The organism is Sanguibacter sp. Z6_81, from assembly GCF_057180625.1.
In genome coordinates, this window is record NZ_JBXUFV010000004.1 from 283,325 (window position 1) to 364,697 (window position 81,373).

At 69.3% G+C, this 81,373-nt stretch carries 91 protein-coding genes and 1 tRNA gene (1 of these 92 only partly in view); 72 read left to right on the forward strand and 20 right to left on the reverse strand.

Translation table 11 applies throughout. The features are described 5' to 3' along the window. The 4 genes in view from AC2AXK_RS12245 to AC2AXK_RS12260 are tightly spaced (at most 52 nt apart) and all read right to left on the reverse strand, a layout consistent with a single transcriptional unit that may run on beyond the window. Positions 1 to 420, reverse strand: partial view of an HD domain-containing protein gene (locus AC2AXK_RS12245; RefSeq protein ID WP_484345654.1) — the 5' portion only. 39 nt of this gene lie to the left of the window's left edge; only the first 420 of its 459 coding nucleotides appear in the window; its start codon is at positions 418 to 420; its stop codon lies off the left edge, out of view. A 52-nt stretch (positions 421 to 472) separates the two neighbouring features. Beyond that, positions 473 to 1,069, reverse strand: a complete 597-nt coding sequence (locus tag AC2AXK_RS12250; RefSeq protein ID WP_484345655.1) for a TY-Chap2 family putative peptide chaperone — start codon at positions 1,067 to 1,069, stop codon at positions 473 to 475. Then, positions 1,062 to 1,751 (reverse strand): ADP-ribosylglycohydrolase family protein, encoded by a 690-nt coding sequence (locus tag AC2AXK_RS12255; protein WP_484345656.1) that lies wholly within the window; start codon positions 1,749 to 1,751, stop codon positions 1,062 to 1,064. Before AC2AXK_RS12255 ends, AC2AXK_RS12250 begins: the two co-directional genes overlap by 8 nt. Before the next feature lie 39 nt (positions 1,752 to 1,790). Continuing rightward, positions 1,791 to 2,477 carry a trimeric intracellular cation channel family protein gene (locus tag AC2AXK_RS12260; RefSeq protein ID WP_484345657.1) on the reverse strand — a complete coding sequence of 229 codons (687 nt, stop codon included), beginning with the start codon at positions 2,475 to 2,477 and terminating at the stop codon, positions 1,791 to 1,793. Positions 2,478 to 2,628: 151 nt separating this feature from the next. Between AC2AXK_RS12260 and AC2AXK_RS12265 the strand changes: the two genes are divergently transcribed. The 3 genes from AC2AXK_RS12265 (at position 2,629) to AC2AXK_RS12275 (ending at position 3,868) form a co-directional block, all read left to right on the forward strand. Continuing rightward, positions 2,629 to 2,856 carry a hypothetical protein gene (locus tag AC2AXK_RS12265; protein ID WP_484345658.1) on the forward strand — a complete coding sequence of 76 codons (228 nt, stop codon included), beginning with the start codon at positions 2,629 to 2,631 and terminating at the stop codon, positions 2,854 to 2,856. After that, positions 2,853 to 3,476 (forward strand): maleylpyruvate isomerase family mycothiol-dependent enzyme, encoded by a 624-nt coding sequence (locus tag AC2AXK_RS12270; RefSeq protein ID WP_484345659.1) that lies wholly within the window; start codon positions 2,853 to 2,855, stop codon positions 3,474 to 3,476. Before AC2AXK_RS12265 ends, AC2AXK_RS12270 begins: the two co-directional genes overlap by 4 nt. 122 nt (positions 3,477 to 3,598) lie before the next feature. Further along, positions 3,599 to 3,868 carry a GlsB/YeaQ/YmgE family stress response membrane protein gene (locus AC2AXK_RS12275; RefSeq protein WP_484345660.1) on the forward strand — a complete coding sequence of 90 codons (270 nt, stop codon included), beginning with the start codon at positions 3,599 to 3,601 and terminating at the stop codon, positions 3,866 to 3,868. A gap of 105 nt (positions 3,869 to 3,973) precedes the next feature. Here the strand turns inward: AC2AXK_RS12275 and AC2AXK_RS12280 are convergent, their stop codons facing one another. Continuing rightward, on the reverse strand, positions 3,974 to 5,395 hold the full coding sequence (locus tag AC2AXK_RS12280) for a glucose-6-phosphate dehydrogenase (RefSeq protein WP_484345661.1): 1,422 nt from the start codon (positions 5,393 to 5,395) through the stop codon (positions 3,974 to 3,976). 76 nt (positions 5,396 to 5,471) lie between these two features. Between AC2AXK_RS12280 and AC2AXK_RS12285 the strand changes: the two genes are divergently transcribed. From AC2AXK_RS12285 to AC2AXK_RS12295, 3 genes are all read left to right on the forward strand, one after another. Next, a complete protein-coding gene (locus tag AC2AXK_RS12285; RefSeq protein WP_484345662.1) occupies positions 5,472 to 7,676 on the forward strand; it encodes a UvrD-helicase domain-containing protein in 2,205 nt (734 codons plus the stop codon). A 66-nt stretch (positions 7,677 to 7,742) separates the two neighbouring features. Next, positions 7,743 to 8,327, forward strand: coding sequence for a DUF6318 family protein (locus AC2AXK_RS12290; protein WP_484345663.1), 585 nt, complete (start codon positions 7,743 to 7,745; stop codon positions 8,325 to 8,327). A gap of 83 nt (positions 8,328 to 8,410) precedes the next feature. Next, a complete protein-coding gene (locus AC2AXK_RS12295; RefSeq protein WP_484345664.1) occupies positions 8,411 to 9,238 on the forward strand; it encodes a PKD domain-containing protein in 828 nt (275 codons plus the stop codon). 55 nt (positions 9,239 to 9,293) lie between these two features. On the opposite strand, the gene AC2AXK_RS12300 is transcribed toward AC2AXK_RS12295, so the two are convergent. After that, entirely contained in the window at positions 9,294 to 10,214 is a 921-nt protein-coding gene (locus AC2AXK_RS12300; RefSeq protein ID WP_484345665.1) for an AEC family transporter, read from the reverse strand. A 42-nt stretch (positions 10,215 to 10,256) separates the two neighbouring features. On the opposite strand from AC2AXK_RS12300, the gene AC2AXK_RS12305 reads away from it, so the two are divergent. Continuing rightward, positions 10,257 to 11,195 carry an MYG1 family protein gene (locus AC2AXK_RS12305; protein ID WP_484345666.1) on the forward strand — a complete coding sequence of 313 codons (939 nt, stop codon included), beginning with the start codon at positions 10,257 to 10,259 and terminating at the stop codon, positions 11,193 to 11,195. 6 nt (positions 11,196 to 11,201) lie between these two features. On the opposite strand, the gene AC2AXK_RS12310 is transcribed toward AC2AXK_RS12305, so the two are convergent. From AC2AXK_RS12310 to AC2AXK_RS12325, 4 genes are all read right to left on the reverse strand, one after another. Beyond that, positions 11,202 to 11,864 carry an NADPH-dependent F420 reductase gene (locus AC2AXK_RS12310; protein WP_484345667.1) on the reverse strand — a complete coding sequence of 221 codons (663 nt, stop codon included), beginning with the start codon at positions 11,862 to 11,864 and terminating at the stop codon, positions 11,202 to 11,204. 79 nt (positions 11,865 to 11,943) lie between these two features. Continuing rightward, positions 11,944 to 13,014: a TerC family protein gene (locus AC2AXK_RS12315; RefSeq protein WP_484345668.1), complete on the reverse strand. Its 1,071-nt coding sequence runs from the start codon at positions 13,012 to 13,014 to the stop codon at positions 11,944 to 11,946. Positions 13,015 to 13,085: 71 nt separating this feature from the next. Next, positions 13,086 to 13,859: a uracil-DNA glycosylase gene (locus AC2AXK_RS12320; RefSeq protein WP_484345669.1), complete on the reverse strand. Its 774-nt coding sequence runs from the start codon at positions 13,857 to 13,859 to the stop codon at positions 13,086 to 13,088. An 11-nt stretch (positions 13,860 to 13,870) separates the two neighbouring features. Beyond that, the gene (locus AC2AXK_RS12325; protein ID WP_484345754.1) at positions 13,871 to 14,842 is read right to left on the reverse strand and encodes an adenosine deaminase; all 972 of its coding nucleotides are present in this window, start codon (positions 14,840 to 14,842) and stop codon (positions 13,871 to 13,873) included. Positions 14,843 to 15,074: 232 nt separating this feature from the next. On the opposite strand from AC2AXK_RS12325, the gene AC2AXK_RS12330 reads away from it, so the two are divergent. Continuing rightward, positions 15,075 to 15,572, forward strand: coding sequence for a flavodoxin domain-containing protein (locus tag AC2AXK_RS12330; RefSeq protein ID WP_484345670.1), 498 nt, complete (start codon positions 15,075 to 15,077; stop codon positions 15,570 to 15,572). A gap of 7 nt (positions 15,573 to 15,579) precedes the next feature. Here AC2AXK_RS12330 and AC2AXK_RS12335 read toward each other — a convergent pair whose 3' ends face one another. Genes AC2AXK_RS12335 through AC2AXK_RS12350 form a run of 4 tightly spaced genes read right to left on the reverse strand, consistent with a single transcriptional unit; the run spans position 15,580 to position 19,351 of the window. After that, positions 15,580 to 16,254: a response regulator gene (locus tag AC2AXK_RS12335; RefSeq protein WP_484345671.1), complete on the reverse strand. Its 675-nt coding sequence runs from the start codon at positions 16,252 to 16,254 to the stop codon at positions 15,580 to 15,582. Next, positions 16,217 to 17,575, reverse strand: coding sequence for a sensor histidine kinase (locus tag AC2AXK_RS12340; protein WP_484345672.1), 1,359 nt, complete (start codon positions 17,573 to 17,575; stop codon positions 16,217 to 16,219). The genes AC2AXK_RS12335 and AC2AXK_RS12340 overlap by 38 nt, the downstream gene beginning before the upstream one ends. Further along, positions 17,562 to 18,440: an ABC transporter permease gene (locus tag AC2AXK_RS12345; protein WP_484345673.1), complete on the reverse strand. Its 879-nt coding sequence runs from the start codon at positions 18,438 to 18,440 to the stop codon at positions 17,562 to 17,564. Before AC2AXK_RS12345 ends, AC2AXK_RS12340 begins: the two co-directional genes overlap by 14 nt. After that, positions 18,437 to 19,351 carry an ABC transporter ATP-binding protein gene (locus tag AC2AXK_RS12350; protein WP_484345674.1) on the reverse strand — a complete coding sequence of 305 codons (915 nt, stop codon included), beginning with the start codon at positions 19,349 to 19,351 and terminating at the stop codon, positions 18,437 to 18,439. The genes AC2AXK_RS12345 and AC2AXK_RS12350 overlap by 4 nt, the downstream gene beginning before the upstream one ends. A gap of 281 nt (positions 19,352 to 19,632) precedes the next feature. Here AC2AXK_RS12350 and AC2AXK_RS12355 point away from each other — a divergent pair. From AC2AXK_RS12355 to truA, 46 genes are all read left to right on the forward strand, one after another. Further along, positions 19,633 to 19,705: transfer RNA gene (locus tag AC2AXK_RS12355), tRNA-Trp, on the forward strand. 105 nt (positions 19,706 to 19,810) lie between these two features. Beyond that, positions 19,811 to 20,092 carry a preprotein translocase subunit SecE gene (secE, locus tag AC2AXK_RS12360; RefSeq protein WP_484345675.1) on the forward strand — a complete coding sequence of 94 codons (282 nt, stop codon included), beginning with the start codon at positions 19,811 to 19,813 and terminating at the stop codon, positions 20,090 to 20,092. Between the two features lie 140 nt (positions 20,093 to 20,232). Next, complete coding sequence (gene nusG, locus AC2AXK_RS12365; protein WP_484345676.1) at positions 20,233 to 21,030, forward strand: transcription termination/antitermination protein NusG; 798 nt, start codon at positions 20,233 to 20,235, stop codon at positions 21,028 to 21,030. A gap of 66 nt (positions 21,031 to 21,096) precedes the next feature. Then, positions 21,097 to 21,528: a 50S ribosomal protein L11 gene (gene rplK, locus AC2AXK_RS12370; protein ID WP_484345677.1), complete on the forward strand. Its 432-nt coding sequence runs from the start codon at positions 21,097 to 21,099 to the stop codon at positions 21,526 to 21,528. A 106-nt stretch (positions 21,529 to 21,634) separates the two neighbouring features. Beyond that, positions 21,635 to 22,354 (forward strand): 50S ribosomal protein L1, encoded by a 720-nt coding sequence (gene rplA / locus AC2AXK_RS12375; RefSeq protein ID WP_484345678.1) that lies wholly within the window; start codon positions 21,635 to 21,637, stop codon positions 22,352 to 22,354. Positions 22,355 to 22,732: 378 nt separating this feature from the next. Then, positions 22,733 to 23,263, forward strand: coding sequence for a 50S ribosomal protein L10 (gene rplJ, locus AC2AXK_RS12380; protein ID WP_484345679.1), 531 nt, complete (start codon positions 22,733 to 22,735; stop codon positions 23,261 to 23,263). An 84-nt stretch (positions 23,264 to 23,347) separates the two neighbouring features. Beyond that, the gene (rplL, locus tag AC2AXK_RS12385; protein ID WP_484345680.1) at positions 23,348 to 23,731 is read left to right on the forward strand and encodes a 50S ribosomal protein L7/L12; all 384 of its coding nucleotides are present in this window, start codon (positions 23,348 to 23,350) and stop codon (positions 23,729 to 23,731) included. Positions 23,732 to 24,171: 440 nt separating this feature from the next. Next, complete coding sequence (gene rpoB / locus AC2AXK_RS12390; protein ID WP_484345681.1) at positions 24,172 to 27,684, forward strand: DNA-directed RNA polymerase subunit beta; 3,513 nt, start codon at positions 24,172 to 24,174, stop codon at positions 27,682 to 27,684. A 126-nt stretch (positions 27,685 to 27,810) separates the two neighbouring features. Next, positions 27,811 to 31,689, forward strand: coding sequence for a DNA-directed RNA polymerase subunit beta' (locus tag AC2AXK_RS12395; RefSeq protein WP_484345682.1), 3,879 nt, complete (start codon positions 27,811 to 27,813; stop codon positions 31,687 to 31,689). Between the two features lie 487 nt (positions 31,690 to 32,176). Next, positions 32,177 to 32,551: a 30S ribosomal protein S12 gene (rpsL, locus tag AC2AXK_RS12400; protein ID WP_066464686.1), complete on the forward strand. Its 375-nt coding sequence runs from the start codon at positions 32,177 to 32,179 to the stop codon at positions 32,549 to 32,551. Further along, a complete protein-coding gene (rpsG, locus tag AC2AXK_RS12405; RefSeq protein WP_484345683.1) occupies positions 32,551 to 33,021 on the forward strand; it encodes a 30S ribosomal protein S7 in 471 nt (156 codons plus the stop codon). The genes rpsL and rpsG overlap by 1 nt, the downstream gene beginning before the upstream one ends. Positions 33,022 to 33,131: 110 nt before the next feature. Further along, positions 33,132 to 35,234, forward strand: coding sequence for an elongation factor G (fusA, locus tag AC2AXK_RS12410; RefSeq protein ID WP_484345684.1), 2,103 nt, complete (start codon positions 33,132 to 33,134; stop codon positions 35,232 to 35,234). Positions 35,235 to 35,361: 127 nt separating this feature from the next. Beyond that, complete coding sequence (tuf, locus tag AC2AXK_RS12415) at positions 35,362 to 36,552, forward strand: elongation factor Tu (RefSeq protein WP_484345685.1); 1,191 nt, start codon at positions 35,362 to 35,364, stop codon at positions 36,550 to 36,552. Between the two features lie 485 nt (positions 36,553 to 37,037). Then, positions 37,038 to 37,346: a 30S ribosomal protein S10 gene (gene rpsJ / locus AC2AXK_RS12420; protein WP_019146773.1), complete on the forward strand. Its 309-nt coding sequence runs from the start codon at positions 37,038 to 37,040 to the stop codon at positions 37,344 to 37,346. 19 nt (positions 37,347 to 37,365) lie between these two features. Next, the gene (gene rplC, locus AC2AXK_RS12425; RefSeq protein WP_484345686.1) at positions 37,366 to 38,025 is read left to right on the forward strand and encodes a 50S ribosomal protein L3; all 660 of its coding nucleotides are present in this window, start codon (positions 37,366 to 37,368) and stop codon (positions 38,023 to 38,025) included. 5 nt (positions 38,026 to 38,030) lie between these two features. Next, positions 38,031 to 38,735: a 50S ribosomal protein L4 gene (gene rplD, locus AC2AXK_RS12430; protein WP_484345687.1), complete on the forward strand. Its 705-nt coding sequence runs from the start codon at positions 38,031 to 38,033 to the stop codon at positions 38,733 to 38,735. Further along, positions 38,732 to 39,037, forward strand: coding sequence for a 50S ribosomal protein L23 (gene rplW, locus AC2AXK_RS12435; RefSeq protein ID WP_484345688.1), 306 nt, complete (start codon positions 38,732 to 38,734; stop codon positions 39,035 to 39,037). Before rplD ends, rplW begins: the two co-directional genes overlap by 4 nt. 32 nt (positions 39,038 to 39,069) lie before the next feature. Further along, positions 39,070 to 39,912: a 50S ribosomal protein L2 gene (rplB, locus tag AC2AXK_RS12440; RefSeq protein WP_484345689.1), complete on the forward strand. Its 843-nt coding sequence runs from the start codon at positions 39,070 to 39,072 to the stop codon at positions 39,910 to 39,912. 14 nt (positions 39,913 to 39,926) lie between these two features. Further along, positions 39,927 to 40,208 (forward strand): 30S ribosomal protein S19, encoded by a 282-nt coding sequence (rpsS, locus tag AC2AXK_RS12445; RefSeq protein ID WP_484345690.1) that lies wholly within the window; start codon positions 39,927 to 39,929, stop codon positions 40,206 to 40,208. Positions 40,209 to 40,266: 58 nt separating this feature from the next. Then, positions 40,267 to 40,638, forward strand: coding sequence for a 50S ribosomal protein L22 (gene rplV, locus AC2AXK_RS12450; protein ID WP_484345691.1), 372 nt, complete (start codon positions 40,267 to 40,269; stop codon positions 40,636 to 40,638). Then, positions 40,638 to 41,471 (forward strand): 30S ribosomal protein S3, encoded by an 834-nt coding sequence (gene rpsC / locus AC2AXK_RS12455; RefSeq protein ID WP_484345692.1) that lies wholly within the window; start codon positions 40,638 to 40,640, stop codon positions 41,469 to 41,471. The genes rplV and rpsC overlap by 1 nt, the downstream gene beginning before the upstream one ends. 3 nt (positions 41,472 to 41,474) lie before the next feature. Then, the gene (rplP, locus tag AC2AXK_RS12460) at positions 41,475 to 41,894 is read left to right on the forward strand and encodes a 50S ribosomal protein L16 (RefSeq protein WP_484345693.1); all 420 of its coding nucleotides are present in this window, start codon (positions 41,475 to 41,477) and stop codon (positions 41,892 to 41,894) included. After that, positions 41,894 to 42,133, forward strand: a complete 240-nt coding sequence (gene rpmC / locus AC2AXK_RS12465; RefSeq protein WP_484345694.1) for a 50S ribosomal protein L29 — start codon at positions 41,894 to 41,896, stop codon at positions 42,131 to 42,133. The genes rplP and rpmC overlap by 1 nt, the downstream gene beginning before the upstream one ends. Before the next feature lie 7 nt (positions 42,134 to 42,140). Beyond that, positions 42,141 to 42,443, forward strand: a complete 303-nt coding sequence (rpsQ, locus tag AC2AXK_RS12470; protein WP_484345695.1) for a 30S ribosomal protein S17 — start codon at positions 42,141 to 42,143, stop codon at positions 42,441 to 42,443. 141 nt (positions 42,444 to 42,584) lie between these two features. Then, positions 42,585 to 42,953 carry a 50S ribosomal protein L14 gene (rplN, locus tag AC2AXK_RS12475; RefSeq protein ID WP_198732596.1) on the forward strand — a complete coding sequence of 123 codons (369 nt, stop codon included), beginning with the start codon at positions 42,585 to 42,587 and terminating at the stop codon, positions 42,951 to 42,953. 2 nt (positions 42,954 to 42,955) lie between these two features. Next, on the forward strand, positions 42,956 to 43,306 hold the full coding sequence (gene rplX, locus AC2AXK_RS12480) for a 50S ribosomal protein L24 (protein WP_484345696.1): 351 nt from the start codon (positions 42,956 to 42,958) through the stop codon (positions 43,304 to 43,306). Next, positions 43,306 to 43,875 carry a 50S ribosomal protein L5 gene (gene rplE, locus AC2AXK_RS12485; RefSeq protein ID WP_484345697.1) on the forward strand — a complete coding sequence of 190 codons (570 nt, stop codon included), beginning with the start codon at positions 43,306 to 43,308 and terminating at the stop codon, positions 43,873 to 43,875. The genes rplX and rplE overlap by 1 nt, the downstream gene beginning before the upstream one ends. A gap of 1 nt (position 43,876) precedes the next feature. Further along, positions 43,877 to 44,062 (forward strand): type Z 30S ribosomal protein S14, encoded by a 186-nt coding sequence (locus AC2AXK_RS12490; RefSeq protein ID WP_012867931.1) that lies wholly within the window; start codon positions 43,877 to 43,879, stop codon positions 44,060 to 44,062. Positions 44,063 to 44,137: 75 nt separating this feature from the next. After that, complete coding sequence (gene rpsH, locus AC2AXK_RS12495; protein WP_484345698.1) at positions 44,138 to 44,536, forward strand: 30S ribosomal protein S8; 399 nt, start codon at positions 44,138 to 44,140, stop codon at positions 44,534 to 44,536. A gap of 24 nt (positions 44,537 to 44,560) precedes the next feature. Next, the gene (gene rplF / locus AC2AXK_RS12500; protein ID WP_484345699.1) at positions 44,561 to 45,100 is read left to right on the forward strand and encodes a 50S ribosomal protein L6; all 540 of its coding nucleotides are present in this window, start codon (positions 44,561 to 44,563) and stop codon (positions 45,098 to 45,100) included. Between the two features lie 2 nt (positions 45,101 to 45,102). Beyond that, on the forward strand, positions 45,103 to 45,474 hold the full coding sequence (gene rplR, locus AC2AXK_RS12505; RefSeq protein ID WP_484345700.1) for a 50S ribosomal protein L18: 372 nt from the start codon (positions 45,103 to 45,105) through the stop codon (positions 45,472 to 45,474). 40 nt (positions 45,475 to 45,514) lie between these two features. Further along, a complete protein-coding gene (gene rpsE, locus AC2AXK_RS12510) occupies positions 45,515 to 46,180 on the forward strand; it encodes a 30S ribosomal protein S5 (RefSeq protein ID WP_484345701.1) in 666 nt (221 codons plus the stop codon). Continuing rightward, positions 46,180 to 46,362 (forward strand): 50S ribosomal protein L30, encoded by a 183-nt coding sequence (gene rpmD / locus AC2AXK_RS12515; RefSeq protein ID WP_348592434.1) that lies wholly within the window; start codon positions 46,180 to 46,182, stop codon positions 46,360 to 46,362. The genes rpsE and rpmD overlap by 1 nt, the downstream gene beginning before the upstream one ends. 2 nt (positions 46,363 to 46,364) lie before the next feature. Beyond that, a complete protein-coding gene (rplO, locus tag AC2AXK_RS12520) occupies positions 46,365 to 46,964 on the forward strand; it encodes a 50S ribosomal protein L15 (RefSeq protein ID WP_484345702.1) in 600 nt (199 codons plus the stop codon). 205 nt (positions 46,965 to 47,169) lie between these two features. Further along, positions 47,170 to 48,459 carry a preprotein translocase subunit SecY gene (secY, locus tag AC2AXK_RS12525; protein ID WP_484345703.1) on the forward strand — a complete coding sequence of 430 codons (1,290 nt, stop codon included), beginning with the start codon at positions 47,170 to 47,172 and terminating at the stop codon, positions 48,457 to 48,459. Further along, positions 48,456 to 49,046, forward strand: a complete 591-nt coding sequence (locus AC2AXK_RS12530; protein ID WP_484345704.1) for an adenylate kinase — start codon at positions 48,456 to 48,458, stop codon at positions 49,044 to 49,046. Before secY ends, AC2AXK_RS12530 begins: the two co-directional genes overlap by 4 nt. 15 nt (positions 49,047 to 49,061) lie before the next feature. Further along, positions 49,062 to 49,892 (forward strand): type I methionyl aminopeptidase, encoded by an 831-nt coding sequence (map, locus tag AC2AXK_RS12535; RefSeq protein WP_484345705.1) that lies wholly within the window; start codon positions 49,062 to 49,064, stop codon positions 49,890 to 49,892. A gap of 212 nt (positions 49,893 to 50,104) precedes the next feature. Continuing rightward, positions 50,105 to 50,326, forward strand: a complete 222-nt coding sequence (infA, locus tag AC2AXK_RS12540; protein ID WP_024286981.1) for a translation initiation factor IF-1 — start codon at positions 50,105 to 50,107, stop codon at positions 50,324 to 50,326. A 79-nt stretch (positions 50,327 to 50,405) separates the two neighbouring features. Beyond that, positions 50,406 to 50,519, forward strand: coding sequence for a 50S ribosomal protein L36 (rpmJ, locus tag AC2AXK_RS12545; RefSeq protein ID WP_018682809.1), 114 nt, complete (start codon positions 50,406 to 50,408; stop codon positions 50,517 to 50,519). A gap of 203 nt (positions 50,520 to 50,722) precedes the next feature. Beyond that, positions 50,723 to 51,097 carry a 30S ribosomal protein S13 gene (gene rpsM / locus AC2AXK_RS12550; RefSeq protein WP_484345706.1) on the forward strand — a complete coding sequence of 125 codons (375 nt, stop codon included), beginning with the start codon at positions 50,723 to 50,725 and terminating at the stop codon, positions 51,095 to 51,097. A 96-nt stretch (positions 51,098 to 51,193) separates the two neighbouring features. After that, a complete protein-coding gene (rpsK, locus tag AC2AXK_RS12555) occupies positions 51,194 to 51,601 on the forward strand; it encodes a 30S ribosomal protein S11 (protein ID WP_484345707.1) in 408 nt (135 codons plus the stop codon). Between the two features lie 135 nt (positions 51,602 to 51,736). Beyond that, positions 51,737 to 52,741 (forward strand): DNA-directed RNA polymerase subunit alpha, encoded by a 1,005-nt coding sequence (locus AC2AXK_RS12560; protein ID WP_484345708.1) that lies wholly within the window; start codon positions 51,737 to 51,739, stop codon positions 52,739 to 52,741. Positions 52,742 to 52,798: 57 nt separating this feature from the next. Next, entirely contained in the window at positions 52,799 to 53,347 is a 549-nt protein-coding gene (gene rplQ / locus AC2AXK_RS12565) for a 50S ribosomal protein L17 (protein ID WP_484345709.1), read from the forward strand. A 127-nt stretch (positions 53,348 to 53,474) separates the two neighbouring features. Continuing rightward, positions 53,475 to 55,721, forward strand: a complete 2,247-nt coding sequence (locus AC2AXK_RS12570) for a DUF6541 family protein (RefSeq protein ID WP_484345710.1) — start codon at positions 53,475 to 53,477, stop codon at positions 55,719 to 55,721. A gap of 104 nt (positions 55,722 to 55,825) precedes the next feature. Next, positions 55,826 to 56,596 (forward strand): alpha/beta fold hydrolase, encoded by a 771-nt coding sequence (locus AC2AXK_RS12575; RefSeq protein WP_484345711.1) that lies wholly within the window; start codon positions 55,826 to 55,828, stop codon positions 56,594 to 56,596. A gap of 73 nt (positions 56,597 to 56,669) precedes the next feature. Continuing rightward, entirely contained in the window at positions 56,670 to 57,569 is a 900-nt protein-coding gene (gene truA / locus AC2AXK_RS12580) for a tRNA pseudouridine(38-40) synthase TruA (RefSeq protein WP_484345755.1), read from the forward strand. Between the two features lie 24 nt (positions 57,570 to 57,593). On the opposite strand, the gene AC2AXK_RS12585 is transcribed toward truA, so the two are convergent. Then, positions 57,594 to 58,007: a DUF5709 domain-containing protein gene (locus AC2AXK_RS12585; protein ID WP_484345712.1), complete on the reverse strand. Its 414-nt coding sequence runs from the start codon at positions 58,005 to 58,007 to the stop codon at positions 57,594 to 57,596. A gap of 96 nt (positions 58,008 to 58,103) precedes the next feature. Here AC2AXK_RS12585 and AC2AXK_RS12590 point away from each other — a divergent pair, with 96 nt between their 5' ends. The 7 genes from AC2AXK_RS12590 (at position 58,104) to AC2AXK_RS12620 (ending at position 64,936) form a co-directional block, all read left to right on the forward strand. Further along, positions 58,104 to 59,792, forward strand: coding sequence for an ABC-F family ATP-binding cassette domain-containing protein (locus AC2AXK_RS12590; RefSeq protein WP_484345713.1), 1,689 nt, complete (start codon positions 58,104 to 58,106; stop codon positions 59,790 to 59,792). Between the two features lie 18 nt (positions 59,793 to 59,810). Beyond that, positions 59,811 to 60,743 (forward strand): oxygen-dependent tRNA uridine(34) hydroxylase TrhO, encoded by a 933-nt coding sequence (gene trhO, locus AC2AXK_RS12595; protein WP_484345714.1) that lies wholly within the window; start codon positions 59,811 to 59,813, stop codon positions 60,741 to 60,743. Positions 60,744 to 61,001: 258 nt separating this feature from the next. Then, on the forward strand, positions 61,002 to 61,445 hold the full coding sequence (gene rplM, locus AC2AXK_RS12600) for a 50S ribosomal protein L13 (protein ID WP_484345715.1): 444 nt from the start codon (positions 61,002 to 61,004) through the stop codon (positions 61,443 to 61,445). A 42-nt stretch (positions 61,446 to 61,487) separates the two neighbouring features. After that, positions 61,488 to 61,976, forward strand: coding sequence for a 30S ribosomal protein S9 (rpsI, locus tag AC2AXK_RS12605; protein ID WP_484345716.1), 489 nt, complete (start codon positions 61,488 to 61,490; stop codon positions 61,974 to 61,976). 124 nt (positions 61,977 to 62,100) lie between these two features. Further along, positions 62,101 to 63,450, forward strand: a complete 1,350-nt coding sequence (gene glmM / locus AC2AXK_RS12610; protein WP_484345717.1) for a phosphoglucosamine mutase — start codon at positions 62,101 to 62,103, stop codon at positions 63,448 to 63,450. Further along, a complete protein-coding gene (locus AC2AXK_RS12615; protein ID WP_484345718.1) occupies positions 63,447 to 64,031 on the forward strand; it encodes a peptide deformylase in 585 nt (194 codons plus the stop codon). The genes glmM and AC2AXK_RS12615 overlap by 4 nt, the downstream gene beginning before the upstream one ends. 206 nt (positions 64,032 to 64,237) lie before the next feature. Beyond that, positions 64,238 to 64,936, forward strand: coding sequence for a DedA family protein (locus AC2AXK_RS12620; protein WP_484345719.1), 699 nt, complete (start codon positions 64,238 to 64,240; stop codon positions 64,934 to 64,936). Here AC2AXK_RS12620 and coaA read toward each other — a convergent pair whose 3' ends face one another. Further along, the gene (gene coaA / locus AC2AXK_RS12625) at positions 64,937 to 65,887 is read right to left on the reverse strand and encodes a type I pantothenate kinase (protein WP_484345720.1); all 951 of its coding nucleotides are present in this window, start codon (positions 65,885 to 65,887) and stop codon (positions 64,937 to 64,939) included. It lies immediately after the preceding gene. Between the two features lie 52 nt (positions 65,888 to 65,939). Between coaA and glmS the strand changes: the two genes are divergently transcribed. Further along, positions 65,940 to 67,805 carry a glutamine--fructose-6-phosphate transaminase (isomerizing) gene (gene glmS / locus AC2AXK_RS12630; protein WP_484345721.1) on the forward strand — a complete coding sequence of 622 codons (1,866 nt, stop codon included), beginning with the start codon at positions 65,940 to 65,942 and terminating at the stop codon, positions 67,803 to 67,805. A 7-nt stretch (positions 67,806 to 67,812) separates the two neighbouring features. Beyond that, a complete protein-coding gene (locus tag AC2AXK_RS12635; RefSeq protein ID WP_484345722.1) occupies positions 67,813 to 68,178 on the forward strand; it encodes a holo-ACP synthase in 366 nt (121 codons plus the stop codon). A gap of 94 nt (positions 68,179 to 68,272) precedes the next feature. Here AC2AXK_RS12635 and AC2AXK_RS12640 read toward each other — a convergent pair whose 3' ends face one another. Then, positions 68,273 to 69,259, reverse strand: coding sequence for an LLM class F420-dependent oxidoreductase (locus tag AC2AXK_RS12640; RefSeq protein ID WP_484345723.1), 987 nt, complete (start codon positions 69,257 to 69,259; stop codon positions 68,273 to 68,275). Between the two features lie 65 nt (positions 69,260 to 69,324). On the opposite strand from AC2AXK_RS12640, the gene AC2AXK_RS12645 reads away from it, so the two are divergent. From AC2AXK_RS12645 to tsaD, 7 genes are read left to right on the forward strand one after another with little or no spacing between them, the layout of a single operon-like run. After that, the gene (locus AC2AXK_RS12645) at positions 69,325 to 70,878 is read left to right on the forward strand and encodes an NAD(P)H-hydrate epimerase (protein ID WP_484345724.1); all 1,554 of its coding nucleotides are present in this window, start codon (positions 69,325 to 69,327) and stop codon (positions 70,876 to 70,878) included. Then, positions 70,875 to 71,531 (forward strand): nucleoside/nucleotide kinase family protein, encoded by a 657-nt coding sequence (locus AC2AXK_RS12650; protein ID WP_484345725.1) that lies wholly within the window; start codon positions 70,875 to 70,877, stop codon positions 71,529 to 71,531. Before AC2AXK_RS12645 ends, AC2AXK_RS12650 begins: the two co-directional genes overlap by 4 nt. Before the next feature lie 52 nt (positions 71,532 to 71,583). After that, entirely contained in the window at positions 71,584 to 72,858 is a 1,275-nt protein-coding gene (alr, locus tag AC2AXK_RS12655; protein WP_484345726.1) for an alanine racemase, read from the forward strand. After that, entirely contained in the window at positions 72,855 to 73,394 is a 540-nt protein-coding gene (gene tsaE, locus AC2AXK_RS12660) for a tRNA (adenosine(37)-N6)-threonylcarbamoyltransferase complex ATPase subunit type 1 TsaE (protein ID WP_484345727.1), read from the forward strand. Before alr ends, tsaE begins: the two co-directional genes overlap by 4 nt. Then, the gene (gene tsaB, locus AC2AXK_RS12665; protein ID WP_484345728.1) at positions 73,382 to 74,098 is read left to right on the forward strand and encodes a tRNA (adenosine(37)-N6)-threonylcarbamoyltransferase complex dimerization subunit type 1 TsaB; all 717 of its coding nucleotides are present in this window, start codon (positions 73,382 to 73,384) and stop codon (positions 74,096 to 74,098) included. The genes tsaE and tsaB overlap by 13 nt, the downstream gene beginning before the upstream one ends. A gap of 35 nt (positions 74,099 to 74,133) precedes the next feature. After that, positions 74,134 to 74,574 carry a ribosomal protein S18-alanine N-acetyltransferase gene (gene rimI, locus AC2AXK_RS12670; RefSeq protein WP_484345729.1) on the forward strand — a complete coding sequence of 147 codons (441 nt, stop codon included), beginning with the start codon at positions 74,134 to 74,136 and terminating at the stop codon, positions 74,572 to 74,574. A 10-nt stretch (positions 74,575 to 74,584) separates the two neighbouring features. Continuing rightward, on the forward strand, positions 74,585 to 75,628 hold the full coding sequence (gene tsaD / locus AC2AXK_RS12675; protein WP_484345730.1) for a tRNA (adenosine(37)-N6)-threonylcarbamoyltransferase complex transferase subunit TsaD: 1,044 nt from the start codon (positions 74,585 to 74,587) through the stop codon (positions 75,626 to 75,628). Positions 75,629 to 75,643: 15 nt separating this feature from the next. On the opposite strand, the gene AC2AXK_RS12680 is transcribed toward tsaD, so the two are convergent. The 3 genes from AC2AXK_RS12680 to AC2AXK_RS12690 are packed head-to-tail and all read right to left on the reverse strand — an operon-like array spanning position 75,644 to position 79,156. Next, positions 75,644 to 76,777 carry a glutamate--cysteine ligase gene (locus AC2AXK_RS12680; protein WP_484345756.1) on the reverse strand — a complete coding sequence of 378 codons (1,134 nt, stop codon included), beginning with the start codon at positions 76,775 to 76,777 and terminating at the stop codon, positions 75,644 to 75,646. A gap of 2 nt (positions 76,778 to 76,779) precedes the next feature. Further along, positions 76,780 to 78,060, reverse strand: a complete 1,281-nt coding sequence (locus tag AC2AXK_RS12685) for a THUMP-like domain-containing protein (RefSeq protein WP_484345731.1) — start codon at positions 78,058 to 78,060, stop codon at positions 76,780 to 76,782. Between the two features lie 37 nt (positions 78,061 to 78,097). Beyond that, positions 78,098 to 79,156, reverse strand: a complete 1,059-nt coding sequence (locus tag AC2AXK_RS12690; protein ID WP_484345732.1) for an NYN domain-containing protein — start codon at positions 79,154 to 79,156, stop codon at positions 78,098 to 78,100. A gap of 1,160 nt (positions 79,157 to 80,316) precedes the next feature. On the opposite strand from AC2AXK_RS12690, the gene AC2AXK_RS12695 reads away from it, so the two are divergent. Beyond that, positions 80,317 to 80,811 (forward strand): hypothetical protein, encoded by a 495-nt coding sequence (locus tag AC2AXK_RS12695; RefSeq protein WP_484345733.1) that lies wholly within the window; start codon positions 80,317 to 80,319, stop codon positions 80,809 to 80,811. A gap of 72 nt (positions 80,812 to 80,883) precedes the next feature. After that, on the forward strand, positions 80,884 to 81,373 hold a 490-nt coding region (locus AC2AXK_RS12700; RefSeq protein WP_484345734.1), incomplete at its 3' end, for a hypothetical protein.

Here is an 81,373-nt window from a genome sequence, read left to right on the forward strand (position 1 = left end):
GTACTTCACTGCGAGGCGCGCGCGGGTCACGTCGTCGAGCTGCGCCGTCCGGGTCGGGTCGGTGTTGTCCGCGAGATCGGCGCGCTTGACCTGGACTGCGAGCGGATCGGCTGCGACCCGGCGGAGGTAGTCCTCGGTCGGCTCGCCGTCCCGCTTCGTCACCGCGTCGACCGCCGCGACGACGTGGGGTGGGATGCCTGCGGTCACGAGATCGCCCGCAGTGACCGGCGTGTCCTCGAGGACGTCGTGCAACCACGCGGCGGCCACCGCGTCGTCGCAGCCGCTCGCGTCACGCACGCGCTGGGCGACCCGGGCCGGGTGGGTGATGTAGGCGGCTCCCACCTTGTCGGTCTGCCCGGCGTGGGCGCGGGTGGCGATGTTCCGTGCCGCGGCGACGATGTCGATGCTCGGGTTCGTCATGTCTACATCCTTGGTCGAGGGGCCATGCTCTGGGCGATGCTCTGTGGGTAGGTCAGCGGTCTTTCATCCGAGCACTGCCCCGGGGGCACGCGCCACGGTCATCGTGAGGTTGCTGTCGACCGCTCGTCGCCGTGACCAGGGCGGTCTCGAGCTGGGTGAGCAGCAGGCGCCGCAGGCTCGGGAACGCGGCGAGGTCACCCATCCATCCCCAGCCCTCGTCCTCGGGTCGTCGCCCGCGCACCATCCAGGAGTGCCGGTCGTCGGACATCGTCGTCAGCACCCGCGCGATGACGCGGTAGACGATCGTGCGGGACGTCGTCGCCGGTACGGGGCTCGGCGGTCCGAGCCCGGCGCACTCCTCGAGCTCCTTGACCACCGCGTGCGGTGAGGGTGCGGAGAACACGTCCTCCCACGCGAGCTCGAACTGCGGTACCTCGATGACGTGGATGCCGGCGGCGCGGTTGAGCATCACCTGGGTCGGGATGTCGTCCGGGTCGTAGACAGCGAGCGAGGTGCCGACGACGTCGTGCATCGTCTCTGCGACCAGCAGGTGTGGGTGGCGTCGGGCGAGCTCGCTCGCGATCCACCACGCCTGCGCCTCGACGAACCTGTCCGCGAGCAGGGGCGTCGGTGCGGGAGCGTCACGCACGCCGGGCCCCGAGCCGCGTGACCGCGTCGCGCAGGAAGCGTTGCGGGTGTGAGCCCGGCAGAGCGGCCACGACATCGGCGAGGGCCTGCTCGACGGGGATGCCGAGGTGGCGCGCGGCGTAGAGGGCGCCGACGGCCGGGGTGCGGCTCTGCGCCTGGACGCAGTGCAGCAGCACGGTGCGCCCCTCGGCGCGCAGGGCTGCGACGGCGTCGGCGGCGTCGAGCAGGACGAGGTCGAGGTTGATGTTCTCCGCGGTGCCGGCGCGGTCCATGAGGCGGACGAGGACGCGGTTGCCGGGCTCGATGCGGTCCGGGATCTGCCCGGTGCCGATGCGGCAGAGGGACACGACGGCGTCCACCTCGTCCGGCAGCGCGTCGAGGGCGCCGACCGCGCCGAGCCATACCTGGGGGTCTTGCGGGTGGCGGACGAGCGCGGACGTGTCGTACCCGCGGTACGCCATGCGCCGGCCGGACGGCCAGCCGGCCGCGTCGGGGATGCCACGGCTCGTCGCGAGCAGGGCCAGGTGGGCGAGGTCGTCGCCGCGGATGCCGGGCCAGCCGTGGACGACGCGGCGCCACGTCCCGGGCACCGCGGACGCGCCGTGGAGTGCGCCGAGGAGGGAGCCGGCGATCGCGGCGACCGTGTCGGTGTCGTAGCCGCCGCGGACGCAGTCCTGGTGCATCGGCGTGTCACGAACGTCATGACCCCCGATAGCGAGCGCTCACTCGTGCTCAGGTGTGGCCACGCCACCCCGGGGCGTCCCTTCGTCGTCTGACCGGCGCCGCTGGCGTGGCTCGAGCGGCTGCGGGGCGTGGAGGTCGAAGTACAGTCCAGCCATACGGATGGTGAAGCACACGGCGGCCGCGCCGAGGGCTGTGCGCACGTTGTAGATGTCGGTCCGGACGACGACGACGGTGAGAGCTGCGGCGACGACCGCGGGGACGGCGTACAGCCCGGTGCGGAGCACGGAGGGGACCTCGCGGATGAGCACGTCGCGGATCGTCCCGCCGCCGACGGCCGTGATGACACCGAGGATGGTGGCCTGGACGGGGCCGAGCCCGAGGTCGAGCGCCTTGGCGGCACCGGTGACCGCGAAGACGCTGAGCCCGGCGGCGTCGAAGACCTCGATCGACCAGGTGAACCGTTCGAGGAAGTGCGCGAAGGCGAAGACGAGCAGCGCGCCTGCGGCGGCGACCGCGAGGTAGCGCAGGTCCCGGAAGGTGTCCGGGGGCACGCCGAGCAGCAGGTCGCGGATGATGCCGCCGCCCAGCGCGGTGATCATGCCGAGGGTGATGACCCCGACGATGTCGAGCCGTACGGCCCGCACGGCGGTGAGCGCTCCGTTGAGGCCGAATGCGAACGTGCCGATGAGGTCGAGCGCGAGCAGCACGGGAGGCGGGTCGCTCATCCGGCGCTCGCACGGTCGTACCCACGACTGGTCGTCACCGTCCCCACACTAACCGCGCCGCTGCCGCCTGGTCGGAGGAAAGTGTGGGTGGGTGGGGGAACAGTTGTCCCTCGCGCGACGGCCCGGCGTTGCGCACGAGCGAGGGAGTGACATGGCGCAGCTTCAGATCACGGTGTGCGATACCTGCGGGGACCTGGGGCGTCCCGTCCGACGGTATGGGATCACGGGGGGCGGGCGAGCGGTGGAGGTGGACCTGTGCGAGGAGCACGCTGAGCCGCTGCACACGCTCATCGGGCTCGTCCCGCGCGTCGGGGAGGACCGAGCGGCCGCCCAGGCGGCACGGATCCTCGAGGCGGACGAGGACTTCCGGGCGTTATGACTGACCCTCAGGCGTGGGTGGCCGGCACTTTCACCGCGCTCGCGGATCTCCTTGCCGCGGCGACCCCGGCCACGTGGGACGCTCCCTCCCTCTGCGAGCGTTGGCGGGTCAGCAACGTCGTCGCGCACATGACCATGCCCGTCCGGCTGGGCCCCGTGGAGTTCGGGGCGGAGATGGCAGCCGCCCGGGGCGACTTCACGGTCCTCTCCGACACGGTGGCCGCCCGAGACGCGTCCTTGCCCGTGCGCGAGCTGGTCGAGCAGCTCCGGTCGCCCGCGCTCCACGCGTGGGAGCCACCCGGCCGCGGCGCAGCGGGTGCACTCAGCCACGCCGTCATCCACTCCCTCGACGTGACGGTGGCGCTGGGCCGTGCGCCGGTCGCCCCACCGGAGGCGTTGGCGGCCGTCCTCGACCAGCTGACCGCCGTGCGAGGAGCCTGGTTCGGAGTCGATCTCACGGACGTCCGGCTGCAAGCCACCGACACGGGGTGGAGCTGGGAAGGCGCCGGCACGGCGGTCCGCGCGGACAGCGGGTCCCTCGTGGCGCTCCTGAGCGGGCGAACTTTGCCCGACGGTAGAGCGTTGCCCCGCGCGCACAACAGCGACTTTTCCCCGGAATGACGCGCCTCCCAGCGGGTTCGCTGGAGTTCGAGATGCGAACATGAAAGGAACCTGGGAGGGTCAACCCGTTGACATACGCAGAAGCCGTGACCTAAGCGGCTCGTTATGAAGGAGGTGCCCTCATGGGTGAACTCATTGGTCTGATCATCTTCGGCGCCGTCATCGGTGCACTTGCTCGCCTCGTCATGAAGGGCCACCAGAACATCGGGATGCTGTGGACGATCATCCTCGGTGCGCTTGGCGCCCTCGCGGGTTACTACCTGGCTGGGATCCTCGGTGTCGAGGACACGAGCGGGATCGACTGGATCCGCTGGATCATCTCCATCGTCATGGCCGTCATCTTCATCTCGATCTACATCGGCGTCCGCGGCGGCAACCGCACGCGTCGCTGATGAGCCGGTAGCTACCGGACAGAAGGGCCGGTCCCACCCTCGGGTGGGACCGGCCCTTCTTCGCTGTCACGAGAGGGCGCTGGCATCTGCCAGCGCCCTGGCCCGTCAGTCGCCGAGAACCCACCCGATGTCGCCGGTGAGCTCACGGGCAGCGTCCGGGCCCCAGGACCCGGGAGCGTAGAGCGAGGCAGCCGGGCGGTCTTCGCCGAGCAACGGGGCGAACGTCTCCCATGCGGCCCGCAACCCCGTCGCCGTCGTGAACAACGACCGGTCGCCGGCGACGACGTCGTGCAGGAGCGAGGCGTACGCAGACAGGGGCTCGCCGGGCTCGACGTCGTCGAGCGAGAGGGACACCGTGCCGGTCGCGAGCGCGAGGTCCGGGCCGGGCCGCTTCACGGTCGTCGCGAGCTCGATCGCACCGTCGCCCTTGAGCGAGATGCTGATGCGTCCCGGGGCGACGGCCTCCCCGAAGAGGTCCTCCGGGGTGTTGAGCACGAGCGTGACCCGCTGCGCGGAGACGGCCATCTGCTTGCCCGTCCGCAGGAGGAACGGCACGCCCTGCCACCGGTCGTTGTCGATCCACAGGCGCGCGGCGACGTAGGTGTCCGTGAGGGAGTCGCTGGCGATGTCGTCGGTGTCCTGGTAGCCCTCGTACTGGCCGAGGACGACGTCCTTCACCGGGTCGAGCGGCCGGAAGCACCCGATGACGGCCTCGCGTGCGGGACCGATGTGGTCGGCGTCGAGTCCGTGGGGCGGCTCCATCGCCACCTCGGCGGCGACCTGGAACAGGTGCGTGACGAGCATGTCCAGGGCCGCGCCCGTCGCGTCGTAGAACTCGCCCCGGCCCGCGACGTCGAGCTCCTCGGGCACGTCGATCTGCACCTGTTGCACGTGGTTCCGGTTCCACACGCCACCGAACAGCTCGTTCGCGAACCGCAGCACGTGGAGGTTCTGCGTCCCCTCCTTCCCCAGGAAGTGGTCGATCCGGTAGACCTGCTCCTCGTCGAAGACCTCGTGGACGGCGTCGTCCAGCTCGGCGAACGACTCCGGAGACGTGCCGTACGGCTTCTCGTAGACGACCCGCGCACCGTCCGCGAGTCCGTGCGCTCCGAGCGCACGGGTCAACGGCTCGAAGGTGGTCGGCGGGACCGCGAGGTAGTGCACCACGAGGACGTCAGAAGGGTCGTCCGCCAGTGCCTGCCGCACCTCTTCGAGCGTCTCGGGGAGCCCGCCGGCGTCGTCCTCGGTGACCTCCTGAGCGAAACGGACGTGCCGGGTGAGGTCGGCCGCCGTGCGGACCGCGTCGGATCCCTCGCCGTGTCCGAACTCCTCGAGCGAGGCGTCGATGAGCTCCGCGAACTCGTCCTCGCTGATGGCGTGGCGGCCCGCGCCGACCAAGGCCCAGCGCTCCGGCAGCAGGTCACGTTCGACGAGCTCCGCGAGTCCGGGGAGGACGAGCCGCTTCGCGAGGTCGCCGCGTGCGCCGTGCAGGACGAGGACGAGCGGCCGGTCGGTGGTGGTCGGCAAGGGAACCCCCTGGGTCGTCGGGTGAGGAGTTCTCCACGCTACGTCCGGTCCACTCAAGGCGCGCGGCACGGTGCCGATGAGAACGGCAGCAGTGCACGCGCCCATCGCGTGCGACGAGACGGGGGACCGGATGGCAGCGGGACGCTCAGCGGGTGTCGAGTCGCGACGCCAGGCAGCGCTCGCGGTCGCCCACGAGCAGGCGGCCGCGGCAGCGCTCGCACGGTCGCGGAACTTCGCCGCTGCGGAGGTCTCGGAGAAGGCGACGGTCGCCGCGCTCGAGCGGCTCGCGGGTGTCGGCTACCACTTCCTCGCCGACCGCCGGTGGCCCGGCAGCCGGACCGCGAACGTCGACCTCGTCGTCGTCGGCCCCGGTGGGGTCTTCATCGTCGACACCAAGTGGTGGCGCGAGGTCTCCATCACCGGAGGGCGCATCTTCCGCGGCCAGGACGACGTCACAGAAGACATCTACGCGCTCGCCGACCTCGGGCAGACCGCCGAGGCGGATCTCGCCGAGATCGGGTTGTCGCCCAACGAGGTGCACCCGATGGTCGTGCTGCACGGCAGGGCTGGCATCGACGAGACGGTCGACAGCGTCCAGGTCCTCGGCGAACGTGACGCCCTGGGCTTCATCGCCGGCCACGGTCAGCGGCACACCCCGGCGCGCGTCGACGAGATCCTCGCGCGCTGCATGGCGTTGTTCCCCGTCATGGGAGCACCCGGGGCCTCCGCCCCGCAGCGGGCTGCGGCCCTCGCGATGGCGCAGTCCGCCGTCGTCGCCGAGCCTGCCCGGGTCGCCGCCACGTGGCAGGAGCCGCTGCTCAGCGAGGAGGAGATCGACGCCGCGCTCCTCGACTCCGTCCTGGCCAGCCCGGTCGAGGACTGGATGGCGTTCCTCCACCCCACCCAGGCCAAGCTCGTGCGACGCAACTTCAACGGGCCGGCTCGCATCCGCGGCGCGGCCGGTACCGGCAAGACGGTCGTCGGGCTGCACCGCGCGGCGTACCTCGCCCGGATGAACCCGCAGGGCCGGGTGCTCGTCGTGACCTTCGTCAACACCCTGCCCGGGGTCATGGCCCAGTCGCTGACCCGGCTGGCGCCCGACGTCGCGGAGCGCGTGACGTTCACGAGCGTGCACCGCTTCGCCCGACGCGTCCTCGACGCCCGGGGCGTCGGCGTCCGGGTGGACGACGGCCGGGCGATCAACGCCTTCAACCTCGCCTGGGTGCGCGTGGGTCGTCACGGTCTGCTCGGCAAGCTCGACCTGCCGGTGACGTACTGGCAGGAAGAGGTGAGCATCGTCCTGCGCGGACGCGGCATCACGGAGTTCGACGAGTATGCGGACCTGCGTCGCGTCGGACGCAAGCACCGGCTCACCGTCGACCAGCGTCGCGCGGTCTGGGACCTGTACCTCGCCTACGAGGCGAACCTCCGCGACGCGGGCGTCACCGACTGGGCGGGCAGCATCCTCCTCGCCGAGGCCGCGCTGCGCTCGCAGCCGTACGGCTCCGTCGCGGGGGAGGAGCGCGTGACGTCCGTCATCGTCGACGAGGCGCAGGACCTCACCTGCGCACAGATCCGCATGCTCCACGCGGTGACCGGCGATGCCCCGGACGGGCTGACGCTCATCGGTGACGGCCAGCAGTCCATCTACCCCGGGGGGTACTCGCTCGCCGAGGCGGGCATCTCGTTGGCGGGACGCGGGGTCGTGCTCGACATCAACTACCGCAACACCGCGCAGATCCTCGAGTTCGCGGGTCGACTCGTCGACGGCGACGAGTACGCGGACATCGAGTTCGCGGACACCGCGGGGTCGACGACGCGCGGGGACAGCCCGCAGCCCGTCACCCGGAACGGCCCCGAGCCCGTGCTGTGGCGCGGTTCCTTGTCCGACGTCGGCCCCGCGCTCGTCGGCCACGTCGAGACGGCGGTGACCGAGGTGGGAACGTCCTACGGAGACATCGGGGTGCTGTCCCCGACACACGCAGGGGCACGCGCCGCGACCGCTGCCCTGGTGGCCGCGGGAGTCCCCGTGGTGAGCCTCGCTGCGTACGAGGGTGTGCCCGTCGATGCTGTGAAGGTCGGCACCGTGAAGCGCGCGAAGGGCTTGGAGTTCAAGCAGGTGCTCGTGTGCGGTGTGCCCGGCGCGCTGCTCGACGCCGGCGCCGTGCCTCCGGAGGGAGACGCCGCACGCGAGCGGTGGGACCGGGACCGACGTGAGCTGTACGTCGCGATGACACGCGCCCGGGACGGGCTGTGGGTCGGGGTGCAGACCGGGGCCTGACGCCCTTGTCCACAGAATGCGTGGACACGGTGGCTTTCGTCGGATTCGACCCCTAGGGTCAGGCGCATGATCCCTGCCGCGCGACGACGCGCCGTCCTCCTGGTCGCCGCCCTGCTGCTCCTCGGCGGGTGCACGAAGGCCGAGACGGCACCCGAGCCGACCGCGGAACCGTCGAGCGCGGCGCCGACAGTCGAGCCGATCGAGCAGCCGATCGAGCCACCCGAGAAGCCCGCCGCGATGGCCAACGACGACGAAGCCGGAGCCCAGGCGGCGGCCGAGTACTTCATCGCTCTTTACGAGTACACGTTCGCTTCAGCGGACACCGGACCTTGGGACGAGATCTGTCATGTCGAGAGCGAGTTCTGTTCCAGCGTGCGCCAAACGGTGACCGCGGATAGGGAGTCGGGCTACGTCAGATCAGGCGGCACTCTGTCTCTCACCGTGGAGTCGTCGGCCGTCGCCCAGAACGTCGATCGGCAGTTCGAAGTCGGTGGCGTCATTTCTCAGACAGCGACCGAGGTGCTCGATTCCAACGGGAACATTGTGGAGACTGAGCCTGCCGCCGCCGCGCTTCCCATCTACTTGTTGCTTGAGCTCACTGATGCGGGCCAATGGAAGGTCCGCGGAGTTGTGACGGGCGACGCTGGATGACGTCGCGCGTGAGAGCCTCGTCGATCGCTCTCGTTCCTCGAGGATCCGTCGGCGCAGTGGCCTTGGTTTTTGTCCTCGCACCCGTGCTCGATGCGTACGCCAGCAGCATTTCCGGGAGTGATGGTAAGAGCATCGGAGGTCATGCGAAGGAAGACCAGGTCGTACTTGACGGCGCGGCGGCCTACTTTCAGTCAGCCAAGGACGGGAACGTCGCCAAGGGAGCCGCCTCTCCGGAATACTCGGTCACCGAGACCGACCGGTGCACCGCTGGCTTCCGCGGGATCCCGACGGCGGGCATGGTCGACTGCCTCACCCAGGGAATCCAGGAGTTCGCGGACTGCGACGTCGACCTGGGTATCGCGCTCGACCCGACGGACATCAGCCGCCTCAACGACGACGGCACGTGGACCGACCCGGAGCTCAACCAGGTCCTGGCGTGCAACGCGGCGGCTGGCGCGATCCCGATCACGGTGACGGAAGCGGACTTTCGTTCGTTGCCGTTGACCGCGTCGTCGATCTCGGTGGGTCCGGAGGGTGGCTGGCTGCCGGTGAACATGGTGGCGGCGGTCTATGCGAGCAGCGACGTCCAGGTGCTGCCGACGACCGTCCTGGGTCAACCGGTCCTGGTCCGTGCGACGCCCGTCGAGTTCAGCTGGGACTTCGCGGACGGCAGCGGGCCGCTCGTCACCACGGACCCGGGTGCGCCCTTCCCCGACCACACCGTGTCCTATACCTACCCGCGGGCGGGTGACTACGTCGTGACGCTCACGACGACCTGGTCGGGGGAGTTCTCCGTCGACGGCGGCACCACGTACCAGGCGATCGTCGGCACGGCGACGACGACGTCGACGGCACCGTCGTTGTCCGTCACCGAGCTGCGCTCACAGCTCGTCGAGGACCTCGTCGGCTGACGCCGGTCAGAGCAGCGACGCCGCTCGGTGCAGCACCACGGCTCAGTGCAGCGGCTCAGTGCAGCACCGCTGCGACGACCATGAGCACCGGCAACGCTCCCATCGTCGTGATGGCGATGGTGTCCCGCGCGACAACCTCGCCGCGCCCGTACCGCTGCGCGTAGTTGAAGACGTTCTGCGCCGTCGGGAGCGCCGCGAGCGCGACGACGACGAAGAGATCCTCACCGCGGAGCCCGAACACCCCGGCGCCGATGCCCCACGCGACGACGGGCATGACCACGAGCTTGAGGGCCGAGGCGAGCAGCACGTCCCGGCGACCGGAGCCCGGCTCCAGCAGCTGCTGGCCGTGCAGGGAGATGCCGTAGCTCATGAGCATGAGCGGCACCGCCGCCGCCCCGATGATCCGGAACGGCTCCATCACGGGGTCCGGGAGCTCGACGCCGGTCACGGCGAGCAGCACCCCGAGAGCCGAGGCGATGATGATCGGGTTGCGCAACGGCTGCATGAGGACGTTGCGGACCGTCGCGGCGCCACCGGTCGCGACGTCCAGCACCGTGAGAGCGACCGGGGTGAAGACGAGCAGCTGCAGGAGGATGACGGGCGCGGAGTACGCGGCGTCGCCGAGCACGTAGACGGCGACGGGCAACCCGATGTTGTTGGCATTGACGTACCCGGCGGACAGGGAGCCGACGACCGCCTCGGGGAGCGTGCGGCGCCACACGACGAGCGCGACGAGCCCGAACAGCGCGAAGCACGAGACAGCCGCCAGGAGGGACACCACCGCGAGCGGTGAGAACAGCTCGTCCACCCCCGCGTCCGCCAGCACGGTGAACAGCAGGCACGGCGCGAGGACGAAGAACACGAGCCGAGCCAGCAGGGGCCGCGCCTGCGGCCCGAGCAGGTCGATCCGTCCGACGACGTACCCCACGGCGATGATCGCCGCGATGATGCTGAACCCGGTGAGGACGCCTGTCACCCCCGCATTCTCCCCTGGGAAGCGCCCGCGTAAGGTTCTGGGGTGATCATCGCTACCCACAACGGCAAGTTCCACGCTGACGACGTGTTCGGCGTCGCGCTCCTGACCTCCCTGCACCCCGACGCCCAGGTGGTGCGCACCCGCGACGCCGACGTGCTCGCCGAGGCGGACCTCGTGCTCGACGTCGGCGGGGTGTACGACCCGCAGGAGCAGCGGTTCGACCACCACCAGCGCAGCTCCGGGGCCCGCGACAACGGGATCCTGTACTCCGCCTTCGGTCTGCTGTGGCAGCACTACGGCAAGGAGTTCTGCGACGGTGACGAGGTCGTGTGGCAGAAGATCGACTCGCGCCTCGTCGCGGCGATCGACGCCGTCGACAACGGCCAGGACCTCTACGAGGTCAACGACTTCCGCACGGCGCCGCTCGACATCTCGGAGTACCTCGGACTGTTCAACCCTCTCGGTGACGACGAGGAGTTCGACTCCCAGTTCCTCGTCGCCGTCGAGCTCGCCCGCCAGGTCCTCGTGCGTCTCAAGACCCGCTACGCGACGTCGATCGCCGCGGAGCGGGAGTTCGTCGCCGCGTACGAGGCGAGCCCCGACACGAGGTTCGTCGTCCTCGACCGCTTCATGCCCCACGGTGGTGCGGCCACCCGTCAGCCGGAGCTGCTGTTCACCGTGTTCCCCGGTTCGACGGGCAACTGGACCATCAAGACGGTGACCCCCGAGGGTTCGCAGTTCGGGTCACGCAAGGCCCTGCCTGCGGCCTGGCGCGGTCTCAACGGGGCTGACCTGGCCGAGGTGACGGGTGTCGTGGACGCGGTGTTCTGCCACAAGGCCGGCTTCATCGCGGCCGCCGAGAGCCGTGAGGGTGTCCTCGCGCTGCTCGACCTCGCGCTCGCCGAGCCGGCGGAGACCACCCAGCCGGACGCCACCACCCAGCCAGCCGCCACCCAGCCGGCCGCCACCACCGAGGGATAGGGCGCCTCAGCCCCGGGCGGTGCGCTCGGCAGCCGCGAGGTTCGCCTCGAGCTCGGCGACCGTCTGCCGGGGACCGTACCCGGGGGTGCCGGGCTCGATGCGCCAGCTGTCCGCGAGCGATCCCACGTCGACGGTGTCGAATCCGAGGTCGTCGAGGAGTGCGGTGACCGTCGCCTTCGCGGTGTCGTCGTCCCCGGCGATCGCGAGCGCACGGCGCCCGGGGCGCCCTGCCGGCAGGGCGTCGCTGGTGATGTCGGCGGCCGGGATGTGGTTGAAGGCCTTGACCACCCTCGAGGTCGGCAGGTGCTCCTGGAGCAGCTGCGACGACGTGGACCGGCCGGTGTCGAGAGCCTCGATCTGGCCGTCGCGCTGCGGGTAGTAGTTGTTCGTGTCGATGACGACCTTGCCCGCGAGCTCCTCGACGGGTACAGCCGTGTAGGCGTGCAGCGGGACGCTCACGACGACGATGTCGCCGCCCTCTGCCGCTTCCTGCGCCGTCCCCGCCCGTGCCGTGTCACCGATCTCGGTGACGAGGTCGGCGAGGGTGTGCGGGCCTCGCGAGTTGCTGAGGATCACCTCGTGCCCGCGGGCGGTGGCCGCGCGCGCGACCTGCCCGCCGATGTTCCCTGCGCCGATGAAGCCGATCGTTCGCGTCGATGTCGTCGTCATCTTCGCGAGAACACCTGCCCGGAGACACGTATTCCCCCGGTCGCGCGTGCGGCGACCGGGGGAATACGTGGGGCGGACGTCAGTCGGACGAGCGCGCGCTCCCCAGCGGCGTCTCGTCGGTGATCTTGGCGGCCTCCTCGGCGTGCGACGGGCCAGCCGCTCGCTCCTGGGCCGTCTTGGCTGCGTGCGCCTTGCCGGCCGGGCTCAGCAGGGACGCGAGCACGGTGAGGGTGAGCACCCCCACGATGACGGACAGCGACAACCCGGTGCTGATCTCGAAGACCTCGACGTGCTCGCCACCGTTGATGAACGGCAACGTGTTCTCGTGGAGCGCGTGCAGCACGAGCTTGACACCGATCAACCCGAGGATCGCGGCGAGTCCGTACGACAGGTAGATGAGCCGGTCGAGCAGGCCGTCGATGAGGAAGAACAGCTGGCGCAGCCCCATGAGCGAGAACGCCGTCGCCGTGAACACGATGAACACGTCCTGCGTGAGGCCGAAGATCGCGGGGATCGAGTCGAGGGCGAAGAGGATGTCCGTGCCACCGATGGCCACCATGACGAGCAGCATCGGGGTGAGCGCGCGGCGCCCGTTGTGCATGGTGAACAGCTTGTCGCCGTCGTAGTAGTCCGTGGTGTGGAAGACCTTCTTGGCGAGGCGGATGATGAAGTTGTCCGCCGTCGGCTCGTCCTCGTTCTCGGGCTTGAGCATCTTCACCGCGGTGACGAGCAGGATGGCGCCGAAGATGTAGAACACCGCGGAGAACCGGTTGACGAGCGCGGCCCCGGCGAAGATGAAGGCGCTACGAGCGATGAGGGCGAAGACGATGCCGAACAGCAGCACCTTCTGCTGGTCCTCGCGCGGCACCTTGAAGCTCGCCATGATGATGAGGAACACGAAGAGGTTGTCGACGGACAGCGCCTTCTCGGTGACGTACCCCGCGAAGTACTCGGCGCCCGCCGTGGAGCCGCCGAACACCCACACGCCCACACCGAACACGAGGGCGAGGCCGACGTAGATCGCCGACCACTTGGCCGCCTCGGGGAGGGTGGGGATGTGCGCCTTGCGGACGTGGAAGAAGAAGTCGAACGCGAGGAGCCCGAGGATCGCGAGGATCGTCAGGGTCCAGACAAGAGGTGTGACCTCCATGGGTTACCGCTTTCTCGGGTACGTGACAGGTAAGGGATCAACGGCGCGCCGCGTGGGATGGTTCCCGGATCTCAGGACGGATCTGAGGACGGATCCGTGGTCGGGCTCCGCGTGACCTCACGCGCCCGGTCGAGGACGTCGTCGATCATCGCGGGCGTGAGCCGGCCGGTGAAGGTGTTCTGCTGGCTCACGTGGAAGCAGCCGAGCACGACGAGCCTACGTCCATCGGGGTGCCGGATGAGCACCTCCGTACCGTGGCCGAACACCGGCCGGGGGCGGGGAACCGACCAGTTCAGGTCCTGCAGGGTGGCGAGGAGCGCCTGCCAGCCGAACGCTCCGAGGACGACAGCGACGCGCAGCGTCGAGGAGAGCAGCTCGAGCTCACGGCCCAGGTACGGCGCACAGCGGTGACGCTCGCTGGGCGTCGGTTTGTTGTCCGGCGGGGCGCAGTGCACGGGTGCGACGAGACGGACGTCACGGAGCGTGAGCCCGTCGTCGGCGCGTACGGACGTCGGCTGGGAGGCGTAGCCGGCGCGGTGCAGGGCAGCGAAGAGGAAGTCCCCGCTGCGGTCACCCGTGAACATCCGACCGGTGCGGTTGCCGCCGTGCGCCGCTGGCGCCAGCCCGACGACGACCACGCGGGCGGCCTCGTCGCCGAAGCTCGGCACCGGCCGTGCCCAGTACTCCTCGTCGCGGAACGCCGCCCGCCGCACCTCACCGACGTGCTCACGCCACGCGACGAGGCGCGGGCAGGCGAAGCACCCGGTGACGAGCGCGTCGAGCTCGCCGAGCGTGCGCGCACCCGCGGCGAGTCCGGGCCGGTCTGCTGCCGCTCCGCTGCCCACCCGATCGACCGTCACCGCTCGCCGGGCGTCGCCAGCCAGTCGTCGACGCCCGCGAGGAGCCGGGCCTTCGTGGCCGCTGACGCTCGGCTCGCGGTGATCGACGAGCGGGCGAGCGCGGCGAGCTCGGCGTCGGAGAAGCCGTGCACCTCCCGCGCCGTCTCGTACTGTGCGACGAGCCGCGAGCCGAACAGCAGCGGGTCGTCGGCTCCGAGCGCGACGACGGCCCCTGCCTCCACCAGTGCACGTAGCGGCACGGCTGCGTGCTCGGCGTACACACCGAGGGAGACGTTGGACGCCGGGTTGACCTCGAGCGCGACGTCGTTCGCGACGAGGGTCGCGAGCACCTCACGGTCCTCGATGGCGCGCACGCCGTGGCCGAGCCGGTCGGGCCGCAGGTTCTCGACGACCTCATGGATGTGGTCGGGGCCGAGGAGCTCGCCGCCGTGCGGGACGGACGCCAGACCGGCACGGCGCGCGATGGCGAACGCGGGGCCGAAGTCCGGCGTCGTGCCCCGGCGCTCGTCGTTGCTCAGGCCGAACCCCACGACCTCTCCCGGACCGTCGCCGGCGTACCGCGCAGCGAGCCGGGCGAGGGTCCGCGCCTCGAGGGGGTGCCGCATGCGTGACGAGGCGACGATCACCGCGACCTCGGTGCCCCAGGTCTGGGTCGCCGTGCGCGCGGCGTCGAGCACCACCTCGAGCGCGGGTGTGAGCCCGCCGACGAACGGCGCGTACGACGTCGGGTCGACCTGGATCTCCAGCCTGCCGGAGCCTTCGGCGGCGTCGTCCTCAGCCGCTTCCAGCACGATCCGTCGCATGTCATCGGCTGACCGCACGCAGGCCCGTGCGGCGTCGTACAGCCGCTGGAACCGGAACCAGCCCCGCTCGTCGGCCGGGAACAGCACAGGGTCGGCGTCGAGGAGGGCGCTGGGCAGCCGGATGCCGTACACCGCGGCGAGGTCGGCGAGAGTCTCCTTGCGCATGGACCCGGTGAAGTGCAGGTGCAGGTGGGCCTTGGGCAGGGTCCGCAGATCCCGACGGCCGCCGCCGCACCGCTGATCTCCTGGAACCTGGGGTGCGGGGAAGGACGGGTGGCGCATTCCCCGATTCTGACAGCAACCGGGACTTCCGGCCCACGATCCCCGAGCGGTGCGGCGGGACGATGGAGGGACGACGCGCGCAGACGCGTGCCGGCACGACGACCAAGGAGACACCATGCGAGCTCTGGTGAGCGCAGCGTCACGGCACGGTTCGACGCGGGAGATCGCGACCGTCATCGCGAGATCCCTGGCGCACCACGGTGTCGATGTCGACCAGATCGACCCCGAGGACGTCTACGACGTCGGGCACTACGACGCCCTTGTCGTCGGGTCGGCGATCTACCTGGGGCAGTGGCTCCCCGCGGCACGGGACATGGTCGACCGCGTCGCCCGGCAGCTCCCCGGTCGTCGCGTCTGGTTGTTCTCCTCGGGCCTGTCCGGGAAGGCCCCCGCCGTGACGCTCCCGACCGTCGAGAATGTGGCGGTGCAGCCGGAGGCGCACCAGTACTTCCCGGGCAACCTCGACGTGCTCCAGCTCTCCCTGGCCGAGCGTGCCGCCATCCTCGCCGCGCGCGGTACCTACGGCGACGCGCGTGACCTTGATGCGGTCCGCACCTGGGCGGAGGCCCTCGGCCGTACGCTGGCGGCGTCCCTGCCGGCCCACGCCGTCTAGGAACCCGTCATCGGGGGGCGGGCAGGATCCCCCGTTCCATCGCCCGTGTGACGGCGAGCGTCCGGCTGTCCACGCCGAGCTTGCCGAAGATCCGCAGCAGGTGCGTCTTGACGGTTGCCTCGGCGATGAACAGCTCCCGCCCGATCGCGGGGTTGCTCAGCCCGCGCGCGACGGCGCCGAGCACCTCGATCTCCCGGGCGGTGAGGCGCTCGTCCTCGCCACGCATCTGCGTGACGAGGCGGGTGGCGACCGACGGCGCGAGCACCGTCTGGCCGCGCGCAGCTGCCCGGACACCGGCGACGAGCTCGGCACGGGGAGTGTCCTTGAGCAGGTAGCCGGTGGCACCGGCCTCGACCGCCCGCAGGATCTCCGAGTCGGTCTCGTAGGTGGTGAGCACCACCACCCGTGGTGGGGCCGGCAGGGCGCGGATGGCCCGCGTCGCGGCGACGCCGTCGAGCACAGGCATGCGCAGGTCGGTGAGCACGACGTCGGGCGCGAGCTCGCGCGCGAGCGCCACGCCCTGCTGGCCGTCCTCGGCCTCGCCGACGACCTCGATGTCCGGTTCGGCCGCGAGCAGACCGGCGATCCCGGCGCGCACCACGGGGTGGTCGTCGACGACGAGCACCCGGACGGTTCCCCGGGCGTCACACACCGGCGTGCACCGCGTGTGCGTGGTCGCCATGGTGGGCACCGGGAACCGTGACGTGCACCCGGGTGCCACGCCGGGCCCCGGGGTGCTCCGGGGCGTCGCTGGGCTCTGTCAGGCGGCGGGAGGTGATCTGCACGGACCCACCGTAGGCCGCGACACGCTCGCGCATGCCCTGCAGGCCGAACCCCTCGCTCATGCCAGGGTCGATCCCCACGCCGTCGTCCTCGACCACGAGCGTCGCGCCGCTCGTGGTCAACCGCAGCTCGAGCGTCGCGCACGTCGCCCGGGCATGGCGCCGGACGTTCGAGAGCGACTCCTGCGCGGCGCGCAGGAGCACGACGTCCCCGCCCGGAGGCAGGGTCGGTCCCGCCGCGTCGTCCGGGACGTCCACCGATGCCGCCACGGGAACGCCCGTCTCGTCCTCGAAGCCCTCGACGAGCCGGGTCAGCGCCTGCCCGAGGCTCGATCCCTGCAGGGGCGGTGGTGCGAAGGCCGCGACGAGCGACCGCGCTTCGGCGAGGTTCTCCCGCGCCGTGCGCTCGATGAGATCGAGCCGTTGGGCGACGGCGGCGACCGCCCCGCGCTCGAGGTCGATCCCTGCCGTCTGCGTGAGCATGATGACGCTCGTGAAGCCCTGGGCGAGGGTGTCGTGGATCTCGCGGGCGAGCCGCTCGCGCTCAGCGGCGACCCCCGCGGCGTGCTGGCGTCGTCCCACCTCCGCCTGGGCGGCCTCGAGGTCGTCGAGGAGCTGGACCTGGGCGGTGCCCTGGGAGATCACGGTCCGCAGCCAGATCCCCATGAGGAGGGCGAACGCCAGCCCGAGCAGCATCTGGAAGACGATGACGGCGGGGTGCTCTCCCGAGTCGCGCAGCCGGAACAGCAGCGCGAGGGTGACTACCGCCGTGAGGACGATGCAGAGGTACACCCCCGACCGCGTCGTGGGTGCGAGGAGCCACACCTGCGAGTACGCGACGAACAGCAGCACGGTGCCGAGCGGGTCGATGCCGGTGACGAAGCCCGTCACCGCGAACAGGACGCCCAGGTACAGCGCGCCGCTGCGGAGGTTCTCGGTCTCGACGGCCCGCCTGCCCACCGACGCGTACACGACGACGAGGACGGCCAGCGCGACGAGCGAGGCGGTGAGCCCGGTGCCCCAGCCGGCCGGGCGGTCGGAAGCGCCCGCGACCAGGGACCCGGCGGCGATGGCCACGAGACCGTAGAACGCCAGGTGCCAGTAGCGCAGCACCCGCGACCAGGACGCGGCCTCGCGCTGCACGTGACGTCCGTCCGACGCCGCGCCCGGGTGGGTGCGGGTCGGCGGACCGGCGAGGTGCGCCGCGTCAGCCGTCGTCACGGCGTCGCCACCGGAAGGTCCGCACACCGACGAGGAGTCCGAGGATCAGCCATGCACCAAGGATGAGGGCCGTCGTCGTGTGCTGCCAGGACCCCGACGCCTCCCACGCCGCAGCGTGCTCGGGGAGGAACACCGACCGCATGCCCTGGGCCATCCACTTGAGGGGGAACACCTCGGCGATCCGCTGCATCCAGCTCGGCAGGTCGGTGAACACGAAGAACACCCCCGACACGAACTGCAGGACGAGGACCACCGGTGTCACGACGGCGCTCGCGGACCTGCCGCTGCCGGGCAACGACGAGAACCCGATGCCGCACACGGCGCCGGTCGTCGCCGAGAGCACGAAGACCCAGGCGAAGGTGCTCCAGGCGCCGGCGGTCGACGGCATGGGGACGTCGAAGACGAGCGCGGCGACCACGAGCAGGAGCGCGAGCTGGACGAGCGAGACGACGAGGACCTGCCCGATCTTCCCGAGGATGTAGCTCGTCGGGGACAACGGCGTGGCCTGGAGGCGTTTGAGGGTCCCCTCGTCCCGTTCGACGGCGATGTTGATCGCGAGCGTCTGGAACGTCGTGAGCATGATGCCGGTGGCGATCATGCCGGGGAGGAAGTACTGGGCGAAGGGCACGACCGCCCCGTCGGCAGGGTCGCCCAGCGTCGCCCCGTCCTTGCCGAAGACGGTCGCGAAGATCGCCAGCATGATGATGGGGTAGGCGAAGATGAAGACGAGCGCGTCACGCTCCCGGAAGAACGTCGTGATCTCCAACCGGGTGCGTTCCCATCCGAGCTTCGCCGTGCTCGGCAGGCGGGTGGGCTGGCCGCTGCTCGCGGCGTCGCGGCGCTGGGGTACGTGGGTCGCGGTCATCGTGAGACCTCCTGTGCGGTGCCGGGCCGGGACGGCGCGTCCGCGTCGTCGGCCTGGGCGATGAGGGACAGGTAGACGTCTTCGAGGCTCGGCCGGACGACCTGCAGGCCGGGGACCTCCCCGTCGGGTCCGGCCACCTCCCGGGCGAGCCGGGCCACGAGGGCTGTCGGCTGGTCGGTCGCCTCGGACCTGCTCTGCCCGTCCTGCTGCCAGCGGACGGTCGTGCGGCGGGCTCCGGGGCCCCCCAGCTGGTCCGGGGCGTCGAGCGCGACGACACGGCCGGCCCGGACGACGGCGGCGCGGTCCGCGAGGTGCGCTGCCTCGTCGAGGTAGTGGGTCGTGAGGACGATGGTGGTCCCACCATCGCGAAGGGACGAGATGAGGTCCCAGAAGCTCCGCCGTGCGTGCGGGTCGAAGCCGGTCGTGGGCTCGTCGAGGAAGAGCAGCTCGGGCCTCCCGACGATGCCCAGGCCGACGTCGAGCCTGCGTCGCTGCCCACCGGACAGGTGGCGGACGCGGTCCGTGGCCTTGTCCGTCAGGCCGACGGACTCGATCACCTCGTCAGCGTCCCGGGCGTCGGGGTAGTACGTGGCGACGTGCCGCAGGAGCTCGCGGACACTGAGCTCGGGCTGGTCGCGGGAGTCCTGGAGCACGACGCCGATGCGGCTGCGCCAGGCCCGGCCCGCGACAGCGGGGTCCTCACCGAGCACCCGGACGTGCCCGGTGGTCGCCTGCCGGAAGCCTTCGAGGATCTCGACGGTCGTCGTCTTTCCGGCGCCGTTGGGTCCGAGGATCGCGAAGATCTCGCCGGTGCGGACCGTGAGGTCGACGCCGGCGACAGCGTGACGGTCCCCGTACGTCTTCGTCAGTCCCTTGACCTCGATGGCCGGAGCGGGAGTGGTCTGTGTCATGGGACCAGCATGCTCCGCGGACGGGTGCTCGCGGCAGCCGTGGACCGGCGGGATCTGCGCCGCGCCCACCGGTGGAGGGGTGGGTCAGCCGATCGGTGGACATGGTCGGCAGGGGAGGCCCGCTGGCTCGCTTCTCGCCCCGGTCCGGCCGCGGGAAGCGACGCTGGTTAGACCGGGGGACCACCGTCGCGTACAGTGGTCAATCGGTGGTTGACGTCCACCACACTGCAGCGTGCCCGCGAGGGTATCTCGCAGCCGTGGATACTGGATGTCGTCCTCAAAGGGTAGTGGCGCAATTGGTAGCGCAGCGGTCTCCAAAACCGCAGGTTGCAGGTTCGAGTCCTGTCTGCCCTGCTGAGTGTCATCACCGACCTCGGGTCGGTCGTGGCGCTGCCCCCGTCATGGGGGAGACGAGGTCATGGGCACGTGATGACACAGGCCACGACGTAGGGACGAACAGTGAGCGAATCCGCATCTGGTGCCGCCAACGCCGAGAGCGTCGGCGTCAGCGGAGCGAAGAGCAGCGACAAGAAGTCCACGCAGAAGAAGGCCAACTTCTTCGCGCGGGTCGCCCTCTTCCTGCGCCAGGTCGTCGGGGAGCTCAAGAAGGTCGTCACCCCGACCCGCTCGGAGCTGTTCAACTACGTGCTGGTCGTGATCGTCTTCGTGCTCGTCGCGATGGGATTCGTCGTCCTGCTGGACTTCCTCATCGGCAAGGGCGTCTTCTGGGTGTTCGGCTGACGCCAGCCGTCGTCCCGACGACGCCTGGCCCTGCGGGTGCCGGGTACGAACAGCGCGACGCCGGGCCGCGGTCCGCGCCGCACCACACCACAGTCCGTCCGGGCAGGTTCTCGGACAGTCAGTAGAAAGCAGGTTGACCCGTGTCTCAGGAGTCGTTCGAACCGACGGAGGAGATCGTCGACGCCGTCGTGTCCGATGCCGAGAGCGCGGATGCGACCGTTGCCACGTCCGAGGACGTGGATGCCGGTGAGCTGGACGCCTCGGACGAGGTCCCCGCGACCGACGCCGAGCCCGTCGACGAGACCGGAGGCAGCGACGCCGCTGCTGACGAGGACGTCGAGGAGGACCCGGTCGAGGCCTTCAAGCGCGAGCTGCGCTCCAAGCCCGGTGACTGGTTCGTCATCCACTCCTACGCGGGTTACGAGAACCGGGTCAAGGCCAACCTCGAGAACCGCATCCAGAGCCTCAACATGGAGGACTACATCTTCCAGATCGAGGTTCCGATGGAGGAGGTCACCGAGATCAAGAACGCGCAGAAGAAGGTCGTCCGCCGCGTTCGGATCCCCGGTTACGTCCTCGTGCGCATGGACCTCACCGACGAGTCGTGGGGCGCCGTGCGCCACACGCCCGGCGTCACCGGGTTCGTGGGACACACCCACCAGCCGGTGCCGCTGACCCAGGACGAGGTCTTCGGCATGCTCGCGCCGCTCATCGCCCCCAAGGCGGACGGCACGAGCAAGGGTGCCGAAGGGCGTCCCGCGATCGAGGTCGAGTACCAGGTCGGGGAGTCCGTCACCGTCACCGACGGGCCGTTCGACACGCTGCCCGCCTCGATCTCCGAGATCAACGCCGAGAGCCAGAAGCTCAAGGTGCTGGTGTCGATCTTCGGCCGGGAGACCCCGGTCGAGCTGTCGTTCAGCCAGGTTGCCAAGATCTGATCCTGAGCGAGCGGACGGCGCCGTGCGGCGTCGTCATCTACTGAGTCAGAACACGAAGGACCCGACATGCCTCCCAAGAAGAAGGTATCTGGGCTGATCAAGCTCCAGATCAAGGCCGGCGCTGCCACGCCGGCACCCCCGATCGGCCCCGCGCTCGGTCAGCACGGCGTCAACATCATGGAGTTCTGCAAGGCGTACAACGCCGCGACCGAGTCGCAGCGTGGCAACGTCGTGCCCGTGGAGATCACGGTCTACGAAGACCGCACCTTCACCTTCATCACGAAGACGCCGCCTGCAGCGGAGCTCATCAAGAAGGCCGCTGGCGTGGACAAGGGTTCGCCCACCCCGCACACGGTCAAGGTCGCGACCCTCTCGGCCGACCAGGTCCGCGAGATCGCCTCCACGAAGCTCGAGGACCTCAACGCCAACGACCTCGAGGCTGCCTCGAAGATCATCGCCGGCACCGCTCGCTCCATGGGCATCAAGGTCGAAGGCTGACCTTCAGCACCTCATTCACATCCGTCCGGCAGGCCGTAGGCCCGCTGGAGAGTGGCAGGGTCCGCGCGGACCCGTAGACCACGACTGCTACAAGGAGAACAAGCAGATGGCAACGCGCAGCAAGGCATACCGCAACGCGGCGGAGAAGATCGATCGCGACAACCTGTACACGCCCCTCGAGGCCGTGCGTCTCGCGAAGGAGACCTCGGTCACCAAGTGGGACGCGACCGTCGAGGTCGCCTTCCGCCTCGGCGTCGACCCCCGCAAGGCGGACCAGATGGTCCGTGGCACCGTCAACCTGCCCCACGGCACCGGCAAGACCGCTCGGGTCCTGGTCTTCGCCACGGGTGAGCGTGCCGAGCAGGCACGCGCCGCGGGCGCCGACATCGTCGGTGGCGACGAGCTCATCGAGAAGGTCGCGGCCGGGTTCACCGACTTCGACTCCGCCGTCGCGACGCCGGACCTCATGGGGAAGGTCGGGCGCCTCGGTAAGGTCCTCGGCCCCCGCGGTCTCATGCCGAACCCGAAGACCGGCACCGTGACGATGGACGTGGCGAAGGCTGTCACGGAGATCAAGGGCGGAAAGATCGAGTTCCGCGTCGACAAGCACTCGAACCTCCACTTCATCATCGGCAAGGTCTCCTTCACCGAGAACCAGCTGGTGGAGAACTACGCCGCAGCGATCGACGAGGTCCTGCGTCTCAAGCCGTCCTCCTCCAAGGGCCGCTACATCACCCGGGCGACGCTCGCGACGACGATGGGCCCCGGCATCCCCGTGGACCAGACGAAGACGACGAAGCTGCTCGGCGAGGACGAGGCCGCCTGACGGTCGTGTCGTGACGCGGGCGCAGGCCCGCTGGCAGTGCAGCACGAAGCCGGGTCCCTGGGAGGGGCCCGGCTTCGTGCCGTCCTGGAGCCGACGGCCCGGGGGAGTCGACCCGGGGGCGTTTGGACCTGGCGACGACGTGGCGTACGCTATGGGGGTACCCAAGACCGCAGGTCGTCGATCGTGCCCAGAAACGGGCGCAGTTGACCGAAGCTCCGCTCGCAGCGGGGGCCGGCGCAGGTGAGAGAGCAACCAGAGCAGCAGCCCGTGAGGGCTGTGCGATGCGAGCCCCGCGCCTGCGCGGGGCTCTTTTTTGTGTGTGGTGCGGGAGCCGGGATCCCCGGCGAGACACGCGGCACCACCATCGGAAGGATTGCCATGGCGAGGCCGGACAAGGCAGCCGCAGTCGCGGAGCTCTCGGACCTGTTCCGCGAGTCGAACGCTGCAGTGCTGACTGAGTACCGCGGGCTCACCGTCGCGCAGCTCAAGCAGCTGCGTCGGTCGCTCAGCGGCAACGCAACCTACGCCGTGGTGAAGAACACGCTGACCGCGATCGCGGCCAAGGAGGCCGGTGTCGAAGGACTTGACGCCGACCTCTCCGGGCCGTCGGCAATCGCCTTCGTCTCCGGGGACCCGGTCGAGGCTGCCAAGGGCCTGCGTGACTTCGCCAAGGCGAACCCCCAGCTGATCATCAAGGCGGGTGTCCTCGACGGGCGCCCGATGACCGCTGCGGACATCAACAAGCTCGCGGACCTCGAGTCCCGCGAGGTGCTGCTCGCCCAGCTGGCCGGCGTCTTCAAGGCGTCGCTCTACCAGGCGGCATACCTCTTCACGGCCCCCGCCTCCAAGGCCGTGCGCACGATCGACGCCCTGCGCGAGAAGCAGGCTTCGCAGGACAGCGAGTCCTGAGCCTTCCCGTCAGGGATCGCCCAGGAACCGCACACACCCCACACCCTCTGCTTCACGCAGGACAACCAGGAAGGAACGCCGACCATGGCGAAGCTCACCACCGAAGAGCTCATCGAGGCTTTCAAGGAACTGTCCCTCATCGAGCTCTCCGAGTTCGTGAAGGCGTTCGAGGAGACCTTTGAGGTCACCGCAGCGGCCCCCGCCGCTGTCGCCGTTGCAGGTCCGGCCGCCGCCGCGGTCGAGGTCGAGGAGGAGAAGGACGAGTTCGACGTCATCCTCGAGTCGGCTGGCGAGAAGAAGATCCAGGTCATCAAGGAGGTGCGCGCCCTCACGAGCCTCGGCCTGAAGGAGGCGAAGGACCTCGTTGACGGTGCTCCGAAGGCGGTCCTCGAGGCTGCTAACAAGGAGACGGCCGAGAAGGCCAAGGCTGCCCTCGAGGGCGCCGGCGCCACGGTCACCCTCAAGTGATCTGAGCTCCACAGCTCCACCATCGCAGACGATGAGGCCCGCACCCCCAGGGGTGCGGGCTTCGTCGTCTGCACAGAGATCGAGCCCGGGCACGCGGCATCGGCATGTCGCCGCGGAGCCCCGCCGACGCCTCGCTGAGGCGTCCCACGCTCGTGCACGAACGTCCGGGTTGCTCATCCTTGACTCGGTCGGCTATGCTAACGCTTTGCGCTGGCGTGTGCCTGCAAAACCCATCCCTGATGCCGGGTGGACCAACCTTCAGACAGTCCGGAGCGAACTCCGGGGCGTTCTCGAAGGGTGGTCCGCGGAGCTGTGAGACGCGAAAGTCCTTGGAAAACAAGGGCTGAGCGGCCCTCGGAGCCTCGGCGAACACCACAAGGGTGGCCGAGCAGGACGCAAAGCGCAACAGCGTGCACTCGAACCGCAGGGAAGGACCCCTCTTGGCTGCCTCGCGCACCCCTTCTGCTCCGTCCGCCGACGCGATCGCGAACCGCACCGCGTCTCGGCGCGTCTCCTTCGCCAAGATCTTCGAACCGCTCGAGGTCCCCGACCTCCTCGGTCTCCAGACCGAGAGCTTCGACTGGCTCCTCGGGAACGACAAGTGGCGCGCCCGCGTCGCTGCCGCCAACGAGAGCGGCCGCCAGGACGTCCCCGCGACCTCCGGGCTGGAGGAGATCTTCGAGGAGATCTCCCCGATCGAGGACTTCGGCTCGTCGATGTCCCTCTCGTTCTCCAACCACCGCTTCGAGCCGCCCAAGCACACGGCCGAGGAGTGCAAGGAGAAGGACTTCACCTACGCCGCGCCGCTGTTCGTCACGGCCGAGTTCTTCAACTACAACACCGGTGAGATCAAGAGCCAGACGGTCTTCATGGGCGACTTCCCGCTCATGACCGCCCGCGGCACCTTCATCATCAACGGCACCGAGCGCGTGGTCGTCTCGCAGCTCGTCCGTTCGCCCGGCGTCTACTTCGAGCGCGCCGCCGACAAGACGAGCGACAAGGACATCTTCTCCGCGAAGATCATCCCGTCCCGCGGTGCCTGGCTCGAGTTCGAGATCGACAAGCGGGACGCCGTCGGCGTCCGCGTCGACCGCAAGCGCAAGCAGTCCGTGACGGTGCTGCTCAAGGCGCTCGGCCTCACCGAGTCCGAGATCCGGGAGGAGTTCGCCGACTTCCCGTCGATCCTCGACACCCTCGAGAAGGACCACGTCACCACGGCGGAAGAGGCCCTCGTGGACCTCTACCGCAAGATCCGTCCGGGCGAGCCGCCGACGGTCGAGGCCGGCCGCTCGCTCCTCGAGAACTTCTACTTCAACTCCAAGCGCTACGACCTCGCGAAGGTCGGCCGCTACAAGGTGAACAAGAAGCTCGGCATCGACGCGCCCCTGAGCGACTCGGTCCTCACCGTGACGGACATCGTCGCGACGATCAAGTACCTCGCTGCGCTGCACGCCGACGCTGCCACGATCCCCGGCACCAAGAACGGTGAGGCGATCGAGGTCCGCGTCGAGACCGACGACATCGACCACTTCGGCAACCGTCGTATCCGCGCCGTGGGCGAGCTCATCCAGAACCAGGTCCGGACCGGCCTGTCCCGCATGGAGCGCGTCGTTCGCGAGCGGATGACGACGCAGGACGTCGAGGCGATCGCGCCGCAGACCCTCATCAACATCCGCCCGGTCGTGGCGTCGATCAAGGAGTTCTTCGGCACCTCGCAGCTGTCGCAGTTCATGGACCAGAACAACCCGCTCGCCGGACTGACGCACAAGCGTCGCCTGTCCGCGCTGGGCCCGGGTGGTCTGTCCCGTGACCGCGCCGGCATGGAGGTCCGTGACGTCCACCCGTCGCACTACGGACGCATGTGCCCCATCGAGACCCCTGAGGGCCCGAACATCGGCCTCATCGGTTCGCTCGCGTCGTTCGGCCGGATCAACCCGTTCGGGTTCATCGAGACGCCGTACCGCAAGGTCGAGAACGGTCGCGTGAGCGACGAGGTCGTCTACCTCACCGCCGACGACGAGGACCGCTTCGTCATCGCCCAGGCCAACACGGAGCTCGCTGCGGACAACTCGTTCGCCCAGGAGCGCGTGCTCGTGCGCACCAAGGGTGGAGAGACCGACGACATCCTCGGTTCGGCAGTGGACTACATGGACGTCTCGCCGCGCCAGATGGTGTCGGTCGCGACCGCGCTCATCCCGTTCCTCGAGCACGACGACGCCAACCGCGCGCTCATGGGCGCGAACATGCAGCGCCAGGCTGTCCCGCTGGTGCGCTCCGAGGCGCCGCTCGTCGGCACCGGTATGGAGCGCCGCGCTGCGATCGACGCCGGTGACGTCATCGTCGCGACGAAGCCGGGTGTCGTCACCGAGGTCTCCGCCGACCTCATCGTCGTCGCCAACGACGACGCCACGACGACGAGCTACCGCGTCGCCAAGTTCCGTCGCTCGAACCAGGGCACGTCGTACAACCAGCGCGTGCTGGTCGACGAGGGCGCCCGGGTCGAGATCGGCTCCGTGCTCGCCGACGGTCCTGCCACGGACGAGGGAGAGCTGGCCCTGGGCCGCAACCTCCTCGTGGCGTTCATGTCCTGGGAGGGCCACAACTACGAGGACGCGATCATCCTGTCGCAGCGCCTCGTGCAGGACGACGTCCTGTCCTCGATCCACATCGAGGAGCACGAGGTCGACGCCCGCGACACGAAGCTCGGGCCCGAGGAGATCACCCGGGACATCCCGAACGTCTCCGAGGACGTCCTCGCGGACCTCGACGAGCGCGGCATCATCCGCATCGGCGCCGAGGTCGGCTCCGGTGACGTGCTCGTCGGGAAGGTCACGCCCAAGGGCGAGACCGAGCTCACCCCGGAGGAGCGCCTCCTGCGCGCCATCTTCGGCGAGAAGGCTCGTGAGGTCCGCGACACGTCGCTCAAGGTTCCTCACGGGGAGTCCGGCACGGTCATCGGCGTCAAGGAGTTCCGTCGCGAGGACGGCGACGAGCTGCCCGCCGGCGTCAACGAGCTGGTTCGCGTCTACATCGCCCAGCGACGCAAGATCACCGCAGGTGACAAGCTCGCTGGTCGCCACGGGAACAAGGGCGTCATCTCGACGATCCTGCCGGTCGAGGACATGCCGTTCCTCGAGGACGGCACGCCCGTCGACATCGTCCTCAACCCGATGGGTGTCCCCGGACGCATGAACGTCGGTCAGGTGCTCGAGGTCCACCTCGGGTGGATCGCGGCACAGGGCTGGGACATCACGCTCGCCACGGAGGGTGACCTCTCCTGGAAGGACGACGTCCCGGAGATCGCGTCCAAGAGCGGACCGCGCAACCCCGTGGCGACGCCGGTCTTCGACGGCCTGCAGGAGAACGCGCTCAGCGGGCTCCTCACGAGCACCCTGCCCAACCGGGACGGCCAGCGCATGGTCCAGCCCGACGGCAAGGCGCGCCTGTTCGACGGCCGTTCCGGCGAGCCGTTCCCCGAGGCGGTGGCCGTCGGCTACATGTACATCCTCAAGCTCCACCACCTCGTGGACGACAAGATCCACGCACGGTCGACGGGCCCGTACTCGATGATCACCCAGCAGCCGCTCGGTGGTAAGGCGCAGTTCGGTGGCCAGCGGTTCGGCGAGATGGAGGTGTGGGCGCTCGAGGCGTACGGCGCCGCGTACACCCTCCAGGAGCTCCTGACGATCAAGTCGGACGACGTCCCCGGACGCGTGAAGGTCTACGAGGCCATCGTCAAGGGCGAGAACATCCCCGACTCGGGAATTCCTGAGTCCTTCAAGGTGCTCCTCAAGGAGATGCAGTCCCTCTGCCTGAACGTCGAGGTGCTCTCCAGCGACGGGACCTCGATCGAGATGCGCGAGTCCGACGACGACGTGTACCGCGCCGCCGAGGAGCTGGGGATCGACCTCTCCCGCCGGCCGAACGCGGCATCAAGCATCGACGAGATCTGACCTCGGCAGTGACGGGGACGCCGTGCGCGGCGTCCCCGTCACCCACCGACACCATGTAGTACCTCCACCGCGCCGGCCCGGGAACTGTCCCGGGGAAGGCCGGCAGACGAAGGAAGTAGGACCACCTTGCTCGACGTCAATGTCTTCGACGAGCTGCGTATCGGACTGGCAACAGCAGACGACATCCGTACCTGGTCGCACGGCGAGGTCAAGAAGCCCGAGACCATCAACTACCGCACGCTCAAGCCCGAGAAGGACGGCCTCTTCTGCGAGAAGATCTTCGGCCCCACCCGGGACTGGGAGTGCTACTGCGGCAAGTACAAGCGCGTGCGCTTCAAGGGCATCATCTGCGAGCGGTGTGGCGTCGAGGTCACGCGCTCCAAGGTGCGCCGTGAGCGCATGGGCCACATCGAGCTCGCCGCTCCCGTCACCCACATCTGGTTCTTCAAGGGTGTGCCGTCGCGCCTCGGCTACCTGCTCGACCTCGCCCCGAAGGACCTCGAGAAGGTCATCTACTTCGCGGCGTACATGATCACGTCGGTCGACGTCGACGGCCGGCAGGAAGACCTCCCGAACCTCCAGAACGAGATCGACCTGGAGCGCAAGGAGATCACCGACCGTCGGGACAACGACATCGAGATGCGCGCGCAGCGCCTCGAGGCGGACCTCGCTGCGCTCGAGGCCGAGGGCGCACGCGCTGACGCGCGCCGCAAGGTGCGCGACTCGGCCGAGCGCGAGATGGCGCAGATCCGCAAGCGTTCCGACGCGGAGCTCGACCGCCTCGAGCAGGTCTGGGACAAGTTCAAGAACCTCAAGGTCGCGGACCTCGAGGGTGACGAGATGCTCTACCGTGCCCTCCAGGACCGGTACGGCAACTACTTCGAGGGCTCGATGGGCGCTGCGGCGATCCAGAAGCGCCTCCAGGACTTCGACCTCGTCGCCGAGGCGGAGTCGCTGCGCGAGATCATCCGCAGCGGCAAGGGACAGCGCAAGACCCGTGCGCTCAAGCGCCTCAAGGTCGTCAACGCGTTCCTCACGACGACGAACTCGCCCACGGGCATGGTGCTCGACGCCGTCCCCGTCATCCCGCCGGACCTGCGTCCGATGGTCCAGCTCGACGGTGGCCGTTTCGCCACCTCGGACCTCAACGACCTCTACCGCCGCGTCATCAACCGCAACAACCGGTTGAAGCGTCTTCTCGACCTCGGTGCCCCCGAGATCATCGTCAACAACGAGAAGCGCATGCTGCAGGAGGCCGTGGACTCCCTCTTCGACAACGGGCGCCGTGGGCGCCCGGTGACCGGACCGGGCAACCGTCCGCTCAAGTCGATCTCCGACATGCTCAAGGGCAAGCAGGGGCGCTTCCGCCAGAACCTGCTCGGCAAGCGCGTCGACTACTCGGGCCGTTCGGTCATCGTCGTCGGCCCGCAGCTCAAGCTGCACCAGTGCGGTCTGCCCAAGCAGATGGCGCTCGAGCTCTTCAAGCCGTTCGTCATGAAGCGCCTCGTCGACCTCAACCACGCGCAGAACATCAAGAGCGCCAAGCGCATGGTCGAGCGTGCGAAGTCGGCCGTGTGGGACGTCCTCGAAGAGGTCATCACCGAGCACCCCGTGCTGCTCAACCGTGCACCCACCCTGCACCGCCTGGGTATCCAGGCGTTCGAGCCCCAGCTCGTCGAGGGCAAGGCCATCCACCTGCACCCGCTCGTCTGTGCGGCGTTCAACGCCGACTTCGACGGTGACCAGATGGCTGTGCACCTGCCGCTGTCCGCCGAGGCCCAGGCCGAGGCGCGCATCCTCATGCTCTCGAGCAACAACATCCTCAAGCCGTCCGACGGTCGCCCCGTGACCATGCCCTCCCAGGACATGATCATCGGTCTCTACCACCTGACGTCCGAGAAGGTCGACCCGATCGGCGAGGGCCGTGCGTTCAGCTCGGTGTCCGAGGCGATCATGGCCTTCGACGGCGGGAGCCTCGACCTCAACGCCCAGATCACGATCCGCATGGAGGACCTCGTCCCGCCGGTCTCGGACTTCGAGGCACCGGAGGGCTGGGAGCCGGGCACCCCGCTGCTGTTCAAGACGACCCTCGGCCGGGCGCTGTTCAACGAGCTGCTCCCTGTCGACTACCCGTACGTCAACTCGGTCGTCGACAAGAAGCGTCTGTCGCAGATCGTCAACGAGCTGGCCGAGACCTACCCGAAGGTCGAGGTCGCCGAGTCGCTCGACGCCCTCAAGGCCGCCGGCTTCCGGTGGGCGACCCGCTCCGGCATCACGATCGCCATCTCCGACGTCGCGACGCCTGCCGCCAAGGCAGGCATCCTCGAGGCGCACGAGGCGCGTGCGCTCAAGGTGCAGCAGCAGTTCGAGAAGGGTCTTATCACCGACGACGAGCGCCGTCAGGAGCTCATCGAGATCTGGACCAACGCGACCGACGAGGTCGCCACGGCCATGCGGGACAACTTCCCCGTGCGCAACACGGTCTACCGCATGGTGGGCTCGGGTGCTCGTGGTAACTGGATGCAGGTCCGCCAGATCGCCGGTATGCGTGGGCTCGTGGCGAACCCGAAGGGCGAGATCATCCCGCGCCCCATCAAGTCGAACTACCGCGAGGGCCTTTCGGTCCTCGAGTACTTCATCGCGACGCACGGTGCCCGTAAGGGTCTCGCGGACACCGCGCTGCGGACCGCCGACTCGGGGTACCTCACGCGTCGTCTCGTCGACGTCTCGCAGGACGTCATCGTCCGCGAGGAGGACTGCGGCACGGAGCGAGGCCTGACCCTCCCGGTGAGCGAGGACATCGGCAACGGTGTGCTCGTCCGCCACGAGAAGGTCGAGCAGAGCATCTACTCGCGCACGCTCGCGTCGCGGGTCGAGGTCGACGGTGTCGTTATCGGCGACGCCGGCGACGATGTCGGGGACGTGCTCATCGACGCGCTGCTCGCAGCCGGCGTGACCACGCTCAAGGTGCGCTCGGTCCTCACGTGCGAGTCCCGTGTCGGCACGTGTGCGAAGTGCTACGGCCGGTCGCTCGCGACGGGCAAGCTCGTCGACATCGGTGAGGCGGTCGGCATCATCGCCGCCCAGTCCATCGGTGAGCCCGGCACGCAGCTGACCATGCGTACGTTCCACACCGGTGGTGTGGCATCGGCCGACGACATCACGCAGGGTCTGCCGCGTGTCACGGAGCTCTTCGAGGCCCGCACCCCCAAGGGTGAGGCGCCGATCGCGGAGTTCTCCGGTCGGATCGCGATCGACGACACGGAGCGCACGCGCCGGCTCGTCCTCACCCCGGACGACGGGTCCGAGGAGATCGCCTACCCGGTGACGAAGCGGTCGCGTCTGCTCGTCGAGGACGGCCAGCACGTCGAGGTCGGTGAGCGGCTCGTGCAGGGTGCGGTGGACCCGAAGAAGGTCCTGCGCATCCTCGGCCCCCGTGCCACGCAGAAGCACCTCGTGGACGAGGTCCAGATGGTCTACCGCTCCCAGGGCGTGGACATCCACGACAAGCACATCGAGGTCATCGTGCGGCAGATGCTGCGGCGCGTGACGGTGCTCGACTCGGGCGACTCGATCCTCCTTCCCGGAGAGCTGGCCGAGCGTGGTCGCTTCGAGGACGCCAACCGGCGTGCCGTGGCCGAGGGTGGTCAGCCCGCCTCCGGCCGTCCGGAGCTCATGGGCATCACGAAGGCGTCGCTCGCGACCGACTCGTGGCTGTCGGCGGCGTCCTTCCAGGAGACGACGCGTGTCCTCACGGAGGCCGCGATGAGCGGGCGCCGGGACCCGCTGCTCGGCCTCAAGGAGAACGTCATCCTCGGAAAGCTCATCCCTGCCGGTACCGGCCTTCCGCGCTACGGCGACGTCAAGGTCGAGCCGACGGAGGAGGCCAAGGCAGAGCTGTACCCGAGCTTCGGGTACGACGAGATCGACTTCCCGGCGCTCGGCATGGGCTCCGGCGAGGCGATCCCGCTCGAGGACATCGACTTCGGTCCGGACTTCCGCTGAGGTCTGACGGAGCTTGACGACACGGGGCGGCTCTCCTGCGGGGGAGCCGCCCCGAGTCGTCCCCGCCCGACGTCTCACGCTCGACGGCGGGGGAGGAGCGGGTGGTCGTGTGACGTGCGACCTGACCTTTGACGATCTGGTCCTGCGCCGGTAAGGTGGGAAACCGTGCCCGTACTGTAGGGCTCTCATGTGAACGAGATCCACCCCGAAGGTCGCCGCGTGACTGATGTCGCGCCGGCTCGACCACGCGGGGAGGGCTCGGTCAGCGCCACCGGATCATCGGTGGGGCGCTGGGAGCGGCAGCGGCGGGCGTTCTCCGGTCCGGTGCACCAGTGCACAGGACCGGCCATCGAGCCGGTGGTACGTGGCGTATTGCAGCGAAGCTGCGGTGCCCTCGTGCACCCAGCCCGACTCAGTCCAGCAATATGTGCCAGTAGCAGCCACCACCGGGAACTCCCCGGTGAGCTCGAGTAGACACGGAGACGCAGTGCCCACGATTCAGCAGCTCGTCCGCAAGGGGCGGACATCGAAGGTCGGAAAGTCCAAGACCCCGGCCCTCAAGGGCTCCCCCCAGCGGCGCGGTGTGTGCACCCGCGTCTACACCACCACCCCGAAGAAGCCGAACTCAGCGCTCCGTAAGGTCGCCCGTGTGAAGCTCTCCTCCGGCGTCGAGGTCACTGCATACATCCCCGGTGTCGGCCACAACCTGCAGGAGCACTCCATCGTGCTCGTGCGCGGCGGTCGTGTGAAGGACCTCCCCGGCGTGCGCTACAAGGTCATCCGCGGCGCTCTCGACACCCAGGGTGTCAAGAACCGCAAGCAGGCTCGCAGCCGCTACGGCGCGAAGAAGGAGAAGAGCTGATGCCTCGTAAAGGCCCGGCCCCGAAGCGGCCCCTCATCGTCGACCCGGTCTACGGATCCCCGGTCGTCACTCAGCTGATCAACAAGGTTCTGCTCGACGGCAAGAAGTCGACCGCAGAGGCCATCGTCTACGGCGCGCTCGAGGGCGTGCGCGAGAAGACGGCAGGCGACCCCGTCGTCGTTCTCAAGCGCGCGCTCGAGAACATCCGCCCCGCGCTCGAGGTTCGCTCGCGCCGCGTGGGTGGAGCCACCTACCAGGTGCCCGTCGAGGTCCGCCCCGTGCGTTCCACCACGCTCGCGCTGCGCTGGCTCACCGACTACTCGCGCGCCCGCCGCGAGAAGACGATGACCGAGCGCCTCATGAACGAGATCCTCGACGCGAGCAACGGCCTCGGTGCCGCGGTCAAGCGCCGTGAGGACATGCACAAGATGGCCGAGTCCAACAAGGCCTTCGCGCACTACCGCTGGTGATGGCGTCGGCGCCCCGGGACCCGTCCCGGGGCGCCGCCCGTCCCGCGACGCCCTCGGCGTCCGACCAATCTTCTGTGCTCCATCCCCCACCCAGTAAGAGGTAAAACACCGTGGCACTTGACGTGCTGACCGACCTGAACAAGGTCCGCAACATCGGCATCATGGCCCACATCGATGCTGGCAAGACGACCACCACCGAGCGGATCCTCTTCTACACGGGGGTCAACTACAAGATCGGTGAGACGCACGACGGCGCCTCGACGATGGACTGGATGGAGCAGGAGCAGGAGCGCGGCATCACGATCACGTCCGCCGCGACGACCTGCTACTGGAAGAACAACCAGATCAACATCATCGACACCCCCGGGCACGTCGACTTCACCGTCGAGGTCGAGCGCTCGCTCCGTGTCCTGGACGGCGCAGTCGCCGTCTTCGACGGCAAGGAGGGCGTCGAGCCCCAGTCGGAGACCGTCTGGCGCCAGGCTGACAAGTACGACGTCCCGCGCATCTGCTTCGTCAACAAGATGGACAAGCTGGGCGCGGACTTCTACTTCACCGTCGACACGATCATCAACCGCCTCAAGGCGAAGCCGCTCGTGATCCAGCTCCCGATCGGCTCCGAGAACGACTTCATCGGTGTCGTCGACCTCGTCGAGCAGAAGGCCCTCGTGTGGCGCGGCGAGACCGCCCTCGGCGAGGAGTACTCCACCGAGGAGATCCCGGCTGACCTCGTCGAGAAGGCCGCGCAGTACCGCGCAGAGCTCATCGAGGCCGTCGCCGAGGCCAACGAGGAGCTTCTCGAGAAGTACCTCGGTGGCGAGGAGCCGACCGTCGCAGAGCTCAAGGCCGGTATCCGCGAGCTGACCATCCGTTCCGAGGCCTACCCGGTCCTGTGCGGCTCGGCGTTCAAGAACAAGGGCGTCCAGCCCATGCTCGACGCCGTCATCGACTACCTCCCGACGCCGCTCGACGTCCCCGCCATGCAGGGGCACGACGTCCGCGACGAGGAGATCGTCGTCGAGCGTCACCCCGACGCGACCGAGCCGTTCGCTGCGCTCGCGTTCAAGGTCGCCACGCACCCGTTCTTCGGCAAGCTCACCTACGTCCGCGTGTACTCCGGCAAGGTGTCGCAGGGCGCCCAGGTGCTCAACGCGACGAAGAACAAGAAGGAGCGCATCGGGAAGCTCTTCCAGATGCACTCCAACAAGGAGAACCCCGTCGAGGAGGCCACGGCCGGCCACATCTACGCGTTCATCGGGCTCAAGGACGTCACCACGGGTGACACCCTGTGCGACCTCGCGAACCCGGTCGTGCTCGAGTCGATGACGTTCCCCGAGCCCGTCATCTCCGTGGCGATCGAGCCGAAGACGAAGGGTGACCAGGAGAAGCTCTCCACGGCCATCCAGAAGCTCTCGGACGAGGACCCGACGTTCCAGGTCTCGCTCAACGTCGACACGGGTCAGACCGTGATCGCCGGGATGGGTGAGCTCCACCTCGACATCCTCGTCGACCGCATGCGGCGCGAGTTCAAGGTCGAGGCGAACGTCGGCAAGCCGCAGGTGGCGTACCGCGAGACGATCCGCAAGACGGTGGAGAAGATCGACTACACGCACAAGAAGCAGACCGGTGGATCCGGTCAGTTCGCCAAGGTGCAGATGTCGTTCGCTCCGCTGGACCCGGCCGAGGGCGAGCTCTACGTCTTCGAGAACAAGGTCAGCGGTGGCCGCATCCCCCGCGAGTACATCCCGAGCGTCGACGCCGGTATCCAGGCAGCGATGGAGCTCGGCGTGCTCGCCGGCTACCCGCTCGTCGGAATCAAGGCGACGCTGCTCGACGGCGCCTACCACGAGGTCGACTCCTCGGAGATGGCGTTCAAGATTGCTGGCTCGATGATCCTCAAGGAGGGCGTCCGGCGAGCGGACCCGGTTCTGCTGGAGCCGGTCATGGCGGTCGAGGTGCGGACCCCCGAGGACTACATGGGTGACGTGATCGGTGACATCAACTCCCGACGCGGCATGATCCAGTCCATGGAGGACGCCACGGGTGTGAAGGTCATCCGCGCACTCGTCCCTCTGTCAGAGATGTTCGGGTACATCGGTGACCTGCGGTCGAAGACCCAGGGCCGCGCCGTGTACTCGATGCAGTTCGACAGCTACTCCGAGGTTCCTCGGAACGTTGCCGAAGAGATCATCAAGAAGACCCGGGGCGAGTGAGTCCCCACAGGTCGAACTGTAGTATCAAGACCATCAACCTGTAGCGACCCGCACGCCCAGCAGGGGCGGCTCTACGAGCCGCGCCTGCATCGTTCGGCACAACTACCCAAGTCCCAGGAGGACCCCAGTGGCGAAGGCCAAGTTCGAGCGGACCAAGCCGCACGTCAACATCGGTACCATCGGTCACGTTGACCACGGTAAGACGACGCTGACGGCAGCGATCTCGAAGGTGCTGCACGACAAGTACCCGGACCTGAACCCCGAGTTCAAGTTCGACGACATCGACAAGGCTCCGGAAGAGAAGCAGCGCGGTATCACGATCAACATCGCGCACATCGAGTACGAGACGGAGAAGCGTCACTACGCTCACGTCGACGCTCCCGGTCACGCTGACTACATCAAGAACATGATCACCGGTGCCGCGCAGATGGACGGCGCGATCCTCGTCGTCGCCGCCACGGACGGCCCGATGGCTCAGACCCGTGAGCACGTTCTGCTCGCCCGCCAGGTCGGCGTTCCCTACCTGCTGGTCGCGCTCAACAAGGCCGACATGGTCGACGACGAGGAGATCCTCGAGCTCGTCGAGATGGAGGTGCGCGAGCTCCTCTCCGCGCAGGGCTTCGACGGTGACAACGCTCCTGTCGTCCGCGTGTCGGGCCTCAAGGCGCTCGAGGGCGACGCCACCTGGACCAAGTCGGTCGAGGAGCTCCTCGAGGCTGTCGACGAGAACGTGCCGGACCCGGTCCGTGACCTCGACAAGCCGTTCCTCATGCCGATCGAGGACGTCTTCACGATCACCGGTCGTGGAACCGTCGTCACCGGAAAGGTCGACCGCGGTCGCCTCACGGTGAACTCCGAGGTGGAGATCGTCGGTATCCGTCCCGCTCAGAAGACCACGGTCACGGGCATCGAGACGTTCCACAAGTCCATGGACGAGGCACAGGCCGGCGACAACACCGGTCTCCTCCTGCGTGGCATCAAGCGCGAGGACGTCGAGCGCGGCCAGGTCGTCGTGAAGCCGGGTTCCATCACCCCGCACACGAACTTCGAGGCTCGCGTCTACATCCTCGGCAAGGACGAGGGCGGGCGTCACAACCCGTTCTACTCGAACTACCGTCCGCAGTTCTACTTCCGGACCACGGACGTCACCGGTGTCATCACGCTGCCCGAGGGCACCGAGATGGTCATGCCCGGCGACAACACCGAGATGAGCGTCGAGCTCATCCAGCCGATCGCGATGGAAGAGGGCCTCGGCTTCGCCATCCGTGAGGGTGGCCGTACGGTCGGATCGGGCCAGGTCACGAAGATCGTCAAGTGACGTTGATCTTCTGAGCTGACACGCTCGCACACCGGGAGCCCGGTCGCCTGACGGCGGCCGGGCTCTTGTGCGTCCGGCCGCCGGCAGGGCTCGCTGCGGCGCTGTGACGTCGTCGTCCGGCGCCAGGGTTGGCCTTTTGGGCGTCGGCGTGTCAGACTACTCAGGTTGCCTGTTGCGGGTGCGCTCATTCAAATGTCGAACAGTGTGTTGAACAGCTGGCCCTCCGGGCCGTTCTGCGTGTTGAACTCTCTGGACGACTGACAGATTGAGGTGCCGCGGAACACCTGTTCCACACAGGCGAGAGACGTTGCGATTCGGTTCTGCACCGTCGGGCACTGAGAAGGGCCTGCGGCAGCGGTTCGATTCACATATCCAACGATCCTGCACCACCGAGTGGTGCTGCGCGAGTGTGTGTCGCCCAGTGCGACACGCCCGAGTGCGGGGGTCGGAAGCTAGCGGTTCGAGAGAGAGAGTCAGACGACGCCATGGCGGGACAAAAGATCCGCATCCGGCTCAAGTCCTACGACCACGAGGTCATCGACAGTTCGGCACGCAAGATCGTCGACACGGTGACACGCGCTGGTGCGACGGTCGTGGGCCCGGTGCCGTTGCCGACGGAGAAGAACGTATTCGTTGTGATTCGTTCGCCTCACAAGTACAAGGACAGCCGCGAGCACTTTGAAATGCGCACGCACAAGCGGCTCATCGACATCATCGATCCCACGCCGAAGGCGGTCGACTCGCTCATGCGCCTCGACCTGCCCGCGGACGTGAACATCGAGATCAAGCTCTGAGACTGGGAAGGACATACACATGACTACCCAGCAGAACGAGCGGCCCGTGACGGCCGTGCTCGGCACCAAGCTCGGGATGACCCAGGTCTGGAACGAGGCAGGACGCCTCGTCCCCGTGACCGTGGTCCAGGTCGGCACCAACGTGGTGACCCAGATCCGTACCGCTGAGGTTGACGGCTACACCGCCGTGCAGCTCGCGTACGGGCAGATCGACCCGCGCAAGGTGACGCAGCCTCTGAAGGGTCACTTCGAGAAGGCCGGAGTCACTCCGCGCCGCCACGTGACCGAGATCCGCACGTCCGACGCTGGCGAGTACAACCTCGGCCAGGAGCTCACCGCTGAGGCCTTCGAGGCCGGGAGCGTCGTCGACGTCATCGGGACGACCAAGGGAAAGGGCTTTGCCGGCGTCATGAAGCGGCACGGCTTCCACGGCGTTGGCGCCTCCCACGGTTCGCACCGTAACCACCGCAAGCCCGGCTCGATCGGTGGGGCCTCGACCCCGTCGCGCGTGTTCAAGGGTGTGCGCATGGCTGGTCGGATGGGCGTTGACCGTCAGACCACGCAGAACCTGACCGTTCACGCGGTCGACGCCGAGAAGGGTCTGCTGCTCGTCAAGGGCGCGGTTCCCGGTCCTAAGGGCGGCGTCGTCCTCGTGCGTAGTGCCGCGAAGGGTGCGTGAGACGCATGTCTGAAACGCTGACCGTCGACGTCATCGACGCCACCGGTGCGAAGGCCGGCACTGCCGAGCTTCCCGCCGAGGTGTTCGACGTCCAGACGAACATCCCGCTCATCCACCAGGTCGTTGTCGCGCAGCTTGCTGCAGCCCGTCAGGGCACGCACAGCACCAAGAACCGCGGCGAGGTCCGCGGTGGTGGACGCAAGCCGCACAAGCAGAAGGGGACCGGCCGCGCCCGTCAGGGTTCGACCCGTGCTCCGCAGTTCACGGGTGGTGGAGTGGTCCACGGACCGACGCCCCGCGACTACTCGCAGCGGACTCCCAAGAAGATGAAGGTCGCGGCTCTCCGCGGCGCTCTGTCCGACCGGGCTCGCAACGGCCGCGTCCACGTGGTCACCGGCTTCGGTATCGACGGAGTCCCGTCGACCAAGCAGGCGCTCGCCTCGCTCGCCAACCTCGCGCCGCGCAAGAACGTGCTCGTGGTGCTCGAGCGCGGCGACGACGTGACCGTGCGGTCGCTGCAGAACGCCGAGCAGGTGCACCTCCTGGTCGCTGACCAGCTCAACACGTACGACGTGCTCATCTCGGACGACGTCGTCTTCACGCAGGGCGCGCTGAACTCCTTCCTGGCGGGTCCCGCCAAGGGTGGTTCGGTCAAGGCCGTCGCGACCGAGTCCGAGTCGGCAGAGTTGGCCAAGGAGGACGCGAAGTGACGACCACAGTCCAGAAGGACCCCCGCGACATCGTGATCGCGCCGGTCCTGTCGGAGAAGAGCTACGGGCTGCTCGACGAGGGGAAGTACACCTTCCTCGTCGACCCGCGAGCGAACAAGACAGAGATCAAGATCGCGGTCGAGAAGATTTTCGACGTGAAGGTTGACTCGGTCAACACGATCAACCGCAAGGGCAAGTCCCGGCGGACCCGTTTCGGTACCGGCAAGCGTAAGGACACCAAGCGTGCAATCGTCTCCCTCCACGAGGGATCGATTGACATGTTCGGTGGCCCCGTCGGCTGAGCCGGCCGAGAGCAGATTGAGGATAGATCCCCATGGGAATCCGTAAGTACAAGCCGACTACGCCCGGACGCCGCGGCTCCAGCGTTGCCGACTTCGTCGAGATCACGCGCTCGGAGCCGGAGAAGTCGCTGGTTCGGCCCCTGTCGAAGACCGGTGGACGCAACAGTTCCGGACGCATCACCACCCGCCACAAGGGTGGTGGCCACAAGCGTGCCTACCGCGTCATCGACTTCCGTCGCCACGACAAGGACGGCGTGCCCGCGAAGGTCGCTCACATCGAGTACGACCCCAACCGGACCGCCCGCATCGCGCTCCTGCACTACGCAGACGGCGAGAAGCGCTACATCATCGCCCCGAACAAGCTGCGTCAGGGCGACATGATCGAGAACGGCGCCGGCGCGGACATCAAGCCGGGCAACAACCTGCCGCTCCGCAACATCCCGACCGGTACGGTCATCCACGCCATCGAGCTCAAGCCCGGCGGCGGCGCGAAGATCGCCCGTTCCGCGGGTGCCTCGGTGCAGCTCGTCGCGAAGGACGGCCCCTACGCCCAGCTGCGTATGCCGTCCGGTGAGATCCGCAACGTGGACCTCCGCTGCCGGGCCACCGTCGGCGAGGTCGGCAACGCCGAGCAGTCGAACATCAACTGGGGCAAGGCCGGCCGCATGCGCTGGAAGGGCAAGCGCCCGACCGTCCGTGGTGTCGCCATGAACCCGATCGACCACCCGCACGGTGGTGGAGAGGGCAAGACGTCCGGTGGACGTCACCCGGTCAGCCCCTGGGGCCAGGCCGAGGGGCGCACGCGTCGTCCCAACAAGGCGAGCGACAAGCTCATCGTGCGTCGCCGTCGTTCCGGCAAGAACAAGAAGCGTTGATAGGAGCCTGACTGATGCCACGCAGCCTGAAGAAGGGCCCCTTCGTCGACGGACACCTCCAGAAGAAGGTGGACGTACAGAACGAGAAGGGGACCAAGAACGTAATCAAGACCTGGTCCCGTCGGTCGCTCATCACGCCCGATTTCCTTGGTCACACCTTTGCCGTGCACGACGGTCGCAAGCACACGCCTGTCTTCGTCACCGAGTCGATGGTCGGGCACAAGCTCGGCGAGTTCGCTCCGACGCGGACGTTCCGTGGCCACGTGAAGGACGACAAGAAGGGCCGTCGCCGCTGACCCCCGGGTCAGTTGCGACGACCTCACGGTCATGACGAAACAAGAAGGCAGGACAGCAATGGAAGCCAAGGCGCAGGCGCGGTTCGTCCGCGTCACGCCCCAGAAGGCCCGGCGCGTCGTGGATCTCATCCGTGGCAAGCAGGCCGCTGAGGCTGTCGCGGTGCTGAAGTTCGCACCGCAGGCCGCGAGCGACCCGATCCTCAAGGTCGTGCAGAGCGCGATCGCGAACGCTCGGGTCAAGGCAGACCGGGCGAGCGAGGCGTTCGACGAGCAGCAGCTCTTCGTCTCCGCTGCGTTCGTCGACGAGGGACCTACCCTCAAGCGGTTCCGCCCGCGTGCACAGGGGCGTGCCAGCCAGATCCTCAAGCGGACCAGCCACATCACCGTGGTTGTCGCTCCGCGCGAAGACACGAAGGGAAGGGCCCGATAGTGGGACAGAAGGTTCACCCGCACGGGTACCGTCTCGGGATCACCACCGACCACCGCTCGCGATGGTTCGCCGACAGCACGAAGGTCGGCCAGCGCTACCGCGACTACGTCCGCGAGGACGTCCAGATCCGCAAGCTCATGGCGACCGGTCTCGAGCGCGCAGGAATCTCGAAGGTCGAGATCGAGCGCACCCGTGACCGCGTCCGCGTCGACATCCACACGGCCCGTCCGGGCATCGTGATCGGCCGTCGAGGCGCTGAGGCCGACCGTATCCGCGGCGAGCTCGAGAAGCTCACCGGCAAGCAGGTCCAGCTCAACATCCTCGAGGTCAAGAACGCTGAGATCGACTCCCAGCTCGTGGCCCAGGGGATCGCGGAGCAGCTCGCGAGCCGTGTCTCGTTCCGACGGGCGATGCGCAAGGGCATGCAGTCTGCCCAGCGTGCCGGCGCGAAGGGCATCCGTGTCCAGTGCTCCGGTCGTCTCGGCGGCGCTGAGATGAGCCGTAGCGAGTTCTACCGCGAGGGCCGTGTGCCGCTGCACACGCTCCGCGCGAACATCGACTACGGGTTCTTCGAGGCCCGCACCACGTTCGGTCGTATCGGCGTCAAGGTGTGGATCTACAAGGGCGACATGACCGAGAAGGAGTTCGCTGCACAGCAGGCGACGCAGGCGCCCCGCGCCCCGCGTGGTGGCCCCCGCGGCGAGCGTCCGGCTCGTGGCGGTCGTCCGCCCCGCACCGAGCGTCCGGCCGCAGCCGAGACGCCCGCCCAGGCAGGTCAGGCTCCTGTTGGACAGGACGCTGCGCCCGCCGCCGAAACCGGAACGGAGGCCTGAGCGATGCTTATCCCGCGCAGGCTCAAGCACCGCAAGCAGCACCACCCCGGGCGCTCCGGCGCCGCGACGGGTGGGACCACGATCGCGTTCGGCGAGTACGGCATCCAGGCTCTCGAGCCCGCCTACGTGACGAACCGTCAGATCGAGGCTGCTCGTATCGCCATGACCCGCCACATCAAGCGTGGTGGCAAGGTCTGGATCAACATCTACCCCGACCGTCCGCTGACCAAGAAGCCGGCGGAGACCCGAATGGGTTCAGGTAAGGGTTCCCCCGAGTGGTGGATCGCGAACGTCAAGCCGGGGCGGATCGTCTTCGAGCTCGCCGGCGTCGACGAGCCCCTGGCCCGTGAGGCCATGCGGCGCGCGATCCACAAGCTCCCGATGAAGTGCCGTTTCGTGGTGCGCGAGGGTGGTGGCAACTGATGGCTATCGGTAGCAAGGACCTGGCTCCCAGTGAGCTGGACGGTCTCGACAACGACCAGATCGTTGCCGAGCTCGAGAAGGCCAAGAAGGAGCTCTTCAACCTCCGTTTCCAGTCGGCCACCGGCCAGCTGGAGAGCCACGGGCGACTCAAGGCTGTTCGTCGCGACATCGCGCGGATCTACACGATCCTGCGCGAGCGCGAGCTCGGCATCCGTACCGCACCGAGCGTGAGTGAGTGAGGCTGACATGAGCGAGAACGTGACTGGAGCAGCAGCTTCAGAGCAGGAAGTCGCCGCCGCCCGGCCGAACCGCAAGACGCGGCGCGGCTACGTGGTGAGTGACAAGATGGACAAGACCGTCGTCATCGAGGTCGAAGACCGGGTCAAGCACCCGCTCTACGGTAAGGTGATCCGGCGCACCAGCAAGGTCAAGGCGCACGACGAGCAGAACTCTGCTGGTGTCGGCGACCTCGTCCTCATCATGGAGACCCGCCCGCTGTCCGCGACCAAGCGGTGGCGCCTGGTGGAGATTCTCGAGAAGGCCAAGTAGTCCTCTGCTGCTCGGGGGACGGGTCCGGCACCGCCGGACCCGTCCCCGGGCAGCGCCCGGTCTTACTGCAGTGCTTGACAGTTATCCGTTCGGCAAGGCTCGCACCGTGCGAGAACCAGCTCGACGACAGGAGTTCATTACATGATCCAGCAGGAGTCGCGACTACGTGTCGCCGACAACACGGGCGCCAAGGAGATCCTTTGCATCCGCGTTCTCGGGGGCTCGGGCCGTCGCTACGCCGGTATCGGTGACACCATTGTCGCCACCGTCAAGGACGCCATCCCCGGCGGCAACGTCAAGAAGGGCGATGTGGTCAAGGCCGTCATCGTCCGGACCGCCAAGGAGCGCCGCCGTCCCGACGGTTCCTACATCAAGTTCGACGAGAACGCTGCCGTCATCCTCAAGAACGACGGTGAGCCCCGCGGAACCCGCATCTTCGGCCCGGTGGGCCGCGAGCTGCGCGACAAGAAGTTCATGAAGATCATCTCGCTGGCGATGGAGGTGCTCTGACCATGGCGAAGATCAAGAAGGGCGACACGGTGATCGTGATCGCCGGCCGCGACAAGGGCAAGACCGGGCGCGTCCTCGAGGTCCTCACGGACTCCGACCGCGTCATCGTCGAGGGCGTCCAGCGTGTGACCAAGCACGTCAAGGTCGGCCAGAGCCAGCGTGGGACCCGCACGGGTGGGATCGAGACCGTCGAGGCCCCGATCCACATCAGCAACGTGCAGTTCTACGACGCTGAGGCCAAGCGTGGCAAGCGGCTCGGTGCGCGCACCGAGCAGGTTGAGCGCGACGGTCGTACCCGCACGGTGCGCGTTCGCGTGACCCGTGGTCACGGCGACACCGAGAAGGACATCTGATGAGCACCGAGACGTACGCAAAGGCTCAGCCGCGCCTCAAGGCGCGCTACGCCGAGGAGATTCTTCCCGGGCTCCGCGAGGAGTTCGGCCACGCCAACGTCAACCAGGTTGCTGGCCTGACCAAGATCGTGGTCAACATGGGTGTCGGTGACGCAGCGAAGGACTCGAAGCTGATCGAGGGCGCCATCCGCGACCTCACGGCGATCACGGGTCAGAAGCCCCAGGTCACCAAGGCACGCAAGTCCATCGCACAGTTCAAGCTGCGTGAAGGGATGCCGATCGGCGCGCACGTCACGCTCCGCGGCGACCGCATGTGGGAGTTCGCTGACAGGCTCCTGTCGATCGCCCTCCCGCGTATCCGTGACTTCCGTGGGCTCTCGCCCAAGCAGTTCGACGGGCACGGCAACTACACGTTCGGTCTCACCGAGCAGGCGATGTTCCACGAGATCGATCCCGACAAGATCGACCGCGTGCGCGGAATGGACATCACGGTAGTGACGACCGCAACCACAGACGCCGAGGGCCGTTCGCTTCTCAAGCGTCTCGGCTTCCCCTTCAAGGAGAACTGACATGGCGAAGAAGGCCCTGGTCAACAAGGCCGCCGCGAAGCCCAAGTTCGCGGTGCGCGCCTACACCCGGTGCCAGAAGTGCGGTCGCCCGCACTCTGTCTACCGCAAGTTCGGACTCTGCCGTATCTGCGTGCGCGAGATGGCGCACCGCGGTGAGCTTCCCGGCGTCACGAAGAGCAGCTGGTAACAACTACGTCGCAGGTCCAGGGCGCGCCCGAGCGGTGCGTGCTGGATACCCCGGCGAGGAAGGGCTGAAGCCCAAATGACAATGACCGACCCGATCGCAGACATGCTTACGCGTCTGCGTAACGCGAACTCGGCTTACCACGACACGGTCACCATGCCGTTCTCGAAGCTGAAGTCGCACATTGCTGAGATTCTGCAGGCCGAGGGATACATCACCGGCTGGAAGGTCGAGGACGCGCCCGTGGGCAAGTACCTCACCATCGAGCTGAAGTTCGGACCTAACCGCGAGCGTTCGCTCGCGGGCGTGCGACGGGTGTCCAAGCCCGGTCTGCGCGTGTACGCGAAGTCCACCAACCTGCCCAAGGTGCTCGGTGGCCTCGGCGTGGCGATCCTGTCCACGTCGTCCGGCCTCCTCACCGACCGTCAGGCCGCAAAGAAGGGCGTGGGTGGGGAAGTCCTCGCCTACGTCTGGTAATCGAGAGACGGAGAGGAGATAGCCATGTCCCGTATCGGCAAAGTCCCCGTCCCGGTTCCTTCCGGAGTGGACGTCACCATCAGCGGCGCACTCGTGACGATCAAGGGCCCCAAGGGTTCGATCGAGCACGTCGTGCCTGCCCCCATCGAGGTCACGCGTAGCGAGGACGGCTCCCTTGTGGTTGCCCGTCCGGACGACGAGCGTGCATCGCGTTCGTTGCACGGCCTGACTCGCACCCTCCTGGCGAACATCATCACCGGTGTCACCGAGGGCTACGAGAAGAAGCTTGAGATCGTCGGCACGGGTTACCGCGTCACCGCGAAGGGCTCCGACCTGGAGTTCGCGCTCGGTTTCAGCCACCCCGTCGTCATCACGCCCCCCGAGGGCATCGCCTTCGCTGTCGAGGCCCCGACCAAGTTCTCGGTCAGCGGCATCAGCAAGCAGCAGGTGGGCGAGGTCGCTGCGAACATCCGCAAGATCCGCAAGCCGGAGCCCTACAAGGGCAAGGGTGTGCGCTACGCCGGCGAAGTTGTCCGCCGCAAGGCCGGAAAGGCTGGTAAGTAACCATGGCTCTCAAGATCATGGGCAAGGGCAAGGCTGTCGCGCGTCAGCGCCGCCACCTCCGCCTGCGCAAGAAGGTCTCAGGCACGGCTCTCCGGCCGCGCCTGGTGGTTACGCGTTCCGCTCGCCACATCACGGCGCAGGTCGTCGACGACACCGTCGGCAAGACCGTCGCCTACGCATCCACCATGGAGGCGGACCTCCGGGCCGCCGAGGGGGACAAGAGCGCCAAGGCTCGTCGGGTCGGCGAGCTCGTCGCCGAACGCGCGAAGGCACTTGGCATCGAAGCGGTCGTCTTCGACCGCGGCGGCAACAAGTACCACGGCCGGGTGGCAGCAGTCGCCGACGGGGCCCGCGAAGGCGGTCTGGCCCTGTGATGACGCGAACCACCTCCGCATCGAAGCAAAGGACTCTCTGATGGCTGCAGGGCAGCGCAGCACCACCGGCGCCCCCACGGGCGGCGCCACCACTGAGAACAACGATCGCCGCAACAACGACCGCCGCGGTGGCGGTCGTGGCGACGGTCGCCGCGGTGACGCCGCCGAGAAGAGCGCTTTCGTCGAGCGCGTCGTCACCATCAACCGGGTCGCCAAGGTCGTCAAGGGTGGTCGTCGCTTCAGCTTCACCGCGCTCGTCGTGGTGGGCGATGGCGACGGAACCGTCGGCGTCGGCTACGGCAAGGCCAAGGAGGTGCCCGCGGCGATCGCCAAGGGCGTCGAGGAAGCGAAGAAGAACTTCTTCAAGGTTCCTCGCATCCAGGGCACGGTGCCGCACCCCATCACGGGTGAGGCAGCGGCAGGCGTGGTGTTCCTGCGCCCCGCCGCTCCGGGTACCGGTGTGATCGCCGGCGGTCCGGTCCGTGCAGTGCTCGAGTGCGCCGGTATCCACGACGTGCTGTCGAAGTCGCTCGGTTCCTCCAACGCGATCAACATCGTCCACGCGACGGTCGCGGCGCTCCGGGGCCTCGAGCTCCCGGAGGCTGTTGCTGCTCGTCGTGGCCTGCCGCTCGAGGACGTCGCGCCCCACGCGATGCTCCGGGCACAGGCGGCCGGCAAGGCTGCGGCAGCTGGGGTAGGTGCATGATGGCCCGTCTCAAGGTGACCCAGCTCAAGTCCGCCATCGGCGGCAAGCAGAATCAACGCGACACCCTGCGCACGCTGGGCCTCAAGCGGATCGGCGACACCGCCGTGAAGGAAGACCGCCCTGAGATCCGCGGGATGGTCGCGACGGTGGCGCACCTCGTCGCCGTCGAGGAGGTCGAGTAACCATGGCTGAGAAGTCGAAGAAGGACGCTGCGGTCGAGGCCGCAGACGCTCCTGTGAAGAAGAAGGCAGCCCCGAAGAAGGCTGCGACGACGAAGGCTGCGACGACCGAGAAGGCGGCCCCCAAGGCCGCTGCCGCGGACGTCGCTCCTCTGGGCGCTGGTGGCACCCTCAAGGTTCACCACCTGCGTCCCGCCCCGGGCGCGAAGACGGCCAAGACGCGCGTCGGTCGCGGCCAGGGCTCGAAGGGCAAGACTGCGGGTCGCGGAACCAAGGGAACGAAGTCTCGTTACCAGGTCCGCCCCGGCTTCGAGGGTGGCCAGATGCCGCTGCACATGCGGCTTCCGAAGCTCCGTGGCTTCAAGAACCCGTTCAGGACCGAGTACCAGGTCGTCAACCTCGACAAGCTCTCCGCGCTGTACCCCGAGGGTGGCTCCGTCACCGTCGAGGACCTCGTGGCGAAGGGCGCGGTCCGCAAGGGCCAGCTCGTCAAGGTTCTCGGGACCGGTGAGGTGACCGTGAAGCTTGCGGTCTCGGTGGATGCCCTCTCGGGTTCCGCCAAGGACAAGATCCTTGCCGCTGGTGGTTCCGTCTCGGAGGACTGAGACACACAGCAGGGCCGGTCGCGCGCAGCGCAACCGGCCCTGCTTCTTTGTCCAGAGCTCAACAGCTCGAGAGCTCGAGGTGAACTGATTCCCGTGCACCACGCCACAGCGGATAAGGTTCGTGGGGTGCCGGCGGACCGGCGCCTTCTCACCCGCCGGCTCGCCGGTGATCACACACCCGCCACCGGCGGACCAGGAGGAATAGATGCTCAGCGCATTCGCTCGGGCGTTTCGGACGCCTGACCTGCGGCGCAAGCTGCTGTTCACGATCATGATCATGGCGCTGTTCCGCGTCGGTTCCTTCGTGCCGTCGCCCGGCGTCGACTACGGGAACGTGCAGCAGTGTCTCGCTGCGGGTGGCACGAGCGACATCCTCGGTCTCGTCAACCTGTTCAGCGGGGGAGCGCTGCTCCAGCTCTCGATCTTCGCGCTCGGGATCATGCCGTACATCACGGCCAGCATCATCGTGCAGCTGCTCCGGGTGGTCATCCCCCGTTTCGAGGCGCTGCACAAGGAGGGCCAGTCCGGGACCGCGAAGCTCACGCAGTACACGCGGTACCTGACGATCGCTCTCGCGGTCCTCCAGGCCACGACCTACGTGACGATGGCACGGACCGGACAGCTGCTGCCGGGCTGTGACGTCATCCCGAACGACAGCTTCATGGCGTCGCTGCTCATCGTCATCACGATGACCGCCGGGTCCGGCCTCATCATGTGGCTGGGTGAGCTCATCAGTGAGCGGGGCGTGGGCAACGGCATGTCGCTGCTGATCTTCACGTCCATCGCAGCGAGCTTCCCGCCCGCGCTCTGGTCGATCGCCGGCGGCAACGACGGCGCCACGAAGTTCATCGTGGTCCTGCTCATCTCGCTCCTCATCGTCGTGCTCGTGGTGTTCGTCGAGCAGTCGCAGCGGCGTATCCCCGTGCAGTATGCGAAGCGCATGGTCGGTCGCAAGATGTACGGCGGTTCCAGCACGTACATCCCGATCAAGATCAACATGGCTGGCGTCATCCCCGTCATCTTCGCGTCGTCGCTGCTCGCGGTACCCGGCCTCATCGCGCAGTTCGCCGCGCCCGAGGCCGGCTGGGTGGTCTGGGTCCAGGCGAACGTCGTGAACACTGGCGCTCCGCTGCACATCGCGCTGTACGTCGCGCTCATCCTCTTCTTCTGCTTCTTCTACACGGCGATCACGTTCAACCCGGACGAGGTTGCCGACAACATGAAGAAGTACGGCGGCTTCGTCCCCGGTATCCGTGCCGGGCGGCCGACCGCCGAGTACCTCGACTACGTCATCACGCGCATCACCTCCGCCGGTTCGGTGTACCTCGCGCTGGTCGCGCTGATCCCCACGATCGCCTTCCTCGCGCTGGACATCTCGACGAACATCCCGTTCGGCGGTACCTCCATCCTCATCATCGTCGGCGTCGGTCTCGAGACTGTGAAGCAGATCGACTCGCAGCTCCAGCAGCGCCACTACGAAGGGTTCTTGCGATGAGCGCACGGCTCGTACTCCTCGGTCCGCCCGGAGCGGGCAAGGGCACCCAGGCCGCTCGGCTCGCGTCACGTCTCGGTGTCGAGGCGATCTCCACGGGCGACATCTTCCGGAGCAACATCAAGGGCGGGACGGAGCTGGGGCTGCTGGCCCAGCAGTACACCGCGAAGGGTGAGCTCGTCCCGGACGAGGTCACCAATGCGATGGTCCGCGACAAGCTCGCGTCGATGGTCTCCGGAGCGCCGGAGGACCTCGGGTTCATCCTCGACGGGTACCCCCGCAACGTCGCGCAGGTCGGAGAGCTGGACGCGATCCTTGACGAGCTCGGTGTCCGGCTCGACGCGGCGGTCGAGCTCACGGCGGATGCCGACGTGGTGGCTGAGCGGCTGCTCAAGCGTGCTGCGCTGGAAGGCCGGGACGACGACACGGAAGAGGTCATCCGCCATCGCCTGACGGTGTACACGGAGCAGACCGCTCCGATTGCGGCGGTGTACGAGCAGCGTGACGCGCTCGTCCGGGTCGACGGCCTGGGTGAGGTCGACGAGGTCACCGACCGCCTGCTGGCAACCCTCGCGCACGCGATCGGCTGAAGGGCGGGGGAGCGGATGTTCGGCCGGGACCGCATCGAGTACAAGACCCCCGCGCAGATAGCCGTCATGCGACGTGCGGGACTGGTCGTCGCCGAGGCGCTCAGCGCCGTGCGCGAGTCCGCGCAGCCGGGGATCACGACCGCGGAGCTCGATGCCGTCGCCGCCTCGGCCATCGCGCGTGCTGGTGCGACGTCCTCGTTCTTCGGGTACCACGGGTATCCCGCGACCGTGTGCATCTCCGTGAACGACGAGGTGGTCCACGGGATCCCCGGCGCGCGCACGCTGGAGGCGGGCGACCTGGTCTCGGTCGACTGCGGCGCCGTCGTGGACGGCTGGCACGGCGACTCGGCGGTGTCCTTCGTGCTCGGCGAGGGCTCGCCTGCCGACGAGGCCCTCGTAGCGGCGACGGAGGCCGCGATGTGGGCGGGAATAGCCGCTCTGGCGACAAGCTCCCGGGTGTGCGACGTGGGAGAGGCCATCGAGCGCTCGATCGTCGCGTCGGGGGAGTCCGACGGGACCCGGTACGGGATCGTGCAGGAGTACGTCGGGCACGGCATCGGCTCGTCGATGCACCAGGCACCGGACGTTCCCAACTTCCGGACGCGTGAGCGCGGTCCCCGGTTGCGGCATGGGATGTGTCTCGCCGTGGAGCCCATGGTGACCCGGGGCGAACCTTCGACGCAGGTGTGCGAGGACGACTGGACGGTCGTCACGAGCGATGGTTCTCGGGCTGCGCACTGGGAGCACAGCGTCGCTCTGCTGGAGTCCGGCGTGCTCGTGCTCACCGAGCCCGACGGTGGCGCTGCCCGGCTCGCCGGCCTCGGCCTCACCCCCGCCCTCGTCTGACGATCTCCTCTGACCGGCCGCCGCTGCGGTCAGGCCGACGTCAGCGGCGGTTTACGCGCCCTCGGACATGCCGTAGGATGGTCCGTTGGGTGTGTAGTGCTAGCGCGCTGCCACCGCCAATCCACGTCAGACCGTTGCCACGCGTGCTTCGTGCGCGCTGGGTGAGCGGTGTGGTCGTGGGCAGGAGTTCGTCACGAGAGTTAGCGGAGGATATGGCGAAGAAGGACGGTGTCATCGAGATCGAGGGCAGCGTGGTCGAGGCACTGCCGAACGCGATGTTCCGCGTGGAGCTTGCCAACGGCCACCGGGTGCTCGCTCACATCTCGGGCAAGATGCGTCAGCACTACATCCGAATCCTCCCTGAGGACCGGGTGGTCGTTGAGCTGAGCCCGTACGACTTGTCCCGTGGCCGGATCGTCTACCGCTACAAGTAACCACCACTCGAACAACGCTGCCTAGCGAGCGGGGGACCGTCGTCCCCGTGCGTCGGGATGCGGCGGCGGAGGAACCACGATGAAGGTCAACCCCAGCGTCAAGAAGATCTGCGACAAGTGCAAGGTGATTCGCCGGCACGGTCGCGTCATGGTCATCTGCGAGAACCTGCGTCACAAGCAGCGCCAGGGCTGACGCCCTGGGACTACTCGTCCCGGTTCGGACAGTACGACCAGTGCCCCCCTCGTCCTCGGGGTGAGCACGACCAGCGCATCACCACCGGATCGACACGGCCCAGCCGGCGTCGGTCCGTGAACCCCCGGTCGGAGGCCGGGGCTCGCAGGACGCGAGCGGTGGTGCGGTAGACCTCCGATGGCAGTACAGGAGCCGGAAGGCACATGGCACGTCTTATCGGTGTCGACCTCCCCCGCGACAAGCGGCTCGAGGTTGCACTCACCTACATCTACGGCGTCGGCCGTACCCGCGCCCAGCAGACGCTGGCCGCCACGGGCATCAGCCCGGACGCGCGCGTGAAGGACCTCGGCGACGCCGAGCTCGTCTCGCTGCGTGACTACCTGGAAGGCAACTTCAAGCTCGAGGGTGACCTCCGCCGTGAGGTCGCTGCCGACATCCGCCGCAAGGTCGAGATCGGTTCCTACGAGGGTCTGCGTCACCGCCGCGGGCTTCCTGTGCGCGGTCAGCGCACCAAGACGAACGCGCGCACCCGCAAGGGCCCCAAGCGCACCGTGGCCGGCAAGAAGAAGGCCCGCTAGCCCGAGCAGCAGCTCGCCGGGCCGGAGCCCTGACGCATCGCGCGCCACCGCCCGCCCGCGCGACCCGAAGACCTCAATCCAGGAGAGAAACAGCACATGCCTCCCAAGACTCGCGGCGCCCAGGGCGCACGCAAGCCTCGCCGCAAAGACAAGAAGAACATTGCCATCGGCCAGGCGCACATCAAGAGCACGTTCAACAACACCATCGTGTCGATCACGGACCCCTCGGGCGCTGTGATCTCCTGGGCCTCGTCCGGCCAGGTCGGTTTCAAGGGCTCGCGCAAGTCCACGCCGTTCGCTGCGCAGCTCGCAGCGGAGGCGGCCGCGCGTCGCGCCCAGGAGCACGGCATGAAGAAGGTCGACGTCTTCGTCAAGGGTCCCGGCTCCGGTCGTGAGACCGCGATCCGCTCGCTCCAGGCCGCTGGCCTGGAGGTCGGCTCCATCCAGGACGTCACCCCGCAGGCGCACAACGGGTGCCGCCCGCCCAAGCGTCGCCGGGTCTGATCCTGTTCGAGCGGTGACCGGGCACGCCTCGCGGCGTGACCGGTCACCGAGCATTCCAGCCTCACGCCGGGCCCGTGACACGGGTCCGGCTCGTAGTGCGTCATATAGCGGACGCACGCTGAAAGGAACCCACCAGTGCTCATCGCACAGCGCCCCACCCTGACCGAAGAGGTCATCTCGGAGACGCGGTCCCGCTTCTCCATCGAGCCGCTCGAGCCCGGTTTCGGCTACACGCTCGGCAACTCGCTGCGCCGCACGCTGCTGTCCTCCATCCCCGGGGCTGCCGTGACGTCGATCCGGATCGACGGTGTCCTCCACGAGTTCACCACGGTGCCCGGTGTCAAGGAAGACGTCACCGAGATCATCCTCAACATCAAGAACCTCGTCGTCTCCTCCGAGAACGACGAGCCCGTCGTGATGTACCTGCGCAAGCAGGGCTCGGGTGCGGTCACCGCGGCTGACATCGTCCCGCCGGCGGGCGTGGAGGTCCACAACACGGACCTGCACATCGCCACGCTCAACGACAAGGGAAAGCTCGAGATCGAGCTCACCGTCGAGCGCGGTCGCGGGTACGTCTCGGCGCAGCAGAACAAGTCGTACGACGCCGAGATCGGTCGGGTCCCTGTCGACTCGATCTACTCGCCGGTGCTCAAGGTCACCTACAACGTCGAGGCGACCCGAGTGGAGCAGCGCACCGACTTCGACAAGCTCATCGTCGATGTCGAGACGAAGCAGGCCATGGCGCCCCGTGACGCACTGGCCTCCGCGGGAAAGACCCTCGTCGAGCTGTTCGGTCTGGCCCGGGAGCTCAACGTCGAGGCTGAGGGCATCGAGATCGGCCCGTCCCCGACGGACGCCGCTCTCGCCGCCGACCTGGCGCTGCCGATCGAAGAGCTGCAGCTGACGATCCGGTCGTACAACTGCCTCAAGCGCGAGGGCATCCACGCCGTGGGTGAGCTCGTGGCACGGAGCGAGGCCGACCTGCTCGACATCCGCAACTTCGGCGCGAAGTCGATCAACGAGGTCAAGGACAAGCTCGCGGAGCTCGGCCTCTCCCTCAAGGACTCGCCGATCGACTTCGATCCCTCCACCGCGGACTACTACGACGGTGAAGACCCGGAAGACGAGCAGTACACCTGACTTCAGGGCCGACCGGGTGACCGGACAGCTCGACCAATCCTCTAAGGAGCAAGAACAATGCCTACCCCCACCAAGGGTGCACGGCTCGGCGGTAGCCCGGCACACGAGCGCCTGATCCTCGGCAACCTCGCCGCGAGCCTCTTCGAGCACGGCCGCATCACGACGACCGCCACGAAGGCGAAGCGTCTGCAGCCGTTCGCGGAGCGCCTCATCAGCAAGGCCAAGCGCGGTGACCTGCACTCGATCCGCCAGATCGCCAAGACGATCAACAACAAGACCCCTCGTCGTCCCGACGAGCCCGGTGACGCGAACACGATCCTCCACCGCCTGGTGACGGAGATCGCGCCCGCGGTTGCCGAGCGCAAGGGCGGGTACACGCGCATCACGAAGGTCGGCAACCGCAAGGGTGACAACGCGCCCATGGCGGTCATCGAGCTCGTGCTGGAGCCGCTGAGCCCGAAGCAGGCTGTCGTGCGCGAGGCCGAGAAGGCTGCGAAGAAGAGCGCGCCGAAGGCTGCGCCGGTCGAGGAGACGCCCGCGGAGGCGACCGCCGAGGCCGACGCTCCGGCGGAGTCGTCAGCGGAGTCAGGCTCCAGCGACAGCTGAGGCCACACTGGCGGCGCCCCCGGCGTCGCGTAGCGCAGCTGGGCCCGGATCGAGACCATCTCTCGGTCCGGGCCTTCGTGCGTGCGCTACCGTCTGACCTGATATCCGATCGACGAGGGGACACGGCGTGGCTTGGCTGACGCTCGCCGCGATGTCCATGCTGTTCGTTCTCCTGCTCGTCCTTCCCGGGGGGATCGTCCTGCGCATCCTCGGGGTGCGCGGCGTCACCGCGGTGGGCGCCGGCCCAGCGGTCTCCAGTGCGCTCTGGGCGTGTGCCGCGATCGCGCTCGCCGGGCTCGGCATCGGGTGGCGGCTGGGGTACGCCGCTGCCGCCGTGGCGGTGATGCTCGGGCTGGTCGGGTTCGTCGCGACGCGTGCGCGGCGGTCACGTAGGCCGGGTGGGCAGGCGTCCGGTCGTCCGCGCGGTGCTACGGACCCGCGAGCTGCGCTGGCCACCGCGGCCGGGAACCTGCGCCGTTCCTGGGGGTTCCTCCTTGTTCTCGTCCTCGCCTCAGCGCTGGCCGTCGTGCCCGTCGCGGCCGGTATGGGGGCGCCGGACGCTCCGCTCCAGCAGTGGGACGGGGTGTTCCACCTCAACGGCGTCGCGCTGATCCGGGAGACCGGCGACGCGACGTCGCTGGACGGCCTCTACGGGCAGGGCGCGCACGTCTACTACCCGACGGTCTGGCACTCGCTCGTGGCACTCCTCCCCGCGGCCGCGGTCCCCGGGATGTTCGACGTGAGCGCTGCGGCCAACGCCTCGACGCTGGCGATGGTGTCTCTCGGGTGGTTGTTGGGGCTCGCTGCATGGGCGCGTGAGGTCTTTCCGGAGCGCAGAGGTGCTCCGACGCTCGTCGTCGCCCTCGGGGGCGGGTTCTCGATGTTCCCGACAGTCCAGCTGAGCACCCTGGCGCAGTGGCCCAACGCGATGTCCGTCATGCTCATCCCGGGGGCGTGCGCGCTCGTCGTGGCTGCGGTGCGCTCCCTGCGTGGGTCTGACGCCCGGGGAGCCGGCGAGGCGGAGCGGGTGGCCGGCGGCGTGCCGGGTGCGCCTGATCCGCAGGGGACTGGCGCGCCGCCCTCTGCGCCGCCCTCTGCGCCGCCCCGCTGGGCCCTGTGTGGCGCGGCACTTCTCTCCGTCGCGGGTGTCGCCGCGACGCACGGCAGTGGTCTGTTCGGGCTGGCGGTCGTCGTCGGGCCGTACGTCGCGGTGGCGCTGTGGTGCGTCGCGCGGGACGCGTACCGGGACGGGCACAGACGCCGGGTCCTGGCCTGGTGCGCCGGGGTGCTCCTGCTGGGTGGTGGTGCGACGGCTGTGCTGCTCTCGTCGCCGGTCGTCGCCGTGCTCCTCAACTTCGAGCGAGCGGGGCAGCGAGGCTACCCGGCCTCCGTGCTGCGCACGGTGTTCGACGGGGTGCTCACGGGAGGGCCCGGGAACGTCGTCCTGTCCGTCGCCGTCCTCGGCGGCGCGCTCGTGCTCGTCCGGGCGCGCAGACACCGGTGGCTGATCGTCTCGGCCGCGCTGGTCTGTGCCCTTACGGCGGTCGCTGCGGGGCCGCCGAGCCCGATCCGAGCAGTGACCGGCCTGTGGTACTCCCAGGGGGCCCGTATCGAGGCGCTGTACCCGATCCCGGCGACGCTCCTGGCTGCGGTCGGCCTCGCCTGGGCCGCGCAGCGGCTCACGGCGGTCTGGGTCGGCCTCATGCGTGGGCGCGGTCCTGGATCGCCCGGAACGACAGCCGCGGGGTCCCTCGCTGATGCGGCTGAGGACGACGCACGCGCGACCGCAGCCGCGACGGAAACAGCTGCGGCCGGTGTGTGGGCGGGTCGTGAGCATCCGGACCCGCCCGATCGCCAGCGCCCGGCGATCGTCGGTCTGGTGGTGCTCGCCGTCGTCGTCTCCGGCGGGTTCCAGGCCGGTGAACGGGTGGGACGCTACGCCGAGGCCTACGACCCGAGCCGCATCCGGTGGGGCACGATGCTCAGCGAGGCCGAGATCGAGCTCCTGCGTGAGCTGCCCGGGACGCTGCCCGACGATGCTCGGATCCTCGGCGACCCGTCGGACGGCGCAGCGCTCGCCTACGCACTGTCCGGTGTGGACGTGGTGCTCCCGCAGCTCGGGACGAGCCGGATGGACGAGCACCAGGCGTACCTGCGTGCCTCGTTCCGCGACATCGGTGACGATCCGCTCGTGTGCGAGCACCTCGCAGCCACCGGGGCCACCCACCTGTACGTGGACCCCACCGGTCCGGGCGACGGCGCCAAGGACGACACGTTGTCGCCCGGGCTCCAGGACATCGACACGACCTCGGGCGTGAGGCTCGTCCGCTCGGCCGGTGACGCGCGCCTGTTCGAGATCACGGCGTGCGGGTGAGAACTGGTTGCATGAGAAGCGGTTGCAGCTCCTCGGTCGGTGGCGGTGCCTGACTGGCTCTCAGGGCACCCGCGGTGAGCTGCGGCGTGTGGGAGCATCGACGGATGAGCGAGACGGTGCGGGCCGTGGACCACGCCGGGACCCACCCCACCCCGGTCGTCCTGATCCACGGGATCAGGACGTCCGGCACGATGTGGAGGGCCCAACGGGAGGCCCTCGAAGCAGCGGGTCATGCGGTCGCGGTGCCCGACCTCCCCGGGCACGGTGCACGGATCGGCGAGCGGTTCGACGTCGACGGGGCGCTCGGAGCGATCGATGAAGCGGTCGACCAGCTCGGCGGACAGGCCGTCGTCGTCGGGCTCTCGCTCGGCGGCTACCTGGCGATCGCCTACACGGCGCGCCATCCGACGAAGGTCCGGGGGCTGCTCGCTGCAGGGTGCTGCACAGCACCGTCCACGCCGCTGCGCCGTGCGTGGTTGCGCATCGCCCGGGTGATCGAGGCCTCGCCCGACGGCGGAGAGTGGCTCAACGCCTTCATGGTGCGGCGGCTCCTGCCTGAGCAGGGCGCGGTGGACGTGGGTGCAGGTGGTTTTGCGCTGAAGGTCATGACGCCCGCCCTGGAAGCCGTCGGTGGGCTCGACCCGCTCCGCGACCTCCGCCACCTTGCCTGTCCCGTGTGGATCGTCAACGGGCAGTTCGACCACTTCCGGATGGAGGAACGCGCCTACCTGCGTGCGGCCCGCTCCAGCGGGCAGCGGGTCCGTCACGTCGTCATCCCCGGAGCGCGACACCTCGCGAGCCTCGATCGTCCGGTGGCCTTCTCGCGGGTGATCCTCGAGGCGCTGGACGAGCTCGACCCGCCTGCCCGGGCGTGACGGGCACCCGGGCGTGACGGGCACACAGCGGGCAGCGGTCCGGGTGTCGTCGGAGCTCGCCGAGTGCGAGATCATGGAGGGCGTGATCCGCATTCGTCTCGACCTCGCCTACCAGGGGACCGGCTTCGCCGGGTGGGCGGTCCAGCCCGGCCTGCGGACCGTCCAGGGCACCCTCGAGGCGGCGTTGGAGCGGGTGCTGCGGGTGCCGGCACCGCGCCTCACCGTCGCGGGCCGCACCGATGCCGGCGTGCACTCGCGGGGCCAGGTCGCCCACCTCGACGTCGAGGCTGAGGTGTGGGAGCGCCTGCCCTCGCGTTCTGGCCGCACGCCCGGCGATGCGCTGGTGAGCCGGCTCGCCGGGGTGCTGCCGAGGGACGTCGTCGTGCACCGGGCCCGCGTCGCACCGGCGGGGTTCGACGCGCGCTACAGCGCGACGCTCCGCCGCTACACCTACCGGATCGCTGATGCTGCCTCGACGCGGGACCCGCTGCGCCGGGAGTGGACGGTGTGGGTGAAGAAGCCCCTCGACGTGGCGGCGATGCACGAGGCGTGCCAGGCGCTGCTCGGGGTGCGCGACTTCGCCGCGTTCTGCCGACCCCGGCCGGGTGCCACGACGATCCGCCACCTGCAGGAGCTGAGCTGGACGCGTCCTGAGTCGGGCCCGGACGCGGGGCTCGTCGTCGCGTCCGTCCGCTCCGACGCCTTCTGCCACAACATGGTCCGCGCGCTGGTCGGTGCCTCACTGACGGTGGGCGAGGGGCGTGCGCCGGTCGCGTGGCCGGCGCAGGTGCTCGCACGTGGGGTGCGGGAGAGCCGGGCTCCGGTCGTCTCGCCCGACGGGCTCGTCCTCGAGGCGGTCGTCTACCCCCCGGACGCGGAGCTCGCGGCGCGCGCCAGGCTCGTGCGTGCTCGTCGCACCGACGAGGAGGTGTGGACCGACGAGCGGCGGTCAGAGGCCGCCCCAGCCGACTGACCAGGCTGAGGCGGCCTCCGGGGGTCAGTCCGTGGGTTCGCTGATGACGTGCATCGCCGCGTCCTCGGCGCCGACACCGGCGGAGCTGCCCTCCTCCACGGCGAACACATCGTTCTCCTGGCCGTCGAGGGCGAGCGCGTCGGCTGCCAGCTCCCCGGCGCGATCGACGTCCGCGCCGTCCGGGTTCTCGAGGTCGGGGGCCTCCCACACCTCAGGCTCCTCCTCAGCGAGGCGGAGGTCGTGGGGCTCCCCGTGGGTCTCCTCCCACGGGGTCTCCCCGTAGTGGTTCTGCCGTGGCTCGTCGGGCGGGGAGAACCCCTCGTCGAGCAGCTGGTCCACGTCGGCGCCAGACATCGTGTCCTCGCCGCCGAGCTGGTTCGAGTCGCCCTCGGAACCGAGGGCGGGATCTGTGCTGGTTGCTGGTGTGTCTTCGCTCATGCCTTCCACGGTCGCACCGTCCGGCCGCCTCCGCACGGCGAGGGCGTCCCTGGAAAGGGTTCGCCCGGAGACGGGCTCAGACCGCAGACTGGGGCCGTGGGACACATCGACATCAACGAGATCAGCTACCACCTCCCCGACGGTCGTCCGCTCCTCGCGGGCGTCAGCCTGCGGGTGGCCGACGGAGCCAAGGTGGCTCTCGTCGGACCCAACGGGGCCGGCAAGACGACCCTCATGCGGATCGTCGCCGGGGACGTCGAGCCGCACGGGGGGCGGGTGAGCCGCAGCGGTGGTCTCGGTGTCATGCGGCAGTTCGTCGGGCGGGCCGACGACGACCGCAGCGTCCGGGACGCGCTCGTCGACCTGGCACCTGCGGCTGTTCGTGACGCGGGTCTCGAGCTCGCTGCTGCGGAGCTCGCGATGATGACTGCCGAGGACGAGCCGACACAGATGCGCTACGCACAGGCCCTCGCCGACTGGGCGGACGTGCGGGGGTACGAGGCGGAGAACGACTGGGACCACGTCACGCGCGACGTCCTTTCCGTGCCCTTCGAGCAGGCCCAGTTCCGAGAGCTGCGCACGCTCTCGGGCGGGGAGCAGAAGCGGCTCGTCCTCACCGCACTCCTGCGGGGACCGGAGGAGGTCCTCCTCCTCGACGAGCCTGACAACTACCTCGACGTCCCGACCAAGCGGTGGCTCGAGGAGGAGCTCGCGGCGTCGCCCAAGACGGTGCTGTTCATCAGTCACGACCGAGAGCTGCTGGCTCGCACGGCCACCCAGGTCGCGACCATCGAGCCCGGGGCCGCCGGCGGCTCGATCTGGGTGCACGGGGGAGGGTTCGCGACGTACGCCGCGGCACGCGCCGACCGGATGAGCCGGCTCGAGGAGCTGCGTCGTCGGTGGGACGAGGAGCACGGCAAGCTCAAGGATCTCGTCAACACGCTGAAGAACAAGTCGGCGTTCAACGACGGGCTCGCCAGTCGCTACCAGGCGGCACAGACGCGGCTGCGCAAGTTCGAGGAGGCCGGGCCGCCGGAGGTCGTCGTCCGGGACCAGGACGTCCGGGTACGGCTGACCGGTGGCCGCACGGCCAAGCGGGCCGTGGTGGCGCAGGGGCTGGAGCTCACCGGTCTGATGAAGCCGTTCGACACCGAGATCTGGTTCGGCGACCGGGTCGCGGTGCTCGGATCGAACGGCTCGGGCAAGTCGCACTTCATGCGGTTGCTCGCGGCAGGCGGGTCCCAGGGGTCGGCGGAGGTGCGCGGGCCCGGCGGAGCGCCTGGAGGAGCGGATCCGGTGGCGCACACGGGCGTCGTCACCCTCGGGTCCCGGGTCCGCCCCGGGTGGTTCGCCCAGAACCACGACCACCCGGAGCTCGAGGGGCGCACCCTCCTGGACATCCTGCACCGCGGGGACGGAGCGCGTGAGGGCATGAGCAGGGAGCCGGCGAGCAAGGCGCTCGACCGCTACGAGCTGGCCGGCCAGGCCGAGCAGCGGTTCGAGACGCTGTCCGGCGGGCAGCAGGCACGGTTCCAGATCCTCCTGCTCGAGCTCGGTGGGGCGACGCTGCTGCTGCTGGACGAGCCCACGGACAACCTCGACCTGCACTCCGCAGAGGCGCTCGAGGCCGGCCTCGCCCAGTTCGAGGGGACGGTCGTCGCGGTCACCCACGACCGGTGGTTCGCGCGGGGCTTCGACCGGTTCCTCGTGTTCGGCAGCGACGGCACCGTGCGGCAGACCGACGAGCCGGTGTGGGACTCCGCGCGCGTCGAGCGGGTCCGCTGACGCGAATATCCTGGTCCGATGGCCGTGCACAAGATCGTCCTCTTCTACGCCTTCGCGCCGCTCGCGGACCCGGTCGCAGTCCGACTGTGGCAGACGGCGCTCGCGGAACGGTGGGACCTCACCGGGCGCGTCATCGTCTCGCCGCACGGCATCAACGGCACGCTCGGCGGGACGGTGGAGCACCTCAAGCAGTACGTGAAGACGACGCGTCAGCACCCCGGTTTCGCCGGCATGGACGTCAAGTGGTCCGCCGGCACCGGCTCTGACTTCCCGCGCCTCAGCGTCCGGGTGCGGCCGGAGCTCGTGAGCTTCGGCGCGCCGGACGACCTCCGGGTCGACGCCGACGGGGTCGTCGGGGGTGGTGTCCACCTCTCGCCCCAGGAGGTGGACGCCCTCGTCGCCGAGCGCGGCGACGACGTCGTGTTCTTCGACGGCCGCAACGCGTTCGAAGCGGCGATCGGCCGCTTCCGTGGGGCGGTCGTCCCCGACGTGGCGACGACCCGGGACTTCGTCGCAGAGCTCGACTCGGGCCGGTACGACGACCTCAAGGACCGACCGGTGGTGACCTACTGCACGGGGGGGATCCGGTGCGAGGTGCTCTCGGCCCTCATGGTCGACCGGGGGTTCACGGAGGTCTACCAGCTCGACGGCGGGATCGTCCGGTATGGCGAGGAGCGGGGATCGGCGGGCCTGTGGGAGGGGTCCCTCTACGTCTTCGACGGACGCATGCACGTCGAGTTCGACGAGGGGAGCGTGCCGTTGGGCGAGTGTGTCGAGTGCGGCGAGCGGACGGCGAAGTACGAGAACTGCAGGTCTCCGTCGTGCACCACGCTCCGGCTGTACTGCGACGCGTGCCGGCACCTGGCCGCGGCGGGCGAGTGCCCGGGGTGCGCTCCTGCAGCGGTCGGCGGGGACCTCAGCGGAACGTCGTCGGCGCGGGCCGGGTTATAATCGTTGCGCGACGTGCTACCTGTCCGTGCCAGCTTCTCGCAGCACCGCCCACGGGAGCCCACGAGGGCCCCGGACGCAGGCTGTGACCTACCCGGTTTTGACCAGCCGGGTACGGAGCGGATATCGTGGCCAGTCGTTGTGCTTCCATACGTGACCGGTGCGCCCACTCGCTAGGTCAGAGACGGAGCCCTCACCGACCTCGCCGGCTGCAGAATCCTGTGCCGGAGAAGACACGAACACGAAACGAAGGCTACGACCGTGCGTACGTACACCCCGAAGCCCGGCGACGTCCAGAGCGACTGGTACGTCATCGACGCGACCGATGTCGTCCTGGGCCGCCTCGCCACCCACGTCGCGACACTGCTCCGTGGCAAGCACAAGGCCACCTTCGCGCCGCACGTCGACGGTGGTGACTTTGTCATCATCATCAACGCGGGCAAGGTCGCCCTGACCGGCAACAAGCGTGAGCAGAAGCTCGCATACACCCACTCCGGTTACCCGGGTGGACTGCGCTCCGTCGCTTACTCCGAGCTGTTGGAGAAGCGCCCTGAGCGAGCTGTGGAGAAGGCCGTCCGCGGCATGCTCCCGAAGACCACCCTCGGCCGCAACCAGCTGGGCAAGCTCAAGGTCTACGCAGGCCCTGAGCACCCCCACGCTGCGCAGCAGCCGAAGCCGTTCGAGATCACCCAGGTCGCTCAGTAGGCCCCGGCCTGCTGCGCAGACATACAAGGACGCGAGGACACCGTGGCCGAGACCACCGTCGACACCGACACGCTGGACGAAGACTCTCCCAGCAGCTACACCTCTGAGACCACCGCCCCCGCGGGCCGTGGCCAGAGCATCACCGCGCCCGCCCAGGCTCTGGGACGCCGCAAGGAAGCGATCGCACGCGTGCGTCTCGTCCCCGGCACCGGGCAGTGGAAGGTCAACGGGCGTTCGCTCGAGGAGTACTTCCCGAACAAGGTGCACCAGCAGCTCGTGAACTCCCCGCTGAAGCTCGTCGACGTCGAGGGTCGCTTCGACGTCATCGCGCGCATCAACGGTGGCGGCACCTCCGGTCAGGCCGGAGCGCTGCGCCTGGGTATCGCCCGTGCTCTCAACGAGATCGACGAGGAGCACAACCGCGCAGCCCTGAAGAAGGCTGGCTTCCTCACCCGCGACGCACGCGTCGTGGAGCGCAAGAAGGCTGGACTCAAGAAGGCACGCAAGGCTCCGCAGTACTCCAAGCGCTGATCCCTGCGCTCAGTGTCGACGGCCCCGATGGTTCGCCATCGGGGCCGTCGGCCGTTGTCACGATCGACGGCGGAGGTCGGCCACCCGTGCGCGACCACGCCTCTCCACGGAGGTTCTGCACACCATGGGACGACTATTCGGCACCGACGGGGTCCGCGGGCTCGCCAACAGGGACGTGACCGCCGAGCTCGCCCTCGACCTCGCCGTTGCGGCAGCACACGTCCTCGGGCAAAAGGGTGAGTTCACCGGGCACCGCCCCAGGGCGGTCGTCGGTCGTGATCCCCGCGCGTCGGGCGAGTTCCTCTCCGCTGCCGTGTGCGCCGGTCTGGCGAGCGCCGGCGTCGACGTCATCGACGTCGGGGTCGTGCCGACGCCGGCGGTCGCCTACCTCACCGGGGACCTCAACCTCGACCTGGGGGTGATGATCTCCGCGTCGCACAACCCGATGGAGGACAACGGGATCAAGTTCTTCAACCGGTCGGGCTTCAAGCTCGACGACGACGTCGAGGACCAGATCGAGGCGCGGCTGCGTGAGGACTGGAACCGGCCGACCGGCGCAGACGTCGGCCGCACGACTCAGGACCTCGCCGCTGTCTGGCGGTACGTCGACCACATCGTCTCGACCGTCCCGTACCCGCTGGACGGCCTCAAGGTCGTCGTCGACAGCGCGAACGGCTCCGCGAGCGAGGTGGGCCCCGAGGCGTTGCGCCGGGCCGGTGCCGAGGTCGTCGTCATCGGTTCCTACCCCGACGGGGAGAACATCAACAAGGGCTACGGTGCGACGAGCCCTCGTCGGATGGCAGCGGCCACGGTGGGCCACTGGGCGCACGCGGGCGTCTCGTTCGACGGTGACGCCGACCGGTGCATCGCTGCCGACGAGGACGGGGAGATCGTCGACGGCGACCAGATCATGGGGATCCTCGCGATCGCGCACGCGGAGCGGGGCACCCTCGCGAACGGGACGCTCGTCACGACCGTGATGTCCAACCTCGGGCTCAAGCTCGCCATGGAGCGCTCGGGGATCCGGACCGTCGAGACCAACGTGGGCGACCGCTACGTGCTCGAGGAGATGCGCCGGGGCGGGTACTCCGTCGGAGGCGAGCAGTCGGGCCACGTGCTGCTCACGGACTACGCCACGACCGGGGACGGCGTGCTCACCGCCCTGCACCTGCTCAGCCGCCTCGCCGAGAGCAAGGGGACGATGTCCGCGCTGGCCTCCGGCATCACCCGGCTCCCGCAGGTCATGATCAACGTGGCCGGCGTCGACAAGGCGCGGGCGAGGACGGACGAGGACGTCCTCTCCGCGGTCAAGCACGCCGAGGGGCTGCTGGGGAGCACCGGACGCGTCCTCCTGAGGCCCTCCGGCACGGAGGACCTCGTGCGCGTCATGGTCGAGGCCGCGACACAGCAGCAGGCGGACGACGTCGCGTCCTCGCTCGCCGACGTCGTGCGCGAGCGCCTGGCCCTGCAGTGAGCGGGCACGTCCGTTCCGCGGTCGAGGCGCTGCTCGCGGCACACCCGACAGGCGTGCTGCCGATCGTCCACGCGGGAGACCCGGTCCTGCGGGCCCCCGCAGAGCCCTACGACGGGCAGCTCGACGACGTGCTCCCCGCACTCCTCGCGGCGATGCGAACGACGATGCTCGCTGCTCCCGGGGTCGGGCTCGCGGCCCCGCAGATCGGCATCCCCCTGGCGCTCGCGGTCCTGCACGACGTGGGTGCCGCGCCGGGGGAGGAGGACGACCCGCGCGAGCGCACGCCGCTGGCGCACCGGGTTCTCGTCAATCCCGCCTACGAGGGCGTCGGTGGCGCGCAGCGCTCGTTCTTCGAGGGGTGCCTGAGCGTTCCCGGGTACCAGGCCGTCGTGGCGCGCCACCACACCGTGCGGCTCACCGGGTGGGACGAGACCGGTGCTGCGCTCGACGAGCAGCTCGTCGGCTGGCCCGCGCGGATCGTCCAGCACGAGACCGACCACCTGCGGGGAACCCTCTATCTCGATCGGGCAGACCTGCGCTCGTTGTCGAGCAACGACAACCTGCTCCGGCACGGGGCCTAGGGCCGCCCGGTGCAGACCGCCCTGAGGACGAGGAGCGGCGTCCCACGTTCATCCCTCCGGGGGAAGTGCTCGGCAGATGCATGATGATGAGATGAGACGCCCCGTCGGGGCCTTCCCCACCAGACCCGTGCCTGGCCTGGTGCCAGGAGCCGTGGGGGGTGCGAGCGATCCGCGCTCGCGATCTGTCGAGAGAGAAGAGGGCCTCGGTGCTGGACGGGCTTGAGGTCTGGGCCGCGGGATTGGCCGCGTCGCCGTGGATCTTCGTCGTGCTCTTCGTGTTCGTCACGGTCGACGCGATCTTCCCGCCCGTTCCGAGCGAGTCCTTCGTCATCGCCCTCGCTGCGCTCTCGGTGTCGGACGGCAGCCCGAACCTCTGGGTGCTCGGCATCGTCGCGGCCACGGGTGCGTTCACCGGGGACCTCATCGCCTTCTCGGTAGGAAGGCGGCTGGACGTGCGGCAGATGCGACTCATGCGCGGCCGACGGGTGCAGGCGGCGTTCGTGTGGGCGGAGCGGGCCCTGCAGCACCGACCGGCCCCGATCATCATCGCGGCGCGGTACATCCCGGTCGGTCGCGTCGCCGTCAACATCACCGCGGGCACGGTGCAGTACTCACGGGCGAAGTTCACGGGTCTCGCCGGCATCGCGGCGGTCTCGTGGGCGGCGTACTCGACACTCATCGGGGTCGGCGCCGGTGCCTGGCTCGAGCACAGCCCGCTGCTCGCCGTTGCCGTCGGCGTCGCCGGCGGCGTCCTCATCGGGTTCGTCGTCGACTGGGTCCTGGGGCGGATCCTGCGCGGCCGCGCCGCGCGTACCGCGCGACGGGAGGCGCGCGACGAGCTTGCCGTGCCCGCCGAGGACCGTCCCGGCTCGGCCGTCCCGGCCAGCGGACGCGCCGCGTGCTGATCAGAGCTTGCGCAGCCGGACCCGCTGGACGGCGTGGTCCGGCCCCTTGGTGAGGACGAGCGTCGCCCGGCTGCGCGTGGGCAGGATGTTCTCGATGAGGTTCGGTTCGTTGATCGTGTCCCAGATCGACTCGGCCTTCTCGATCGCTTCGTCGTCCGACAGGTCCGCGTACCGGTGGAAGTACGACTCGGGGCGTGCGAACGCCGTCTTGCGCAGCGAGAGAAAACGGTCGACGTACCACTGACGCACGTCCGAGGTCCGCGCGTCCACGTAGATCGAGAAGTCGAAGAAGTCGCTCACCGCGAGGTTCGACGCGCTCTCCGTCGACCGGGCGGGCTGCAGCACGTTGAGTCCCTCGACGATGAGCACGTCGGGCTGGCTGACGACCGTCCGTCGGCCCGGGACGATGTCGTACGTGAGGTGGTCGTACACCGGGGCGCTCACCCGGGCGTGGCCGGCCTTGATCTTCGTGAGGAACCGGATGAGCGCCCGGCGGTCGTAGGACTCGGGAAACCCCTTCCGGTCCATGAGCCCGCGGCGTTGCAGCTCGGCGTTCGGCAGGAGGAACCCGTCCGTGGTGATGAGCTGGACACTGGGGGTGTTGGGCCAGCGAGCCATCATCTCGCGCAGGAGGCGCGCGGTGGTGGACTTCCCGACGGCCACCGATCCGGCGACCCCGATGACGTACGGCGTCCTCCCGGAGTCCTCCCGGAGGAACGTCGACGTCGCGCCGCGGAGGTTCGTCGTGGCCGTGACGTAGAGGTTGAGCAGCCGTGACAGGGGGCGGTAGACGGTGTCGACCTCCGCGAGGTCGATGGGGTCACCGATCCCGCGCAACCGGGCGACGTCGTCGTCGGTCATCGGCAGCGGGGTGGACTCGGAGAGCCGGTACCACGCTGCCCGGTCGAGGTCCACGTAGGGAGTCGCGGGCACGATGTTCGAGTCAACCACTTGTTGATTCTGCCTGATCGCGCGGGCCTCCCCGTCCACTAGACTCACGCCCATGTGTGGAATCGTGGGTTATGTAGGGTCCCAGACCGCGTCGGACCGTCCGCTCGAGGTGATGATCTCCGGTCTTCGGCGCCTGGAGTACCGGGGGTACGACTCTGCGGGGGTCGCGCTCGTCGGGCCGGGCCTCGGTACCGTCGTCAGCGCCAAGAAGGCCGGCAAGCTCGTCAACCTCATGGGGGAGCTCGAGTCGAGCCCTCTCCCGCCGGCGACCGCAGCCATCGGCCACACGCGTTGGGCGACGCACGGCGCCCCCAACGACGTCAACGCCCACCCGCACCTCGCGGACGGTGGACGCCTCGCAGTGATCCACAACGGGATCGTCGAGAACTTCGCCCTCCTCAAGGAGGAGCTCCTCGCCGGGGGCGTGGAGTTCCTGTCGGAGACCGACACGGAGGTCGTCGCACACCTGCTCGCCATCGCGCACGCCGAGACGGGTGACCTCACCGAGGCGATGCGGAGGGTCGTCCAGCGGCTGGACGGCACCTTCACGCTGCTCGCTGTCCACGCCGACAGCCCGGACACGGTCGTCGGCGCACGCCACGACTCACCGCTCGTCGTCGGGCTCGGCGAGGGTGAGAACTTCCTCGGGTCGGACGTCGCCGCCTTCATCGCCTACACGCGTGACGCGCTCGAGCTCGGTCAGGACCAGATCGCGACGATCACGCCTGACGCGGTCGCGGTGACGGACTTCGACGGCAACCCGGTCGAGGCCCGCCGCTTCACCGTGGACTGGGACACGGAGGCGGCGGAGAAGGGCGGCTTCGCGTCCTTCATGGACAAGGAGATCCACGACCAGCCCAAGGCCGTCGCGGACACGCTCCTCGGCCGGACGGACGCGCAGGGCCAGCTCGTCCTCGACGACCTGCGGATCGACGAGGCCGTCCTGCGGTCCATCGACAAGATCGTCGTCATCGCGTGCGGCACCGCCGCATACTCGGGGCACGTCGCCAAGTACGCGATCGAGCACTGGTGCCGCATCCCGGTCGAGGTCGAGCTGGCGCACGAGTTCCGGTACCGCGACCCGGTCGTCAACTCCAAGACCCTCGTCGTCGCCGTCACGCAGTCCGGCGAGACCATGGACACGCTCATGGCCGTCCGCCACGCCCGCGAGCAGGGCGCGAAGGTCATCTCGATCGTCAACACGCACGGGTCGACGATCCCGCGTGAGTCCGACGCGGTCCTCTACACCCACGCTGGCCCGGAGATCGCGGTCGCGTCGACGAAGGCATTCCTCTCGCAGATCACCGCGGCGTACCTCCTGGGGCTCTACCTGGCCCAGCTGCGGGGCAACAAGTTCCCGGACGAGATCGCCGAGATCCTCGACGACCTGCGCCAGATGCCGGCGAAGATCCAGGAGGTCATCGACCGTGGCGCTCGCGTGCGGGAGATCGCCCGCTGGATGGCCGACACGTCGTCGGTGCTGTTCCTCGGTCGCCACGTGGGGTTCCCGGTGGCGCTCGAGGGCGCGCTCAAGCTCAAGGAGCTCGCGTACATCCACGCCGAGGGCTTCGCGGCCGGCGAGCTCAAGCACGGGCCGATCGCGCTCATCGAGCCGGGCCAGGCCGTGTTCGTCGTCGTCCCGTCCCCCCGGGGGCGGCACTCGCTGCACTCGAAGGTGATCTCGAACATCCAGGAGATCCGTGCACGCGGGGCGCGCACGCTGGTCATCGCGGAGGACGGTGACGAGGCCGTGCGCCCCTACGCGGACGAGGTCTTCTGGGTGCCGGCCTGCCCGACGCTGCTCTCCCCGCTGCTCACGGTCGTGCCGTTGCAGATCTTCGCGTGCGAGCTCGCGACGGCCAAGGGGCTCGATGTGGACCAGCCGCGGAACCTGGCCAAGTCCGTCACGGTGGAGTAGCCCCCTCGTGATCGTCGGGATCGGTGTCGACGTCGTCGAGATCGACCGCTTCGTCGCGGCGCTCGAGCGGACGCCCCGCCTGCTCGAGAAGCTGTTCACGGAGGTGGAGCGCGGCCTCGCGCCCTCGTCCCTGGCCGCGCGCTTCGCGGCCAAGGAAGCTGTCGCGAAGGCGCTCGGCGCCCCGGGGGACCTCCGGTGGCACGACGTGACGATCCCCCGTGAGCCCGGCCGACCGCCCGTGCTGACGACGCGGGGGACCGTGGCGGCGCGGGCGGCGCGGCTCGGGGTCGCCCGGTTCCACCTCAGCCTCTCGCACGACGGCGGCATCGCGACCGCCATGGTCGTCGCCGAGGGCGACGCCCCGGGCAGCTGAGGAGCCGGCGGGCACACGACGCGAGCGCCCCGGCTGACACAGGACGAGGAGCGCCCGGCGGACCGGGACGCTCCTCGTCGGTGGCAGGTGCGGGTCAGGCGAAGTTGGACGCGACCGTCCGCTCGAACAGCTCGATCCCGCTGCGGTCGTAGGCGGCCTCGGCGAAGTACGTGATCGCGTACGTCATGCCGAGCCCCTCGAGCGCCATGAGCTTCTCGGTGATCTGCTCGGGCGTCCCGACGAGCGGTCCGTCGCGGTACCCCTCCGCCTCACGCTCGGCCTTCGCCGGCACGGTCTTCTTCAGGTGGTCGATGTACCACGCGATGCGGTCCGCGACGTCCTTCTCGGTCTCGCCGATGACGACGTTGTAGTTGGCCGACCGCGTGATGGCACCGAAGTCGCGTCCCACGGCGTCGCAGTGCTCAGCGAGGATCGCGGACTTGCGTGCGAACGTCTCCTCCGAGCCGTCGAAGTTCGTGTACTGCGCGTACTTCGCTGCGATCTTCAGGGTCTTGCGCTCTCCGCCCCCCGCGATCCACAGCGGCGGTCCGCCGTCCTGGAGGGGGAGCGGGTAGCAGCGGGCGCCGTCGACCTGGTAGTGCTTGCCGTCGAACGTCGCGGAGCCCTCCGACCACATCTGGCGCATGATCTGCACGCCCTCGTCGAGCATGGCGAGCCGCTCGCCGGCGCCGGGGAACCCGTAGCCGTAGGCGCGCCACTCGTGCTCGTACCAGCCGGCGCCGATGCCCATCTGGGCGCGGCCGCCGCTGACGATGTCGACGGTGGCGGCGACCTTCGCGAGGTACGCGGGGTTGCGGTACGACATGCAGGTGCACATCTGACCGAGCTTCACGCGGCTGCTCGCGGCGGCGAAGGCCGCCATGAGGGTCCACGCCTCGTGCGTGGCCTCCTGGGTGGGCTCGGGGACCGTGTGGAAGTGGTCGTAGACCCACACGGAGTCGAAGGTGGTGCCGGTGTCGGCGTGCTGGAGAAGTCCGTTCATGGTCGACCAGTGGTCAGCGGCGTCGATGCCGGTGAGGTCCTGGCGCCAGCCCTGTGGGATGAAGAGTCCGAATCGCATGGCCAGATCCTACGGTGGCGACCCGGCCCGCGCGGGTCGAGCCGCGTCGCGGCATGATGACAGACATGATCGACGCCTACGACGCCCGTGCAGTCCGTGACGCGGAGGCGCCCTTGCTGGCCGCGGGGGAGGACCTCATGGGCCGGGCGGCGTTCGGCCTGGCCGGGGCCGTCGTGCGGGTGCTGCGCGAGCGGCGCGGACGCCTCGCGGGCAGCCGTGTCCTCGCGCTCGTCGGGCCCGGCAACAACGGTGGGGACACGCTCCACGCGGCCGCGGCCCTCGCGCGACGGGGCGTGGCCGTCACGGCGCTGCTGGCCGGGGACCACGTGCACGACGCCGGTCTGGCGGCACTGAGGAAGACGAGCGCGCGCTGGGCGGTGTCCGCGGACAGCGACGTCGGTGGGCTCGCCTCGGGGTGCGACGTCGTGCTCGACGGCCTCCTCGGGATCGGTGCGAGCGGCGGGTTGCGGGACCGTGCTCGGGACGTCGTGGAGAGGGTCGCGGCGGTTCTCGACGGGGACGGGCCGCGCCCAGCCGTCGTCGCTGTCGACGTCCCCAGCGGCGTCGGGGTGGACGACGGTACGGTGCCGGGTCCTGTGCTGCGGGCCGACGTCACGGTGACGTTCGGCGCGTGGAAGCCTGCGCTCCTTCTCCCACCGGCGGCCGCCCTCGCGGGCCGGGTGGAGGTCGTGGACATCGGACTGGACCTCACCCGCGCCCGCCCCGTCGTCCGGCGACTGGAACCAGCCGACCTCGTGGACCTCGGTCTGCTCCGCGCCCCGGACGCCGCAGACCACAAGTACACCCGCGGGGTGCTGGGTGTCGTCGCGGGGACCGCGCAGTTCCCGGGTGCCGCGGTCCTCACGGTGAGCGGGGCGGTCCGGACCGGGGTGGGGATGGTCCGCTACCTCGGCCCACGGGAGGTCGCGGACGCCGTCATCGCCCTGCGGCCCGAGGCCGTGCCGGCACCCGGCAGGGTGCAGGCATGGGCCGTGGGTCCGGGTATCGCGTCGGCGCCCGCCGTCACGGACGAGGCGGTCCACGCCCAGCAGCACAGGATCCGCCGCCTGCTGGCCCGGGTCGTGGGGGACGAGGGCGCCGAGACCGAGACCGCCCGGGTCCCCGTCGTCGTCGATGCCGGCGCTCTCGCGCTGATCCCCCCGCACTGCCCGCCGTGGGTCGTGCTCACTCCGCACGCGGGCGAGCTGGGCGAGCTGCTGCGGGCTCGCGGCGAGACGGTCGAGCGCAGCGACGTGGAGGCCGCCCCCCTGCGGTGGGCGCGGCGCGCGCACGAGCTCACCGGCGCGACCGTGCTGCTCAAGGGACCGGTGACCGTCGTCGTCGGGCACGGGGTGGCGTTCGCTCAGGCCGACGGCCCGGCGTGGCTCGCGACGGCCGGGGCGGGGGACGTCCTCGCGGGGGTCCTCGGGGCGCTGCTCGCCGCGCGCTCGACCGCCACGCTCAAGGATGCCGTGCTGCCGGCGCGCCTCGCGGCCGCTGCTGCGCTCCTGCACGGCTCGGCGGCTCGACGCGCGAACCCCGGTGGACCCGTCGCGGCGCTGGATGTGGCAGACGCCGTGCCGAGCACCGTCGCAGCCCTGCTCGCCGGACGCGCATGACCGCGGCGGAAGCAGGCAGGTGGACGGACCGGACGACCCGGGACGCGCTCGTCGCGCGGATCGGCGGGCTGCTGGACCAGGAACCCGGGGGCCGGATCGTGCTCGGTGTGGCGGGATCGCCGGGAGCGGGCAAGTCGACTCTCGCAGCCGAGGTCGTGCGCACCCTGCGGTCCGTGGGCATCGGCGCCGTGTGCGTGCCGATGGACGGCTTCCACCTCGCGCAGTGCGAGCTGGAGCGCCTGGGCCGGGCGGACCGCAAGGGTGCGCCGGACACGTTCGACGTAGGCGGGTACGTCGCACTGCTCGCCCGGCTCCGCGACCGCACGACGACCGTGTGGGCGCCGGAGTTCCGCCGTGAGATCGAGGAGCCCGTCGCGGGCGCGATCCCCGTCGTGCCCGAGGTGCAGGTGGTCGTCACCGAGGGCAACTACCTCCTCGTGGACGGCCCCTGGGCGGACGTGCGCACGCACCTCGACGAGACCTGGTTCGTGCGCGTCGACGACGCCGTCCGGCGGGACCGCCTCGTCGCGCGGCACGTGCTCCACGGGCGGGCTCCGGAGGCCGCCCGTGCGTGGGCCCTCGGGACGGACGAGGCCAACGCGCGCCTCGTCGCGGGGACCGCGCACCGGGCCGACCTCGTCGTCGACGTGTGAGTGCGCTCAGGGATGTCGTCCGGCGCCTCGGGCGGGGCGACAATAGGGAGCTATGAGCGCTCTTCCCGTCGTGACCGCACCGAGCCGTACGGTCGCAGCGTCGTACCCGTCCCGCGCGGTCGTCGACCTCGAGGCGGTCCGGTCCAACGTGCGGACCCTCGTCGCCGCTGCGGCCCGTCCAGCGGGTGGGGCCGAGGTCATGGCCGTGGTCAAGGCCGACGCCTACGGGCACGGCCTCGTGCCGTGCGCGCGGGCCGCGCTCGAGGCCGGTGCGCGGTGGCTCGGTGCCGCCCAGGTGCCGGAGGCGCTGGCCCTGCGTGCCGCGGGCGTGGGGGGCCGCATCCTCACGTGGCTGTACGCCCCCGGCGCCCCGCTCGCGGAGGCTCTCACCGCCGACATCGACGTCTCGGTGGCGTCGCCCGAGGCGCTCGCCGAGGTGCTCGCCGCAGCCATCGCCACCGGCCGGGTCGCGCGCGTCCACGTCAAGGTCGACACCGGCCTCGGACGCAACGGCGTCACGATGGACGCACTGCCGGGAGTGCTCCGCACGGCCGTGGCGGCGCAGGCCGACGGGCTCGCGGAGATCGTGGGGATCTGGTCGCACCTCGCCTTCGCGGACGAGCCCGCCCACCCGACCGTGCTCGCACAGGCGACGGTGTTCGACGACGCCGTCCGCCTCGCCGAGGACGCCGGCGCGCACCTCGAGGTCCGTCACCTCGCGAACTCCGCCGCGACGCTCACGAACCCGCGGATGCACTACGACCTCGTCCGACCCGGTCTGGCCGTGTACGGCCTGTCGCCGGTCCCGCACCTCGGGGGACCGGCCGACCTCGGGCTGGTGCCCGCGATGACGCTCGAGGCCTCGCTCGCGACCGTCAAGCAGGTCCCGGCCTCGACGGGAGTGTCCTACGCGCACGCCTACACGACGACCGGTCCCACGACCCTCGGCGTCGTCCCGCTCGGGTACGCCGACGGGATCCCGCGGCACGCCTCGGGATCCCCGGAGCACCCGGGCGGTCCCGTGCTCGTCGGCAGCGGACCGTCCCGGCGGACGCTCCATGTGGCGGGACGCGTCTGCATGGACCAGTTCGTCGTCGATCTCGGTGCCGACGCCAGCGAGCGTGCGGGCGACACGGTGGTGCTCTTCGGCACCGGTGCCGACGGTGGACCGACCGCCGAGGACTGGGCGCGGGCGGCTGGCACGATCAGCTACGAGATCACGACCCGCCTCGGCGCCCGTGTCCCACGCACCTACCGCAACGACTCGCCACCGACGACCTCCCCGGGACCCACGAGCCCGGCCGACCGCCCCAGGACACGCCCGTGACCACGTCTGAGCTCCCACCCCTCACCCTCGCGCTGCCCGACGCCGACGCGACCCGCGCCCTCGGGCGCGCCCTCGCGCAGGAGCTGCGGGCGGGAGACCTCGTCATGCTCACCGGAGACCTGGGCGCCGGCAAGACGACCCTCACCCAGGGCATCGGCGCCGGGCTCGACGTGCGCGGTCAGGTCGCGTCACCCACCTTCGTCATCGCGCGGGTGCACCCCCCGCTGGGTGCCGGACCTGCGCTCGTGCACGTCGACGCGTACCGGCTGGGGTCACTCGACGAGGTCGACGCGTTGGATCTCGATGCGAGCCTCGAGGAGTCCGTCACCGTCGTCGAGTGGGGATCGGGTCTCGTGGAGTCGCTCGCCGGTGATCGGCTCGAGATCACGATCGAGCGGCCCCGCGGCGGTGTCGGCGCCGAGGGGGCTGACGACCTCGTCGACGCGGAGGTAGGAGTGCGCCGCGTGAGTGTCCGGGCCTTCGGGAGTCGGTGGACACCCGACCACCTCAGTAGGCTGGCCCGGTGGCAGTCCTAGCTCTCGATACCTCCGCCGCCGTCTCGGTGGCTCTGCTCGACGACGGCGGGGCCGTGCTCGCGGCCCGACAGGTCGTCGAGCAGCGCCGGCACGCCGAGCTCCTCACCCCGATGATCGACGAGGTCCTCTCCGAGGCGGGGCTGGCCCCGCCCGACCTGCGCGCCGTCGTCGTCGGCACGGGTCCCGCACCGTTCACGGGGTTGCGGGTCGGCCTCGTCACGGCCGAGGTCCTCGGCTTCGCGCTCGGCATCCCCGTGCACGGTGTGTCGAGCCTCGACGCCGTCGCGTCGGCGGCAGCGCTCCGTCTGGACGTCCCGGCCGGTTCCGACGTGCTCGTCGTGACCGACGCCCGTCGCCGTGAGGTGTACTACGCCCGCTACCGGGTGGGTGGGTCCCTGCCGAGCGGGGACGGCGCGCCGGGAGCGGTGGCGCTCGAGCTCGTCGCTGGCCCCGGTGTCGCGGCACCCGCTGACGTCGTCGCGCAAGGGCTCGGCGCCGGCGCCGTGGTCGTCGGTCCGGCGACCGCGCTCTACCCGGAGCTCCTGCCGCCCACGGACGCCGCGCCGAGCCTGCCGGACCCCGCGCACCTCGCCCGGATCGCGCTCGCACGGGCCGCAGCGGGCGAGGCCCTGCCGACAGAGCCCCTGTACCTGCGCCGCCCGGACGCGCAGGAGCCCGCGGCGCGCAAGCGGGCCACCGGATGACGGCTGGCGCTCGCAGCCACGCGACCCTGCGACCGATGCGGGCCACGGACCTCGAGCGCATCGCGGAGCTCGAGGTCGAGCTCTTCGGTCCCAGTGCCTGGACCCCGGGCATGCTCCGTGAGGAGCTCGCCGGGCCGGGCCGCTGGTACGTCGTCGCGGTCGCCGAGGATCGTGTCGTCGGATACACCGGGCTGTGGTTCGACGGGGAGGTCGCCCAGGTCATGACCCTCGGCGTCGACCCGGCGGTCCAGCGGGGCGGAACGGGCCGGCAGCTCCTCGCTGCGCTGGTCGCGCGGTCGGTCGAGCTCGGTGCGACGGCGGTGCTCCTCGAGGTCGCGGTGGACAACATGCCGGCGATCGCGCTCTACGAGCGCACCGGGTTCGAGCGGATCGGGGTGCGCAAGCGGTACTACCAGCCCGAGGACACCGACGCGTACGTCATGCGGCTCGTCCTCGGCGGACCTGGCGTGGCTTAATCTAGGAGGCATGTCCGCGCCCCTCGTCCTCGGCATCGAAAGCTCCTGCGACGAGACGGGGGTCGCCCTCGTCCGTGGGAACGAGCTCCTCAGCGACGAGGTCGCCAGCTCGGTCGACGAGCACGCGCGGTTCGGCGGGATCATCCCCGAGGTCGCGTCGCGTGCCCACCTCGAGGCCATGGTCCCGACCCTGCGCCGGGCCCTCGCCGCCGCCGACGTGGACCTCAGCGAGATCGACGCGGTCGCGGTCACCGCGGGCCCGGGCCTCGTGGGTCCGCTCACCGTGGGGGCGTCCGCTGCGAAGGCCCTCGCGGTCGCGCTGAACAAGCCCTTGCACGGCGTCAACCATGTCGTGGGGCACGCGGCGGTCGACCAGCTCGTGCATGGCGAGTTCCCCGAGCGGTTCCTGTCGCTCGTGGTCTCCGGCGGGCACTCCTCGCTCCTGCTCGTCGACGACATCGCGACGCGCGTCACGGAGCTGGGTTCCACGCTCGACGACGCCGCAGGCGAGGCGTTCGACAAGGTGGGCCGGCTCCTCGGCCTGCCCTACCCGGGCGGCCCGCACGTCGACCGGTTGGCCCGGGAGGGTGACCCGCGGGCGATCCGGTTCCCCCGGGGGTTGACGGCCGCGAAGGACCAGGCGCGTCACCAGGACGACTTCTCGTTCTCCGGCCTCAAGACGGCCGTGGCCCGCTGGATCGAGGCGCGTACCGACAGCGGCGAGCCCATCCCGCTCGCGGACGTCGCGGCGTCGTTCGCGGACGCCGTCGCCGACGTGCTCACCGCCAAGACGATCGCTGCGTGCCGCCGGCACGACGTCGACACGCTCGTCATCGGTGGCGGCTTCTCCGCGAACTCCCAGCTGCGCACCCTGGCCGCCGAGCGGTGCGCGGAGGCGGGCATCACGCTGCGGATCCCGCCCATCCGGTACTGCACCGACAACGGGGCGATGATCGCGGCCCTGGGGTCCGCCGTGGTCGCGGCCGGGGTCGCCCCGTCACGGCTGGACATCCCGGTGGACTCGTCGATGCCGCTGACGACCGTGACGGTCTGACCTGCTGGTCCCGTCCTACAAGGGCCTGCCGGCGCGCATCTCGGCGACGAGGGAGTCGACGACAGCGTCGAGGTCGCCGCCGTTGCGCCGGGCCACCGCGCGCTGACGCTGGTATCCCGCGCCCTTGCGCATGATCGTGCGGATCCCGTCCAGCTCCGCGGAGCAGCCGAGGCGTTCCGCGACGGGCTCGAGCTCGACGAGCAGCCGCGAGAGGGAGTCGGTGACGAGCTCCTCGTCGCCACGGGCATTGGTGATGACGATCGCGTCCATGCCGTACCGCGCCGACCGCCACTTGTTCTCCTGCGCGAACCACGGCGGGATCGTCAGCAGGGTCTCCCCGCGGTCGAGGAGTGTGGAGAGGTGCTCGACGAGGCAGTGGTTGAGCGCCGCGAGCGCGAGGACCTCGGTGATGTTCGAGGCGCCGTCGCAGATGCGGGTCTCGAGGGTGCCGAACCTGGGGGAGGGGCGCAGGTCCCACCGGACCTCGTCGAACTGGTCGATGACACCGGTGTGCAGCATGTCCGCGACGTACCCCTCGAGCTGCTCCCACTGCTCGAACTGGAAGCCGAGGCCGGCGGTGGGCAGCTGCTGGAACATCAGGGCGCGGTTCGAGGCGTACCCGGTGTCCTTGCCGCCCCAGAACGGGCTCGACGCCGACAACGACTGCAGGTGGCCGAAGTACCCGAGCATCGCGCGGGAGATCGGCAGCACCTTGTCCCGGTCCTCGATGCCGACGTGGACGTGCACCCCGTAGATGAGCATCTGCCGCCCCCACCACTGGGTGCGGTCGATGAGGGTCGCGTACCGCTCCTTGTCCGTGACCTTCTGCTGCGCCCACCGGGCGGAGGGGTGCGTCCCGGAGGACATGAGCTCCACGCGGAGCGGGTCGGTGATCGTGCGGATCTCGGCGATGCTGCGCTCGAGGTCGTCCCCGGCCTCGCGGACCGTGCGGCACACGCCCGAGACGATCTCGACGGTGTTGAGGAGGAGCTCCTGGCGGATGTGCGGGTGCTGCGTGCCGTCGGGGGAGACGGCGTCGAGGACGGTCTGGGCGACCTGGCGGAGGTCGCCGGAGTCCTTGTCGACGAGTGCGAGCTCCCACTCGACGCCGAGCGTCGAGCGCTCGGAGCGGGCGAAGGGCAGGTGCATGGTCATTCCGTTCCGGTCGACGGGAGCTGGTCCCCGCGTACGGGGTCCGTGCGCTCGAGCGGCTCGACGACGAGGATCTGCTGGGATCCTGCGACGCGCGTGAGAACGATCGTCGCCTCGTTCGGGCCCTTGAGCGAGAGCTGGCTGCGGAGGGACTCGGGCGTGACCGCGGTGCCACGCTTCTTGATCGTCACCCGGCCGACGCCGCGCTCGCGCAGGTACGCGCGCACGCGCTTGAGCCCGAACGGCATGGTGTCGAGGACCCGGTACCCGGTGCCGAGGGGGACGGCGCCGTGCCAGTCGACCGGTGCGTCGGTCGTGATGTACGCGATGGTGCGGTCCAGCAGACGGCCGGCGAGCGCGCGTGAGGCGTCCGCGACGAGGCCGGCGCGGATGACGGCGCCGTCGGGCTCGTAGAGGTAACCGCCGATCCCACGGACGTCGGCGACGGCGTCGGGGGCGTCGTCGAGACCGTCGCCACGGAACGTCCGGGAGGACGTCCGACCGCCCTCCTCGGTGAGCAGCAACGCTGTGCGGCCGTGGTCCGGGGCGAGCGGACCGAACCACAGCCCTGCCTCGACCACGTCGCCGTCCACGGACACCCACTGCGCCTCGCAGTCCTCGGGCAGGCCGTTGTGGGAGATCCCCGGGCCCACCTTGATGCCGACGGCGGGGACGGCCGAGCGCAGCGCCCACACGTCGTCGAGCGCTGGTGCGTAGGCCTTGGGGTCGACGATCCGCTTGCCGGAGCGCGTGCGCCGCGCGGGGTCCGCGTAGATCCCCGACGTCGGCCCGGTGAAGCCCTCCGCCGCGAGGTCGAGCGCGAGGCCGTCCCCGAACCGGACGGTCGCCTCGGGGAAGGACCGGAGGTTGACCGTGGCGACCGCGGCCGTGACCTCGTCGATCTCCGTCGCGAGGACGGTCAGTCCCATGCCGGCGAACGCCATGGCGTCGGCGCCGACACCGCACGTGAGGTCGACGACGCGGTCGATCCCGGCGGCGACGTAGCGCTGGGCGTGGTGGGCGGCGACGACGAGCCGGGTCGCCTGCTCGAGGCCCGCGGGTGTGAAGAGCATCCCGTCGGAGAACTCGCCGAACTTCGCTCGCGCCTTGTCGCGCAGGCGCGACTGGGTGAGCGCGAGCGACACGAGCTCCGGGTCGAAGCCCTTCGCACGCAGACGCTCGGAGAGAACCATCGCGAGCTTCTCGTCGTACGGCGGGAGCGCGTTGAGCAGGGCCCAGCCGTCCGGGTCGAGCAGCTTGGCGAGCGCGGCAGCATCCATGCCGTGATCCTTTCACGGCATGGATGCTGTGCCCGGCCTACGGCAGGAACGCGGCGCGGAGCTTGACCTTGCGGACGTTGCCCGACTCGTCGACCTCGACGAACGAGCCACGGGACCGCAGGAAGTCGGTGAACGTGCGGTACCCGAGGGCCTTCTCGTTGAAGGTCGGGTCCATGCGCAGCATGTGGTTCTTCACGGCGCCCGTCTGCAGCCACTCCGCATCGTCCTTGGCGTGGCCCAGGCGCAGGGCGCGGACGAGCAGGCCGCTGGGGCCCTTGCGGGGGACCACGACGCCGGACTCGTCGTCCTCGTCCTCGCCGTCGGGCCCGTCCGGGTCCGTGGTGGTCGCGGAGAGGGCGAGGTCCGCCCCCGCGGCGGTCGCCCCGGTGCTGGCGCCGTCGGCGGCATCCGGGGTCGTCGGGGGGCCTTCTGCCCGCGCCGCAGCGCGGGCAGACCCACGGCGCGTGCGCGCGGGACGCTCGGCGACGGGCTCGGGCGTCTCCTCGACGACAGGCTCGTCCTCCGCGGTGCCGGGCAGCGCGTCGTAGTCCATGAACGCGTCGCACGCGGCGGCGAGCGACGCGCTCGTCGCACCCGCGACACCGATCCCGACGACGTACCGCCCGAGGCGCTTGCTGCGCTGGGCGAGCGCGATGTAGTCCGAGTCACCGGCGACGATGACGACGTGGGTGAGGTCGGGGACCCGGAAGAGATCCTCGACGACGTCGATCGCGAGGCGGATGTCCGCGCCGTTCTTCATGGACGCAACAGTGGGGAACAGCTGCGTGAGGTCGACGGCTCGGTCGACGAGCTGCGAGCGGTAGCTCGCGTTGATCGGCACGGACCAGTCGGCGTACGCCCGGCTGATCGCCACGGTGCCGAGCGACGACGCGAAGTCGAGGACGGCGTCGATGTCGACCTTCGCCTCCAGTGCGCGCTGGCGGACGTCCGCCGCGGTGTCCGGCGGCTGCACGGCAAGGTTCTTCGCCTTGTGCTTGTGGAACGCCCCCCGACCATGGACCTGGTCGTAGCGGGAGATGATGATGTTGTCGAAGTCGATGTAGACCGCCACACGGGCGTCTGCGGGTTCGGGCATGCGGGTCTCGTCTCGTCTGCGTGCGCTGCGGGTGCTGCACACGGGGGTACGGGCGTCTGTCTCTGCTGCGAGCCTACGGGTCGGGGAATGCGACGCGGTGCGTAGCCCGGTGCGCGCACTTCGAGGGCGGGCGGCTCCGGAGGTCTCGGTCGAAGCTCGCCGTGCCCGAGGCGGTCGTGCAGAGCGACGTCTGACGTGAGGTCCTTTGGCACTCGCCTTGACCGAGTGGATTTCCGGGGTCTGGAGGGTCAGCCGCGGTTTCGTGCGGATGTGAATTGGTGCATATGGTGCGCGACGTGACTCCCGTGCACCTGCGGGGGGACACATGGGGGACACGAAGCCCTGCCAGAGAAGCGGTGCCGCGGCGGCGGTCGGTACCGTGACCAGATGGCAGGCGAGGCACCCTCAGGACCGTGGCGATGCGACGGCTGCGGCCAGCTGATCACGTCGCCCGACGATGCCCTAGTGCTCTGGCCCGGTGACGACCCAGCCTGGGCCTCTGCCTACCGGATCGTGCACATGGCGGATCTTGCGACGGAGCTTGACTGCTTGCCGAGTGGTCCTTGGGCCGGGGCCACGTATGTCGAGTCGCTGAGCGGGCTGCTCGCGTCGACCGACTGAGAATCGCCGTTCGGAGCTCGGAGCTCGGCACTCGGCGCTCCTCGGGTCTCTGGCTCCGGAGCCGGGAGCCGGTTCCTAGTCGTTGATCTCCTCAAGCGCGTTGTCGTAAAGCGCCCCGACCTCGTGCTGACGATGGTGGCGGTCGAGGCAGATGAGTCGCTTGCCGGACCTTGCGCGGAGACGCTCGAAGACTGCGCGCGCTCTGCTCCTGGCCGATTCGAGGTGAGCTCGGAAACACGCTTGAGGTGCTCGGGGACGAAGCGGAGTCATGAGGCGCCCCCGGACGCCATCGTCGCCATGAGGCACGGCCAAGCGTGGCCGTAGTCGGGAAACCTTGGTTCGTCGGCCTATGCCTGGACCAGGAGTAGCTCCAAGCTGCGATGGGAGGTGGCGCGTGTTGCACAACAAGCAGGCCGCGGTTCGCTAGCAGGGCAACCGCGGCGCCATCCGGCCGTCGCCAGAAGGAGTGGTTCGAGAGCTTGTTCACCAGTGTTGGGCTAGATTCTTCTCAGGCGCAATGTTCATAGGGGAGGACCAGCGTGCGACGCTCTGGAACCGTCAATATCGAGCCCGACCACCGGATGATCTACATCGGCGCAACTGAGGGGGTGATGTCCGACGATGAACCGGACTTCACCTGGAGTGAGAACGGCCTCGTGGCAACAGGCCCCAAGAGGGAGGCGGCCTGGCTCCGAACGGGAATCTTCATGGGCAGCGTGTCCGTCGAGTACCACAGCGGCCCTGAGCCGGAGCCGCTCGACGTCGGCGAGTGGGATGACGTTGCGCAGATCGTCCTTGAGAATCCGCCTTCGGAGTTCGGCGCTAGGAGCCCCTTTGGCGGACCGGACACTGGCGACATCTCGCCCGGTCCTGGTCCCCTCGTTGTGAGAATTGCTGCCAAGGGGCGCGATACCGACCCTGGTGGCGTCGGGCCGGAAGAGGGCATGCCCATATTCGAGTTCTACCGCTTGGACGTTTGGCCGAAGCGCCCCGCCGATGCTGATGCGGTACTGCGTCTTCACGGCGCGAGTTAGACCCGCTACTCTTCGACTGCTATGTCCCATTTAACGGGTCTGTGAAGCAGGCCGTGCCGTCGAGGAGCTTCCATGAAACGAGTGAGCGCGATAGTCGCCGCATCGCTCTTGATCCTGTCTGCCGCACCAGCCCAAGGCATCGTATCGGCGTCAGAGGCATCGCGATCAGTCACGCCCCAGCCGTATGCTCCCGTGCCGTCTTCGGCGGTGACGGAGAGCGACGTTGAGCCGATGTTGCTTGAGTCACCGGTCGGCACGACGTTTGACGCCCTCCCCGTTGAAGTTCAGAACGCACTAGTGAGCAACGGGATGACAGAGGCTGAATTCGACGGTCAGGCGGCGCCCGCCGCCGATGTCGTCGTCACGGACGACATGATCCTGGCCGCCGGTCCATGCGAACTTTCGGTAGGTGACGTACTCACGGTTCGGCTAGAAGAGTGCCGCATAGCGAATGGTTTGCCTCCGTTGCCTGCGCCGGACCCGAATGCTGTGCAGCCGCAGCCTGTGCCGGACCCGAATGCTGTGCAGCCGCAGCCTGTGCCGGACCCGAATGCTGTGCAGC

Coding starts and splice junctions, on each gene's coding strand:
- AC2AXK_RS12585 (WP_484345712.1), bottom strand. CDS start 58,007: ATGAGCGAAGACACACCAGCAACCAGCACAGATCCCGCCCTCGGTTCC.
- trhO (WP_484345714.1), top strand. CDS start 59,811: ATGGCCGTGCACAAGATCGTCCTCTTCTACGCCTTCGCGCCGCTCGCG.
- rplN (WP_198732596.1), top strand. CDS start 42,585: ATGATCCAGCAGGAGTCGCGACTACGTGTCGCCGACAACACGGGCGCC.
- rpsK (WP_484345707.1), top strand. CDS start 51,194: ATGCCTCCCAAGACTCGCGGCGCCCAGGGCGCACGCAAGCCTCGCCGC.
- rplB (WP_484345689.1), top strand. CDS start 39,070: ATGGGAATCCGTAAGTACAAGCCGACTACGCCCGGACGCCGCGGCTCC.
- rplD (WP_484345687.1), top strand. CDS start 38,031: ATGTCTGAAACGCTGACCGTCGACGTCATCGACGCCACCGGTGCGAAG.
- secY (WP_484345703.1), top strand. CDS start 47,170: ATGCTCAGCGCATTCGCTCGGGCGTTTCGGACGCCTGACCTGCGGCGC.
- AC2AXK_RS12330 (WP_484345670.1), top strand. CDS start 15,075: ATGCGAGCTCTGGTGAGCGCAGCGTCACGGCACGGTTCGACGCGGGAG.
- rplX (WP_484345696.1), top strand. CDS start 42,956: ATGGCGAAGATCAAGAAGGGCGACACGGTGATCGTGATCGCCGGCCGC.
- rplR (WP_484345700.1), top strand. CDS start 45,103: ATGGCTCTCAAGATCATGGGCAAGGGCAAGGCTGTCGCGCGTCAGCGC.
- AC2AXK_RS12265 (WP_484345658.1), top strand. CDS start 2,629: ATGGCGCAGCTTCAGATCACGGTGTGCGATACCTGCGGGGACCTGGGG.
- AC2AXK_RS12490 (WP_012867931.1), top strand. CDS start 43,877: ATGGCGAAGAAGGCCCTGGTCAACAAGGCCGCCGCGAAGCCCAAGTTC.
- AC2AXK_RS12310 (WP_484345667.1), bottom strand. CDS start 11,864: ATGACGACGACATCGACGCGAACGATCGGCTTCATCGGCGCAGGGAAC.
- alr (WP_484345726.1), top strand. CDS start 71,584: ATGAGCGCTCTTCCCGTCGTGACCGCACCGAGCCGTACGGTCGCAGCG.
- rpsH (WP_484345698.1), top strand. CDS start 44,138: ATGACAATGACCGACCCGATCGCAGACATGCTTACGCGTCTGCGTAAC.
- rpsE (WP_484345701.1), top strand. CDS start 45,515: ATGGCTGCAGGGCAGCGCAGCACCACCGGCGCCCCCACGGGCGGCGCC.
- rpmJ (WP_018682809.1), top strand. CDS start 50,406: ATGAAGGTCAACCCCAGCGTCAAGAAGATCTGCGACAAGTGCAAGGTG.
- glmM (WP_484345717.1), top strand. CDS start 62,101: ATGGGACGACTATTCGGCACCGACGGGGTCCGCGGGCTCGCCAACAGG.
- rpmD (WP_348592434.1), top strand. CDS start 46,180: ATGGCCCGTCTCAAGGTGACCCAGCTCAAGTCCGCCATCGGCGGCAAG.
- truA (WP_484345755.1), top strand. CDS start 56,670: ATGGAGGGCGTGATCCGCATTCGTCTCGACCTCGCCTACCAGGGGACC.
- AC2AXK_RS12350 (WP_484345674.1), bottom strand. CDS start 19,351: ATGACACAGACCACTCCCGCTCCGGCCATCGAGGTCAAGGGACTGACG.
- rpsJ (WP_019146773.1), top strand. CDS start 37,038: ATGGCGGGACAAAAGATCCGCATCCGGCTCAAGTCCTACGACCACGAG.
- AC2AXK_RS12260 (WP_484345657.1), bottom strand. CDS start 2,477: ATGAGCGACCCGCCTCCCGTGCTGCTCGCGCTCGACCTCATCGGCACG.
- AC2AXK_RS12315 (WP_484345668.1), bottom strand. CDS start 13,014: ATGGAGGTCACACCTCTTGTCTGGACCCTGACGATCCTCGCGATCCTC.
- rimI (WP_484345729.1), top strand. CDS start 74,134: ATGCGGGCCACGGACCTCGAGCGCATCGCGGAGCTCGAGGTCGAGCTC.
- AC2AXK_RS12530 (WP_484345704.1), top strand. CDS start 48,456: ATGAGCGCACGGCTCGTACTCCTCGGTCCGCCCGGAGCGGGCAAGGGC.
- rpsS (WP_484345690.1), top strand. CDS start 39,927: ATGCCACGCAGCCTGAAGAAGGGCCCCTTCGTCGACGGACACCTCCAG.
- rplQ (WP_484345709.1), top strand. CDS start 52,799: ATGCCTACCCCCACCAAGGGTGCACGGCTCGGCGGTAGCCCGGCACAC.
- AC2AXK_RS12685 (WP_484345731.1), bottom strand. CDS start 78,060: ATGGATGCTGCCGCGCTCGCCAAGCTGCTCGACCCGGACGGCTGGGCC.
- rplJ (WP_484345679.1), top strand. CDS start 22,733: ATGGCGAGGCCGGACAAGGCAGCCGCAGTCGCGGAGCTCTCGGACCTG.
- rplA (WP_484345678.1), top strand. CDS start 21,635: ATGGCAACGCGCAGCAAGGCATACCGCAACGCGGCGGAGAAGATCGAT.
- rpsQ (WP_484345695.1), top strand. CDS start 42,141: ATGAGCGAGAACGTGACTGGAGCAGCAGCTTCAGAGCAGGAAGTCGCC.
- rplP (WP_484345693.1), top strand. CDS start 41,475: ATGCTTATCCCGCGCAGGCTCAAGCACCGCAAGCAGCACCACCCCGGG.
- AC2AXK_RS12690 (WP_484345732.1), bottom strand. CDS start 79,156: ATGCCCGAACCCGCAGACGCCCGTGTGGCGGTCTACATCGACTTCGAC.
- AC2AXK_RS12650 (WP_484345725.1), top strand. CDS start 70,875: ATGACCGCGGCGGAAGCAGGCAGGTGGACGGACCGGACGACCCGGGAC.
- rplE (WP_484345697.1), top strand. CDS start 43,306: ATGAGCACCGAGACGTACGCAAAGGCTCAGCCGCGCCTCAAGGCGCGC.
- AC2AXK_RS12290 (WP_484345663.1), top strand. CDS start 7,743: ATGATCCCTGCCGCGCGACGACGCGCCGTCCTCCTGGTCGCCGCCCTG.
- rpsM (WP_484345706.1), top strand. CDS start 50,723: ATGGCACGTCTTATCGGTGTCGACCTCCCCCGCGACAAGCGGCTCGAG.
- rplF (WP_484345699.1), top strand. CDS start 44,561: ATGTCCCGTATCGGCAAAGTCCCCGTCCCGGTTCCTTCCGGAGTGGAC.
- AC2AXK_RS12575 (WP_484345711.1), top strand. CDS start 55,826: ATGAGCGAGACGGTGCGGGCCGTGGACCACGCCGGGACCCACCCCACC.
- AC2AXK_RS12335 (WP_484345671.1), bottom strand. CDS start 16,254: ATGGCGACCACGCACACGCGGTGCACGCCGGTGTGTGACGCCCGGGGA.
- rplL (WP_484345680.1), top strand. CDS start 23,348: ATGGCGAAGCTCACCACCGAAGAGCTCATCGAGGCTTTCAAGGAACTG.
- AC2AXK_RS12270 (WP_484345659.1), top strand. CDS start 2,853: ATGACTGACCCTCAGGCGTGGGTGGCCGGCACTTTCACCGCGCTCGCG.
- tsaD (WP_484345730.1), top strand. CDS start 74,585: ATGTCCGCGCCCCTCGTCCTCGGCATCGAAAGCTCCTGCGACGAGACG.
- rplO (WP_484345702.1), top strand. CDS start 46,365: ATGGCTGAGAAGTCGAAGAAGGACGCTGCGGTCGAGGCCGCAGACGCT.
- map (WP_484345705.1), top strand. CDS start 49,062: ATGTTCGGCCGGGACCGCATCGAGTACAAGACCCCCGCGCAGATAGCC.
- rplC (WP_484345686.1), top strand. CDS start 37,366: ATGACTACCCAGCAGAACGAGCGGCCCGTGACGGCCGTGCTCGGCACC.
- rpsG (WP_484345683.1), top strand. CDS start 32,551: ATGCCTCGTAAAGGCCCGGCCCCGAAGCGGCCCCTCATCGTCGACCCG.
- rplK (WP_484345677.1), top strand. CDS start 21,097: ATGCCTCCCAAGAAGAAGGTATCTGGGCTGATCAAGCTCCAGATCAAG.
- AC2AXK_RS12285 (WP_484345662.1), top strand. CDS start 5,472: ATGAGAACGGCAGCAGTGCACGCGCCCATCGCGTGCGACGAGACGGGG.
- AC2AXK_RS12275 (WP_484345660.1), top strand. CDS start 3,599: ATGGGTGAACTCATTGGTCTGATCATCTTCGGCGCCGTCATCGGTGCA.
- AC2AXK_RS12680 (WP_484345756.1), bottom strand. CDS start 76,777: ATGCACCTGCCCTTCGCCCGCTCCGAGCGCTCGACGCTCGGCGTCGAG.
- AC2AXK_RS12255 (WP_484345656.1), bottom strand. CDS start 1,751: ATGCACCAGGACTGCGTCCGCGGCGGCTACGACACCGACACGGTCGCC.
- AC2AXK_RS12325 (WP_484345754.1), bottom strand. CDS start 14,842: ATGCGCAAGGAGACTCTCGCCGACCTCGCCGCGGTGTACGGCATCCGG.
- AC2AXK_RS12640 (WP_484345723.1), bottom strand. CDS start 69,259: ATGCGATTCGGACTCTTCATCCCACAGGGCTGGCGCCAGGACCTCACC.
- rpmC (WP_484345694.1), top strand. CDS start 41,894: ATGGCTATCGGTAGCAAGGACCTGGCTCCCAGTGAGCTGGACGGTCTC.
- rplV (WP_484345691.1), top strand. CDS start 40,267: ATGGAAGCCAAGGCGCAGGCGCGGTTCGTCCGCGTCACGCCCCAGAAG.
- infA (WP_024286981.1), top strand. CDS start 50,105: ATGGCGAAGAAGGACGGTGTCATCGAGATCGAGGGCAGCGTGGTCGAG.
- glmS (WP_484345721.1), top strand. CDS start 65,940: ATGTGTGGAATCGTGGGTTATGTAGGGTCCCAGACCGCGTCGGACCGT.
- AC2AXK_RS12645 (WP_484345724.1), top strand. CDS start 69,325: ATGATCGACGCCTACGACGCCCGTGCAGTCCGTGACGCGGAGGCGCCC.
- AC2AXK_RS12345 (WP_484345673.1), bottom strand. CDS start 18,440: ATGACCGCGACCCACGTACCCCAGCGCCGCGACGCCGCGAGCAGCGGC.